General features: G+C 73.8%; 108 protein-coding genes, 3 tRNA genes, 2 pseudogenes and 1 riboswitch (1 of these 114 cut by a window edge). Of the genes and pseudogenes, 66 read left to right on the plus strand and 47 right to left on the minus strand.

The genetic code is table 11. The annotated features are described in order from the left end of the window. Window positions 1–100 precede the first annotated feature (100 nt). The 11 genes from dnaA (at window position 101) to ACZ5HG_RS00055 (ending at window position 12,365) form a co-directional block, all read left to right on the plus strand. A complete protein-coding gene (gene dnaA, locus ACZ5HG_RS00005) occupies window positions 101–1,573 on the plus strand; it encodes a chromosomal replication initiator protein DnaA (RefSeq protein ID WP_464179377.1) in 1,473 nt (490 codons plus the stop codon). A 698-nt stretch (window positions 1,574–2,271) separates the two neighbouring features. Next, a complete protein-coding gene (dnaN, locus tag ACZ5HG_RS00010) occupies window positions 2,272–3,402 on the plus strand; it encodes a DNA polymerase III subunit beta (protein WP_464179379.1) in 1,131 nt (376 codons plus the stop codon). Between the two features lie 65 nt (window positions 3,403–3,467). Further along, the gene (gene gnd, locus ACZ5HG_RS00015) at window positions 3,468–4,445 is read left to right on the plus strand and encodes a phosphogluconate dehydrogenase (NAD(+)-dependent, decarboxylating) (RefSeq protein WP_464179381.1); all 978 of its coding nucleotides are present in this window, start codon (window positions 3,468–3,470) and stop codon (window positions 4,443–4,445) included. Window positions 4,446–4,464: 19 nt separating this feature from the next. Beyond that, window positions 4,465–5,700, plus strand: coding sequence for a DNA replication/repair protein RecF (recF, locus tag ACZ5HG_RS00020; RefSeq protein ID WP_464179383.1), 1,236 nt, complete (start codon window positions 4,465–4,467; stop codon window positions 5,698–5,700). Beyond that, on the plus strand, window positions 5,690–6,310 hold the full coding sequence (locus tag ACZ5HG_RS00025; protein WP_464179385.1) for a DciA family protein: 621 nt from the start codon (window positions 5,690–5,692) through the stop codon (window positions 6,308–6,310). Before recF ends, ACZ5HG_RS00025 begins: the two co-directional genes overlap by 11 nt. Before the next feature lie 243 nt (window positions 6,311–6,553). Beyond that, window positions 6,554–8,548 (plus strand): DNA topoisomerase (ATP-hydrolyzing) subunit B, encoded by a 1,995-nt coding sequence (gene gyrB, locus ACZ5HG_RS00030; RefSeq protein ID WP_464182225.1) that lies wholly within the window; start codon window positions 6,554–6,556, stop codon window positions 8,546–8,548. 73 nt (window positions 8,549–8,621) lie between these two features. Next, window positions 8,622–11,234: a DNA gyrase subunit A gene (gyrA, locus tag ACZ5HG_RS00035; protein WP_464179387.1), complete on the plus strand. Its 2,613-nt coding sequence runs from the start codon at window positions 8,622–8,624 to the stop codon at window positions 11,232–11,234. Next, complete coding sequence (locus ACZ5HG_RS00040) at window positions 11,231–11,929, plus strand: DUF3566 domain-containing protein (protein ID WP_464179389.1); 699 nt, start codon at window positions 11,231–11,233, stop codon at window positions 11,927–11,929. The genes gyrA and ACZ5HG_RS00040 overlap by 4 nt, the downstream gene beginning before the upstream one ends. 99 nt (window positions 11,930–12,028) lie before the next feature. After that, window positions 12,029–12,102: transfer RNA gene (locus ACZ5HG_RS00045), tRNA-Ile, on the plus strand. A 22-nt stretch (window positions 12,103–12,124) separates the two neighbouring features. Then, window positions 12,125–12,244, plus strand: a complete 120-nt coding sequence (locus ACZ5HG_RS00050; RefSeq protein ID WP_464179391.1) for a DLW-39 family protein — start codon at window positions 12,125–12,127, stop codon at window positions 12,242–12,244. Between the two features lie 48 nt (window positions 12,245–12,292). Continuing rightward, window positions 12,293–12,365 (plus strand) — tRNA-Ala (locus ACZ5HG_RS00055). Here ACZ5HG_RS00055 and ACZ5HG_RS00060 read toward each other — a convergent pair. Beyond that, on the minus strand, window positions 12,339–12,920 hold the full coding sequence (locus ACZ5HG_RS00060; RefSeq protein ID WP_464179393.1) for a GNAT family N-acetyltransferase: 582 nt from the start codon (window positions 12,918–12,920) through the stop codon (window positions 12,339–12,341). The genes ACZ5HG_RS00055 and ACZ5HG_RS00060 overlap by 27 nt on opposite strands. A gap of 97 nt (window positions 12,921–13,017) precedes the next feature. Between ACZ5HG_RS00060 and ACZ5HG_RS00065 the strand changes: the two genes are divergently transcribed. Beyond that, a complete protein-coding gene (locus tag ACZ5HG_RS00065) occupies window positions 13,018–13,209 on the plus strand; it encodes a hypothetical protein (protein ID WP_464179395.1) in 192 nt (63 codons plus the stop codon). Between the two features lie 79 nt (window positions 13,210–13,288). Here ACZ5HG_RS00065 and ACZ5HG_RS00070 read toward each other — a convergent pair whose 3' ends face one another. Then, window positions 13,289–14,182: a hypothetical protein gene (locus ACZ5HG_RS00070; protein WP_464179397.1), complete on the minus strand. Its 894-nt coding sequence runs from the start codon at window positions 14,180–14,182 to the stop codon at window positions 13,289–13,291. A gap of 162 nt (window positions 14,183–14,344) precedes the next feature. Between ACZ5HG_RS00070 and ACZ5HG_RS00075 the strand changes: the two genes are divergently transcribed. Both ACZ5HG_RS00075 and ACZ5HG_RS00080 read left to right on the plus strand, forming a co-directional pair. After that, window positions 14,345–14,884, plus strand: a complete 540-nt coding sequence (locus ACZ5HG_RS00075) for a peptidylprolyl isomerase (RefSeq protein ID WP_464182227.1) — start codon at window positions 14,345–14,347, stop codon at window positions 14,882–14,884. 7 nt (window positions 14,885–14,891) lie between these two features. After that, window positions 14,892–15,743 carry a rhomboid family intramembrane serine protease gene (locus tag ACZ5HG_RS00080; RefSeq protein WP_464179399.1) on the plus strand — a complete coding sequence of 284 codons (852 nt, stop codon included), beginning with the start codon at window positions 14,892–14,894 and terminating at the stop codon, window positions 15,741–15,743. Between the two features lie 166 nt (window positions 15,744–15,909). Here ACZ5HG_RS00080 and ACZ5HG_RS00085 read toward each other — a convergent pair whose 3' ends face one another. After that, on the minus strand, window positions 15,910–16,158 hold the full coding sequence (locus ACZ5HG_RS00085; RefSeq protein ID WP_464179401.1) for a cell division protein CrgA: 249 nt from the start codon (window positions 16,156–16,158) through the stop codon (window positions 15,910–15,912). 110 nt (window positions 16,159–16,268) lie between these two features. Between ACZ5HG_RS00085 and ACZ5HG_RS00090 the strand changes: the two genes are divergently transcribed. Genes ACZ5HG_RS00090 through ACZ5HG_RS00105 form a run of 4 tightly spaced genes read left to right on the plus strand, consistent with a single transcriptional unit; the run spans window position 16,269 to window position 18,776 of the window. Continuing rightward, window positions 16,269–17,234 (plus strand): DUF881 domain-containing protein, encoded by a 966-nt coding sequence (locus tag ACZ5HG_RS00090; RefSeq protein ID WP_464179403.1) that lies wholly within the window; start codon window positions 16,269–16,271, stop codon window positions 17,232–17,234. After that, entirely contained in the window at window positions 17,231–17,989 is a 759-nt protein-coding gene (locus ACZ5HG_RS00095) for a class E sortase (protein ID WP_464179405.1), read from the plus strand. Before ACZ5HG_RS00090 ends, ACZ5HG_RS00095 begins: the two co-directional genes overlap by 4 nt. Continuing rightward, window positions 17,989–18,147, plus strand: a complete 159-nt coding sequence (locus ACZ5HG_RS00100; RefSeq protein ID WP_464179407.1) for a hypothetical protein — start codon at window positions 17,989–17,991, stop codon at window positions 18,145–18,147. The genes ACZ5HG_RS00095 and ACZ5HG_RS00100 overlap by 1 nt, the downstream gene beginning before the upstream one ends. Window positions 18,148–18,152: 5 nt before the next feature. Next, window positions 18,153–18,776, plus strand: coding sequence for an aminodeoxychorismate/anthranilate synthase component II (locus ACZ5HG_RS00105; RefSeq protein ID WP_464179409.1), 624 nt, complete (start codon window positions 18,153–18,155; stop codon window positions 18,774–18,776). A 78-nt stretch (window positions 18,777–18,854) separates the two neighbouring features. Here the strand turns inward: ACZ5HG_RS00105 and pknB are convergent, their stop codons facing one another. The 7 genes from pknB to ACZ5HG_RS00140 are packed head-to-tail and all read right to left on the minus strand — an operon-like array spanning window position 18,855 to window position 27,639. Then, window positions 18,855–20,873: a Stk1 family PASTA domain-containing Ser/Thr kinase gene (pknB, locus tag ACZ5HG_RS00110; protein WP_464179411.1), complete on the minus strand. Its 2,019-nt coding sequence runs from the start codon at window positions 20,871–20,873 to the stop codon at window positions 18,855–18,857. Beyond that, on the minus strand, window positions 20,873–22,159 hold the full coding sequence (locus tag ACZ5HG_RS00115; RefSeq protein ID WP_464179413.1) for a serine/threonine-protein kinase: 1,287 nt from the start codon (window positions 22,157–22,159) through the stop codon (window positions 20,873–20,875). Before ACZ5HG_RS00115 ends, pknB begins: the two co-directional genes overlap by 1 nt. Further along, a complete protein-coding gene (locus ACZ5HG_RS00120; protein ID WP_464179415.1) occupies window positions 22,156–23,619 on the minus strand; it encodes a peptidoglycan D,D-transpeptidase FtsI family protein in 1,464 nt (487 codons plus the stop codon). The genes ACZ5HG_RS00115 and ACZ5HG_RS00120 overlap by 4 nt, the downstream gene beginning before the upstream one ends. Further along, window positions 23,616–25,085 carry an FtsW/RodA/SpoVE family cell cycle protein gene (locus ACZ5HG_RS00125; protein WP_464179417.1) on the minus strand — a complete coding sequence of 490 codons (1,470 nt, stop codon included), beginning with the start codon at window positions 25,083–25,085 and terminating at the stop codon, window positions 23,616–23,618. The genes ACZ5HG_RS00120 and ACZ5HG_RS00125 overlap by 4 nt, the downstream gene beginning before the upstream one ends. Next, window positions 25,085–26,407 (minus strand): PP2C family protein-serine/threonine phosphatase, encoded by a 1,323-nt coding sequence (locus tag ACZ5HG_RS00130; RefSeq protein ID WP_464179419.1) that lies wholly within the window; start codon window positions 26,405–26,407, stop codon window positions 25,085–25,087. The genes ACZ5HG_RS00125 and ACZ5HG_RS00130 overlap by 1 nt, the downstream gene beginning before the upstream one ends. Before the next feature lie 10 nt (window positions 26,408–26,417). Then, window positions 26,418–26,912 carry an FHA domain-containing protein FhaB/FipA gene (locus ACZ5HG_RS00135; RefSeq protein WP_464179421.1) on the minus strand — a complete coding sequence of 165 codons (495 nt, stop codon included), beginning with the start codon at window positions 26,910–26,912 and terminating at the stop codon, window positions 26,418–26,420. A 10-nt stretch (window positions 26,913–26,922) separates the two neighbouring features. Continuing rightward, window positions 26,923–27,639, minus strand: a complete 717-nt coding sequence (locus ACZ5HG_RS00140; protein WP_464179423.1) for an FhaA domain-containing protein — start codon at window positions 27,637–27,639, stop codon at window positions 26,923–26,925. A 217-nt stretch (window positions 27,640–27,856) separates the two neighbouring features. Here ACZ5HG_RS00140 and ACZ5HG_RS00145 point away from each other — a divergent pair. The 5 genes from ACZ5HG_RS00145 to ACZ5HG_RS00165 all read left to right on the plus strand — a co-directional run bounded on the left by ACZ5HG_RS00145 (window position 27,857) and on the right by ACZ5HG_RS00165 (window position 31,261). After that, window positions 27,857–27,939, plus strand: a tRNA-Leu gene (locus ACZ5HG_RS00145). 236 nt (window positions 27,940–28,175) lie between these two features. Continuing rightward, a complete protein-coding gene (locus tag ACZ5HG_RS00150) occupies window positions 28,176–28,595 on the plus strand; it encodes a hypothetical protein (RefSeq protein WP_464179425.1) in 420 nt (139 codons plus the stop codon). Between the two features lie 10 nt (window positions 28,596–28,605). Further along, window positions 28,606–29,346, plus strand: a complete 741-nt coding sequence (locus ACZ5HG_RS00155) for an ATP-binding cassette domain-containing protein (RefSeq protein ID WP_464179427.1) — start codon at window positions 28,606–28,608, stop codon at window positions 29,344–29,346. A gap of 56 nt (window positions 29,347–29,402) precedes the next feature. Next, on the plus strand, window positions 29,403–30,668 hold the full coding sequence (locus tag ACZ5HG_RS00160; protein WP_464179429.1) for a DUF7224 domain-containing protein: 1,266 nt from the start codon (window positions 29,403–29,405) through the stop codon (window positions 30,666–30,668). Window positions 30,669–30,763: 95 nt separating this feature from the next. Continuing rightward, entirely contained in the window at window positions 30,764–31,261 is a 498-nt protein-coding gene (locus ACZ5HG_RS00165; protein ID WP_464179431.1) for a hypothetical protein, read from the plus strand. Window positions 31,262–31,285: 24 nt separating this feature from the next. Here ACZ5HG_RS00165 and ACZ5HG_RS00170 read toward each other — a convergent pair whose 3' ends face one another. Next, on the minus strand, window positions 31,286–31,744 hold the full coding sequence (locus ACZ5HG_RS00170) for a MarR family winged helix-turn-helix transcriptional regulator (protein ID WP_464179433.1): 459 nt from the start codon (window positions 31,742–31,744) through the stop codon (window positions 31,286–31,288). Between the two features lie 117 nt (window positions 31,745–31,861). On the opposite strand from ACZ5HG_RS00170, the gene ACZ5HG_RS00175 reads away from it, so the two are divergent. Further along, entirely contained in the window at window positions 31,862–32,953 is a 1,092-nt protein-coding gene (locus tag ACZ5HG_RS00175) for an NADH:flavin oxidoreductase/NADH oxidase (protein WP_464179435.1), read from the plus strand. Between the two features lie 44 nt (window positions 32,954–32,997). Here ACZ5HG_RS00175 and ACZ5HG_RS00180 read toward each other — a convergent pair whose 3' ends face one another. The 3 genes from ACZ5HG_RS00180 to ACZ5HG_RS00190 are packed head-to-tail and all read right to left on the minus strand — an operon-like array spanning window position 32,998 to window position 35,335. Next, window positions 32,998–33,855: an aldo/keto reductase gene (locus tag ACZ5HG_RS00180; protein WP_464179437.1), complete on the minus strand. Its 858-nt coding sequence runs from the start codon at window positions 33,853–33,855 to the stop codon at window positions 32,998–33,000. A gap of 55 nt (window positions 33,856–33,910) precedes the next feature. Next, a complete protein-coding gene (locus tag ACZ5HG_RS00185) occupies window positions 33,911–34,801 on the minus strand; it encodes an aldo/keto reductase (RefSeq protein WP_464179439.1) in 891 nt (296 codons plus the stop codon). 54 nt (window positions 34,802–34,855) lie between these two features. Further along, window positions 34,856–35,335, minus strand: coding sequence for a MarR family winged helix-turn-helix transcriptional regulator (locus tag ACZ5HG_RS00190; protein ID WP_464179442.1), 480 nt, complete (start codon window positions 35,333–35,335; stop codon window positions 34,856–34,858). Between the two features lie 100 nt (window positions 35,336–35,435). Here ACZ5HG_RS00190 and ACZ5HG_RS00195 point away from each other — a divergent pair, with 100 nt between their 5' ends. Beyond that, window positions 35,436–36,344, plus strand: coding sequence for an NADP-dependent oxidoreductase (locus tag ACZ5HG_RS00195; RefSeq protein WP_464179444.1), 909 nt, complete (start codon window positions 35,436–35,438; stop codon window positions 36,342–36,344). An 18-nt stretch (window positions 36,345–36,362) separates the two neighbouring features. Here the strand turns inward: ACZ5HG_RS00195 and ACZ5HG_RS00200 are convergent, their stop codons facing one another. Continuing rightward, entirely contained in the window at window positions 36,363–36,947 is a 585-nt protein-coding gene (locus ACZ5HG_RS00200; protein WP_464179446.1) for a TetR/AcrR family transcriptional regulator, read from the minus strand. Window positions 36,948–36,950: 3 nt separating this feature from the next. After that, complete coding sequence (locus ACZ5HG_RS00205) at window positions 36,951–37,535, minus strand: sugar O-acetyltransferase (protein WP_464179448.1); 585 nt, start codon at window positions 37,533–37,535, stop codon at window positions 36,951–36,953. Between the two features lie 64 nt (window positions 37,536–37,599). Here ACZ5HG_RS00205 and ACZ5HG_RS00210 point away from each other — a divergent pair, with 64 nt between their 5' ends. The 3 genes from ACZ5HG_RS00210 (at window position 37,600) to ACZ5HG_RS00220 (ending at window position 41,483) form a co-directional block, all read left to right on the plus strand. Continuing rightward, the gene (locus ACZ5HG_RS00210) at window positions 37,600–38,802 is read left to right on the plus strand and encodes an MFS transporter (protein ID WP_464179450.1); all 1,203 of its coding nucleotides are present in this window, start codon (window positions 37,600–37,602) and stop codon (window positions 38,800–38,802) included. Between the two features lie 146 nt (window positions 38,803–38,948). Beyond that, complete coding sequence (locus tag ACZ5HG_RS00215; protein ID WP_464179452.1) at window positions 38,949–40,553, plus strand: methyl-accepting chemotaxis protein; 1,605 nt, start codon at window positions 38,949–38,951, stop codon at window positions 40,551–40,553. 141 nt (window positions 40,554–40,694) lie between these two features. Continuing rightward, a complete protein-coding gene (locus ACZ5HG_RS00220) occupies window positions 40,695–41,483 on the plus strand; it encodes an MBL fold metallo-hydrolase (protein ID WP_464179454.1) in 789 nt (262 codons plus the stop codon). Between the two features lie 303 nt (window positions 41,484–41,786). Here ACZ5HG_RS00220 and ACZ5HG_RS00225 read toward each other — a convergent pair whose 3' ends face one another. Continuing rightward, on the minus strand, window positions 41,787–42,401 hold the full coding sequence (locus ACZ5HG_RS00225) for a TetR family transcriptional regulator (RefSeq protein ID WP_464179456.1): 615 nt from the start codon (window positions 42,399–42,401) through the stop codon (window positions 41,787–41,789). A gap of 53 nt (window positions 42,402–42,454) precedes the next feature. Here ACZ5HG_RS00225 and ACZ5HG_RS00230 point away from each other — a divergent pair, with 53 nt between their 5' ends. The 6 genes from ACZ5HG_RS00230 (at window position 42,455) to ACZ5HG_RS00255 (ending at window position 47,833) form a co-directional block, all read left to right on the plus strand. Further along, on the plus strand, window positions 42,455–43,129 hold the full coding sequence (locus ACZ5HG_RS00230) for a class II aldolase/adducin family protein (protein ID WP_464179458.1): 675 nt from the start codon (window positions 42,455–42,457) through the stop codon (window positions 43,127–43,129). After that, window positions 43,126–43,938 carry a phosphotransferase family protein gene (locus ACZ5HG_RS00235; protein ID WP_464179460.1) on the plus strand — a complete coding sequence of 271 codons (813 nt, stop codon included), beginning with the start codon at window positions 43,126–43,128 and terminating at the stop codon, window positions 43,936–43,938. Before ACZ5HG_RS00230 ends, ACZ5HG_RS00235 begins: the two co-directional genes overlap by 4 nt. Continuing rightward, window positions 43,935–45,560, plus strand: coding sequence for a glycerol-3-phosphate dehydrogenase/oxidase (locus ACZ5HG_RS00240; RefSeq protein ID WP_464179462.1), 1,626 nt, complete (start codon window positions 43,935–43,937; stop codon window positions 45,558–45,560). Before ACZ5HG_RS00235 ends, ACZ5HG_RS00240 begins: the two co-directional genes overlap by 4 nt. A 103-nt stretch (window positions 45,561–45,663) precedes the next feature. After that, on the plus strand, window positions 45,664–46,041 hold the full coding sequence (locus ACZ5HG_RS00245; protein ID WP_464179464.1) for a hypothetical protein: 378 nt from the start codon (window positions 45,664–45,666) through the stop codon (window positions 46,039–46,041). Beyond that, the gene (locus ACZ5HG_RS00250; protein ID WP_464179466.1) at window positions 46,038–47,408 is read left to right on the plus strand and encodes a putative T7SS-secreted protein; all 1,371 of its coding nucleotides are present in this window, start codon (window positions 46,038–46,040) and stop codon (window positions 47,406–47,408) included. The genes ACZ5HG_RS00245 and ACZ5HG_RS00250 overlap by 4 nt, the downstream gene beginning before the upstream one ends. Before the next feature lie 8 nt (window positions 47,409–47,416). Then, a complete protein-coding gene (locus ACZ5HG_RS00255) occupies window positions 47,417–47,833 on the plus strand; it encodes a hypothetical protein (protein WP_464179468.1) in 417 nt (138 codons plus the stop codon). A 5-nt stretch (window positions 47,834–47,838) separates the two neighbouring features. Here the strand turns inward: ACZ5HG_RS00255 and ACZ5HG_RS00260 are convergent, their stop codons facing one another. From ACZ5HG_RS00260 to ACZ5HG_RS00270, 3 genes are all read right to left on the minus strand, one after another. After that, the gene (locus ACZ5HG_RS00260) at window positions 47,839–48,339 is read right to left on the minus strand and encodes a hypothetical protein (RefSeq protein WP_464179470.1); all 501 of its coding nucleotides are present in this window, start codon (window positions 48,337–48,339) and stop codon (window positions 47,839–47,841) included. 105 nt (window positions 48,340–48,444) lie between these two features. Beyond that, complete coding sequence (locus ACZ5HG_RS00265) at window positions 48,445–48,957, minus strand: hypothetical protein (RefSeq protein ID WP_464179472.1); 513 nt, start codon at window positions 48,955–48,957, stop codon at window positions 48,445–48,447. Between the two features lie 65 nt (window positions 48,958–49,022). Beyond that, window positions 49,023–49,790: a DUF6544 family protein gene (locus ACZ5HG_RS00270; RefSeq protein WP_464179474.1), complete on the minus strand. Its 768-nt coding sequence runs from the start codon at window positions 49,788–49,790 to the stop codon at window positions 49,023–49,025. Between the two features lie 184 nt (window positions 49,791–49,974). On the opposite strand from ACZ5HG_RS00270, the gene ACZ5HG_RS00275 reads away from it, so the two are divergent. Further along, window positions 49,975–50,823 (plus strand): HAD hydrolase family protein, encoded by an 849-nt coding sequence (locus tag ACZ5HG_RS00275; RefSeq protein WP_464179476.1) that lies wholly within the window; start codon window positions 49,975–49,977, stop codon window positions 50,821–50,823. A 103-nt stretch (window positions 50,824–50,926) separates the two neighbouring features. Here the strand turns inward: ACZ5HG_RS00275 and gtfA are convergent, their stop codons facing one another. Further along, window positions 50,927–52,408, minus strand: coding sequence for a sucrose phosphorylase (gene gtfA / locus ACZ5HG_RS00280; RefSeq protein WP_464179478.1), 1,482 nt, complete (start codon window positions 52,406–52,408; stop codon window positions 50,927–50,929). 202 nt (window positions 52,409–52,610) lie between these two features. On the opposite strand from gtfA, the gene ACZ5HG_RS00285 reads away from it, so the two are divergent. The 4 genes from ACZ5HG_RS00285 to ACZ5HG_RS00300 all read left to right on the plus strand — a co-directional run bounded on the left by ACZ5HG_RS00285 (window position 52,611) and on the right by ACZ5HG_RS00300 (window position 58,213). Next, on the plus strand, window positions 52,611–53,894 hold the full coding sequence (locus ACZ5HG_RS00285) for an ABC transporter substrate-binding protein (protein WP_464179480.1): 1,284 nt from the start codon (window positions 52,611–52,613) through the stop codon (window positions 53,892–53,894). A 106-nt stretch (window positions 53,895–54,000) separates the two neighbouring features. Then, window positions 54,001–55,023: a carbohydrate ABC transporter permease gene (locus tag ACZ5HG_RS00290; protein WP_464179483.1), complete on the plus strand. Its 1,023-nt coding sequence runs from the start codon at window positions 54,001–54,003 to the stop codon at window positions 55,021–55,023. Continuing rightward, window positions 55,023–55,928: a carbohydrate ABC transporter permease gene (locus tag ACZ5HG_RS00295; protein ID WP_464179485.1), complete on the plus strand. Its 906-nt coding sequence runs from the start codon at window positions 55,023–55,025 to the stop codon at window positions 55,926–55,928. Before ACZ5HG_RS00290 ends, ACZ5HG_RS00295 begins: the two co-directional genes overlap by 1 nt. Then, on the plus strand, window positions 55,925–58,213 hold the full coding sequence (locus ACZ5HG_RS00300; RefSeq protein WP_464179487.1) for a glycoside hydrolase family 3 C-terminal domain-containing protein: 2,289 nt from the start codon (window positions 55,925–55,927) through the stop codon (window positions 58,211–58,213). Before ACZ5HG_RS00295 ends, ACZ5HG_RS00300 begins: the two co-directional genes overlap by 4 nt. Before the next feature lie 37 nt (window positions 58,214–58,250). Here the strand turns inward: ACZ5HG_RS00300 and ACZ5HG_RS00305 are convergent, their stop codons facing one another. From ACZ5HG_RS00305 to ACZ5HG_RS00325, 5 genes are all read right to left on the minus strand, one after another. After that, window positions 58,251–59,270, minus strand: coding sequence for an Abi family protein (locus ACZ5HG_RS00305; RefSeq protein WP_464179489.1), 1,020 nt, complete (start codon window positions 59,268–59,270; stop codon window positions 58,251–58,253). Between the two features lie 134 nt (window positions 59,271–59,404). After that, window positions 59,405–60,445 (minus strand): LacI family DNA-binding transcriptional regulator, encoded by a 1,041-nt coding sequence (locus ACZ5HG_RS00310; protein WP_464179491.1) that lies wholly within the window; start codon window positions 60,443–60,445, stop codon window positions 59,405–59,407. Between the two features lie 139 nt (window positions 60,446–60,584). Further along, the gene (locus ACZ5HG_RS00315; RefSeq protein WP_464179493.1) at window positions 60,585–61,220 is read right to left on the minus strand and encodes a response regulator transcription factor; all 636 of its coding nucleotides are present in this window, start codon (window positions 61,218–61,220) and stop codon (window positions 60,585–60,587) included. Further along, the gene (locus tag ACZ5HG_RS00320; protein WP_464179495.1) at window positions 61,217–62,335 is read right to left on the minus strand and encodes a sensor histidine kinase; all 1,119 of its coding nucleotides are present in this window, start codon (window positions 62,333–62,335) and stop codon (window positions 61,217–61,219) included. Before ACZ5HG_RS00320 ends, ACZ5HG_RS00315 begins: the two co-directional genes overlap by 4 nt. Window positions 62,336–62,346: 11 nt before the next feature. Further along, window positions 62,347–62,871 carry a hypothetical protein gene (locus tag ACZ5HG_RS00325; protein ID WP_464179497.1) on the minus strand — a complete coding sequence of 175 codons (525 nt, stop codon included), beginning with the start codon at window positions 62,869–62,871 and terminating at the stop codon, window positions 62,347–62,349. A gap of 152 nt (window positions 62,872–63,023) precedes the next feature. Here ACZ5HG_RS00325 and ACZ5HG_RS00330 point away from each other — a divergent pair, with 152 nt between their 5' ends. Then, entirely contained in the window at window positions 63,024–63,401 is a 378-nt protein-coding gene (locus ACZ5HG_RS00330; RefSeq protein ID WP_464179499.1) for a BlaI/MecI/CopY family transcriptional regulator, read from the plus strand. Beyond that, entirely contained in the window at window positions 63,398–64,858 is a 1,461-nt protein-coding gene (locus ACZ5HG_RS00335; protein WP_464179501.1) for a M56 family metallopeptidase, read from the plus strand. The genes ACZ5HG_RS00330 and ACZ5HG_RS00335 overlap by 4 nt, the downstream gene beginning before the upstream one ends. A 67-nt stretch (window positions 64,859–64,925) precedes the next feature. On the opposite strand, the gene ACZ5HG_RS00340 is transcribed toward ACZ5HG_RS00335, so the two are convergent. The 5 genes from ACZ5HG_RS00340 to ACZ5HG_RS00360 all read right to left on the minus strand — a co-directional run bounded on the left by ACZ5HG_RS00340 (window position 64,926) and on the right by ACZ5HG_RS00360 (window position 70,662). Continuing rightward, window positions 64,926–65,876 carry an EamA family transporter gene (locus ACZ5HG_RS00340; protein ID WP_464179503.1) on the minus strand — a complete coding sequence of 317 codons (951 nt, stop codon included), beginning with the start codon at window positions 65,874–65,876 and terminating at the stop codon, window positions 64,926–64,928. A gap of 280 nt (window positions 65,877–66,156) precedes the next feature. After that, window positions 66,157–66,735, minus strand: coding sequence for a CDP-alcohol phosphatidyltransferase family protein (locus ACZ5HG_RS00345; protein WP_464179505.1), 579 nt, complete (start codon window positions 66,733–66,735; stop codon window positions 66,157–66,159). Window positions 66,736–66,748: 13 nt separating this feature from the next. Continuing rightward, complete coding sequence (locus ACZ5HG_RS00350; RefSeq protein ID WP_464179507.1) at window positions 66,749–67,210, minus strand: hypothetical protein; 462 nt, start codon at window positions 67,208–67,210, stop codon at window positions 66,749–66,751. Between the two features lie 87 nt (window positions 67,211–67,297). Beyond that, the gene (locus ACZ5HG_RS00355) at window positions 67,298–69,082 is read right to left on the minus strand and encodes an ABC transporter ATP-binding protein (protein ID WP_464179509.1); all 1,785 of its coding nucleotides are present in this window, start codon (window positions 69,080–69,082) and stop codon (window positions 67,298–67,300) included. Next, entirely contained in the window at window positions 69,079–70,662 is a 1,584-nt protein-coding gene (locus ACZ5HG_RS00360) for an ABC transporter transmembrane domain-containing protein (RefSeq protein ID WP_464179511.1), read from the minus strand. Before ACZ5HG_RS00360 ends, ACZ5HG_RS00355 begins: the two co-directional genes overlap by 4 nt. 99 nt (window positions 70,663–70,761) lie before the next feature. On the opposite strand from ACZ5HG_RS00360, the gene ACZ5HG_RS00365 reads away from it, so the two are divergent. From ACZ5HG_RS00365 to ACZ5HG_RS00375, 3 genes and pseudogenes are all read left to right on the plus strand, one after another. After that, complete coding sequence (locus ACZ5HG_RS00365) at window positions 70,762–71,502, plus strand: helix-turn-helix domain-containing protein (protein ID WP_464179513.1); 741 nt, start codon at window positions 70,762–70,764, stop codon at window positions 71,500–71,502. A gap of 124 nt (window positions 71,503–71,626) precedes the next feature. Next, a pseudogene (locus ACZ5HG_RS00370) lies at window positions 71,627–71,836 on the plus strand (iron chelate uptake ABC transporter family permease subunit); the annotation flags it as partial. After that, the gene (locus ACZ5HG_RS00375; RefSeq protein WP_464179515.1) at window positions 71,833–72,702 is read left to right on the plus strand and encodes an ABC transporter ATP-binding protein; all 870 of its coding nucleotides are present in this window, start codon (window positions 71,833–71,835) and stop codon (window positions 72,700–72,702) included. The pseudogene ACZ5HG_RS00370 and the gene ACZ5HG_RS00375, both read left to right, overlap by 4 nt. Window positions 72,703–72,713: 11 nt before the next feature. Here ACZ5HG_RS00375 and ACZ5HG_RS00380 read toward each other — a convergent pair whose 3' ends face one another. Then, window positions 72,714–74,027, minus strand: coding sequence for a Fic family protein (locus tag ACZ5HG_RS00380; RefSeq protein WP_464179517.1), 1,314 nt, complete (start codon window positions 74,025–74,027; stop codon window positions 72,714–72,716). 167 nt (window positions 74,028–74,194) lie between these two features. Between ACZ5HG_RS00380 and ACZ5HG_RS00385 the strand changes: the two genes are divergently transcribed. Together ACZ5HG_RS00385 and ACZ5HG_RS00390 are read left to right on the plus strand one after the other, a co-directional pair. Then, window positions 74,195–74,968, plus strand: coding sequence for an HAD-IIB family hydrolase (locus tag ACZ5HG_RS00385; protein ID WP_464179519.1), 774 nt, complete (start codon window positions 74,195–74,197; stop codon window positions 74,966–74,968). A gap of 56 nt (window positions 74,969–75,024) precedes the next feature. Further along, window positions 75,025–75,804 (plus strand): DUF1206 domain-containing protein, encoded by a 780-nt coding sequence (locus ACZ5HG_RS00390; RefSeq protein ID WP_464179521.1) that lies wholly within the window; start codon window positions 75,025–75,027, stop codon window positions 75,802–75,804. A gap of 9 nt (window positions 75,805–75,813) precedes the next feature. Here the strand turns inward: ACZ5HG_RS00390 and ACZ5HG_RS00395 are convergent, their stop codons facing one another. After that, window positions 75,814–78,453, minus strand: a complete 2,640-nt coding sequence (locus ACZ5HG_RS00395; RefSeq protein WP_464179523.1) for a multicopper oxidase domain-containing protein — start codon at window positions 78,451–78,453, stop codon at window positions 75,814–75,816. Beyond that, window positions 78,450–79,610: a hypothetical protein gene (locus tag ACZ5HG_RS00400; RefSeq protein WP_464179525.1), complete on the minus strand. Its 1,161-nt coding sequence runs from the start codon at window positions 79,608–79,610 to the stop codon at window positions 78,450–78,452. Before ACZ5HG_RS00400 ends, ACZ5HG_RS00395 begins: the two co-directional genes overlap by 4 nt. An 85-nt stretch (window positions 79,611–79,695) precedes the next feature. On the opposite strand from ACZ5HG_RS00400, the gene ACZ5HG_RS00405 reads away from it, so the two are divergent. Further along, complete coding sequence (locus ACZ5HG_RS00405; RefSeq protein ID WP_464179527.1) at window positions 79,696–80,391, plus strand: helix-turn-helix transcriptional regulator; 696 nt, start codon at window positions 79,696–79,698, stop codon at window positions 80,389–80,391. 44 nt (window positions 80,392–80,435) lie between these two features. Next, window positions 80,436–80,747, plus strand: coding sequence for a DUF2249 domain-containing protein (locus ACZ5HG_RS00410; protein ID WP_464179530.1), 312 nt, complete (start codon window positions 80,436–80,438; stop codon window positions 80,745–80,747). Here ACZ5HG_RS00410 and ACZ5HG_RS00415 read toward each other — a convergent pair. Continuing rightward, a complete protein-coding gene (locus ACZ5HG_RS00415; protein ID WP_464179532.1) occupies window positions 80,744–81,313 on the minus strand; it encodes a dihydrofolate reductase family protein in 570 nt (189 codons plus the stop codon). The genes ACZ5HG_RS00410 and ACZ5HG_RS00415 overlap by 4 nt on opposite strands. Before the next feature lie 181 nt (window positions 81,314–81,494). Between ACZ5HG_RS00415 and ACZ5HG_RS00420 the strand changes: the two genes are divergently transcribed. Both ACZ5HG_RS00420 and ACZ5HG_RS00425 read left to right on the plus strand, forming a co-directional pair. After that, window positions 81,495–82,487 carry an LLM class flavin-dependent oxidoreductase gene (locus tag ACZ5HG_RS00420; RefSeq protein ID WP_464179535.1) on the plus strand — a complete coding sequence of 331 codons (993 nt, stop codon included), beginning with the start codon at window positions 81,495–81,497 and terminating at the stop codon, window positions 82,485–82,487. An 82-nt stretch (window positions 82,488–82,569) separates the two neighbouring features. Continuing rightward, window positions 82,570–83,091, plus strand: coding sequence for a hypothetical protein (locus ACZ5HG_RS00425; RefSeq protein WP_464179537.1), 522 nt, complete (start codon window positions 82,570–82,572; stop codon window positions 83,089–83,091). A gap of 63 nt (window positions 83,092–83,154) precedes the next feature. Here ACZ5HG_RS00425 and ACZ5HG_RS00430 read toward each other — a convergent pair whose 3' ends face one another. The 6 genes from ACZ5HG_RS00430 to ACZ5HG_RS00455 all read right to left on the minus strand — a co-directional run bounded on the left by ACZ5HG_RS00430 (window position 83,155) and on the right by ACZ5HG_RS00455 (window position 91,967). Continuing rightward, window positions 83,155–85,140, minus strand: a complete 1,986-nt coding sequence (locus ACZ5HG_RS00430; RefSeq protein WP_464179539.1) for a hypothetical protein — start codon at window positions 85,138–85,140, stop codon at window positions 83,155–83,157. 226 nt (window positions 85,141–85,366) lie between these two features. Beyond that, window positions 85,367–87,649: an Ig-like domain repeat protein gene (locus ACZ5HG_RS00435; protein WP_464179541.1), complete on the minus strand. Its 2,283-nt coding sequence runs from the start codon at window positions 87,647–87,649 to the stop codon at window positions 85,367–85,369. A gap of 177 nt (window positions 87,650–87,826) precedes the next feature. Next, window positions 87,827–88,324 (minus strand): FBP domain-containing protein, encoded by a 498-nt coding sequence (locus tag ACZ5HG_RS00440; protein WP_464179542.1) that lies wholly within the window; start codon window positions 88,322–88,324, stop codon window positions 87,827–87,829. Between the two features lie 382 nt (window positions 88,325–88,706). After that, a complete protein-coding gene (locus tag ACZ5HG_RS00445) occupies window positions 88,707–89,774 on the minus strand; it encodes a CNNM domain-containing protein (protein WP_464179544.1) in 1,068 nt (355 codons plus the stop codon). Next, window positions 89,771–91,144, minus strand: a complete 1,374-nt coding sequence (locus tag ACZ5HG_RS00450; RefSeq protein ID WP_464179546.1) for a hemolysin family protein — start codon at window positions 91,142–91,144, stop codon at window positions 89,771–89,773. Before ACZ5HG_RS00450 ends, ACZ5HG_RS00445 begins: the two co-directional genes overlap by 4 nt. Before the next feature lie 139 nt (window positions 91,145–91,283). Further along, window positions 91,284–91,967 (minus strand): LiaF transmembrane domain-containing protein, encoded by a 684-nt coding sequence (locus ACZ5HG_RS00455; protein WP_464179549.1) that lies wholly within the window; start codon window positions 91,965–91,967, stop codon window positions 91,284–91,286. Between the two features lie 92 nt (window positions 91,968–92,059). On the opposite strand from ACZ5HG_RS00455, the gene ACZ5HG_RS00460 reads away from it, so the two are divergent. From ACZ5HG_RS00460 to map, 4 genes are all read left to right on the plus strand, one after another. Next, a complete protein-coding gene (locus tag ACZ5HG_RS00460) occupies window positions 92,060–92,836 on the plus strand; it encodes an HAD family hydrolase (protein WP_464179551.1) in 777 nt (258 codons plus the stop codon). Continuing rightward, entirely contained in the window at window positions 92,833–93,663 is an 831-nt protein-coding gene (locus tag ACZ5HG_RS00465) for an endo alpha-1,4 polygalactosaminidase (RefSeq protein WP_464179553.1), read from the plus strand. The genes ACZ5HG_RS00460 and ACZ5HG_RS00465 overlap by 4 nt, the downstream gene beginning before the upstream one ends. A 67-nt stretch (window positions 93,664–93,730) precedes the next feature. Further along, window positions 93,731–94,147: a winged helix-turn-helix domain-containing protein gene (locus ACZ5HG_RS00470; protein WP_464179555.1), complete on the plus strand. Its 417-nt coding sequence runs from the start codon at window positions 93,731–93,733 to the stop codon at window positions 94,145–94,147. Window positions 94,148–94,499: 352 nt separating this feature from the next. Then, window positions 94,500–95,270: a type I methionyl aminopeptidase gene (map, locus tag ACZ5HG_RS00475; protein WP_464179558.1), complete on the plus strand. Its 771-nt coding sequence runs from the start codon at window positions 94,500–94,502 to the stop codon at window positions 95,268–95,270. Between the two features lie 14 nt (window positions 95,271–95,284). Here map and ACZ5HG_RS00480 read toward each other — a convergent pair whose 3' ends face one another. Together ACZ5HG_RS00480 and ACZ5HG_RS00485 are read right to left on the minus strand one after the other, a co-directional pair. Continuing rightward, entirely contained in the window at window positions 95,285–96,388 is a 1,104-nt protein-coding gene (locus ACZ5HG_RS00480; protein WP_464179560.1) for a hypothetical protein, read from the minus strand. A 78-nt stretch (window positions 96,389–96,466) separates the two neighbouring features. Beyond that, window positions 96,467–97,351 (minus strand): SDR family oxidoreductase, encoded by an 885-nt coding sequence (locus tag ACZ5HG_RS00485; protein WP_464179562.1) that lies wholly within the window; start codon window positions 97,349–97,351, stop codon window positions 96,467–96,469. Between the two features lie 264 nt (window positions 97,352–97,615). On the opposite strand from ACZ5HG_RS00485, the pseudogene ACZ5HG_RS00490 reads away from it, so the two are divergent. The 5 genes and pseudogenes from ACZ5HG_RS00490 to ACZ5HG_RS00510 all read left to right on the plus strand — a co-directional run. After that, a pseudogene (locus tag ACZ5HG_RS00490) lies at window positions 97,616–97,777 on the plus strand (hypothetical protein); the annotation flags it as partial. A 56-nt stretch (window positions 97,778–97,833) separates the two neighbouring features. Continuing rightward, a complete protein-coding gene (locus tag ACZ5HG_RS00495) occupies window positions 97,834–97,986 on the plus strand; it encodes a hypothetical protein (RefSeq protein ID WP_464182231.1) in 153 nt (50 codons plus the stop codon). A gap of 23 nt (window positions 97,987–98,009) precedes the next feature. Beyond that, on the plus strand, window positions 98,010–98,507 hold the full coding sequence (locus ACZ5HG_RS00500) for a low molecular weight protein-tyrosine-phosphatase (protein ID WP_464182229.1): 498 nt from the start codon (window positions 98,010–98,012) through the stop codon (window positions 98,505–98,507). Window positions 98,508–98,542: 35 nt separating this feature from the next. After that, window positions 98,543–99,724 carry a pyridoxal phosphate-dependent aminotransferase gene (locus tag ACZ5HG_RS00505; protein WP_464179564.1) on the plus strand — a complete coding sequence of 394 codons (1,182 nt, stop codon included), beginning with the start codon at window positions 98,543–98,545 and terminating at the stop codon, window positions 99,722–99,724. An 87-nt stretch (window positions 99,725–99,811) separates the two neighbouring features. Further along, window positions 99,812–100,201, plus strand: a complete 390-nt coding sequence (locus ACZ5HG_RS00510; protein WP_464179566.1) for a TFIIB-type zinc ribbon-containing protein — start codon at window positions 99,812–99,814, stop codon at window positions 100,199–100,201. Window positions 100,202–100,213: 12 nt separating this feature from the next. Here the strand turns inward: ACZ5HG_RS00510 and ACZ5HG_RS00515 are convergent, their stop codons facing one another. Continuing rightward, on the minus strand, window positions 100,214–101,638 hold the full coding sequence (locus ACZ5HG_RS00515) for an ATP-binding protein (RefSeq protein WP_464179569.1): 1,425 nt from the start codon (window positions 101,636–101,638) through the stop codon (window positions 100,214–100,216). 112 nt (window positions 101,639–101,750) lie between these two features. Between ACZ5HG_RS00515 and ACZ5HG_RS00520 the strand changes: the two genes are divergently transcribed. Beyond that, window positions 101,751–102,851, plus strand: a complete 1,101-nt coding sequence (locus tag ACZ5HG_RS00520) for a lactate/malate family dehydrogenase (protein ID WP_464179571.1) — start codon at window positions 101,751–101,753, stop codon at window positions 102,849–102,851. Continuing rightward, window positions 102,848–103,330 (plus strand): ACT domain-containing protein, encoded by a 483-nt coding sequence (locus tag ACZ5HG_RS00525; protein ID WP_464179573.1) that lies wholly within the window; start codon window positions 102,848–102,850, stop codon window positions 103,328–103,330. Before ACZ5HG_RS00520 ends, ACZ5HG_RS00525 begins: the two co-directional genes overlap by 4 nt. A gap of 10 nt (window positions 103,331–103,340) precedes the next feature. On the opposite strand, the gene ACZ5HG_RS00530 is transcribed toward ACZ5HG_RS00525, so the two are convergent. Together ACZ5HG_RS00530 and ACZ5HG_RS00535 are read right to left on the minus strand one after the other, a co-directional pair. Beyond that, window positions 103,341–103,634 carry a transcriptional regulator gene (locus tag ACZ5HG_RS00530; RefSeq protein WP_464179575.1) on the minus strand — a complete coding sequence of 98 codons (294 nt, stop codon included), beginning with the start codon at window positions 103,632–103,634 and terminating at the stop codon, window positions 103,341–103,343. After that, window positions 103,627–104,100, minus strand: a complete 474-nt coding sequence (locus ACZ5HG_RS00535; protein ID WP_464179577.1) for a hypothetical protein — start codon at window positions 104,098–104,100, stop codon at window positions 103,627–103,629. The genes ACZ5HG_RS00530 and ACZ5HG_RS00535 overlap by 8 nt, the downstream gene beginning before the upstream one ends. Window positions 104,101–104,227: 127 nt before the next feature. Then, window positions 104,228–104,341: riboswitch (glycine riboswitch) on the plus strand. Between the two features lie 140 nt (window positions 104,342–104,481). Here ACZ5HG_RS00535 and gcvP point away from each other — a divergent pair. The 4 genes from gcvP (at window position 104,482) to ACZ5HG_RS00555 (ending at window position 109,546) form a co-directional block, all read left to right on the plus strand. Then, window positions 104,482–107,478, plus strand: a complete 2,997-nt coding sequence (gcvP, locus tag ACZ5HG_RS00540) for an aminomethyl-transferring glycine dehydrogenase (RefSeq protein WP_464179579.1) — start codon at window positions 104,482–104,484, stop codon at window positions 107,476–107,478. Beyond that, entirely contained in the window at window positions 107,475–108,623 is a 1,149-nt protein-coding gene (gcvT, locus tag ACZ5HG_RS00545; RefSeq protein ID WP_464179581.1) for a glycine cleavage system aminomethyltransferase GcvT, read from the plus strand. Before gcvP ends, gcvT begins: the two co-directional genes overlap by 4 nt. Before the next feature lie 65 nt (window positions 108,624–108,688). Continuing rightward, a complete protein-coding gene (gene gcvH / locus ACZ5HG_RS00550) occupies window positions 108,689–109,057 on the plus strand; it encodes a glycine cleavage system protein GcvH (RefSeq protein WP_464179583.1) in 369 nt (122 codons plus the stop codon). A 249-nt stretch (window positions 109,058–109,306) separates the two neighbouring features. Beyond that, window positions 109,307–109,546, plus strand: a complete 240-nt coding sequence (locus tag ACZ5HG_RS00555) for a LuxR C-terminal-related transcriptional regulator (protein WP_464179585.1) — start codon at window positions 109,307–109,309, stop codon at window positions 109,544–109,546. A 100-nt stretch (window positions 109,547–109,646) separates the two neighbouring features. Here the strand turns inward: ACZ5HG_RS00555 and ACZ5HG_RS00560 are convergent, their stop codons facing one another. After that, complete coding sequence (locus ACZ5HG_RS00560; RefSeq protein ID WP_464179587.1) at window positions 109,647–110,555, minus strand: LysR family transcriptional regulator; 909 nt, start codon at window positions 110,553–110,555, stop codon at window positions 109,647–109,649. Between the two features lie 69 nt (window positions 110,556–110,624). Here ACZ5HG_RS00560 and ACZ5HG_RS00565 point away from each other — a divergent pair, with 69 nt between their 5' ends. Beyond that, window positions 110,625–111,016, plus strand: partial view of a YeiH family protein gene (locus ACZ5HG_RS00565; RefSeq protein ID WP_464179589.1) — the 5' end (the start) only. Its footprint extends 631 nt past the window's final position; the window shows 392 of its 1,023 coding nt (coding positions 1–392); the start codon lies at window positions 110,625–110,627; its stop codon lies beyond the right edge, outside the window.

Genomic DNA, 111,016 nt, shown 5'->3' on the forward strand with positions numbered 1-111,016 from the left:
ATCAGGCGTCGGGCGTCACGCACAGGTGTGGACAAGTCTGTGGATGCGGGTTCGGCGTGCGACACTCGACCACGCAGTTGACGACGGCAGCGAGGTACAGGTGGCAGCACAGGACGATCAGCTCACGCAGGTCTGGTCGACCGCCGTGGCCGAGCTCGAGGTGAGCCCGGACATCACGCCGCGTCAGCTCGCCTTCGTCCGGCTGGCGAAACCGCTCGGCCTGCTCGACGACACGATGCTGCTCGCGGTCGGCAACGACCTCACCAAGGACTACCTGGAGACGCGGGTCCGCGCGGAGGTCTCCGAGGCGCTGACCTCGGCGCTCGGCCGCGACGCCCGGTTCGCGATCACGGTCGACCCCTCGCTGGAGACCGGCGCCGCCCCCCTCGCCACGCCGCCCGCACCGGCAGCGGCCGCCGAGGCGGACGCCCTGCCCTCCCCCGCCGCCAGCGGGCACCCGAGCGCCGGCGACGCCGCCGAGATCGAGCAGCGCGAGCCGTTCCGGCGCCAGCCCGCCGGCCCCACGCCGAGCGTCGAGCCGGCCCGGCTGAACCCCAAGTACCTGTTCGAGACCTTCGTCATCGGCTCGTCCAACCGCTTCGCGCACGCCGCGGCGGTGGCGGTCGCCGAGGCACCGGCCAAGGCCTACAACCCGCTGTTCATCTACGGCGACTCGGGTCTGGGCAAGACGCACCTGCTGCACGCGATCGGGCACTACGCCCGCAACCTGTACCCCTCGGTGCGGGTGCGCTACGTGAACTCCGAGGAGTTCACCAACGACTTCATCAACTCCATCGGTGAGGGCCGGGCGGGGGCGTTCCAGCGCCGCTACCGCGAGGTGGACGTCCTCCTCATCGACGACATCCAGTTCCTGCAGGGCAAGGAACAGACGATGGAGGAGTTCTTCCACACGTTCAACACCCTGCACAACGCGAACAAGCAGGTCGTGCTGACCTCCGACCTGCCGCCGAAGCAGCTCAACGGCTTCGAGGACCGGATGCGCTCGCGCTTCGAGTGGGGCCTGATCACCGACGTGCAGCCGCCGGACCTCGAGACCCGCATCGCGATCCTGCGCAAGAAGTCGGCCAACGACAAGCTCCAGGCGCCGGACGACGTGCTGGAGTACATCGCGTCGAAGATCTCGACCAACATCCGCGAGCTCGAGGGCGCGCTGATCCGGGTCACCGCCTTCGCGAACCTGAACCGGCAGCAGGTCGAGCTGTCGCTGGCGGAGATCATCCTCAAGGACCTGATCACCGACGACGACCAGGCCGACATCACCGCCACCGCCGTGATCGGCCAGACCGCCGCGTACTTCGGGCTGACGATCGAGGACCTGTGCGGATCCTCCCGCTCGCGGGTGCTGGTGACCGCGCGCCAGATCGCCATGTACCTGTGCCGTGAGCTCACCGACCTGTCGCTGCCGAAGATCGGGCAGGCGTTCGGTGGGCGCGATCACACGACGGTCATGCACGCCAACCGCAAGATCCGCGAGCTGATGGCCGAGCGGCGCTCGATCTTCAACCAGGTCACCGAGCTGACCAACCGGATCAAGCAGGAGAGCCGCGGCTGACCCGCACCTCCTGATCCCGAGGGCCCCGGACCGACACCCGTCGTCCGGGGCCCTCGTCGCACCGAGACCTTCCAGGTGAACTCCAGGGATCGATGGGACGAATTCACACCTGTGGACGAACCTGTGGACGACGGTGGACGACGCCCCCGGTTCGTGTGGACGGCTCCTGCGTCCTCGGTGGACAGGAAATGACGACGATCGGTCCGTCCACCGTCGCTCGCGTCGTCCACCGTGGTCCTGCACACGACACGCACAGCGGCACGAGCCCGCTGACCTGCGACGACAGGCGTTGTCCACACAGTGCACACCGGTGACGACGACGACGAACAATATCTAGAGGAGAGATCCACAGCCCGTCAGTGCCCTGCCGGCCCGACCGACGACCGGCACCTCGGACCGACCGCACGAGCCGAGGACTGACCGCAGGATCCGTCCTGGAGAACGTTCTGACCCTGTGGACGGTGTCCACAGGCCGAAAACCGTCTCCCAGAGCCGACGAGAGCGACGCGCTCACGCGAGCACAGCACCCCTCGTCGCGGTACCGGAGGCATGTCGTCTCGCGTAGTGTTCGGTCCGACTGCCCGCACGGTGCCCCCACCGTCTGCACGGCCGTCACCACGCACGACAGACCAGGGGCCCCGCGCCCCGCGCACCAGCACCGGGATCGCCCGCGATCCCCCTGACCGAGAGGGTGGGGCATGAAGTTCCGCGTCGAACGTGACGTCCTCGCAGAAGCCGTCACGTGGATCGCTCGCAGCCTGCCCACCCGTCCCCCGGTCCCCGTGCTGGCCGGTGTCCGCATCGAGGCCGAGGCCGACGGCACCCTGCGCCTGGCGAGCTTCGACTACGAGGTGTCCGCGCGGTCCGAGATCCCCGCCGACGTGAGCGAGCCGGGCAGCGTCCTGGTCTCCGGGCGTCTGCTGGCCGAGATCTCCCGCGCGCTGCCCGCCAAGCCGGTGGACGTGTCGCTCGACGGCACCAAGGTCACCGTCACCTGCGGCGCCTCGCGCTTCACCCTGCTCACCATGCCGGTCGAGGACTACCCGCAGCTGCCGACGATGCCGGCGCTGACCGGCACCGTCGACGGCGACGAGCTCACCAAGGCCGTCGCGCAGGTCACCGTCGCCGCCTCCCGCGACGACACGCTGCCCCTGCTCACCGGCGTGCGCGTGGAGATCGAGGGCGAGAAGGTCACGCTGCTCGCCACCGACCGCTACCGCCTCGCGCTGCGCGAGATGACCTGGAGCCCCGCGTTCCCGGACGTCTCCGCGGTGGCCCTGGTCCGCGCGCGCACGCTGAACGACGCGGCGAAGTCGCTCGGTGCCTCCGGCTCGGTGAACGTCGGCCTGGCCACCGGCCAGGGCGTCGACCTGATCGGCTTCGAGGCCGGCGGCCGGCACACCACCTCGCTGCTGGTCGACGGCGACTACCCCGCCGTCCGCCGGCTGTTCCCGGACGAGTCCCCGATCCACGCGGTGGTGAACACGCAGCTGCTCGCCGACGCGGCCAAGCGCGTGGCGCTGGTCGCCGAGCGGAACACCCCGATCCGGCTCACCTTCTCCGACGGCCAGGTGGTGCTGGACGCCGGTCAGGGCGACGACGCGCAGGCGTCCGAGGCGCTGGAGGCCACGCTGGTCGGCGACGACATCGCGGTGGCGTTCAACCCGCAGTTCCTGCTGGACGGCCTGGGCGCGCTGACCACGCCGTTCGTGCGGCTGTCGTTCACGCACCCGAACAAGCCGGTCGAGTTCACCGGTCAGGAGTCCCTCGAGGGCGACGACCTCCAGGAGTACCGCTACCTGCTCGTCCCGATCCGCTTCGCGAGCTGACGCCCGACCGGGTGTGACCGGCGAGACGCCCTGCCGGCTCGTCCTGGCGGTCGTCGCGCAGGAGAATGGCGCACGACAGTGCCGCCGCGTGCTGGTACCAGCCCGCGTGCGGACGGGCGACGAGAGGTGGAGCGATGCGGATCGGCCTGGTGGGTCTGGGCAGGATGGGCGCGAACATGCGCGACCGGATGCGGCGCGCAGGGATCGACGTCACGGGGTACGACCGGAACCCGGAGGTCTCCGACGTCGCGTCGCTGGCCGACCTGGTCGCCGCCCTGCCCGCCGGTGAGCGGATCGTCTGGGTGATGGTGCCGGCCGGCGCGGTCACCCGCGCGGTGGTGGACGAGCTGGCCGGTCTGCTGACCGCCGGCGACCTGGTGATCGACGGCGGCAACTCGTACTACGTCGACGACGCGGTGCACGCCGGTGCGCTGGCCGCCGAGGGCGTGCACTACCTGGACGTCGGCGTCTCGGGCGGCGTGTGGGGCCTGGAGAACGGCTACGGCCTGATGGTCGGCGGCGACGCCGCGGACGTCGAGCGCGCCATGCCGATCTTCGACGCGCTGCGCCCGGAGGGCCCGCGGGACGAGGGCTTCGTGCACGCCGGCGCGGTCGGCGCGGGCCACTACGCCAAGATGGTGCACAACGGCATCGAGTACGGCCTGATGCAGGCCTACGCCGAGGGCTACGAGCTGCTCGAGGCCAAGGACATCGTCACCGACGTCACCGGCACCATGAAGGCCTGGCAGCGCGGCACGGTCGTGCGGTCCTGGCTGCTGGAGCTGCTGGTCAAGGCGCTGGACGAGGACCACGAGCTCGAGGCGATCGAGGGCTGGGTCGAGGACTCCGGGGAGGGCCGCTGGACCGTCGACGAGGCGATCGAGGCCGCCGTGCCGCTGCCGGTGATCACGGCCGCGCTGTTCGCGCGCTTCCAGTCTCGCCAGGACGAGTCCCCCGCGATGAAGGCCGTCGCCGCGCTGCGCCAGCAGTTCGGCGGGCACGCGGTCAAGGCCGCCCCCGGCAGCACGCCCTCCGCGGGCTGATCGGTCCGCAGCGCCTTCGATGTACGTCTCGCACCTGTCCCTGACGGACTTCCGGTCGTACCACCAGGTCGACCTGGTCCTCGAGCCGGGGATCACCGCGCTGGTGGGCCCGAACGGGCAGGGCAAGACGAACCTCGTCGAGGCGATCGGCTACGTGTCGACGCTGTCCTCCCACCGCGTGCCGACCGACGCCCCGATGGTGCGTGCCGGGGCGTCGGCGGCGGTGGTGCGGTCACGGATCGTGCGCGCGCAGCCGGACGGCTCGGAGCGGGCGCTGGTGATCGAGCTGCAGCTCGGCTCCGGGCGGTCGAACCGGGTCAAGCTGAACGGTCAGCCCTCGCGGGCGCGGGACGTGGTCGGCGCGCTGCGCTCGGTGCTGTTCGCGCCGGAGGACCTGGCGCTGGTCAAGGGCGATCCCGACGGCCGGCGCCGGTTCGTCGACGAGCTCGCGGTGCAGGTCACCCCCCGGCTGTCCGGGGTGTTCTCCGAGTACGACCGGGTGGTGCGTCAGCGCACGGCGCTGCTCAAGTCGGCGGCCGGGTTCCGGGGGCGCGCGACGCCGGACCTGAGCACCCTCGACGTCTGGGACTCCCGCCTGGCGGAGCTCGGTGCGCAGGTGATCGTCGCGCGCCAGGCCGTGATCGGTGCGCTGGCCCCCTACGTCGGCCGCGCGTACGAGCAGGTCAGCGACGGTCAGGGCGCCGCCCAGGTCACCTACCGCTCCTCGCTCGCCGCCGCGCTCGCCGGCGCCGACGACCGCGACGACCCGACGTCGGCCCCGGGCAGGCACGCGACCGTCGCCGAGGTCGAGCAGCAGATGCTGGACGCGCTGGCCCGGCTGCGGCCCAAGGAGCTGGAGCGCGGGGTCTGCCTGGTCGGACCGCACCGTGACGACCTGGTGCTCACCCTCGGCGACCTGCCGGCGAAGGGCTACGCCAGCCACGGCGAGTCCTGGTCCTTCGCGCTGGCGCTCAAGCTCGCCTCCTACGAGCTGCTGAGCCACGGTCCGCTGCCCGGGTCGGTCGCCGACGAGGACCTGCTGTGGGTCGCCGACGGTGGACCGGACGGGGAGCCGGTGCTCATGCTGGACGACGTGTTCGCCGAGCTGGACTCCAAGCGTCGCGACCGGCTGGCCGGGATGGTCGCCGGGGCGCGGCAGGTGTTCGTCACCGCCGCGGTGCCGGGCGACGTGCCGGAGGCGCTGGCCGGGGCCCGGTTCGACGTGCTGGCGTCGGAGGTCGCCCGTGCCGTCTGAGCCGGAGGACGCCACCACCGGTCCGGAGGACATCGCCGGCCCGTCGGCACCTGGCGCCGCCGAGGAGCTTGTCGCCCCCGATCCGACGATCCCGGTCGCCGAGCGGCTGGACGTGACCCCCGCCGCGCAGATGGCCCGGCTCTCGCTCGCCCGGTTCCGCTCGGTGGCGCGGTCGCGCGGCTACCGCCCTGGTCAGCAGCCGCGCGGCCGGTCGGCGCTGTCCCCCGCCGAGCGCGACGCCCCCGGCGCGCACCCCCGGGACCCGCAGACCCTGTCGACCACGCTGTCCTCGCTGTTCCGGGACCGCGGCTGGGTGCAGGAGGTCTCGGTCGGCGGGGTGATCGGCCGCTGGCGGGACGTGGTGGGCGACCAGATCGCCGACCACTGCACCCCGGAGACCTTCGCCGAGGGCGTGCTGGTGGTGCGCACCGACTCGACCGCCTGGGCGCAGCAGCTGAAGATGCTGGCCCCGCAGCTGGTCGGGCGGATGGCGGAGGACCTCGGGCAGGGCGTGGTCACCGAGGTCAGGGTGCTGGGACCGGCCGGGCCGGGGTTCGGCAAGGGCAAGCGCTCGGTGCGCGGGCGGGGTCCGCGCGACACCTGGGGCTGATCCGGGGCGTTCTGAGGGGCCTACGGCGCCGGGCCAGGTAGACTAGGAAGGACATCTCTGGCGCGTCTGCGCCGGTCCGTAGTAGCCGATCTCCGCCGTCGTGGAGTGATCTGCCCTCTTCCGGGACGGGCGGGCCACACCGCCGCGTCCGAGAACTGAGGAGCACCACCGCCCGTGGCCGATCAGACACCCACCGGATCGAACCCGACGGAGCACGAGGTTCCCAGCCAGAGCGGCGAGAAGGTGGGTCGGACCGAGGTCGCGTACGACGCCTCCGCGATCACCGTCCTCGAGGGGCTCGAGGCCGTCCGCAAGCGTCCGGGCATGTACATCGGCTCCACCGGCGAGCGCGGTCTGCACCACCTGGTCTACGAGGTGGTCGACAACTCGGTCGACGAGGCGCTGGCCGGCTACTGCGACCACATCGAGATCACCCTGCTCGCCGACGGCGGCGTGCGCGTGGTCGACAACGGCCGTGGCATCCCGGTCGCGATGCACCCCACCGAGGGCAAGCCGACGCTCGAGGTCGTCATGACGATCCTGCACGCCGGCGGCAAGTTCGGCGGCGGTGGCTATGCGGTCTCCGGCGGTCTGCACGGCGTCGGCATCTCCGTGGTCAACGCGCTGTCCACCCGGGTGCACTCCGAGGTCAAGCGCGACGGCTACGCCTGGTCGATGGACTTCGCCGACGGCGGGCACCCGGTCGGCACGATCCAGCAGGGCGAGGCCACCGAGGAGACCGGCACCTCGCAGACGTTCTGGGCGGACCCGAGCATCTTCGAGACCACCGAGTACGACTTCGAGACGCTGCGCTCGCGCTTCCAGCAGATGGCCTTCCTCAACAAGGGCCTGCAGATCACGCTCACCGACGAGCGCCCGCAGCACGCGGACACCGAGGACGAGGTCGCCGGCGAGGCGCCCGCCGCGGACACCGCGCGCTCGATCACCTACAAGTACGACGGCGGCCTGGTCGACTACGTCCGGCACCTGAACGCCACCAAGAAGGTCGACCTGGTGCACCCCGAGGTCATCGACTTCGAGGCCGAGGACGTCGACCGCCGGATCTCCGTCGAGATCGCGATGCAGTGGACCAGCGCCTACTCCGAGTCGGTGCACACCTACGCGAACACCATCTCCACCACCGAGGGCGGTACCCACGAGGAGGGCTTCCGCGCGGCGATGACCTCCCTGGTCAACCGGTACGCCCGGGAGAAGGGGATCATCAAGGAGAAGGACGACAACCTCACCGGCGACGACATCCGCGAGGGTCTGACCGCCGTGCTGTCGATCAAGCTCGGCGAGCCGCAGTTCGAGGGCCAGACCAAGACGAAGCTCGGCAACACCGAGGCCAAGACCTTCGTGCAGCGCGTGGTGAACGAGCAGCTCGCCGACTGGCTGGACTCGCACCCGAACGAGGCCAAGGACGTCATCCGCAAGGCGATCCAGGCGTCCCAGGCCCGCCTCGCCGCACGCAAGGCTCGCGAGGCCACCCGGCGCAAGGGCCTGCTCGAGTCCAACTCGATGCCCGGCAAGCTCAAGGACTGCCAGTCCAACAACCCCGCCGAGTGCGAGATCTTCATCGTCGAGGGTGACTCCGCCGGCGGTTCCGCCGTGCGCGGGCGCAACCCGCGGACGCAGGCGATCCTCCCGCTGCGCGGCAAGATCCTCAACGTCGAGCGCGCCCGCCTCGACCGCGCGCTGTCGAACCTCGAGGTGCAGGCGCTGATCACCGCGTTCGGCACCGGCATCGGTGAGGACTTCGACATCTCGAAGCTGCGGTACCACAAGATCGTGCTGATGGCCGATGCGGACGTCGACGGCCAGCACATCCGCACCCTGCTGCTCACGCTGCTCTACCGGTACATGCCGAAGCTGATCCTCGAGGGCCACGTCTTCATGGCGCAGCCGCCGCTGTTCCGGATCAAGTGGTCCAACGCCCCGCACGACTACGTGTACTCGGACCGCGAGCGGGACGCGGTGCTGGCCGACGGCCAGGCGAGCGGCAAGCGGATCCCCAAGGAGAACGGGATCCAGCGCTACAAGGGTCTCGGCGAGATGGACTACTCCGAGCTGTGGGACACCACCATGGACCCGGGCAACCGCACGCTGCTCCAGGTCACCCTGGACGAGGCCGCGGCCGCGGACAACATCTTCTCCGTGCTCATGGGCGAGGACGTCGAGTCCCGTCGCTCGTTCATCCAGCGCAACGCACGCGACGTGCGCTTCCTGGACATCTGACGACGGCGCTCGCGCCCCCACCCCCGTCCGGCACGCGCCACGTGCCGGGCACCCCTGATCGAAGGACTGTGACGTGACTGAGACGACCGGCGACCACATCGAGCACGGCCGCATCGACCAGGTGGACCTGCAGCTCGAGATGCAGCGGTCCTACCTGGACTACGCGATGGCCGTGATCGTGGGCCGCGCGCTGCCGGACGTGCGCGACGGCCTCAAGCCGGTGCACCGCCGCGTGCTGTACGCCATGTACGACGGCGGCTACCGGCCCGACCGGCAGTTCTCCAAGTGCAGCCGCGTCGTCGGCGACGTCATGGGCAAGTACCACCCGCACGGCGACACCTCGATCTACGACGCCCTGGTCCGCCTGGTGCAGGACTGGTCGCTGCGCTACCCGCTGGTGGCCGGCCAGGGGAACTTCGGCTCCCCCGGCGACGACCCCGCAGCCGCCCCGCGGTACACCGAGTGCAAGATGGCCCCGCTCGCCATGGAGATGGTGCGGGACATCGACGAGGACACCGTCGACTTCCAGGACAACTACGACGGCCGCACCCAGGAGCCGACGGTCCTGCCCTCGCGGTTCCCGAACCTGCTGGTCAACGGCTCCGCCGGCATCGCGGTCGGCATGGCGACCAACATCCCGCCGCACAACCTGCGCGAGGTCGCCGAGGGCGTCCGCTGGCACCTGGACCACCCCGAGGCGTCCAAGGAGGAGCTGCTCGCGGCCCTCATGCTGCGGATCAAGGGCCCGGACTTCCCCACCGGCGCGACGATCCTCGGTCACAAGGGCATCGAGGAGGCGTACCGCACCGGCCGTGGCTCGATCACGATGCGCGCGGTGGTCGAGGTCGAGGAGATCCAGGGCCGGATCTGCCTGGTCGTGACCGAGCTGCCGTACGCGGTGAACCCGGACACCCTGGCCAAGAAGATCGCCGACCTGGTGCGCGACAACCGGGTGACCGGCATCGCCGACATCCGCGACGAGACCTCCGGCCGCACCGGCCAGCGCCTGGTGATCGTGCTCAAGCGCGACGCGGTCGCCAAGGTCGTGCTGAACAACCTGTACAAGCACACCCAGCTGCAGGACACCTTCGGCGCCAACATGCTCGCGCTGGTGGACGGCGTGCCGCGCACGCTCAGCCTGGACGCGTTCATCCGCCACTGGACCACGCACCAGATGGAGGTCGTCGTCCGGCGGACCCGGTTCCGCCTGCGCAAGGCCGAGGAGCAGATCCACATCTACCGCGGCTACCTCAAGGCGCTGGACGCGCTGGACGAGGTGATCGCGCTGATCCGTCGCTCCCCCGACGCCGACGAGGCCCGCGAGGGCCTGATGGCGCTGCTGGACGTCGACGAGGTGCAGGCGAACGCGATCCTCGCGCTCCAGCTGCGCCGGCTGGCCGCCCTCGAGCGCCAGAACATCCTGGACAACTACGCCAAGCTCGAGCACGAGATCCAGGGCTACCTCGCGATCATCGACTCCGAGGAGCTCCAGCGCGACATCGTGCGCGACGAGCTCGGCGAGATCGTCGACAAGTACGGCGACGAGCGCCGCACCACGATCCTGCCCTTCGACGGCGAGGTGTCGGTCGAGGACCTGATCGCCGAGGAGGAGATGGTCGTCACCATCACCCGCGGCGGCTACGCCAAGCGCACGCGCTCGGACAACTACCGGGCGCAGCGTCGTGGCGGCAAGGGCGTGCGCGGCGCGCAGCTGCGCGAGGACGACATCGTCGACCACTTCTTCGTGACGACCACGCACCACTGGCTGCTGTTCTTCACCAACCTCGGCCGGGTGTACCGCGCCAAGGCCTACGAGCTGCCCGAGGGCGGCCGGGACGCCAAGGGTCAGCACGTGGCGAACCTGCTGGCCTTCCAGCCCGGCGAGAAGATCGCCCAGGTGCTCGACATCCGCGACTACGAGCAGGCCGAGTACCTGGTGCTCGCCACGCAGCGCGGCCTGGTGAAGAAGACCCGCCTCGCCGAGTACGACTCCAACCGCTCCGGCGGCGTCATCGCGATCAACCTGCGCGAGGACGAGGACGGCCTGCCGGACGAGCTGGTCTCCGCGCGGATCGTCGACGCCACGGACGACCTGATCCTGGTGTCCCGCAAGGGGCAGTCGCTGCGGTTCACCGCCACCGACGAGGCGCTGCGCCCGATGGGTCGCGCCACCTCCGGCGTCACCGGCATGAAGTTCCGCGCCGAGGACGAGCTGCTGGCGCTGGACGTCGTGCGCGAGGACGCCTTCCTGTTCACGGTGACCGAGGGCGGCATCGCCAAGCGCACCGCGCTCTCCGTCGAGAACTACCGCGTGCAGGGTCGTGGCGGCCTCGGCATCAAGGTCGCGAACCTGCCCGAGGCGAACGGCGACCTGGTCGGCGCGCTGGTCACCGACGCGGACGACGAGGTGCTGGTGATCATGGAGCGCGGCAAGATCGTGCGCTCCGCCGTCGCCGAGGTGAACGCCACCGGCCGCACCACCCAGGGCGTCATCTTCGCCAAGCCCGACAACGGGGACCGGATCATCGCGGTCGCGCGGAACATCGAGCGCCACCTGGGCGACGATGCAGGTACCGTGGACGACGACAACGGCTCGACGGGTCCCTCCCCCGCGGTCGAGGAGATCACCGCCGCCACAGCGCCGGACGCACCGGTGGCTGACGAGACCCCCGAGGAGGATGCATGAGCGACACCCCGCCGTCCATCCCGCCCCGCAAGACCCCCGCGCAGTCGTCCACGAAGACCGGGTCGACACCGGCCGTGAGCAAGCCCGCGACCTCGTCGGGCACGTCCACGGCGTCGACCACCCGGCCGGCCACCGGGCGCACGCCCGCCGCCGCGCGGACCGGTGCCACCACGGCGACCGCGAGCACCACCACGGCCACGCCGTCGGCTGCCTCGACGGACACCTCGCGCCCGTCGACCCCGGCCGCGACGCCGTCTCCGACGCCCGCCGCCGAGAAGACCCCGGCCCGTCCCGCCGCTGCGAGCACCCCGGCCCCTGCGGCCGCGTCGAGCACCGGCCCGCGCCGGGTGCGCCTGGCGGTGTCCCGGGTGGACCCGTGGTCGGTCATGAAGCTGTCGTTCCTCATGTCCGTCGCCGCCGGCATCATGCTCGTCGTCGCGACCGTCGTGGTGTGGCTGACCCTGGACGGCCTGCACGTGTTCTCGACGATCAACGACCTGGCGACCGAGATCCTCGCGGACACCGACGTCGACATCATGCAGTACATCGAGCTGAACCGGGTGGCCTCCGTCGCGACCCTGATCGCCGTGGTGGACGTCTTCCTGATCACCGCGCTGGCGACCATCGGTGCGTTCCTCTACAACATCACGGCGGCGCTCGTCGGTGGCGTGCACGTCACCATGACCGACGACTGACGAGGTGCCCGCCCCGATCGGCCGACGCCGGTTTGGGCGGGCTGCCCCTGCTGGGGTAGTCTCATCCGGCACGCGGACGTCCAGACGTCACGCGCGCACGGGCCTATAGCTCAGACGGTTAGAGCGCTTCCCTGATAAGGAAGAGGTCAGAGGTTCAAGTCCTCTTAGGCCCACTCCCGAGCCCTGGGGGTCCCCATGAAGAAGCTGTTGCTCCTTGCGGCCCTCGCCGCTGCCGGTTACGTCGCCTACCAGCGCTACGTGCAGGAGCGCGACGACCGGGACCTGTGGGCCGAGGTCAGCGACGACGTCGCCTGATCGTCCACCACCAGCCGCTCGGCGGCACGGGTCGCAGGACGACCCTCGGGGGCCATGGCGCAATTGGTAGCGCACCTGCTTTGCAAGCAGGGGGTTAGGGGTTCGAGTCCCCTTGGCTCCACTCCTCGCGCAGCAGCGCGTACGTGTACGAGTCCACCCACCGCCCGTCGCGCAGCAGCGAGTCCGCGCGGTGCGAGCCCTCCCGACGCATCCCGAGCCGCTCCATCAGCCGCCACGAGGGCGTGTTCTCCGCGAAGCAGCCTGCGGTGATCCGGCGCAGGCCGAGCTGCTCGAAGGCGGCGCGCACCAGCCGGCCGGCAGCCTCCGTCGCGAACCCCCGGCCGTGGTGCACGGGGTCGAAGGCCCAGCCGATCTCGGCCTGCGTGCCCCGGGCCTGCTCGACGATCTCGCTCTGCGCCCAGCCGTCCTCGACGCGGAGGAACAGGTCGCCGATCACGGTGCCCTCGTGCAGCACGGGGAAGGTGTACGGGAGCCGGTCCGGCGCGACGAAGCGGACCGTGAACAGGGTCTGGTCGTGCGCGTCGGCGGTCATCCAGCGGGCGACCTCGGGCAGGCTCCGGTACCGCCAGACGGCGTGGGCGTCCTGCGGGGTGGCGGGGCGCACGGTGAGGCGCTGGGTGGTCAGCGGCCAGGTGATCGCGGCGTCGGCAGTCACGCTCGCAGGCTAGCGCCGGTGGCGGTCTCGGCGCGGGCGTGTGCAGGTCTGGTGCGGATCGCCCCCCGGGCAACGCGCGGTCTCCTACGGTCGGGGCATGACCCGTCGGCAGGCTTTGGTGGCGCTCGCGTGGATCGCGGCGTTCGTGATGGTCGTTGCCGGCGTGGCGGCTGTGCTGGTCGGCCGGGTGGCGGTGGACCGGTTCGAGCGGGTGGATCCGGCGGCGTTCCGGTGGGATCTCGACCCGGATGACCGGATCACGCCGGTGCCGCGCGCGACCACGCCCTGAGCGACGGCGGGAGGACGCGCGAGGCCCGGCACCCCTCCCACGCGGGGAGCGGGTGCCGGGCCTCGTCGGAGTCGGGGGCTCAGGCCTCCGGCGCGGCGTCCGTGTCCGGCTTCTTGGCCGGTGAGCGGCGCGGGGCGGCCTTCTTGGCGGCCTCGGTGACCTTCTCCGCGGCCTCGGTGACCTTCTCGGTGGCCTCGGAGACCCGCTCCTCGACGTCCTCGCGGACCTCAGCGACCTTCTCCGCGGCCTTCTTGGTGGCCTCGCGGCCCCGGGCGACGGCCTCGCCGGCCGCCTCGCCCACGGCCTCCGCGGCGTCACCGGCCCGCTCGCGCAGGTGCGCCGCGGAGGCGGCGGGCGCCTCGGGCTCCCACGGCTCGGCCCACGGGTCGGTGGTGCTGCGGCTGCGCGTCCAGGCGAACGCGGCGGCGCCGGCACCGACGATCGCGGCGACCAGGAAGAAGCGCTTGGCGCCCTTGCCCTTCTTCTTCTCTGCCTTCTCGACGGCCTTGGCGGCGCCGGCTGCGGCTGCGGAGAGCGCGGCGGGGGCCTCGGTCGCCTTGTCGGCGGCCTTCTCGATGACCGCGCCCGCGCGCTCGGCGGCGTCGTTGACGGCCTGCACGAGCCGGGGGAGCAGGTCGTCGACGAGCTTGTCGTGCGCGCTGTCGAGCACCGGCGCGGCCTTCTCGGCGGCCTTCTCGACGCGCGGCGCGGCGGCCTTCACGCTCTCCTTGTACAGGTGGTCGATCCGCGGGATCAGCCACTCGATCGCGGCCTCGACACGCGGCGCCGTCCACTCGTAGGCCTGGCCGGCAGCCTCCTTGGCGCTGCTGGCGGCCTCGGCGGCGATCTTCGACGCGCCGTCCGCGGCCTTGCCGCTCGCGTCGGCGAGCACGGCGCCGACGTCGGCTGCCTGGTCCTTCAGCTTGTCCGTCTGAAGGTGGTCGGTGACGGTTCCGAGCTTGCTACGTCCCATGTCCACTCACTCCCGCTCCACGCTGGTCGATGACCTCCCACTCTGCCACCGCGGAGCCCTTCGCGCAGGTGGCTGGCGTGCTCCGGTGCCGCGGTTCGTCCCGCGGCGAACACCCGGGCAGCGGCCGGACCGGGCGCGGGGCAGCGTGGGAGGATGACGGGCATGTACGCGACCCTGCACACCAACCGTGGTGACATCCGCCTCGAGCTCTTCGAGAACCACGCCCCGGCCACCGTGGAGAACTTCCGCGGCCTGGCGACCGGCGAGAAGACCTGGACCGACCCTTCCACCGGCTCCGAGCAGAACCGCCCGCTGTACGACGGCGTGATCTTCCACCGCGTCATCGACGGCTTCATGATCCAGGGCGGGGACCCGCTGGGCTCCGGCCGTGGCGGCCCGGGCTACACCTTCGACGACGAGATCCACCCCGAGCTGCGGTTCTCCGAGCCGTACCTGCTCGCGATGGCCAACGCCGGCCTGCGCCGCGACCCGATCTCGGGCGCCGTGGGCGGCACCAACGGCTCGCAGTTCTTCATCACCGTGACCGCGACGCCGCACCTGAACGGCAAGCACACCATCTTCGGCAAGGTGGCCGACGACGAGAGCCGCGCGGTGGTCGACGCCATCGCCACGACGGCGACCCGTCCCGGCGACCGCCCGGTCGAGGACGTCGTGATCTCCTCGGTCTCCTTCGAGGGCTGATCGACCGATGACCTCCCCGCAGCCGGGCGCTGCTGCTCCTGAGATCCCGGTCTGCCCGCGGCACCCCGACCGCATCGCCTACGTGCGGTGCCAGCGGTGCGGCCGGCCGACCTGCCCGGAGTGCCAGCGCCCGGCCGCGGTGGGTGTGCAGTGCGTGGACTGCGTCGCCGAGGCGGCGCGTCAGCAGCCCGCCGCCCGTACGGCCTTCGGCGGACGCTCCACCGGCGGACGTCCGGTGGTCACGATCACGCTGATCGCGCTGTGCGTGGCGAGCTTCGTCGCGCAGCAGCTGATCCCCGGCTGGACGAGCCGCTGGGCGTTCTCGGCGGCCGCCGGCGAGGTGGAGCCGTGGCGGTTCCTCACCTCGGCGTTCCTGCACGCGCCGAACCAGATCCTGCACATCGCGATGAACATGATCGCGCTGTGGTCGGTGGGGCCGTTCCTGGAGGCGTCGCTCGGGCGCTGGCGCTTCACGGCGCTCTACCTGCTAAGCGCCCTGGGCGGCTCGGTGATGTTCCTGCTGTTCGCCGACCCGTACGGCCTCTCCTGGCTCACCGGCCTGTACGGGGCGTCCGGCGCGGTGTTCGGGCTGTTCGGCGCGGTGCTGGTGGTGCTGCGACGGCTCGGGCGCTCGGCGGGGCCGATCCTGGGCGTGCTGGCGATCAACGCGGTGCTCGGCTTCGTGCTGCCGGGGATCGCCTGGCAGGCGCACCTGGGCGGCGCGATCGTGGGCGCGGCCCTCGGTGCGGCATTCGCCTTCGCCCCGCGCGAGAAGCGGTTGCCGGTGTCGATCGGCGCCTGCGTGGCGACCTTCGTGGTCCTCGCAGGAGCCGCCCTGGTGACCTACGGGGCGGTCTGACGCTCGTCCCCAGCGTTGCTCACACCTGTGGAACTACACGGCTGTAGTTATCCACAGCACTGTCCACGGGTTGTGGGTAACCGGGGCGTGGCCTGGGGACAGAGGTCTCCGTGCTGGGGAAACGCCTGTGATCAGCGGGTCCACGCCACCGGTCGTCCACCGGTGGTCACTTCCAGCGGGTCGCCATCCCCAGGCCGAACAGCGCGAAGCCGAAGCCGATCGCGAGGTTCCAGGACCGGATGCCCGGGATCGGGAAGTCGAAGCCGGTCAGGTAGGTGACGACGATCCACACCAGGCCGATCACCAGCGAGGCGACCAGCACGGGCACGAACCACGGGGGGTTGACGCCCGGGCCGGCGGACTTCGCCTGGGGCGCGGTGTAGTGCGACTTCTGCCGCGTCTTCGACTTGGGCACGCCGATCTCCTGATCTCGCAGCGACCGGGACGCGCGAGTCGCCTGTGGACAACTCCGCCCGACCCGAAGAACGTGCCCTAGCGTAGTGGGGGAGACCGAGGGGGTCAGCCGTGCCCGATCACCGGCAGGACGACGCGCCCGCGCACCGGGAGGACCGGGGCGCCGACGCGGATCCCCGGCGCGCCCCGCGCGAGCCCGCGTCGGGCGCCCGGCAGGAGCACGCGCACCGCGCTGAGCCGCCCGCCCCCACCCCCGAGCAGCAGCGTCGCCGTCGCGCCGTGCGCGGGTCGGTGTCGATCGGCCTGGTCATGGCGCTGTCCGGCGCCCTGTTCACCGCGAACGCCCGCCTGGCCGGCGGTGCCGACGAGCGTCAGCCGCAGGACCTCGCCGGGCTCCAGGCCAACGAGGACGCCCGGCGCGAGCGGCTGTTCGACGAGGTGACGTCCTTGCAGGCGTCGGTGGACGCGCTGACCCGGGAGCAGACCGACGCCGAGGGCGTGCAGTGGCAGTCCGCCGGCGAGGCCTACGACGTCGCCGCCGGCACCGTGGCCGTCACTGGCGAGGGGCTGGTCGTCCGCCTGGACGACGCCGCCGACGACGGGCCCCGGCCGGCAGGGGTCGGCCCGGACGACCTGGTGGTGCACCAGCAGGACCTGCAGGCCGTGATCAACGCCCTGTGGGCCGGCGGCGCCGAGGCGATGGCGCTGATGGACCAGCGGGTGATCTCGACCAGCGCGTTCCAGTGCATCGGCAACGTGCTCTCGTTGCAGGGCCGCCGCTACTCGCCGCCCTACGAGGTGACGGTGATCGGTGATCCCGACGAGCTGCGCGCCGCGCTCGCCGCCGATCCCGCGGTGCGCGCGTACCGCTCCTGGGTGTCCGCGGTCGGCCTCGGGTGGGAGGTGCAGCAGCCGTCGGGCGATCTCAGCGTGCCCGCTTACGATGGGGCGGCCGACCTGCGCCACGCCCGCGTGCCGGACGGGACCGAGGTGCTGCCCGGTCTCGTCGCCGGGACCACCGACACCGCGCCGGACGACGCCGCCGCCGGCACCGACCAGGAGGACCCGCAGGGATGACCGTCCAGCACGCCGCCCCCCGGCGCCGCCCCGGGGCCGCCGACGTCGCGCTCGGGGCGGTGGGTGTGCTCGGGGAGGTCCTCATCACCCTCGGCGTCCTGCTGCTCGCCTTCCTGGCCTGGCAGCTGTGGTGGACCGACGTCGAGGCCGACCGTGCGCAGGCCCAGGTGGTCGAGGAGCAGGGCTGGGACGAGCCGCTGGCCGCGCTGGACACCGACGACGGCCCGACGATCGTCACGCCCCGCTACGACGACCCGCCGGTGATGGACCAGCAGGAGTACCTGACGACCTTCGCGTCGATGCGGGTTCCCCGCTGGGACGGCGAGCCGACCCGCACGATCACCGAGGGCACCGACCGGCCCAACGTGCTCAACCCGCTCGGCATCGGGCACTACGAGGACACCGCCATGCCGGGCGGCGTCGGCAACTTCGCGGTCGCCGCGCACCGGACGACGTACGGCAAGCCGTTCAACCGGATCGCGGAGCTGCAGGAGGGCGACCCGATCGTCGTGTGGACGCAGGACACCTGGTACGTGTACCGGGTCACGTCCTCCGAGATCGTCATGCCGCAGGACGTCGACGTGATCGCCCCGGTCGCCGGGCAGCCCGACGCGACGCCGACCGAGCGGCAGATCACGCTGACGACCTGCCACCCGATGTTCTCCGCCCGCGAGCGGTACATCGTGCACGGGGTGCTGTCCTACTGGGCGCCCGTCTCCGAGGGCGTCCCCGCCGAGCTCGTGGAGGGGTCCTGATGTACGGATGGCTGTGGCGTCACCTGCCGGGGCCCGCGCTGGTCCGGGTGCTGCTGCTGATCGTGCTCGCCGGGCTCGTGCTGGCCGCCTGCTTCCAGTGGCTGTTCCCCTGGCTGGCGCCGTTCATGCCGTTCAACGACACGACCGTGGGGGAGTGACCACCGTGAGCAGGATCCTCGTCGTCGACAACTACGACTCCTTCGTCTACACGATCGTCGGCTACCTCGACCAGCTCGGGGCCGAGACCGTCGTCGTGCGGAACGACGCCGTGCCGCCGCTCGCCGAGCGGGAGGGCTTCGACGGCGTGCTCGTCTCGCCCGGGCCCGGTGCGCCGGCCGAGGCGGGCGCCAGCATGCAGGTGATCCGCGACTGCGCCGCCACCGGCACGCCCATGCTCGGGGTCTGCCTCGGGCACCAGGCGCTCGGCGAGGTGTTCGGCGGCACGGTCACGCACGCGCCCGAGCTGATGCACGGCAAGACCAGCCAGGTCGAGCACGACGGGCATGGGGTCCTCGCCGGCCTGCCCTCGCCGTTCACCGCCACCCGCTACCACTCGCTCGCCGTGGTCGACGGGACGGTGTCGGACGAGCTGGTGGTCACCGCCCGCGCGAACGGCATCATCATGGGCCTCCAGCACCGCACGCTGCCGCTGCACGGCGTGCAGTTCCACCCGGAGTCGGTGCTCACCGAGGGCGGCCACCGGCTGCTCGCCAACTGGCTGGCGCTGACCGGGGACGCCGGTGCCGTGGAGCGGGCCACGGGCCTGCACCCGCTCGTCCGGCCCTGAGGTCGCGCCGCTCGCGGCGGTCCGAGACGCAGAACGGCCCCGTCACCCGAGGGTGGCGGGGCCGTCGTGCGTGCGGCGTCAGGGGTTGGTGTTGCCGTTGCCGTTGCCGGAGCCGTTGTTCGAGCCCGCGGGCGGACCCTCCGAGACGGTCAGGGTCACGGTGCTGGTCAGCGAGGCCGTCGTGCCGGGCGCCGGGCTGGAGCTCATCACGTTGCCCTCGGCCACCGAGGCCGAGTTTGACGGAACGACGCGGATGTCGGTGAACCCGAGCGCCTTGAGCGCGTTGGTCGCGTCCTCCTCGGACATGTTCACGATGTTGCTCGGGATCTGTGCGCTGGTGGCGGCCACACCGACGGTCAGCTTGACCACGGTGCCCTGCGGCACGAGGCCCGCGGAGCGGTCCTGCCGGATCACGGTGCCGACCTGGGCCGGGTCCGAGGTCTCCTCGGTGACCACGTTGGCGCTGAGCTTGAGCGCGTTGAGCGCCGCGACCGCCGCGTCCTGCGTCTGCCCGGTCATGTCGGCGAGCTGGACGCGCCCGGAGGAGATGATCAGCGCGACCGGCTGGTCGGCGGTGACGGCCTGGCCGTTCGCCGGGTCGGAGCGCAGCACGCGGCCCTCGGGCTGGTCGGGCTCGTCGGCCTGCGTGATCGCGCCGACGGTGAGGCCGAGCTCCTCGATCTGGTCGCGCGCCTGGTCCTGGGTCAGCCCGGACAGGTCGGGCAGGGTGACCGAGTTCGGACCGGCCGACACCCAGTAGGACACGTCGCTGCCGTCCTCGGCGTCGGTGCCCGCGGCGGGGTCGGTGCGGGTGACCAGGCCCTCGGCCACGGTGTCGCTCGCCTCGGACTGCCGCACGGGGTTGAAGCCGGCGTCGGTGAGCGCCGCGGCGGCGTCCGCCTCGGCCAGGTTCACCACGGAGGGCACCGGGGTCGTCGTCGGCTCCTCGGTCTTGTTCCCCTGGGTGAGGATCAGGGCGATGATCCCGCCGACCGCGAGCACGCCGACGATGATCAGCGTGATCCACAGCCAGCGCTTCGAGCTCTCCGGCTCGTCGTCCTCAGGGCCGTCGGCGGCGGTGGGCAGCACCGAGGTGCCGGGGCTGGTCGGGGCCCACGCGGGGCCGGCGCCGGGCACGAGCTGGGTGGCGGCGGTGGCGGCGGCCGGGTCCATCACCTGGGTCGCGGCACCGGCACCGAGCGCGGCGGCGGCGACCGCCGGGGCGTTGACGTGACCGCCGCGGGCGGCGGCCTCCAGGTCGGCGCGGAACTCGGCGGCGGAGGAGTAGCGGGCGTCGCGCTCCTTGGCCAGGGCCTTGGCGCAGATCCGGTCGAGCGTCTCCGGCACGTCGGAGGCGACGCTGCTGGGCGCCGGGGCGATCTCCCGCACGTGCTGGTACGCGACGGCCACGGGGGAGTCGCCGACGAACGGCGGGCGGCCGGTCAGCAGCTCGAACAGCAGGCAGCCGGCGGAGTACAGGTCGGAGCGGGCGTCCACGGTCTCGCCACGGGCCTGCTCGGGGGACAGGTACTGCGCGGTCCCGATCACGGCCTGGGTCTGCGTCATCGTGGCGGCGGAGTCGGCCAGCGCGCGGGCGATGCCGAAGTCCATCACCTTGACCGCGCCGGTCGGGGTGAGCATGACGTTCGCGGGCTTGATGTCGCGGTGCACGATGCCCGCGTGGTGCGAGTACTCGAGCGCGGACAGCACGCCGGCGGTGATCTCGATCGCCTCGTCGATCGGTACGGCCTGGCCGTCGCGCAGGATGTCGCGGACGGTGTGGCCCTCGACGTACTCCATGACGATGAACGGCACGTGGCCGACCGCCCCGGTGGTGGGGTCGGTGACGACGTCCTCGCCGGTGTCGTAGACGGCGACGATCGCGGGGTGGTTCAGCGCGGCGGCGGCCTGCGCCTCGCGGCGGAACCGCGCCTGGAAGGAGGGGTCGCGCGCGAGGTCCGAGCGCAGGATCTTGATCGCGACCGTGCGCCCGAGACGGGTGTCGTGCCCGATGTGCACCTCGGCCATGCCGCCGCGGCCGATGAGCTCTCCGACCTCGTACCGTCCGGCGAGGATCCGGGATCCGTCGTCCACCACTAGGCGTCCTTCGCTGTCGTCGTTCGTGAGTCCCGCGCGATCACGGGCTCGTCGAGGAAGATCATCCCATCTGGGGCATCCGCACGAGCGTAGCCGGGCGTGTCCGGGGCGATCAGGGGGTCCCAGGCGCCGATCATGCGACCGGCGAGGGCCGCACCGAGCAGAGCCACCAGCAGCACGCCGAGCGCCACCAGCGGCCAGCGCACCCGTCGCCCGGACGACGCCACGCGCACGTGCGCACGGGTGGTCGGGTGGCCGGCGTGCGCGCCGGGGGCCCGGTGCGTCGGTGCCGAGGCCGGCTGGGTGCGGCGGCCGGTCCGCGGGTCGAAGGAGGGCGGCGCGTCGGCGGTGCCGTCGGAGGCGCCCGGGCCGGGCCACTGCGGGCCACGGGCGTCGGCGGGACGGCTGCGTGAGGCGTGCGCGGCGCGACCGGGGACGATCGTCACCGGCGGGGCCCCGCCGGGCGGGGTGTGCGCCTCCAGGGCGTCGAACATGCGCGCGACCTCCTCCGCGGACCCGGGCCGGGTGGCGGGGTCCTTGGCGAGCAATCGCATGATCAGCGCCGCGAGCTGCGGCTCCACCGAGGCAGGCAGCGGCGGCACGGCGGTGTTCACGTGCGCGACGGCGATGTCCACCGCGGTCGGGCCGGTGAACGGGCGGTGCCCGACGCTGGCCTCGTAGGCGATGATCCCGAGCGCGTACAGGTCGGAGGCCGCGGTCGCGGGGCCGCCGACGGCCTGCTCGGGGGACAGGTACTGCGCGGTGCCCATCACCATGCCGGTGGCGGTCATCGGCACCTGGTTGCTGGACAGCGAGACGCCGAAGTCGGTGATCTTCACCTTGCCGGAGGGCGTGAGCAGGATGTTGCCGGGCTTCACGTCGCGGTGCACCACCCCGGCGGCGTGCGCGGCGTGCAGCGCCCGGGCGGTCTGCGCCAGGATCGGCAGCAGCCGACGCGGCGGGAGCACCGGCTCGCGGTCGAGCAGGTCGCTCATCGGTTCGCCGAGGATCAGCTCCATCACCAGGAACGCCGAGCCGTCCTGCTCGCCGTAGTCGTAGAGCGCGGCGATCCCGGAGTGGGACAGCGAGCCCGCGTTGCGCGCCTCGGTGCGGAAGCGCTCGAGGAACCCCTGGTCGCCGGCGAACTCCTCGCGCAGCACCTTGACGGCGATCTCCCGGTCCAGCGCCTCGTCGTGCGCCGCCCAGACCTCGCCCATGCCGCCGACGGCGATCTGCCGGGTCAGGTGGTAGCGGCCGCCCAGCACCAGCCCCTCGGACGGCCTCACTGCCCGATCACCGCCTGCATCACCGCGCGGGCGATCGGGGCGGCGACCTTGCCACCGGTGGCCTCGCTGCCGGCGTCGCCGCCGTGCTCCACGATCACCGCGACGGCCACCTGCGGGTTGTCGGCGGGCGCGAAGCCGGTGAACCAGGCGTGCGGGTTCTCGCCGGAGACGGTCTGCGCGGTGCCGGTCTTGCCGGCGACCTGCACGCCGGAGATCTGCGCCGCGGTGCCGGAGCCGGACTGGACGACGCCGAGCATCATGCTGGTCAGCGCCTGCGCGGTGCTCGCGGACACCGCCTGCGAGTACTCCGTGGGCTCGGTCTGGCTGACCACGTCGAGGTCGGCGGTCCGCACGGTGTCCACCAGGTACGGGGTCATCAGCGTGCCGCCGTTGGCGATGGCGGCGGCGACCATCGCCATCTGCACCGGGGTCGCGCGCACCTCGAACTGGCCGATCGCGGACTGCGCGGTCTGCGGCTGGTCGAGCTCGGCGGGGAAGACGCTGTCGGCGAGCTTCATCGGGATCATCAGGTCCTCGTCGGCGTCGAAGCCGAACTTCTCGGCCTGCTCGCGCAACGCGTCGTCACCCAGACCGACGCCGAGCTCGGCGAAGGCGGTGTTGCAGGAGATCCGCAGCGCGTCGGAGAGCGACATCTGCCCGGAGCTGCTGCACGACGAGCCGCCGAAGTTGCTCAGCGCCCGGCTGGTGCCCGGGGGCGTGTAGGTGTCCGGTGCGGAGATCATCGTGTCGGCGGTGTACTGCCCGGACTCCAGCGCGGCGGCGGCCGTGACCAGCTTGAACGTCGACCCCGGGGGGTAGTTCTGGCTGGTCGCCTTGTTGAGCAGCGGGTCGCCGTCGGCGTCCAGCAGCTGCTGGTAGGCGGTGGTCGCGGCCGAGGTGTCGTGGGTGGCCAGCGCGTTCGGGTCGAAGCCGGGGGTGGACACCATCGCGAGGATGCGGCCGGTGGACGGCTCGATCGCGACGACCGCGCCGTTCTGCCCGCCGAGCGCGTCCCACGCCGCCTGCTGCGCGGCCGGGTCGAGGGTCAGCTCGATCGAGGAGCCCTGCGGCTGGCGCCCGGTGATCAGGTCCTGCATCCGGGACCAGAACAGCGAGTCCGCCTGCCCGGTGAGCTCGCTGTTCATCGCGCGCTCGAGCTGGCTGCCGCCGTTCACGATCGAGTAGAAGCCGGTGACCGCGGAGTACATCGCGGCGGTCTCCGCGGGGTAGGAGCGCTGGTAGCCGAAGGGGTCGTCCACGGCGGTGGACAGCGCCACCGACTGCCCGGCCACCACGATCGGGCCGCGCGGGCTTCCGTACTCCCGGTACAGCGTGCGGACGTTGCGCGGGTCGTTGTTCAGCGCGCTCGCCTGCCCGAACTGCACCCAGGTGGTCCCGGTCAGCAGCACGAGGAACATCACGACCGTCACGGTCGCGAGCCGGCGCAGGGCGGTGTTCACGGGCGACCACCTCCCGAGGTGCGGCGCAGGGCGACGGTCGGCTCGTCGTCCCCGGGGCCGGTGCCGGGGCGGCCGGCCTCGACGGGGACGCCGACCGCCGGGGTCGCCAGGATCTCGGCGGAGGGGTCGGGCGCGGGACGGCGCGCGTCGTCGGAGATCCGTAGCAGCAGGGCGACGATCACCCAGTTGGCCAGCAGCGACGAGCCGCCGTACGCGAGGAACGGTGTGGTCAGGCCGGTGAGCGGGATGATCCGGGTGATCCCGCCGACCACCACGAAGCACTGGAACGCGATCACGAAGCCGAGGCCGGCGGACAGCAGCTTGCCGAAGCCGTCGCGCACGCCGATCGCCGTGCGCATGCCGCGCTGGGTCAGCACCAGGTACAGCACCAGGATCGCCATCAGCCCGGTCAACCCGAGCTCCTCGCCCAGCGAGGCGACGATGAAGTCGGACTCGGCGTAGGGCACCAGGTCGGGACGCCCCTGGCCCCAGCCCGTGCCGAACAGCCCGCCGGAGGCCATGCCGAAGAGCCCGCGCACCAGCTGGCCGGAGCCGCCGGGCCACCTGTCGAACACCTCGGGGTCCAGCGCGTTCAGCCAGACGTCGAAGCGCGCGGCCACGTGCCCGAAGGACGCGGCCGCCGCGGCGACTCCGCCGGCGAACATCAGCAGGCCGATGACGATCCAGGACAGCCGCTCGGTGGCGACGTACAGCATCGCCACGAACAGGCCGAAGAACAGCAGGGACGTGCCGAGGTCCCGCTCCAGCACCAGCACCGCGATCGACGCCGCCCAGACCACGATGATCGGGCCGAGGTCGCGCAGCCGGGGCAGCTGGAGGCCGAGCACCTTGGGGCCGGCGAGCGCGAGCGTGTCGCGGTGCGTCACCAGGTAGCCGGCGAAGAACACCGCCAGCGCGATCTTGCCGAGCTCGGCCGGCTGCAGGGAGAAGCCGAGCGCCCGCACCCAGATCCGGGCACCGTTGATCGTCACGCCGAGCCCGGGGATCAGCGGCAGCACGATCAGCGCGAGGCCGACCACCATCGCCGTGTACGTGTACCGGCGCAGCGTGCGGTGGTCGCGCAGCACGATCAGCACCAGGCAGGCCAGCACCACCGAGATCGCCGACCAGGCGAGCTGCTTCGGCGCGAACATCTCCACGCCCTCGCGGCCCTCACGGGCCAGGTCGATCCGGTAGATCATCGCCAGGCCGATGCCGTTCAGCGCCACGACCACGGGCAGGATCACCGGGTCGGCGTAGGGCGCCCGCCAGCGCAGCACCAGGTGCACCAGCAGCGCCAGGCCGGCCATGCCGGCGCCGTAGCCGAGCACGTCCGCCGGCACCTCGCCGGTGACACCGATGCCGACCAGCGCGTACGCGGCCACGCCGATCACCAGCGCGACCGCCGTGAGCACGAGCTCGGCGCCCCGGCCCGCGCGCACCCGGTGCGCCTCGACCGTCGCCATCAGGGGCCGGTCGCAGGGGTCGTGGTGGCCGTGCTGGGTTCCGGCGTCGGCTCCTCGTCGGCCTCCGGCACCGCGTCCAGGTGCAGCAGGCGCACGCGCTCGCGGGCGTCGGCCAGCGAGGCGGTGTGGATCGTCTGCTCGACCCGGTCCAGCACGTACGGCGGCAGGTCGTCCACCGCGAGGTCCGAGCGCTCCACGACGTCCGACAGGGTGATCGGGCCGATCGTCTGCGGGATGCCGCGGTAGATCGCCACCACGTCGTCGGCCACGCCCACGTAGTACTGGGTCTGCGTCCAGCGGTAGAAGCCGGTCAGCCCGCCGAGCACCACCACCAGCGCCACCAGCCACAGCACCAGCGTGCGCACCCGTCGGCGGGGGCGCGCGGGCTCCGCGTCCTCGTCGTGCGCCGGGGCGGCACCGTCGTCAGGGCCGGCCACGACCGCGACGCCCCGGCCGGGAGTGTTCGCCACCCGGGACAGCTCGGCCGCCCGCGCCGCGGGGCCGTCGGCGGCGGCGGTCGGGCGATCACGGTTCACCGCCGCCGACCCGACCACCTGTGCGCTCGTCGTCGGCGCGGTGCCGTCGGGCAGGTCGTCCAGGTCCAGCACGTCCGCGACCAGCACCGTCACGTTGTCGCCGCCGCCGGCCCGCAGCGCGAGCTGCACCAGCCGCTCCGCGCAGGCGTCCACGTCCGGCACCTCGTACAGGGTGCGCGCGATCGTGTCGCCGCTGACGAAGCCGGACAGGCCGTCCGAGCACAGCAGCCACCGGTCGCCCGGGCGCGCCTCGCGCACCGACAGGTCCGGGGCGATGTCCACGTCGAAGTCGCCCAGGACGCGCATCACCACCGAGCGCTGCGGGTGGTGCTCCGCCTCCTCCGGCGTGATCTTGCCGGTGTTCACCAGGTGCTGCACGAAGGTGTGGTCCGTGGTGACCTGCGTCAGCACGCCGTCACGGAACAGGTAGCCGCGCGAGTCGCCGAGGTGCACCATCGCCAGCTTGTTGCCGGCGCGCAGGATCGCGGTGACCGTCGTGCCCATCCCGGCGAGGTCCGGGTCGGCGACCGTCCGGGCGATGATCTCCTCGCGCGCGCCCTCCAGCGCCCGCTCCAGCTCGTCCAGCGCGTCGTCCGGGCCGTGCGCCTCGCCGTCGAGCGGCGCCAGCGCCGCCACCGCCACCGAGGACGCGACGTCGCCGCCCGCGTGCCCGCCCATCCCGTCGGCGACCACCAGCAGGTGCGGCCCGGCGTAGGCCGAGTCCTGGTTGTTCGAGCGGACCAGTCCCACGTCGGACCGGGCGGCGTAGCGCAGCGCGATGCTCACGGTCGTCCCGTCACCCCTGCAGCTCGAGGACGCTCTGGCCGATCCGGACGCGTCCGCCGGGACGCACCGCCACCGGCGAGGTGACCTTCTGGTCGTCGAGGAATGTGCCGTTCGTCGACCCCAGGTCTTCCACGTACCACTGACCGTCCTCGGCGAACAGCCGCGCGTGCCGCGAGGAGGAGTAGTCGTCGTCCAGCACCAGCGTGCACGCCGGCGCCCGGCCGATCAGCACCGCCGAGGAGCCCAGCGGCAGCGTCGTCCCGCGCAGCGGGCCCTCCGTCACCACCAGCCGCGACGGACCGGCGGCGCGGGTGCGTCCCCGCGGACGGTCCTCGCGCGGGGCCGGCGCAGCGGGTGCCTGGGCCGCAGCCTTCGCGTTGCGGGCACGGCTCACGATCCGCGTGCCGTACAGGTCGCGACGCAGCACGGCGATCGCGGACAGCACGAAGGCCCACAGGAGCACCAGGTACCCCAGCCGCAGCAGAGTGACGGTCAGCTCACTCATGTGCCTGCGTTCACTCGCCCGGCTCCTGTCCGCCGTCGCCGTCGCCCGTCCAGAACATGATGCGGGTCCGACCGATCGTCAACGTGTTCCCGTCCAGGAGTGTCGCCGCAGGGACCTGATGTCCCTCCACGAACAACCCGTTGGTGGACCCCAGGTCCGAGGCCACCACGCCCGACGGCCCGACCCGGATCTCCAGGTGGCGCCGGGAGACCCCCGGGTCGTCCACCACGATGTCGGCCTCCGAGCCGCGACCGATCACCGTGACCGGCCCGGTCAGCAGGTACCGCTGGCCGTCGATGTCGATCAGCGGGTGCCGCGGGCTCGGCGCCGACGACGTCGCCGGTGCCGCCGTGCCCCGCACCGTCGCGGAACGCACCCGGAACCGACCCGTCTCCAGGTCCTCGTACTCGTGGAACGCCACCGTCACCGGACCCACGAAGGCGTACCGCTGACCCGTCGCGTGCTCGGTCACGTTCGCCGCCAGCTCGTCGGCCAGCGCCTCCGCGCCCCACGCCTCCACCTGGTCGTAGTCCCCGGGGGACAGCTCCAGCGTGAACTCGTTCGGCACCACCGTGCGGTCCCGGCCCACCACGGCGGCCCGGTCGTCGACCTCGCGGCGCAGCGCGCTCGCCAGCTCCACCGGCTTGACCTCGCTGCGGAACGCCTTGGCGAAGGCGGTGTTCACCACCCGCTCGACCCCGTGCTCGAACCGGTCGAGGATGCCCACGCCATCACCTCCTTCACCGCGCGTCAGTCAGCGTCGCACGTGGGGGGACGTGCGACTTCTGCGGTAGATGGTAGCCACGCGGGGGCTCCGGCGGGTCGTCGCGGGGCGAGGGTCGGGCGAGGGAATCGTGCGCGAGGTGCGTGCGGCGGGTCCTGGCGGGGGCGCTGGCAGGGGCGATGTCAGGGGGGTGGTCCGGATCGTGTTAATCTTCTCCAGCGCGCGAGTGGCGGAACGGCAGACGCGCTGGCTTCAGGTGCCAGTGTCCGAAAGGGCGTGGGGGTTCAAATCCCCCCTCGCGCACACATCCCGGGAACCCCCGGTCGGAGTGATCCGGCCGGGGGTTCTTGCATGTCCGGCAGCCCGCGGGACAGCGCCGGCCCCGTACCGCCGCCCCCGCACACGGCGATGCGGTGTGACTCAGGTCACAGAGTCGGCCCAGGAACTGCCTGCGCTGCACGCGATGCGCTGATAGGAATGTTGTGTCAAAAGCAACGTGGCGTCACGAATCGACGTCCACAATCGAATCAGGGGGCATCATGAAAATCGCACGGGTCTCAGCATCGCTGTCGGTCGCCGTCTCGCTGCTGCTGGCGGGGGCGGGCGTCGCGCTGGCGGAGGGCGGTTTCAACTCGAGCATCTCGGGCTGGCTGCCTGGCATCTCGTCGCGCGACTGGGCCGACAAGAACACCGACGCCGTGTCGACCACCGTCAAGCTGGGCGGCTGCCGGTACGACGTCCTGCCTGGATTCAGCTACGCCACGATTCAGGTGAGCAAGCGCAACGGCATTCTTCCCGACCAGAACATGGGGCGGAAGTCGCTTTACTGCTCGAGCTCGGCGACCGGAAACTGGGGACGTCTCGGTGCGGCGACGTACCGGTTCACGCTGACCGGGATCAACGGCAGCGACCGTGCCGACGACAAGTTCTACGCGTCGACGGTCGCGGTCGCCTACTGAGACCTGCGGCATGACTCGCTCTCCGGACGGCTCGGCGCAGGCGCGCCCGCACGGGCTGCACTACGACGACATCTCCTTCGGCTATCGGCGTGGTCGCCCTCCTGTCATCGACGGTCTCACCTGGTCCCCGCGACCAGGCCGCACCGTGCTGCTGGGACCGAACGGGGCCGGCAAGTCGACCGTGCTCGCCCTCGGCGCGCGGGCGCTGCTCCCGACGAAGGGCAGCGTCCGCGTCGGCGACGTCGGATGGATGCCACAACGCGTCGCTGCGGTCGCCGGCCTGCGGGTGCGCGAGCAGGTCGCCTATGCCGGCTGGCTCCACGGGATGTCGCGACGAGGGGCCTTGGCGGGCGCGGACGTGGCGCTCGAGCGGGTGGGCCTGGCTGATCGTGCCGGAACGCGGGTGTCCGAGCTGTCCGGTGGGCAGCTGCGCCGGGTCGGTCTCGCGGAGGCGCTGGTCGTCGATCCGGACGTGCTGCTGCTCGACGAGCCCACCTCCGGGCTGGACCCGCAGCAGCGCGCCCGGTTCCGGTCCGTGCTCCAGGAGCTTCCGAGCGGCCGCAGCGTGGTCGTCTCGACGCACCAGGTCGACGATCTCGGCGACCTGTTCGAGCACGTGGTGGTGCTGCTGGACGGCCGGATCGCCTTCGACGGGTCGCTGGAGGAGTTCCTCGCGCCTGCTGACGGGCAGTCCGAGGCCAGGCGCGCCGAAGAGGCGTACCGACTCGTGCTCGACACGGTGCCCTCGTGACGCCTTCGGCGCGTTGGGCCACGTCCGGCGCCTCATGGACCCTTCCGCTGTGCATCGTGCTCGGAGTCGCGATCCTGCTCGTCGACGGCACGGTGCTCGACCCGTCCTCGATCGCCGTGGCGACGCTGGGTGGTTCGAGCGTGGTGGTGGTGGCGCCCGTCGTGGCGGCGGGTGCCGCCTGGTCGGTCGGGCGCCTGCGCCGTGCCGGATGGTGGGCGCGGCCGCGTGGTCGATCGATGGTCGTCGTCGTCGCGGACCTGATCTGGCCGCATGTCGTCGCCGGCCTGTCGGGGATCGCGGCGAGCGTCCTCGCGGCGATGTCGACCTACGGGTTCTGGACAGTGCCCGACCCGCGCCCGCTGGTCGCATCGGCGGCGATGATCGTCGCGGCGGCGGTGTCAGGTGCGGCCCTCGGTCGGCACCTGCGGGACCTGATCGCGCTGCCGGTGGCGATCGGTGGCTGGTACTACGTGCTCGCCTTCCCGCCGGCGCTGGAGCCCACCTGGTTGCGGCACCTCGTCGTCATCCGTGACTGCTGCCAGATCAGCCGTACGCTCGACATGTCCGTCGTGATCGCGGTGGTCGCCACCGCGACGGCCGTCGTCGCGCTGTCTGCGGCGCTCCTCGTCGCTCCACCGCGCCGGGGGCCGCTCGCCATCGGGGCCGTCGCCACGACGCTGTGCCTCGTCCTGGCGGTGTCGTTGGTGCAGGGCCGAGGCTACGACCCGACGTCCGCGAGGCGTGGTGACCTGGTGTGCGCCGGGTCGACCACCGCCCCCGACATCTGCGTGTGGCCGGAGCACGCCGCCGAGGTCGACCGACTGCTCCGGCTGACGGCTCCGCCCGTGGCGGCGGTGGCTGAGGCGATGTCATTGGACGTGCCGACGTCGTTCACCGAGGACGAGCGCGCCGACCAGGCCGCGGGCGAGCGGTTCTTCGCCATGAGCGCCGGTGCCAGCGATCATGAGCTGGTCGCCTCGGTCGGCGCGGCCGCATTCCCCCGCCTGTCCGACGGCTGCGTCGAGCGACTCGACGCGGCGGCTCAGGGGCGCGGTCCGATCGCGCCGGAGTCGGCGAGCACGCTCTACGACGCTCAGCAGCTCGGGGCGCTCTGGTGGGCCACCCGGACGACGTTGGAGTCCCAGGGCCGGCCGGTCGAGGACGGCACCCAGGGCGTCCGCGAGCTGACCGGCACGGACCCGACGGACGCGTTCCTGCAGCTCTGGTCGTCGGATGACGCCGAGGTGACCGCCTGGCTGCGCGCCGTCGGCGACGCGGTCCTCACCTGCGACCCCGAGCACGTTCCGGGCCTGGGCTCGTGACCTGGTACGCCACGGCGCGCTATCTCGGGCGTGTGGCTCCGGTCGTCGTCGTCGTCTGCGCTCTGACGGTGCTCTGGTCAGGGGTGCCGCTTCCCGTGCCGAACCTGGGAGGGGGCGTGACGCTGGGCGTGCCGGCTGCGCTGCTGCTGCCGTCGTGCGCGGCACTGGCGGTCGTCGGGGCGTTCGTCGGGTCCGGCGATCACGTCGAGAGGTCGGCGACGCGCCCGCTGACCCTGCTGGACCGGACGACGTGCGTCCTCCTCGTGCTCCTCGGTGTCGCGGTGCTCCTGGCCGCAGGAGTGTTCACGCGAGAGCCACTCCTGGTGGCGGGAGCACGGAACCTGGTCGGCTTCACGGGAGTCGGGCTCGTGGCGCGTCGAGTGCTGGGGTCCCGTGCGGCACCCTCGGCGCCGGTGGTGGTGGCGCTGCTGACGGGGGTGTTCGGCCAGGCGAACGACCCCTCGATCTGGTTCTGGCCGCTGCGTGAGCCGGTCGACGTCGTGGCGGCGGTGCTCGCGGTGGCGTGGTTCGTCACCGGGCTCGCGCTCGGGCTGGGCAGATCCGTCGGTCGTCCGGGCGGCGTCGCAGTCTGACCGCCGTCAGCCGTCCACCGTGCGTCAGACCCCCGCCGGCTCCTCCTCGCAGGCGAGGAACGACGCGGCCAGCCCGCGCAGCTCCGGCACCTGCTCCGCCTCGTCCAGCCGCAGCTCGAGCACCCGGTCGTGCGTGGGTCGTGCCTGCGCGAGCAGCGCCTGGCCGGCGTCGGTGAGCTCGGTGTAGATGCCGCGGCGGTCGTCCTCGCAGAGGATGCGGCGCAGCAGGCCGCGCTCCTCGAGGCGGTTGACCAGGCGGGTGGTGGCGCTGGAGGAGAGGGCGGCGGCACGGGCGAGCTGCTGCATGCGCATGTGCCAGGTGGCCTGCCGGGCGAGGGCCTCGAGCACGGTGAACTCGACGACGGACAGGCCGTGCGCCTGCTGGAGCTCCTTCTCGAGGGCGACGTCGATGAACGAGTGCAGGGCGACGAGCCGTCGCCAACCGTGCGCGCGGATCTCGACCGCAGTGTCCGGGGCTGCCATGCCACACCTCCTGCTTCCGCCGCGAGGGTACCAGTCTGACGCCGATAGCGCGCGTGTGCAACTATGTACCAGGCGTGCGCAACAGTTGCGCACGCGCCGTAACTGTCGGAGGTCGTCGTGTCCCAAGAGCTGTTCGAGCCCATCACCCTGGGCGAGGTGCAGGTCCGCAACCGCATCTGGGTGCCGCCGATGTGCCAGTACGCGGTGGAGAAGCAGGACGGCGCGGCGACGCCGTGGCACCTGGTGCACTACGGGTCGATGGCCCGGGGCGGCGCGGGCGCGGTGATCGTCGAGGCGACCGCGGTGGTGCCGGAGGGGCGCATCTCGGCGAAGGACCTGGGCCTGTGGAACGACGAGCAGCGCGACGCGCTCGCGCCGATCGCCTCCTTCATCCGGGAGCAGGGCGCGGTGGCCGGCATCCAGCTCGCGCACGCGGGTCGCAAGGCGAGCGCGTGGCCGGAGTGGGGTACCGAGCAGAAGAACGGCAGCGTGCCGGTGGACCAGGGCGGCTGGGATATCGTCGGGCCCTCGGCGGTGCCGTTCGAGGGGATGCGGGTGCCGCAGGCGCTGGACGCGGCAGGCCTGACCGCTGTGGTCGAGGCGTTCGCGGCGGCCGCGCGACGGGCGGTCGACGCCGGCTTCGAGCTGCTGGAGGTGCACGCAGCGCACGGCTACCTGCTGCACGAGTTCCTCTCGCCGCTGAGCAACCGGCGCGAGGACGAGTACGGCGGATCGCTGGAGAACCGGGCGCGCCTGCTGATCGAGGTGGTGGACGCGATCCGCGCCGAGGTCGGCAGCGGGCCGGCGCTGGTGGTGCGGATGTCGGCGACGGAGTGGACCGAGGGCGGCGCCGACCTGGACGAGAGCGTGCAGGTCGCCGGCTGGCTGCGCGAGCACGGGGTGCACCTGGTCGACGTGTCGACGGCGGGCAACGTGCTGGCGTCGATCGCGGTCGGCCCGGGCTACCAGGTGCCGTTCGCGACGGCGATCCGTGAGCGTGCCGGGATCCCGACGGGTGCGGTGGGGATGATCGTGGACCCGATGCAGGCGGAGCACGTGCTGCTGACCGGTCAGGCGGACGTGGTGCTGGTCGGCCGCGAGATGCTGCGCGACCCGCACTTCGCGCTGCGCGCCGCCCGCGCGGTGCGGGCGGAGGCACCGGTGCCGGCGGCGTACCGCCGGGCGTACCGGCAGGACCCGCGCGGCTAGCCGCGGACGGGGCGCACGGCGGGCGCGTCCTGGGCGCGCCCGCCTCAGGCCAGCTGCCGGGGCCGGATGAACCGCTGCACGCCGGACAGCACCCACCGGGGCGTGCGCATCAGCGGGCGGTCCCGGCCGAGGGCGTCGATCGCGGCCATCTCCTGCTCGGACAGCGCGAAGTCGAAGACGTCGAGGTTGGCGGCGATGTGCGCGGGGTTCGTGGACCGAGGGATCGCGACGTACCCGTGCTGCACGTGCCAGCGCAGGATCACCTGGACGGGGCTCCGGCCGAGGCGGGTGGCGGCCGCGGTGATCGCGGGCTCGGCGAGCAGGTCGGTGGCGCCGTGGCCGATCGGGTACCAGGCCTCGGGCACGATCCCCTCCGCGCGCAGGAAGGGGAGCAGGTCGGCCTGCTGCCAGTAGGGGTGCAGCTCGACCTGGTCGACCACCGGGCGGACGCGGGCGGTGCGCAGCAGGGTGCGCAGGTCGTCCGCCGAGAAGTTGCTGACGCCGAGGGAACGGATCGTGCCGGCGTCGACGGCCTCCTCCAGGGCGCGCCAGGCGCCGGGGACATCGCCGACGGGCTGGTGCAGCAGCATCAGGTCGACGTGGTCGGTGCCGAGCCGGTCCAGCGCGGCGGTGATCGCGGCGCGGGCGCGCGGGTAGGCGTAGTCCGAGGGCCAGATCTTGGTGGTGAGCAGGATCTCGTCCCGGGGGACGCCGGAGGCGGCGATCCCGCGCCCGACGGCGCGCTCGTTGCCGTAGACGGCGGCGGTGTCGAGCAGGCGGTAGCCGGCCTGGAGCGCGGTGCGCACCGCCGCCTCGCACACGCCGGCCCGGGTCACCTGGTAGACCCCGAGGCCGATCTGCGGCATTTCCGTGCCGTCGGCCAGGGTCGCTGTCGTCGTCATGGGGACGACGGTACGGGCCGGTCGCCGGGGTGGACGACGACCGGCCCGCCGCAGGTCAGGAGTGCGGGGACCAGGCGGAGAAGCCGGGCTGGGGCTCGTCGGGGTCGGGCCCGGAGCGGATGCCGGTGTCCAGCGCGTCGATCCGGGCGAGGTCCTCGGCGGTGAGCGTGAAGTCGAACAGCGCGAGGTTCTCCGCGATCCGCCGGGGGTTGGTCGACTTCGGGATCACCTGGCGGCCCTGCTGGAGGTGCCAGCGGAGCATGACCTGCGCGGGGGTGCGGCCGACCCGGGCGGCGATCTCCCCGATCACCGGGTCGGTCAGGGTGCTCCTGCCGGGGCCGTCGTAGCCGCCGTAGAACGTGATGCCACCGATCGGCGACCACGCCTGGGTGAGGATGCCGTGGGCGTCGTCGGCGGAGCGGGTGGCCTGCTGGGTGAAGTACGGGTGCAGCTCGACCTGGTTGACGGCGGGCACCACGTCGACCTGGGCGAGCAGCCGGTCGAGGGAGGCGGGCGTGAAGTTGCTGACGCCGATCGACCGCACGCCGCCGTCCGCCAGCAGCTTCTCCAGCGCGCGGTAGGCGCCGACGGTGCGGTCGAACTCGTGCACGGCGGGCTGGTGCAGGATCAGCAGGTCGATGGTGTCGAGGCCGAGCTTGCCGGTGGCGAGGTCGAAGGCGTGCAGGGTCTGCTCGTAGCCGTAGTCGCTGACCCAGATCTTGGTCTCGAGGAAGACCTCGTCGCGCGGGATGCCGGAGGCGCGGATCGCGGCGCCGACCTCGCGCTCGTTGCGGTAGGCGGCGGCGGTGTCGACGTGCCGGTAGCCGGTGCTCAGGGCGTGCTCGACGGCGGCGGTGGTCTCGGCCGGCGGGGTCTGGAAGACGCCGAGGCCGACCACGGGGATCGTGACCCCGTTGTTCAGGGTGTACGTGGGGATGGTGCTCATGCGGACAGCACACACCCGCGTCGGGGCGCGTGACAGGGTCTGCCAGTGCCTGCCTCAGCCGTGGGCGGCCAGGCACTCCGGCTTGACCTGCCCGAGGATCGTCGCGGCGATCTGCTCCAGGTGGTGCACCTGATCCGGGCCGAGCCGGTCGAGCACGAGCTCGCGGACCGCGGTGCCGTAGGCGTCGGCGGTGCCGGCGACGGTGGCGACGCCCTGCTCGGTCAGGCGCGCGAGCGTGTAGCGGCCGTCCTGGGGGTCGGGGGAGCGGGCGACCATGCCGCGCTTCTCCAGGCGGGTGACGATCCGGGTGAGGTGCGAGGGCGTGACCGAGGCGGTGTCGGCGAGGCGGGACATGTGCAGGGCGCCGTCCTCGGTGCGGGAGAGCCAGAGCAGCACCTGGTACTCGACGTGGCTGACGTCGGCGATCGCGGCGAGGCGCACATCGAGGGCGGCGGGCAGCCAGGTCATCACGCCGACCAGCAGCGCCCAGGCGCGGTCCTCGTCGTGGCGCAGGGCGGCGTCGGGCTCGGTCACGCGCACAGCGTACGTCACTTGACACGGAAAGTACCCCGACCTAGCGTGACTTTCCGCCGCAAGCATCTGCGGCGACCCCCGTCCCGGAAGAGGCACCACCATGCGCGCAGCGCGCTATCACGAGTACGGCGACCCGCAGGTCCTGCGCATCGAGGAGATCCCGGAGCCGCACGCCCCCGGCGGCGCGATCCGTATCCGCGTGCTCGCGGCCAGCGTCAACCCGGTCGACTGGAAGCTGCGCGCCGGCTACGCCCGCCAGGTCATGCCGCTCGACCTGCCGGTGACCCCGGGCCGCGACGCCGCGGGCATCGTGGACGAGGTGGGCGAGGGTGTCACCGGCGTGGTCGTGGGCGACCTGGTGTTCGGCCTCGGCGGGCTCGCCGACACCACCGCCGAGCATGCCGTGCTCACCGCGTGGGCACCGGTGCCGCAGGGGTGGACCCCGGAGCAGGGAGCCTCCGCCGGGCTGGCCTCGGCCACCGCGATCCTCGGGCTGGAGCCGCTGGGCGACCTCGCCGGGAAGACGCTGCTGATCGAGGGTGCGGCCGGGGCGGTGGGCAGCGCGGCCGCCGTGGTCGCCGTCGCCGCCGGGGCCCGCGTGATCGGCACCGCCGGGGAGCGCAACCACGACTTCCTCACCGGGATCGGCGTGGCGCCGACCACCTACGGCGAGGGCCTGGCCGAGCGGGTCGCCGCGCTGGCGCCGGAGGGCGTGGACGTCGCGCTCGACACCGCCGCGTCGGGGTCGCTGGCCGACCTGGTGGCGATCGTCGGCTCGGTCGACCGCGTGACCACCGTTGCGGACGCCCCCGGTGCCGCCGCCCTCGGGGTGCGGCACGTGTACGCGGAGAACCGCTCCGACCTGCTGGAGCGTGCCGCCGCGCTGGGCGCCGCCGGCGCCTATCAGCCCCGGGTGGACCGGGTGCTGCCGCTGGAGGAGGTCGCGCAGGCGCACGCCCTCGCGCAGGGCGGCGGGCTGAGTGGGAAGGTCGTCGTCACGCTGGTCTGACGCCGGACCGGCGGCGGATCAGTCCGTGCGGGTGATCCGCCGCACCGCCGTCTCCACGTCCGCGTCCACCGGGGCGGCGGTGTCCAGGGCGCGGTGGATCGACAGCCCCTCGATCAGCGCGTCGACGATCCGTGCGGTGGCGGGGTCGAAGACGCGCTCCAGGGCCGCCCGGCTGCGGCGCATCCAGGCGTTGGTCAGCTCGCGGTAGCGCGGGTCGCGGGCGGCGAGGGTGTAGAGCTCGTGGGTGAGCACGAGCTCGTCGGCGTCGGGGTGGGTGTCCGTGGTGATCAGGGCGATCACCGCGCGGACACCCGCCTCGGGGTCGTCGGCGGGGATCTCGGCCAGGCGTGCGGCCCACCGGTCGCTGACCCGGGTGGCGAAGCGGGTGAACGCCTCGCGCAGCAGCTCCTCGCGGCCGGTGAAGTGGTACGTCATCGAGCCCAGCGGCACGTCGGCGGCCTCGGCGACCCGGCGCAGCGAGGTGCCGTCGACGCCGTGGGCGGCGATCACGCCGATGCAGACGTCGATGATCCGGTCCCGGCGGCCGGGGTCGCTGCGGCGGGTGCGCGGTGCGGGGGGTGCGGCCGGTGCGGTGCGGGGCATGGGTCAGATGATCTCGCGGATCACCCGGGCGGGGTTGCCGACAGCCACGACGTTCGCCGGGATGTCGCGCGTGACGACCGATCCGGCGCCGATCACGGAGTTCTCGCCGATGGTGACGCCGGGGCAGACGATCACGCCGCCGCCGAGCCAGACGTTGTCGCCGATGGTGATCGGCTGGGCGGCCTCGAGCTTGTCCCGGCGGGGCTGCGGGTCGACCGGGTGGGTCGGGGTGAGCAGCTGCACGTTCGGGCCGATCTGGCAGTCCTCGCCGATGGTGATGGCCGCGACGTCGAGGGCGGTGAGGTGGTAGTTGACGAAGGTGCGGGCGCCGATCCGGATGTTCTCGCCGTAGTCGACGAACAGCGGCGGCTTGACGTGGGCGTCCGCGCCGAGGTCACCGAGCAGGTCGGCCAGGATCGGGCGCGCGGCGGCGGGGTCGTCGCGGTAGGTGGTCTCGTAGTCGTGGATGAGGCGGACGCCGCGCTGGGCGAGGCGTTCACTCTCCGGGTCGTCGGCGATGTAGAGGTCGCCGGCCAGCATGCGCTCGCGGTTGCTGCGGGGGTCTCCGGCGAAGTAGTCGGTCGTCATGCGGCGAGGGTAGTTCTTGCGTACGAACGTACACAAGAGTCGGATCGGATGTACGTTCGTACGCATGGCGGATCTGACGTGGCGCCGACGGCGGGTCGCGAACACCGGGCTGTTCGTGCTGACCGGCCTCGCGATGGCGCTGTGGGTGGTGAACATCCCGGCGGTCCAGCAGCGGACCGGGGTGTCCACCGGCACGCTCGGGCTGATGCTGCTGCTGCTCGGCACCGGCTCGGTGCTCGGGATGCAGGCGGCGGGGTGGATCACCGATCGGTACGGCAGCCGACGGGTGGCCGGGCTGGCGGTGGCGGTGATCGCGGTGGCGATCGTGCTGCCGGCGCTCGCCACCGAGGCGTGGCACCTCGCGCTCGCGCTGCCGCTGCTGGGCGTCGGCACGGGATCGATCACCGTGGCGGCGAACGACCAGGCGGTGACGATCCAGGACGCCTACGGCCGGCCGGTCATGGCCGCGTTCCACGGGTTCTTCTCGATCGCGGGGGCGCTGGGCGCGGGCCTCGGCGCGGTGCTGCACGCGGTGGACGCGCCGCTGCTGGTGGCGCTGGGCACCGCCTCGGTCGCGGCGGCGGCGATCGGTGCGGTGAGCGTGCCCGGGCTGATCGGTCCGGACGTCATCGCAGGGACCGCCGACGCCCCCGAGCCGGTCGCGACGACCGGCGTGGAGGAGGGGTCGATCCTCGGGCCCGCGGTCGCGCTGGCGAGCCTGGCGTTCCTGCTCAACCTGGCCGAGGGCACCGCCACCGACTGGAGCGCCCTGCACGCGGTGGAGCACCTGGGGGTCAGCCAGTCCGTCGCCTCGCTCGCCTACGGGGCGTTCGCCGCCGCGATGACGGTCGGGCGGCTGACGGTCGACCGGGTGGTCGCGCGGGTCGGCCCGGTGGTCGTGGTGCGGGCGGGGTCCGCGCTGGCGACCGTGGGGATCGCGGCGGTGGTGCTGGCGCCGACGTTCCCGCTGGCGATCACCGGGTGGGTGGTGTTCGGGCTCGGGATCTCCGGGATCGTGCCGCAGCTGTTCACCGCCGCCGGTGCGCTGTCGGTCGCCCGGCGCGGGACCGTGCTGTCCCGGGTGGTGGGTGTCGGGTACGCCGGGATGCTCGCCGGCCCGGCGGTGGTCGGCTGGGTGGCGGACGCGGTCGGCCTGGACCGGGCGCTGCTCACCACCGCGCTGTGCTGCGTGGCGGGGGTGCTGCTGGCCGGGTTCGTGCGGCCGCGCGTCCCCGCTGCCCGGATCCCGACGACCACGGGCCGTTGAGCAGGACGAACGTCCGATACCCCGGGTATTTCACGCTGGCGGGTGATCAACGGGTCTCGGGGCCGACCGATGGGGTGGGTGAAGACCCCACCCCGTAGGCCGGTCGCCGACGTGTGCCCGGATGCGGCTCACCCGTCAGGAGCACCATGAGCCACCCGTCCGACGTCTCCCCGCCGCGCCGCCGCGGCCTCCGCCTCACGATCGCCGGGAAGGTGCTCGGCCTGCTCGTGGCGTCCGGGCTGGTCGGTGTGGTCGTGGTCGCCGCCGCCGCGCTCGGCCTGACCCAGCTCCGCGAGGACGTCGACCGGACCAGCGCGAGCGTGGTGCAGCTCGGCCAGGTGAGCGACCTGTCCCGGGCGTTCCAGGCCGGACGCGCGCGGATGGTCGAGTACGCCGCGGCCTCCGACGAGGTGCGCGCCGACCTGCGCGAGCAGCTCGACGACTACGTGGCGACGATCGAGGAGCAGCAGGCGGCCTACGACTCCTCGGCGGCCGACCGTCAGGCGTGGACGTCCTTCGACGCCGCCTGGGACACCATGGTCGACATCGCCGAGAACGACCTGTTCCCGCTGGCGGACTCCGGTGACGTGACCGGCGCTGCCGCGCTGTACCGGGCGGAGATCCTGCCGCAGACCACGATCGCTGCCGACGCCATCGCCGCGGAGAACACCGCGGTCGCGGCGACGGCGGACGCGGACTCGGCGGCGGCCGCCTCGACGGTGACGCAGACGCTGATCACGGTGGTCGTGGTGCTGCTGGTCGGGCTCGCGGTCGTCGTGGTGGTCGGCCTGGTCGTCTCCCGTCGGCTGGCGCGGGACGCCGGGCGGGTGCGGGACGCGCTCGACGCGATGGCCGCCGGCGACCTCACCGTCGCCGCCCACGTCACCAGCAGCGACGAGCTCGGCGACATGGCCCGCGCGATGGACCGCGCGCAGGGCAGCCTGCGCGAGGTGATCTCCGGCGTGGTCGAGACCGCGCAGACCGTGGCCTCGGCGGCGGAGGAGCTGTCGGCAGCGTCCACGCAGGTGGTGGCGGGGTCGGACGAGACGTCGGCGCAGGCGGGGGTGGTGGCTGCTGCGGCGGAGCAGGTGTCGCGGAACGTGCAGACGGTGGCGGCGGGTGCGGAGCAGATGGGGGCGAGCATCCGGGAGATCGCGCAGAACGCGTCCTCGGCGGCGAAGGTCGCCGGTCAGGCCACCGAGGCCGCGGCGGTGACGAACGATCAGGTGGCGCGGCTGGGGGCGTCGAGCCTGGAGATCGGGAACGTGGTGAAGGTGATCACCTCGATCGCGGAGCAGACGAACCTGCTGGCGCTCAACGCCACGATCGAGGCCGCCCGTGCCGGTGAGGCGGGCAAGGGGTTCGCCGTGGTGGCCGGCGAGGTCAAGGAGCTGGCGTCGGAGACGGCGAAGGCGACGGAGGACATCGCGCGTCGGGTGGAGGCGATCCAGGCGGACACCACCGGTGCCGTCGGGGCGATCGGGGAGATCTCGGCGATCATCGCGTCGATCAACGACTACCAGCTCACGATCGCGTCCGCGGTGGAGGAGCAGACGGCGACCACGACGGAGATGTCGCGGTCGGTGGCGGAGGCGGCGACCGGGTCGGGGGAGATCGCGAACAACATCACCGGCGTCGCCTCCGCCGCGGCCACGTCCTCGCGGACCCTCGGGCAGATGGGCGACTCGATCGGCGAGCTCGCGCGCACCTCGGAGGACCTGCGCGCGCGGGTGTCCCGCTTCACGTACTGATCGGGTCCCGCGGGGCTGCGTCGTCGAGCTCCCCGGGGCGCGACCGACGCGCCCCGGGGAGGAGGGGGTGACGTGACGGTGCTGATCGCCGGAGGTCGCTGCCGAGCAGGACCGGCTCGAGGTTCACCTAACCTGGGGATCGTGCGCCCGATCGCCGACCGACCGCTGATCGAGGTCGCCGACGGCGTGCACGTCGCGACCTCGGCGGTCTACGCGACCACCTCGACGGTGCTGCTCGGCGACGGCGGGCGCTGCCTGGTGGTCGACCCCGCGGTGACGGCGGCCGAGGTGGCCGGGCTGTCGGCCACCCTGCGTCGCCGGGGGTGGCGGCCGGTGGCGGTGTGGTCCACGCACCCGCACTGGGACCACCTGCTCGACGGGCCGGGGCTGGACGGTCTGCCGCGCTGGGCGGGGTCCGCGCCGAGCGCGGGCTGGCGGGAGCGCGCGGAGGCGCAGCGGGACGCGGACCCGGAGGCGGCGGGTGCGGGGGCGGCGCTCGCGAGCGTCACGACGATCGCGCCGGTGCCGTTCCCGGGCGCGGCCGCGGGCGGCGACGTCCTGGACTGGGACGGCCCCGAGGTCCGGGTGCTGACCCACGACGCGCACTGCGCCGGGAGCAGCGTGCTCGCGGCGGTCGACGCGGGGGTGCTGGTCGCGGGGGACCTGCTGTCCGACGTGGAGGTGCCGCTGCTGGACGGCCCGGTGGACGGGTACCGGGCGGTGCTGGACAGGATCGGCGGGTGGGCGGGCCGGTACGGGCTGGGCGTGGTGGTGCCGGGGCACGGGTCGATCGGTGACCTGGTGACGAGGCTGGCGGCGGACCGGGCCTACCTGGACGGGCTGGGTGACCCGGAGCCGACGGACCCTCGGCTGGGCGTCGACGCCCCGGCGTGGCTGCGGGCGGCCGACCGGGAGCAGCGCGGGGTCTGACCGGCAGCACCGCGTTCCGGTCGCGGCGTCACCGGACCCGTGCCAGAGTGCGGTCGTCCGGGTGCAGCAGGCCGCCCGGCGGCGGTGGAGCGATGCTCCCGCTGCCGAGATCGTCGTCCGAGGAAGGACCACGGTGGCCGCACCACGACGAGGGGTCCACGACCCCGCTCCGGGCTGACGTCCGACGACGTCCCGGGTACGCCAGAGGTCCCGCGGGGAGGACCTGTGCCCGGGTGGGCGGCGCGGTGAGACACCGCGCCGCCCGGGCGGCTCGTCCGACGGGGGTGGGCGGGCGAGCCGCCGTCAGCCCGCGAGGTACCGCCGCACCAGGAGCCGCAGCTCGTCCAGCAGGGCCGCGCGCTCGGGCTCCGGCGCCGCGAACGCCTCGTGCAGCACCGCGTCGGCGGCCACGAAGGCGACGGTGGCGACCGGTCGGCCGCTGTCGACGTCGGTGGTCATGCCCAGGGCCCCGGCGAGCTCGGTGAGGCCGGCGGCCATCTGCTGCTTGTGCGCGCGGCTCGCGTCGGCGAGCGCGGGGTCGTCGGCGGAGAGTCGCAGCGAGCGGGCGGACTCCTCCTCGCGGTAGACCTGCACGACCGCGTCGATCAGCCGGTCCACCGGGTCGCCGTCGGCGGCGGGCGCCTGCCGGGCGGCGGTGATCGCCTCGGTCAGCAGGGCCTCGAGCCGGGCGTGGTAGCGCCAGACCAGGGCGGCGACGATGGCCTCGCGGTCGGGCAGGTACTGGTGCAGGGCGCCGACGCTGACCTCGGCGCGGGTGGCGACCTGGGTCAGGGTGATGCCGGCGACGCCCTGCTCGCGCACGATCGCGTCCGCGGCGGCCAGCGCCCGGGCGACCTTGTCCCGTGAGCGGTCCTGCGTCGGGGAGCGGCGCAGCGGGACGTCCTGCCAGACGGTCATCGATCCTCGAATCAGACTTGACTTTGGTTTGGTCTGCACCCAGATTACTCGTCATGACGATGACGTCGACCTTGCAGGACCTGCGCGCCGCGGTCGCCGAGGCCTCGCGAGGGCTGGCCGCCGCCGGTCTGGTGGTGGGGACCGCCGGCAACGTGAGCGCCCGGCTGGACGACCTGGTCGCGCTGACCGCCACCGGATCCATCCTCGCCACCGCCACCGTCGACGAGGTCACCGTGGTCGACCTGGACGGTCACGTGGTCGTGGGCGACCTGGAGCCGACCTCCGAGAGCGGCCTGCACCTGGGGATCTACCGCGCGGCGCCACCCGGGCAGGTCGGGTCGGTGGTGCACACCCACTCGCGGATGGCTACCACGCTCGGGCTGCTGGTGGACGAGGTGCCGGTGCTGCACTACACGCAGCTGCTGCTCGGCGGCACGCTGCGGGTCGCGCCCTTCCACACCTTCGGCAGCCCCGCGCTGGCGCAGGCGGTCGGGGCGGCGCTGGACGGACGGCTCGCCGCGCTGATGGCCAACCACGGCGTCGTCGCGCTCGGCGCGGACCTGCCGGCGGCCGTGCGCAACGCCGAGCTGACCGAGTGGCTGTGCGACCTGCACTGGCGGGCGCTCGCGGTCGGGCAGCCCCGGGCGCTGACGCCGGAGCAGCAGCAGGGCGTGATCGAGGCGGCCACCGCGCTCAGGTACGGCACCACCCGGCCGGTGCAGCGGTGAGCGCCCCCGCCGGCGCCCTGCTCGGCCACGGGCGCACCTCCGAGGTCTACGCCTACGGCGCGGGCACCGCGATCAAGGTGTACCCGCCGGACGAGGACCCCGCCGCCATCGCGCAGGAGGCCGCCGCCGCGACGCTGATCCACGCGCTCGGCGTGCCGAGCGTGCAGTGCCTCGGCACCGGTGACCTCGACGGCCGCCCCGGGATCGTCTTCGAGCGGCTGGACGGGCCGAATCTCGCGCGGCAGGCCGAGCAGAACCCGCTGCGGCTCCCGGCGATGTCCCGCGCCCTGGCCGACCTGCACGCCCGGGTGCACGCCGCCCGCACCGACGCGCTGCCCGACGTGCGGGCGCTCGCGGTGCTCATGCTCGACACCCCGCGGCTGCGCACCCTCGACCTCGCCACGCGCGAGCGGCTGCGCGCCTACCTGGAGGGGCTGCCCGACGGGGACAGCGTGCTGCACCTCGACTTCCACCCGCAGAACGTCTTCCAGCACACGGGCGGGCCGGTGGTGATCGACTGGCAGGCCGCCAGCCGGGGCGCGGCCGCCGCCGACGTCGCCATGTCCGTGGTGCTGATGCGGGAGGTCGAGCTGTTCCCGGGCACCCCGCCGCTGATGCTCGCTCTGTACGCGGCCTCGCGCCGGCTGGTGCTGCGGTTCTACCTGGCGCGGTACCTGGCGACCAGCGGGCTCACCCGCGCGGAGGTCGAACGCTGGATCACCTGCGCGCGGATCCTGCGGCTGGGGCTGCTGGACGTGGAGAGCGAGCGCCGGCGGTTCCTGCGCCGGATCGCGGCGGCCGCCCGGTGACCGCCACCCGGCTCGTCCGCTCGACATTCGACGAAGGCGGCACCGTCGACGTGCTGATCGTCGGCGGGGGGATCACCGGGGCCGCGCTCGCCCACGAGGCCACCAGCCGCGGGCTGTCCGTCGCGCTGGTCGAGAAGGGCGACCTCGGCGCGGCCACCTCGGCGGCCACCGGCAAGCTGATCCACGGCGGGCTGCGCTACCTGAAGAAGCTCGAGGTCGGGCTGGTCCGCGAGTCGCTGGCCGAGCGCCGCACGCTGCTGCGGATCGCCCCGAACCTGGTGACCCCGCTGCCGATCGTGCTGCCCGACCCCGGGCTGGTCGAGCACGCCGGGCTGCTGGCGTACGACCTGCTGTCCGCCGACCGCAACCTCGGCTCCGCGCCCGACGCGAGGATCCCCGCGCACCGCCGCCTCGGCCGTGCCGAGCTCGACGCCTACGGCCTGACCGACCTGCGCTCCGGCCTGCTCTACCACGACGCCATGTCGCTCTCCCCGGAGCGGCTGACCCTCGCGTTCCTGCGCTCCGCGGTGGCCGCCGGCGCCCGGATCGCCTCGTACACCCGTGCCGACCGGCTGGTCGTGGAGCGCGGTCGGGTGGTCGGCGCCGAGGTCACCGACCTGGTCTCCGGTTCCCCCGGATCGATCCGGGCACGGGTCACCGTCAACGCCACCGGTCCCTGGGCCCGCGATCTGCTGACCGCCGCGCCGGAGACAGCCGTGCTCGCCGGCCCCGAGCCGGCCGTGCGCTCCGAGGGCATCTACCTGGTGACGCGGGTGCCGAGCGAGGTCATGGTGCTGACCGTGCAGGCCCACGGGCACTTCTCCTTCGCGCCCTGGCGGGGCATGAGCCTGGTCGGGCCCACCGAGACGCCGTACCGCGGACCGGTGGAGGACTGGCGGCTGACCCGGCGCTCGATCGAGGACTTCCTCGCGTCGATCGACACCCGCAACACCGGCGGGATCCGCCTCACGATCGACGACGTCGCCGCGGCCTACGGCGGCCTGCGCCCGCTGACCGAGGCCGCCGGCGTCGACACCTACACGGCCTCCCGCGCCTCCGAGCTGGTCGACCACACCCGCCAGGGCGTCACCGGCCTGGTCACCGCCACCGGCGGCAAGTACACCAACGCCCGCGCCTTCGCCGAGCGGATCGTCGGCCACCTCGCTGACCGCCTCGGCACCACCGTGCGCCGCTCCGCCACCGCCCGCACCCCGCTCGACGGCTGCGGGATCGGCTCCCTGCCCGACGCGGTCGCCGCCGACGCGGCCCGTGCCGTGCGTGACGGCCTGGACCCCGCCACCGCCGGGCTGCTCACCCGCCTCTACGGCACCGAGGCCGGTGTCGTCCTCGACCTCATGCGCCAGGAGCCGCTGCTCCGCCGCCCGGTCACCCCCGACGGCGAGCCGCTGGCCACCGCCGCCTACGCCGCACGGTACGAGGCCCCGGCGCACCTGACCGACGTGCTGCTCCGGCGCACCGGGATCGGGCAGATGGGCGACCCGGGGGACGAGGTGCTGGCGCTCGCGGGCGACGTGGTCGGGGCGGAGCTCGGCTGGGACGCGGCACGCCGGGCGGCCGAGGTGGGCGCGGCGCGGGCGGCGGTGCGGCTGCCGGAGGACTGAGGCGGGTCGCCGGACCCGTTCGGACCCTGTCCGAGGCACCACGCAGATCGACGATCGCCGTGCGTGATCTGCCCTAGGCTCCGCCTCATGCAAGAAGATACGCATGAGTAGCAGTGCGGCGCACGACGGCGACGGTCCGAGGGGTGCGCCGACCGGCGGGACGCTGACGATCACGGGCTACGAGGTCGACATCGACTCGCTGCACCGGACCGGCAACGCCGTGCTCGGGACCGCGGACCGGATGGCGACGCTCGGCGACCAGCGCTCGATGCACCACGCGCACCGCTTCGGCCCCGTGCTGACCGACGCCGCCCAGCGCTGGTCGGACCGCTTCTCCTACCTGCTCGCCGGCCTCGCCGAGGAGGTCGAGCACGCCGGTCACGCGCTGCGCGGCTCCGCCGACGCGTACCGGGAGGTGGACCTGGCAGTGGCCGACCGCGCACGCGCGCTCGCCGGCGGCCTCGACGGGTCGGGCCCGTGACGGCCTCCCTGGCCACCAGCACCGATCCGCTGCTGCTGATCGACGGCTGCCCCGAGTCGCTGCACACCGACGCCGACCACCTCGACCGGCAGTCCCGCGCCCTCGCCGAGCACGCCGCCGACCTGCGCGTCGCGCACCCCGCGCTGTGGACGGGCACCGCCGCCGATGGCTGGACCGCCCGCCGTGCCCAGTACGTCACCGCCGTCGAGACCGTCGGCCAGATCCACGCGATCACCGGCACAGCGCTGCGGCAGCACGCGGACACGATCACCTGGGCGCACGGCCGCGCCGAGGTCGCCGTCCGCCTCTACGCCCAGGGCTGCACGCTGCGGGACGCCGAGGCGCTGACCTGCACGGTCGGTGCGCCACGAGGCGGACGCTCGGTGCAGGGCACCGACGACGCAGGCTCCGGCCACCGCGCACTCGCCGAGGACGTGCTGGCCTCCGCACGTGCACGGGTCGCCACCTCCGCGCAGGCCACCGCCGCCGTGCTCGACGAGCTCGGCGACGGGCTGCCCGACGGGCGCTGGCACCTCGGCGACTTCGGGCGGGGCATCTGGTCGTGGGTCACCGGGATCGCCGCGCTGGCCTGGGACTACAGCGCGGCGCGGTCGCTGATCGACCCCGACGGCGTCGCCGAGGACGCCGCCGCCCTGGTCGACGGGGTCGTCGGCACGTGGGACGGCCTCACCCACGACCCGCTCACCACCGGCGCGGGCCTGCTCCAGACCGACCTGCTCCGCGACCGGCCCGGTGAGTGGTGGGGGCAGGCGGCGCCGGACCTCGCGATCAGCGCCGTCAGCGGGGGCGCGGGATGGGCGGCGCGCGGGCTGCGGAGCGTGCGGCTGGCGGAGGACCTCGGCGCGGCCGGCGGGGCGGGGCGGCGGCTGTACGCGGCGGGGTCGCGGTGGTGGGACCCGACGGTGCGGGCGCGGTGGCTGGACGACCTCCAGTCGAACCTGGCGAACCGGCAGCACGTCGGTAGCCGGGCGCCCTGGGCGGTGCATCAGCGGGCGGTGACGGGGACCGACCTGGAGACCCGGCTGACCAGCAGGGACGTGTCCATCTGGGCGGACGATGTCGTCCTCGACCCCGATACGGTCACTGCTGTCGAGGTCAAGTACACGGGGATGCCGGGGAACTCGCCCTACGACGGGACGGCGAGCGCGTTCGGGGAGCGGGTCGTGCTCGCTGAGTTCGACGACGAGATGCGGCGATATGCGGCTGTCATCTCGGACGAGGGCAATCCGGTGTCACGGCTCCGTTTGAGCGCGTCCGACCAGGCCTCGGCAGACTTCCTCGGTGAGCGTGCGCGGTCAGTTCTGGGTCCAGACATCGATCTCGACGTCGTCGTCGACAAGGGATGAGGAGTGAGATGAGTTCCGGGATCATCATCGCGGCAGTGCCGTCAGGTCCGTTGCCGTTGGAGGTCGCTGATCTCGTGCGCGCGGCCACCGATCGCTGGGGTGAGTACGCCACCGTCAAGAACAGCCCGTTGGCCTCACTGGACGCAAACATCTGGCTGGAGATACCGGGTCAGACGTTCTTCCAGATCGACTACACGAAGGACCACTCGGCCATCCGCTGCGACGGTGACGCAGAGCAGCAGGTCGAGGTCGCACTGTGGGTGCGGTCGTTGATCCCCGACGACTTCCCCCGGGTGATCGCGATGGACAACGGCTGGCGCGCACACGTCGAGCTCGTCCCGGGGATGACCGAGGAGCAGTTCAACGCGTCGATCGTCGACCACTCGGTCCCCGGGTGGGACGCCGACGACCCCGACCTGCGCTGACCCGGTCAGGACATCGTGAACGTGTGCGTCCAGATCAGCGAGCCGTCGGCGTTGAGGTAGGTGTAGACCACCGACGGCTCCGTGATGCCGGCGGCCTGCATGGTGCCGAACACCTGCGTGTCGCAGAGGGTCTGGAGCGTGGGGATCATCGTCTCGAGGCCGGCGGCGGCAGCGGTGGGGTCGAGCGTCTCGGCGTAGGTGTAGCCGAACTCGACGCCGCCGGGGTGGATCGCGGTGATGGTGGCGCCCGAGTACATGCCGGGGTTGGTCTCGAGGATCGCCGGGATGTACGCCTGCTGATCCGCGACGAACGCGTCCAGCGCGGCCGACGTGTCCTCGCCCGTCACCTCCGGCTCGGTCTCGGCGGTGCTCGGGGCCTGCGAGACGGTCGACTCCGGGGCGCTCGGGGCGGGGGTCCGGGTGTCGGAGGAGTCGCTCGCGGGGGAGCAGCCGAACAGGACGAGGGTCGTCCCGACGACGACCAGACCTCTGCGCCACGTGGTCACGGTGATGATCCTCTCGCTCAGGTGGTGCCTGGGAGAGGCACAGGATCCATGTCTACCGTGACCGGCACCGGCGCCGTGCACATCCTGCGCTTCACGCAGCGCGGATCACCCGTGCGCCAGCAGCTCCAGCCCGATCACCGCGACCCCGAGCGCCGCCTCGGCGCCGAGCACGACCACCCGCTGCCACACCGGCATCCGCACCCGCCGCACGGCGAGGTAGCCGATCACCACCAGCGAGGCGATCAGCGCGATCGTGGCGGCACGCAGCGCGCGGTCCAACGGCCACGCCTCGGCGGCGGCCAGCCCGAGGAACAGCAGCGGCAGCGGCAGCACGCCGAACGCCCCGACGCTCACGCCGATCATGTGCCGCAGCTCGGCCCGGGTCGGCATCGCCTGGTGCGCGGCCAGGTGGGAGACGAAGTCGGCGACCAGCACCGCGAGCAGGGTCCCGCTCACCGCGATGAGCAGCGTGACGACGGCCTCGCGGGGGGTGGTGCTCTCGGCGTGGGAGCGCAGGGCGAGCACGACGGCGAGGGCGGTGAAGGTGATGTAGACGCGCTCCTTCAGTCGCTCCGCGCGCTCGTCGGCGGTGAGGCTGCTGTCACGGGACCGGGCCATCGGGGACTCCCTCCTCGGGCGCCGCGGGTGCGGTCGCTGTGATCGAGGATGCGCCCGGTGGGCGGTCAGCGGGTGGAGGCCGCGTCGATCTCCGCCTCGAAGGACACGACCACGTCGCCGTCGACCCGCCACCCGGCGCTGAACCGCGCCGGCAGGCGGATGCCGTCGTGCTCGCGGTCCCCGTCGCAGCGCACCACGAACTCGTGCAGCGCCGGGCCGCGGCCGGCGGGGTCGCCCCAGCGCAGCAGGCGCACGGAACGGACGGTCCCGGCCTCGTCGACATCGATCGTCACTGCGTGCTCGGTGTCGTCCACGGTCACGTGCGCGATCGCCCGGTCGTCGTCCACCGCCTCCCACCGCACGCACGGGTCGAGCGCGCCGCCCGGGGTGAGCACGATCTCGGCAGCGAGGCGGCCGGCGGCGCTGCGGCGCACGTCGTCGTCCTCCGCGGACATCACCGGGATCACGCCGACCAGCCGCCAGCGCATCTCGCCCACGTGGTCCGCGCAACGGTCGTAGCCGAGCACGGGGACCGGGCCGAAGCGCGCGGTCGCGGCCCACACGTAGCCGCGCCCGGCGGTGATCACCTGGCGTGCGGTGAACGACCGCCACGCGCCGATCAGGATCCGGCCGTGCATGGCGAGCAGCGTGGTCGCTGCGGCGGGACGGTCGGCGGCGACCGCGCGGGTCAGCCATCGGCGTGCCGGCGCCGGCAGGGCCGCGAGGGCGGCGGGGTCGAGCGGGGCGCGTGCCGGGTCGCCGGCGGCGAGGGCGTGCCAGGTGGGCGAGACGCGGCGGGCGGTGCGTGGGGGCGCGGCGAGGTCGGCGCTCATCGGAGATCCTTCCGGCGGACTCCGTCGACCGTAGCGTCGGCGCAGGTCAGTGGGCGTGGGCCGGTGGTCCCAGCCGACGGCCTCCGCCGGGACGTGCTCGTCCGGGGTGCGCCGGCTCGACCGCGGTGCGCCGGTACCACGGGCGGCGGAGCCGGGGCGTCCCCGGATGGGTCAGGATGGACCCGTGACCTCCCAGACCCCCGCCGACCGCCGGATCGTGTTCCTCGACGTGGACGGCACGTACGCCGACCGGGGGGTCGTCCCTCCCGAGCACGTCGACGCGGTGCGGGCGGCGCGGGCCGCGGGCCACCGGGTGCTGCTGTGCACGGGTCGGCCGAAGGCGATGCTGCCGGAGCGGATCCTGGCGGCGGGTTTCGACGGGGTGGTCGCGTCGGCGGGCGCCTACGTGGAGATCGACGGCGAGGTGCTGTCCGACCTGCGCTTCCCCACGGACCTCGCGGATCGTGCCGTGGCGGTGCTGGACACGCACGACGCGGCGTTCATCCTGGAGGCACCGGAGCTGCTGTACGGGCGGCCCGGTGTGCAGGCACGGCTGGCGGAGATCCTGGCCGGCCACCTGCGGGACAGCGACGAGGACGCCGCGCACGAGGGGCCGGTGGACATCATGGCGGCGCTGACCACGCCGGACAGCCTGTCGGGGTGCTCCTTCGCGAAGATCACCTACTTCGGGTCCGCCGAGTCGTGGACGGTGCTGGCCGAGGAGATCGGCGACGAGGTGTTCATCCTGCCGAGCTCGATCCCCGGCATGGGGGACTCCTCCGGCGAGATCCACATGACCGGCGTGCACAAGGCGGTCGGCGTGGCCGCCGTGATCGCGCACCTGGGCCTGACCCGGGACGACGTGGTGGCCTTCGGCGACGGGCTGAACGACCTGGAGATGATCGACTTCGCCGGCACCGGCGTCGCGATCGAGGGCGCCGACCCCCGCGTCCTCGCGGTGGCGAACCGCACCGCCCCCACCCCCGCAGCCCTCGGCCTGGTCACAGCCTTCCGCGAGCTCAACCTCATCTAGCGCGCTCCACCACCCCCACGAGGTCGGTGGTTGCGCACGAGGTCGGTGGTTCTGCGCCGCATGAATGCGCCTGAACCACCGACCTCGTCGGGTGAGACGGCCCTCAGTACGTGAGCGTCAGCAGATCCTCCACGCGCTCCACGCTCCCGTCCGCCCGGGTGAACTCCACCCCGGCCCGCCCGGCCGCCGCCTCCACGGTCAGCGACGCCCGCGCGTCCCCGTGCGTCCAGGTCAGCACGAGCGTGTCCGCAGCCCCCTCCGGCACCGTGCACTCCCCGTCGAACGCCGGGTGCCGGCTGCGCAGGCGCATCAGCGCGATCAGCGCGCGCACCACCGGGCGCTCCGCCTCGGCGACGATCTCCTCGGGCGTGTAGACGTGCCGGTTGATGTCGCGGCCGACGCCGGTGCGCGCCAGCAGGTCCATGTCGTCCCCGCCGGCCAGCGCGCCGACGTAGTACACCTGGGGGATCCCGGGGGTGAAGAACTGGATCGCCCGGGCGGCGAGGTACGCGGTGTCGTCGGCGCCGAGGGCGTCGTAGTACGTCGCGTTGACCTGGTACAGGTCGAGGTTGGAGGCGGCGGCGCCGGTGGCGAGGCGGCTCTCGCCGCGGGTGCGCTCATGGATCCCCTCGACCAGGGCGTCGATCTGCTCGGGCGTGAGCAGGCCGGGGGCGCCGGTCTCGGCGGAGTCGGGGCCGACGTCGATCACGCCGATGCCGTCGTGGGTGTCGAGCACGGTGATCGCGTTCTGCGGGCGCACGTGCAGCCAGTCGCGCAGCGGCACGACGTCGCCGGCGGTCAGCGCGTGCAGCACCAGCGGGGGCAGCGCGAAGTCGTAGACCCGGTCCACGCGGGCGCCGATCTCGACCTGCTTGCGGTAGTACGAGTGGACCTCGACCAGCACCTCGAGACCCAGGTCACGGGCCCGCGCGGTGAAGGCGTCGATGAACTCGAAGGTCTCCGGCGTCATGAACGAGGTGGTGCCGGGGGTCTTCACGGCGTAGCCGACGGCGTCCAGGCGGATCAGCGTGACCCCCGCGTCGGCGAGGGTGCGCAGCACCTGGTCGAGGTAGGCGTCGCCGGCGGCGGAGCGCACGTCGATGTCGATCTGCTGCGAGGTGAAGGTGGTCCACGCCAGCCGGGTCTCGCCGCCGAGGGTGACCGGGGTGAACGGCAGGCCGGGGCGCGGGCGGTAGATGCCGGTGAGCTCGGCCTCGGTGGCGCCCTCGGGGTACACCGAGGAGAACGTGAGGAACATGCCGGCGTAGGGGGAGTCCGCGCCGCGGGCGATCACGTCGGTGAACTGCGGGGACTGCGCGGAGACGTGGTTGACGATCACGTCGACCACGGTGTCGTGGGTGGTGCCGAGCTCACGGACGTCGTCCCAGGTGCCCAGGCGGGGGTCCACGACGGTGTGGTCGGTGGGGTCGAAGCCGGCGTCGGCGCCGTCGTAGGGGGTAAAGAACGGCAGCAGGTGCACGCCGCCCACCGCGTCCCCGAAGACCTCACGGATGGTGGTGGCGGTCCGGGGCAGCGATCCCCCGAACCGGTCCGCGTAGACGATCAGCTGGACCTGGTTGCGCACGGCGCGTCCTCCTCTGGGCACGGGCCCGCGCACCCGTACCGGCAGGTGGGGTGGACGGCCCTTGTTCATTGTCGCCACCTGGGTCGTCTTTGACACGGCCCACCCGGCGGCACAGAATGCTGAGCGTACATGGAACCGGTTCTGTTTTGGTGACCGTGCGGACGGGGACGTCCGTGAGCGCAGACGATGAAGGAGTCGACAAGTGCGAGCAGGAACCAGGTGGCTGGGTGTCGCGGCAGGTGTGGCCGCGGGCGCTCTCGTGCTCACCGCGTGCGGGGGCTCGGGTGACGAGGCCGCCGAGGACGGGACGATCACCCTGTCCATCAGCACGTTCAACGAGTTCGGCTACGACGAGCTGATCGAGGAGTACATGGCGGACCACCCCGGGGTGGTCGTGGAGCAGACCAAGGCCTCCACCGGCGACGAGCTGCGCGAGAAGATCATCACCGGCCTGGCGGCGGGCTCCGGCCTGACCGACGTGGTCGCCGTGGACGTCTCGTGGCTGCCCGAGCTCATGGAGTACTCGGACCGCTTCGTGGACCTGTCCTCCGAGGACGTCGAGGGCCGCTGGCCGGAGTGGAAGACCGCCGGCGCGACCACCGCCGACGGCGAGCTGATCGGCTACGGCACGGACATCGGCCCGGAGGTCATCGCCTACCGCGCCGACCTGTTCGCGGCCGCGGGCCTGCCGACCGACCGCGAGGCCGTGGCCGAGCTGCTCGGTGGCGACGGCGCGACGTGGGAGACCTACCTCCAGGTGGGTCAGCAGTTCACCGACGCGACCGGCACCGCCTGGTTCGACTCGGCGGACGCGATCTACGAGGGCATGATCAACCAGCTCGACAACCCGTACGAGTCGGACGACGACGAGCTGATCGCCCTCGACAACCCCGAGGTGCGCGAGTACTACGACACGGTGACCGACGCTGCCGCGAGCGGTCTGTCGGCCGGCCTGAGCCAGTGGAGCACCGACTGGCAGGCTGCGTTCCAGGGTGACGAGTTCGCCACGATGCTGGCGCCGAGCTGGATGCTCAACACCATCGCCGGCAACTCCGCGGGCTCCGACGCCGTGTGGGACATCGCGGACGTCTTCCCCGGCGGCGGCGGCAACTGGGGCGGCTCGTACCTCGCCGTCCCGACGCAGAGCAAGCACCCGGAGGAGGCCCGCGAGCTCGCCGCGTGGCTGACCGCCCCGGAGCAGCAGGTCCGCGCGTTCGAGGTCTCGGGCAACTTCCCGAGCGCCACCGACGCCCTGACCGACCCGACGGTGACCGCCCTGGTCAACGCGGACTTCAACAACGCCCCGACCGGCGAGATCTACGCCAGCGCCGCCTCCGGCATCGAGTCGGTGGCCCACAAGGGCCCGAAGTTCTTCGCGCTGACCGATGCGATGCGTGACGCGATCGACCGCGTGGACGTCGCCAAGACCGACGACGCCGAGTCCTCGTGGAAGAAGTTCGTCTCCGAGATCGAGTCGCTCGGCTGACACCCCTGTCGCTGCCGGCGGGACGTGCCCCCGCACGCCCCGCCGGCAGCGTCGCACCACCCCCGACCCGCCCCACGCGCCCAGCGCCGAGCAGCAGAGAGCAGTCATGACCAGCAGATCGACGTCCGCGAGCGGCGCCCGGCGCGTCGGGTTCTCGCAGCGGCTCAGCCGGTGGGACGTGCGGCTCTCGCCGTACCTCTACGTCTCCCCGTTCTTCCTCCTGTTCGCCGTGGTGGGCCTGTTCCCGTTGCTCTACACGGCGTGGGTGTCGCTGCACGACTGGCACCTGATCGGCGGGCAGGGCGAGCTGGTGGGGCTGGAGAACTTCTCCGCCGTGCTGAACGACCGGCTGTTCTGGGTCGCGCTGCGGAACACCTTCTCGATCTTCCTGCTGTCCTCCGTGCCGCAGATCATGATCGCGGTGGTGCTGGCGGCGATGCTCAACGCCAACCTGCGCACCAAGACGCTGTGGCGGATGGGCGTGCTGCTGCCCTACATCGTGGCGCCGGTGGCCGTCGGCCTGATCTTCTCCAAGGTGTTCGCCGACCAGTCCGGCCTGGCGAACGCGCTGCTCGACCTGGTCGGCATCGACCCGATCGCCTGGCACGCCTCCCCGCTGGCCAGCCACGTCGCCATCGCGACCATGGTCAACTTCCGCTGGATCGGCTACAACACGCTGATCCTGCTGGCCGCCATGCAGGCGATCCCCACCGAGATGTACGAGGCGTCCGTGCTGGACGGCGCCGGCCGCATCCGCCAGTTCTTCTCGATCACGGTGCCGATGGTCCGCCCGACCATGATCTTCGTGATCGTCACCTCCACGATCGCCGGCCTGCAGATCTTCGACGAGCCGCGCATGTTCGACCAGTGGGGCCAGGGCGGCTCCGACCGGCAGTGGATGACCGTGACGATGTACCTCTACGAGGTCGGCTGGGGCGCGCAGAAGTCCTTCGGTCGTGCGTCGGCCATCGCCTGGCTGCTGTTCCTGATCATCATCGCCATCGCGATCGTGAACTTCCTGCTGACCAGCAAGATCGCCTCCTCCGACGGCGTCAAGAAGCGTGCGCCGAAGAACCGCGCCGCCCGCCGCGCCGCCGGGATCACCACCGCCACGAAGGGTGACCGCTGATGACCTCCGTGCCCGTCACCCACCAGATGAGCGGCCCCGGCGCGGCCCGGGCCCGCCGCCGCAAGCTCAACCGCGCCGGCGACGTCCACCGGCCGACCTGGGTCAACTACACGGTGCTCGCCGTCGTGATCCTGGTCTTCGCATACCCGCTCTACTACGCGTTCCTGCTGGCCACCTCGGACGCCGAGACCATCGCGGGCAGCGTGATCCCCTCGCTGATCCCGGACAGCGAGCTGTGGGACAACGTCCAGCGCGTGCTGAGCTCGGACATCCAGTTCTGGAAGGCCCTCGGCAACTCGGTGATCGTGTCGGTCACCACCGCCGTCTCCGTGGTGCTGTTCTCCACGCTCGCCGGGTACTCCTTCGCCAAGCTGCGGTTCCGTGGCCGCCGCCCGTTGCTGCTGTTCGTGATCGCCACCATGGCCGTCCCGACGCAGCTCGGCATCGTGCCGCTGTTCATCGTGGTCTCGAAGCTCGGCTGGCAGGGCAACCTGCTCGCGGTGATCGTGCCCGCGCTGGTCACGGCGTTCGGCGTGTTCTGGATGACCCAGTACCTCGAGACCGCGCTGCCCTACGAGCTGGTCGAGGCCGCGCGCGTCGACGGCGCGTCGATGTTCCGCACGTTCTGGTCGATCGCCCTGCCCGCTGCCCGCCCGGCGGCCGCGATGCTGGCGCTGTTCACCTTCGTGCAGAACTGGACCAACTTCTTCTGGCCCTTCATCGTGCTGGGCTCGACCAACCCGACGCTGCCGGTGGCGACCCAGCTGCTGCAGTCCCAGTACTTCAAGGACTACTCGCTGATCATGACGGGAGTCGTCATGTCCACGCTGCCGCTGCTCGTGCTCTTCGTGGTCGCCGGCAAGCAGCTCGTCAGCGGCATCATGGCCGGGGCGGTGAAGGGATGAGCGCCGTGGACCCCACCCTGCTGACCGTCGAGGAGGCCGCCGCGCTGACCTCGGGGGCGTCGTTCTGGCGCACCGAGTCCGTGCCGCGCCTCGGCATCGAGTCGTACATGCTCACCGACGGCCCGCACGGTCTGCGCAAGCAGGCCGGTGCCACCGACCACCTCGGCGTGGCCGTGGCCGAGCTCGCCACCTGCTTCCCGCCGGCCGCCGGGCTCGGTTCCACGTGGAACGTCGACCTGCTGGAGGAGGTCGGTGCAGCGCTCGGCACCGAGTCCGCCGCGCACCAGGTGTCCGTGCTGCTCGGCCCGGGCGCCAACATCAAGCGCTCCCCGCTGTGCGGGCGGAACTTCGAGTACCTCTCCGAGGACCCGGTGCTGTCCGGCGACCTGGCCGCCGCGCTGATCCGCGGCATCCAGTCCCGCGACGTCGCCGCCTCGCTCAAGCACTTCGCGGTGAACAACCAGGAGTCCGACCGCATGCGCATCGACGCGGTGGTCGACGAGCGCGCGCTGCGCGAGGTCTACCTGGCGTCCTTCGAGCGGGCCGTCACCCAGGGCAAGCCCTGGACCGTCATGTGCTCGTACAACAAGATCAACGGCACCTTCGCCGCGCACAACCGCTGGCTGCTCACCGACGTGCTGCGGGACGAGTGGGGCTTCGACGGGCTGGTCGTGTCCGACTGGGGCGCTGTCAACGACCGGGTCGCCTCGATCGCGGCCGGGCTCGACCTGGAGATGCCGTCCACCGGGGGCGTCACCGACGCGCAGGTGGTGTCGGCTGTTTCTTCTGGGGCACTGGCCCGTGAGGTGCTCGACGTGGCGGCCGGGCGGGTGCTGGCCCTCGGGTCGCGGACCCGGGCGTCCGCCGTCGGCGGTCCCGCGGCGGATCTGGACGCGCACCACGCGCTCGCCCGGCGGGCCGCGCAGGAGTCCGCGGTGCTGCTGAAGAACGACGGCGCGCTGCTGCCGCTCGACCCCACCGCCACCGGCCGGATCCTGGTCGTCGGACAGTTCGCCGTCGAGCCGCGCTACCAGGGCGCCGGGTCCTCGCAGGTCAACCCGACCCGCGTCGACGCCGCCCTCGACGCGCTGCGTGCTGCCGCCGGTCCGGGGCTGACGATCGACTTCGCCGCCGGGTACGCCACCGGTCTGGCCGCCGACGACCCGCAGGCCGTCGCGCTGCGGGACGAGGCGGTGGCCGCGGCCGCCGGTGCCGACGCCGTCGTGCTCTTCCTCGGCCTGCCCGCCTCCGACGAGTCCGAGGGCTACGACCGCGCCGACATCGACCTGCCCGCCGCGCAGGTCGCGCTGCTGGCTGCCGTCTCGTCCGCGGCAGACGCGGAACGCGTCGCGGTGACGCTGTCCAACGGCGGCGTGATCAGCACCTCCCCGTGGGAGCACCACGCCGCCGCGCTGCTCGAGCTCTGGCTCGGCGGTCAGGCCGGTGGTGGCGCCGCCGCCGACCTGCTGCTCGGTCACGCGAACCCGTCCGGCCGCCTGAACGAGACGATCCCGGTCCGCCTGGAGCACAGCCCGTCCTTCGACTCGTTCCCCGGCGAGCTGTCGCAGGTCCGCTACGGCGAGGGCATGTTCGTCGGCTACCGCGGGTTCGACGCCCGCGCGCTGCCGGTGCAGCACCCCTTCGGCCACGGCCTGTCGTACACGACGTTCGCCTACGGGTCGGCGTCGGTGCAGGTCACCGGCCCGACCAGCGCCACGGTGACCGTCGACGTCACCAACACCGGCGACCGCGCCGGGGCCGAGGTCGTGCAGGTCTACGTGCAGGACGTCGCCTCGACGCTCCAGCGCCCGGTCCGCGAGCTGAAGGCGTTCCGCAAGGTCGCGCTGGCCCCGGGGGAGACCACCGCCGTCACGATCGACCTGGACCGTCGCGCGTTCGCCTACTGGCACCCGCAGATGTCCGGCTGGGTGGTCGAGGGCGGCGAGTTCACCATCGAGGTCGGCGCCTCCTCCCGCGACCTGCGCACCGCCGCCACCGTCACCCTCGACGGCGACCCGCTGCGCACCACGATCTCGGAGTGGACCACCCTCGCCGAGCTCATGGCCCACCCCGTCGGCGGCCCCGTGCTGGAGCGCACCGTCGAGGGCGGTGGCGTCGGCCTGGCGGTGCTGCTGCTCGGCGAGACGTCGATGATCACCCCCGAGGGGATGCTGCGGCAGATCGACGGGCTGCCGCTGGTCAAGCTCGTGGAGCTGTTCCCGGCCATGCCGTTCAAGCACGACGGGGTGGCGGCGATCGTCGCCGAGGTCAACGCGGCGGTGTGAGGCTTGGGTCCCCACCACGCAAATGTCACCTCTCGTGTCACCGACGAGGTGACGTTTGCGTGGTGGCCTGCCACAGGTCGAGCCCGTCCCAGCCAGGAGGCACCCCGAGCGCGCGGAGGTCGAGACCCGGCTGCGCGGGGAAGGTGCGCAGCAGATCGACCATCCGGCCGGTCCAGTCGCTCCGGTCGTCCACAGCCCGCAGCAGGTACGCGATCACCGCGAGCGCGTTGTAGGTCCCGAATGCTCCCTTGGGCATCGTCGGTTCAGCCAGGTGGTCCAGGAGCGGGACCAGGCCGACCCTCGGCCGGCTCGGCGCATTCTGGAGCTTCCGGTTGAACAGGCGCGCATGGTGCGCGGCGACGTTGCGGACGTAGTTCGTACTGGCGAGCCAGCTGGTCATGATCCGCTTGGTCGGCACCTCGAAGGCGTCGGCGATCTGCTGGGCGTCCTCGTCGGTGAGGCCGCGGTAGAGCGTGGACAGGTGCCCGAGCTCGAGAACTTCGGTGAGCGCCCAGATCGGAATACGGCCCTCGTAGCGGCTCTGGAAGTACGCGATGAAGGTCTCATCCGATCTGCTCACCCTCGCGGCCACCCGCTCCAGCCACTCCGCGTGCTTGCTCGGGTCCGTGCGTGCACCCGTCTTGTCGCCGGCCTGAGGCAGAACGAACGCAGGCAGGAAGGTCGAGGCCTCCAGGTGCGCGAAGGCGGAGCGCCGACCCAGCACGTAGCCGAACCGCATCCGGATCGCGATCTCGATCCGCTCGACGGCCTCCATGACGAGCACGCGCAGGGCGCGATCGAAGTCGATCACCCGGCCGACCTGTGCGATGGACGTCCCCGTCCGGTAGCCGTCGAGCAGCACCGTCCGCTCTCGTCCGTCCTCGTCTACCCGCTGCTCCGCGTGCCGGAACGGATGCAGATAGCCGGTGAGCCGGTAGTAGCCCACGGCATAGAGCAGGGCCTCGGTGCGATCCCTCGGCTCGACATCGACCCCACGGGCAGCCAGGAGCGAGATCTGCTCATCGACGGAGCACCACGGCTTCGTGTACTCGGCCACGATGCCCCCTCGCACCATCGGTCAGACCAAGAAAATCAGCCCGCCGCCGTGAGGCAACGGGCTGATCGTGATGGCGACAAGTTTACCGGTCGGTCGTCGGGATGTCCATCGTGAACGGGATCACGAGCCCCTGATCAGAGATCCGTGCGTGGACCGCTCTCGACCACGGTGCGGTGCGACCCGGCCCACCCCGCCGCCGGCGCCGCCGTCGTCCCGCGCGTGACGAGCTCCAGCCGCCCCTCGCGCTGCAACGGCTCCGGCGTGCGCGAGCGCATCAGATCCGTGACCAGCTCCATCGCCTGCCCGCTCATCTCGCGCAGCGGCTGGCGGACGGTGGTCAGCCCGGACCAGTGCGCGGACTCGATGTCGTCGAAGCCGATCACCGAGAGGTCCTCGGGCACGCGCAGGCCGATCTCGCGGGCGGCGCGGAGCACGCCGAGTGCCTGGGTGTCGGAGGCGGCGAAGATCGCGGTCGGCGGCTGGTCGAGCGCCATCAGGGCGCGGGTGCTGTCTGCGGCGGGGTCGGCGCCGTGCTCGCCGAGGGCGGCGTAGGCGGCGGGGACCTCGATGCCGGCGGCGGCGAGCACCTCGGCGTAGCCGTGCCGGCGGCGGGCGGAGGAGGTGAAGCCGAGGCGGGAGGTGTGCTCGTGGTCGCCGACGAACGCGATCCGCCGGTGCCCGAGGTCGATCAGGTGCCGGGTGGCGATCCGTCCGCCCTCGACGTCGTCCACGGTGACCATGGGGTGCCCGGGCTGCTCGACGTCGAGGAACACCGGGTGGATCTGCGCCTGCTCCAGGGTGGCGAGCTGGGTGTCGCTGAGCCGGATCGAGACGACCAGCAGCGCCTCGGGGCGCAGGTCGTGGCACATGGCGTCGATGTGCTCGTCCACGTGGTGCGGCTGCTCGACGTCGAAGATGCTGACCGGCAGGCCGGTGTCGCGGGCGTGCTCGATGATGCCGCGCATGCGCTCCAGGGCGGAGGGCGAGGTGACGAAGGGCAGCAGCACGCCGATCGTGGGGACGCGTCCGCGGGCGAGGCCTCTGGCGGCGCGGTTGGCGACGAAGGAGAGGTCCTCGATCGCGGCGTCGATGCGCTGCGCGGTCTTGGGCTTCACCGAGGAGCCGTTGAGGTAGCGGGAGACGGTGCCGACTCCCACCTCCGCGTGGCGTGCCACGTCACGGATCGTGCTCACGGTGTCCCCCTCCGGTCGTCGATGGCCGGGTGCCAGTCTAGGGCCACCGGCGTAGTGGAACCGGTTCATCCTCGCACGGGCGAGGGCGGCGACCGCGCAGGTCAGGAGGGTACGAAACCGTTTACCGCCCGGAGGAGCGTCCGGCGTGGATCGCGACGGCGTGCGCGCGGTCCCGTGCACCGAGCTTCGCGAACACGTCGTTGACGTAGGACTTCACGGTCGAGACGGACAGGAACAGGCGTGCCGCGATCTCGGCGTTGCTCTCGCCGGCGACGATCCGGTCCAGCACCTCGGCCTCCCGGGCGGTCAGCGCGGGGAAGCGCTCGCGGGTCGGCAGCCGCTCGGCGAAGCCGCTGAGCACCCGCGCGCCGACCTCCGCGCCGAGGGTCACGTGACCGGCTGCGGCGGCCCGCACGGCGGCGGCGAGCTCGGTGCGCCCGGCGTCCTTGGTGAGGTAGCCGCGCGCGCCGGCGGCCAGCGCCCCGGTGATCGAGGCGTCGTCGCCGTAGGTGGTGAGCACGAGCACGGCGACCTCGGGGTGCTCGGTGCGCAGCCGGGCGGTGGCGGCGGTGCCGTCGAGCACCGGCATCCGCAGGTCCATCAGCACCACGTCCGGCGCCGCGCCGCCCACCAGGTCGAGCGCCTGCGCGCCGTCCGCCGCCTCCCCGACCACCTCGACGTCGGGCAGCAGGCCGAGCAGGGTCACCAGCCCGTCGCGCACGATCGCCTGGTCGTCCACCACCAGCACGCGGATCATCGGGGCACCTCCACGATCACGACGAACGGGTCACCGGGATCGATGGTGGCCGATCCGCCGGCCGCGGTCGCCCTCTCGCGCAGCCCGGCGAGCCCGGCGCCGCCGGACCCGGTCGCCACGCCGCCCTCGGCCCGCGGTGTGCTCACGGTCAGCCGCACGGTGGCGTCCTGGTCGAGGCGGACCTCGACCGGGGCGCGCGGCGCGTGCCGACGCGCGTTGGTCAGCAGCTCCTGCATCGCCCGACGGACGACCTCGACCGCCGGGGCGGACCCGGACGGGCGCCCGGAGGTGGTGAGCGTGAGGTCGCCGCCGAGCACGCGGTGGGTCTCGGCCAGCGAGCGGACGGCGGCCTCGGTGTCGACGTCGGTGCCGCGCAGGGACGCGACCGCGCGGCGCGCCTCGTCCAGCCCGGCGGCCGCGAGGTCCCGTGCCCGCCCGGCGCGCTGCCGGGCGTCGGCGGTGCGCTCGGCCTCCAGCTCCGCCTCCACCGCGTCGAGCTGCACCACCAGGCCGCCGAGGGTGTGCGCGAGCACGTCGTGCAGGTCCCGGGCGATCCGCGCGCGCTCCTCCAGCGCGGCGGACCGGGCACGTTCCTGCTCGACGGCGACGGCGTTCTCCAGCGCGGCGCGTTCTGCCTGCTCCCAGCGCCGGGTGCTGCGGCGGGCGAACCCCGACAGCGTGAGCAGGGCGAGGATCAGGGCGAGGCCGATCGCGAACGCCGGCGAGGGGTCGGCCAGCACGATCCCGGCGCCGAGCGCCGCGGCCGCCAGCAGGGGTGCGCCGACGATCTCGGCCCGTGACCGCCGGGTGTCCGAGAGCACGGACAGCAGGCCGGCCGCCAGTGCTGCGCAGCCGAGCCCGTCGGTGCCCGGCGTCGACAGCCCGCCGGCGAGCAGCATCACCAGCAGCATCGCGTCGTCCGCGCGACCGACGACCGGGGGCAGCAGCGCGCGCACCAGGAGCGTCAGGGACCCGATCAGGCCGACGGCGGCGACGGTCTGCCCGGGCCCACCGATCCGGGCGGCGATCAGTGCGCCGGTGACGGCGGCGATCAGGGCGAGCAGCACCCGCCGGGTGGGGCGCGACCGGGGCGGCGCGGTCGGGTCGGCGGTCACACGGCCCATTGTCACGACAGGACGCGCAGCTCGCCGGTCCGGGTCAGCAGCACGCTCGTCCGTGCCGCGCGGTTGACGGCGAGCACCAGGGCGATCGTGCCGCTCGCAGAGGCCAGCGCGAGGCCGTGGGTGTGGCTGTACGCACCCAGTCCGATGCGCACCGCGAGCACCGCGATCCAGAGCACCGTGCCCCGCACGCCGGTCCGGGTCTCCAGCAGCACCGGGCCGGTCGGCGGTCGGCGGCGCTGCGTCAGTCGGGCGCGCGACTCCGCGGAGAGCGGGCGGATCGTGGCGATCGACCCCATGGCGGCACCGGTGGCGACCGCGACGGCGGCCTCGACCAGCACCACGCCCAGGTCGGCGGCGGTGAGCGGCCCGAGGTCCGCGGAGGCGAGGGCGGCGAGCCCGAGAGCGCCCAGCAGCACCGGTCCGCGCCAGGCGCGGCCGGGCTCGAGCGCCCGCCACGTCGACTGCGTCCAGAGCACGCGGGCCAGCACGAGCAGCGCGACGACGAGAGTGATCAGGGTCGAGGTCATGACTCGATGCTTCGCCGGACGCGCCGCCGGCAGCACCACCCGGGGGTGGGGATGCGGGTGGGGATCCGGTCCGTCGATTCCGCCCCGCGATCTACGACATCTGTAGTACGTTGACGACAGTTGTCGAAGATCGATCGTCGAAGGAGCGCGCCGTGCGTCGTCTGCCGGAGTCCGAGCTGGACGTGATGGAGGTGCTGTGGGCGGCCACCGAGCCGCTCACGACCCGTGCCGTGGTGCAGGCGGTGCCCGACGACCGGGCGTGGAAGATCCAGACCGTCGCCACGCTGCTCTCCCGGCTGGAGGGCAAGGACTTCGTCACCGCCGACCGCAGCGGGCGCGACATCCGCTACACGCCCCTGGTCACCCGGGACGCCTACCTGGCGTTCGAGACCGACCGGTTCATGGAGCGGTTCCACCAGGGCAGCCTGCGCAGCCTGCTCGCGAGCTTCTCCGGCGGGCAGCAGGTGGACGAGGCCGAGCGCCGCGACCTGGAGGCGTGGCTGGACGCGCACGAGCGGGGCGAGGCATGACCGCGCTCGCGGTCTGGCTGGTCGCCATGACGGCGATCACCGGGCTCGCGCTGGCCGCCGACCGGCGGTGGGCCGACCGGCTGCGCCCGACGGTGCCGGCCGGGGCGTGGTTCGTGCTGCTGCTGGCGTGGCTGGTGCCGTTCCGGCCCGCGCTGCTCGGCGGGGGCGACGGCGCCGACGGATCGGCCGCGACGCAGGGGGTCGCGGGCGGGACGGTGCTGCCGGGCGTGCCGGGGATCGGCTGGACGCGGCCCGACACGGCCGTCGTCACCACGCCGGGCGTCGATCCGGCGCGCTGGGTGGTCGTGGCCCTGCTCGTGGTGTGGGCGGTCGGCGCCGTGGTGGAGATCGTCCGCGCGATGATCGCCCACCACCGGCTGCGCAGCCACGTGGACCGGTGGGGGACCGAGGTGGACGCCGACCTGGTGCGCGCACTGCTCGGTGGCTCGGCCGGTGACGGGCCCCGGCTGCCGCGCGTGGTGGTGGCGCCCGTCGGGGCGTCGCTGGTGGTCGGGGTGCGGTCGCCGCGCGTCGTGCTGCCGCAGCTCGACACCGACGCCGACCTGGTGCTGCGCCACGAGCGCGCCCACCTGCGCCGGCACGACCCCGCGCAGCGCGTGGTGCTCACCCTGGTCCGGGCCGTGCACTGGTGGAACCCGGTGGTCCGGCGTGCCGTCGCTGCCGCCGTCCGCAGCTCCGAGGTCGCCTGCGACGCCACGGCGACGCACGACCTCGGCCCGAGCGGCCGCGTGCGCTACGCCCGTGCGCTGCTCACGGCGCTGCCGAGCGCTCCGGTGCCCGGCCGCGTCCTGGTACCGGCACTCACGGAAGGAACTGATGTGGCACGACGGATCACGACACTGTTCGCGGAGGGACGACGGCACCGCGGGGTGGCGCTGCTGACGCTGGGGGCTGCCCTGGTGCTCGGCGTCGGCATCCCGGTCGCTGCGAACGCAGACGACGGCACCACCCCCGCCGGGTGCGAGCCCGGCACGGTCGTCAGCGAGGACGGGGCGCAGGCCTGCGAGCTCGTCGACGACCCGGCGGTCGCGGCGCCCGACGGGTGGGCGAGCGAGAACCAGGTGAGCGAGGAGGCGGGGACCGCAGCCGTCGAGGCGGCCGAGCGGGCTGCGGCGGAGCAGGGCGCCGCGGAGGTCGCCGAGGACTCTTCGGGCGGGGTGGCCACCGATGAGACCCTCACCCTCAGCGAGGACACCGGCACCGGTGAGGACCGGGTGCTGATCGACCGGCTCAGCGCCTACGAGGCGCAGGGCATCACGGTCGACGCCGACGGCATGGTGCGCTATCACGGCGAGCTGGTCCAGGCGCTGGTGCTCGACCGGGGCACGGACGTCACGTCGATGTTCTGGAACGACGCCGGCACCGTGCTGCTGTCCGTCGAGGGTGACACCCTGCGCGTGCTGTCCGACGAGGAGGCGCAGCGCCTGTTCGGCTGATCCCCGCACGCCGGCACCCCGCCCTCGCACGCCACGACCTGCGAGGGCGGGGCGTCGGCATGACCGATCAGTCCGCGGCGGCGCCTGTCACGACGGGGACGGAGGCGTCGCCGATCACCTGGTCGGCGGTGCGCCCGCGCCCGGCGCTCCACACCGCACCGGCCCCGGCGACCACCACCAGCGCGATCCCGCCGATCGCCGCGCCGGACAGGCGATCACCCAGCACCAGCGCGCCGATCAGCGCGCCCATCGCCGGGTCCACCGCGAACAGCGTGCCGACCACCCGTGTGCCCGCCAGCGCCACCGCGCGGTAGTCCAGCGAGAACGCCAGCGCGACGCCGAGCAGCCCGGAGGCGATCAGCGCCGGCACGTGGTCGACGGTCAGCGTGGGGGCCGCCGCGACCTGGAACGGGCTCAGCACCAGCGCGCCGACCGCCACCGACAGCGCCAGCCCGGACAGCCCACCGGTCTCGGCACCGACCCGCCCGGCGAGCACGGTGTACCCGCCGAACGCGACCGCCGCGCCCAGGCCGAGCACCACGCCCAGCACGTCGAGGTCGCCGGTCGGTCCGCCGACCACCAGCAGCACGCCGAGCAGCGCCAGCGGCGGCAGCAGCCGGCCCCTGCCGACCGAGCCGACCGCCGCCAGCGCCAGCGGCCCGCAGAACTCCAGCGTCACCGCGACGCCGAGCGGCAACCGGTCCAGCGCGGCGTAGAACAGCACGTTCATCGCGGCCATCGCCACGCCGTAGAGCACGATCGCCGTCCAGGCCCGCCGGTCACGCCCGCGGATCCGCGGACGGGTCAGGAGCAGCAGCACCACGGCGGCGGCGGTCATCCGGTAGCCGGACACGGCCAGCGTGCCCAGGTCGGCGAAGGCGGTCGATGCCAGCGCGGCGGAGGTCTGCACGGCGGTCGAGCCGATCAGCACGCAGACCGCAGCCAGCAGCGCGCGCGAGCGGACGCCGGTGGGGTCGATCAGGGCGCGCGCACGCGCACCCGAGGGGGAAGAGAGCATGGAGGATCCTCGAAGGACGACCCGTCGGTCGACGACGGGTGAGGTGGTCGGGGTGCCTGGCGGGCACGTCGACCCGTGGGTGGTCGACGGCCGGTCAGGCCGAGGGCCCCCGGCGCGGGGCGCAGCCCCGGTTGCTCATCGGATCCATGCGCGCAGGGTAGGCAGGCTGCGTCGGATCACGGCCGTCCGTCCCAGATGCCGGGCGGTACGTGCCGCCGAGTTCGGTGGTTCGTGCGAGAGAAGTGCCCGCGACCACCGAGCTCGGCCCGAACCACCGAACTCAGCGCAGGCGGCGCGAGGTGCGGTGCGGGGGGAGGAGGGAGCGGCGGTCCAGGTCGAGGGTGCGGGCGGTGGCCGCGATCGCGAGCTCTTCCAGCGCCGCCAGGGCGGCGAGGGCGGCCACCAGCAGCACGGGAACCGGGGGTGCCGCGCCCGCCCAGACCAGGCCGAGCACCCCCGCCACCACGACGCCGCCCGCGGCGCGGTTGGCCCAGGTGTGGATGCTCGCCCACCGACCGAAGCGGAGGCGCGCGACGAGCGCGGACGACCCGCGCAGCAGCACGACGGCCAGGATCGCGCCGGTCACCAGCGGGCGGGACCCGGCCGGGACCGCCAGCACCGCGCCGACCACCGCGCCGAGGTAGAGCACCGCGTCGGCGGCGGAGTCGAGGCGCGCCCCGGCGGGACCGGCGACGCCGAGCCGGCGGGCGACGCGGCCGTCCACGACATCGGTGAGCAGCGCGATGCCGAGCACGGCGGTGTACGCGGCGGGGCGGGCGGCGAGCAGGGGCAGCGCGACGCCGAGCGGCACCCGGGACGCCGTCAGCAGGTGGGGCAGCAGCGACGCGGGGCGGGGCACGAGCAGGGTCGGATCAGCGGGCGTCGGCGGGCAGGCGCACCGGCAGCAGCAGCTCGAGCTGGTGGTGGCCGAGAGTCGCGGCGACGGCCTCGGCGGTGACGATGCGGAACGCGACCGGACGATCCGTGGACTCGTCGATCTCGAGCGGCGATCCCGCGACCCAGGAACGGAGCGCGTCGAGCACACGCTCGCCGTCCGCGTCGTCCTGGTCGCGGCTGACCGCGCTGGCGTAGAGGCCGCCGGCGAAGGCGACCACGGGCCAGCCGTCGGCGTCCTCGTCGGGCCGGAGCAGGTAGCCCCAGCCGAGGGCCTGCGCGTCGGCGTCCCACCACATGAGGTCGCGCGGGGCGATCGGCAGGGCGTCGGCGCGGGCGCTGAACCAGGTGTCGAACCGGACGAGCACCTCGTCGCCGGCCGGGGCGGGCCCGGCGACGGCCATGCGGCAGGCGGGCAGGTCGATCACGCGTGCGTCCATGCGGTCCCCCGGGAGTCGGCTGTGCGACGACCGTCCCAGACGGTCCCGGGGCTCACCAGGGTCGAACGGCCCGGGCACGGGTGCAGGTCAGACGGGGTCGGCCACCGTCGTCCGCTCGCCGATCCACGCGGTCCACAGCATCCGGAACGGACCCTCGGCGTCGATCAGCGCCTGCGGCGGTCCGTCCTGCACCACGCGCCCGTCGGCCATCACGACGATCCGGTCGGCCCGCACGGCCTGGTCGAGGCGGTGCGCGACGAGCAGGGCGGTGCGTCCGGAGAGCACCCCGTCGAGGGCGGCGTCGAGGGCGCTCTGCCGGGACCGGGGCAGGTCGGCGGTGGCCTCGTCGAGGACGACCACCGGGGGATCGGCGAGCAGCACCCGGGCCAGCGCGAGCTGCTGCGCCTGATCCGGCCGCAGGGTGGTGCCGTCGGGGCCGAGCACGGTGGCGAGCCCGTCGGGCAGGTCCGCCCACCAACCGGCGCCGGCGGTCTCCAGCGCACGGACCAGCGCGTCGTCGTCGGCGCCGGGGTCGGCCAGGCGCAGGTCGTCGGCGAGCGGACCGGCGAAGGTGTGCACGTCCTGGTCGACCAGCACGACCTGCCCGGGCCGGTCGCTGTGCACCTGCGCGGCGGGCCGGCCGCCGACCAGCACGCTGCCGCCGGTGGGGTCCAGGGTGCCGGTGACCAGGCGGGCGAGCGTGGACTTGCCGGCGCCGGAGGTGCCGACCAGCGCGACCCGCTCGCCGGGAGTCAGGTGCAGCGTGACGTCGGTGAGCACCGGACGGTCCGGGCGGTAGGCGAAGTGCGTGCCGCGCACCTCGATCGCGACCGCCTCCCGGTTGTCGTCGGCGCGATCCGCGGCCGTGCCGGACGAGGCGCCGGCCGACCCGTCCGCGCCGTCGATCACGCCCACCAGCCGGGCCAGCCCCGCGCCGGCGAGCGCGAGGTCGTCGGCCTGGAACAGCAGCACGCCCATCGGCCCGAACAGCCGGTGGAAGAACAGCGCGGCGGCGGTGGCCGCGCCGACGCCGACGGCGTCCGAGGTGACCAGCAGGTACCCGGCGACCAGCACCCCGGCCATCCCGCACAGCTCGGCGAGGTTGGAGCCGTTGGCGAAGCGTCCGACGTAGCGGACCCCGCGCATCTCGGTGCTGATCGCCGCGCGGGAGGTGCGCTCGACGGCGGCGCGCTGGGCGTCGGCCTGGTGCAGGGCGAGCGCGGTGGGGGCGCCGTGCACCGCCTGGAGCAGGGCCTCGGCCCGCTCGCCCTCCGCCCGGCGTGCCTGCGCGTACACCGGCGGCGTGCGACGCCGGAACGCGCGCAGGCTGAGGATCTGCAAGGGCAGTGCGGCGAGAGCGCCGAGCGCGAACCGCCAGTCCAGCGCGCCGAGCCCGATCAGGGTGACCACCACCGAGAACAGCGCGGAGGTGACGGCGGGCAGCACCCCGGAGGCGGTCTCGCCGACGGTCTCGACGTCGCCGGACACCCGCGAGACGACGTCGCCCTCCCCGGCGGCCTCGACCTCCGCGACCGGCAGGTGCAGCACCCGCTCGACCACGTCCTCGCGCAGGGTGGCGAGCGACGCCTCGGTGACCCGGGCCATCAGGGATCGCCCGATCGCGTCCAGCGCCGCACCGGCCACGCAGGCGGCGACGATCGCGGCAGCAGCCCAGGCGACCGCGCCGACCGACCCGCCGTCGGTGGCGGTCTGCACGATCCAGCCGAGCAGCGCGGGCACGGCGAGCGCGGCGGTGGCGGCGGCGAGCATGACCACCGAGGTCAGCAGGAGCCGACCCCGGTGCGGGCGGAGCAGCCGACGGGTGGCGGCCCAGGTGGCGCGGCCGTCGGCGACCGGCAGCAGCGTGCTCATGCACCCACCACCCGGTCGCAGGCGGCGAGCAGGGTGGGGCTGTCGGTGACCAGCAACACCCCGGCGCCCGGGCGGGCGCGCAGCCCACGGGCCAGGGCGACCTCGGTGACCGAGTCGACGGCGGCGGCGGGCTCGTGCAGCACGAGGAACGGTTCGGTGCGGTGCAGGGCGCGGCTCAGGCGCACCCGGTCGCGCTGGCCGCCGGACAGGTCGGAGCCACCTGCCCGGATCGTCGATCCGGTGCCTGCGGGCAGCAGCGCGATCACGTCGTCCAGCACGGCGGCACGCAGCAGGGCGGGATCGGGCTCGCCGCCGGGTGCCACCGCGTCGGCGAGCGTGCCGGCGAACAGGTGGGCGTCGCGCGGCGGGGCGTGCACGACCGCGCGCAGCCGGGGGCCGAGATCGGTGGCGCAGACGTCGTCCACCCGCACCTGGTCCGGCACGGCCGGCACCCGGGCTCCGAGCACCTCGACCAGGTCGGCGGCGCCGGTGACGTCCGCGTGCACCCCGACCACCTCGCCGCGGGCCACCGTCACCGGGCCGTCCGGCAGGGCGATCGTCAGCGTGCGCGGATCAGCCGGTGCGGCGACCCGCGCCCACGGCAGCGCCCGCGGCGCCCCCAGCACCTCGCACAGCCGGGCGGCGCTGGCCCGGCGCTGCTTCAGGCTGACCACGATCTGCCCGGTCTGGGTGAGCGGCCACTGCACGGTCTGCACGACGCCGACCACCGTGACGAGCTGCCCCACCGTGATCGTGCCGCGCAGCGCGAGCCACCCGGCGGCCAGCGCGACCACGGCGACCAGCACCCCGGAGGCGACCTCGCTGCCGGCGTCGTACCAGGCACGGGCGCGGGCGGCGCCGACCCGGGAGGTGAGCAGGTCCTGGCTGGTGCGGCGGTAGCGGCGTGCGGCGGTGGCGGACGCGCCGAGGCCGTGCAGCACCCGCAGCCCGGCGACCAGGTCGGCGGCCAGCCCTGCGGCGTCGGCGGCCCGGCCCTGCTCGCGGGAGCTGCGGCGCTCCAGGGGCGCGGCCAGCCGGTGCATCAGCCAGACGGCCACCGGAACCCCGATCCCGAGGGCCAGCGCCAGCGGCGGGTGCACGGCGACCAGGGAGATCGCGGCGGTGACGATCGCGGCCAGCGCGGCGAGCTGACCGGACAGCAGCCAGGCGGTCCCGGCGACGCGCGAGGCGTCCGACGTGGCGAGCGAGAGGGTGGCCCCCGGGGTGCGGGCGGGCCCGCCGTGCGCGTCCAGCACCCGGTCCACCACGCGGGACCGCAGGTCGTGCTCGGCCTCCAGGTAGACCCGTGTCGTGAGCGCGTTGCCGGTGCGCCAGGCCAGGGTCAGCACGACGAACACCAGCACGAGCAGCAGCAGCCGGACCACCAGCGCGCCGACGTCCGCGCGCACCACGGCGTCGTCGATCGTGGCGCCGATCATCACCGGGACCAGCATCTCCGCGATCTGGTGGACCATCAGGCCCGCGGTCCCGGCGGTCAGCCGCCACCGCCGTCCTCGTGCGGTCAGGACCCCGATCAGCAGGCGGTCGGGGGTCGTCGCAGGTCGGGCGGCCGGTGTCACCCAGGAAAGGTAACCCTTACCAAGCATGTCCTCCACGCGGTAGCCTGCCAGGCCGTGTCGCGTTCGGGACACGTGTCCGCGCCAGGAGAGGGGTCGAGGGTGGAGTACCGGATCTGGACCAGCCACTTCCCCCCGGCCGCCTCGGAGCGCTGGGCGCGGCACCACCACGACGACGCCCACGAGCTGCTGTGGGGCGCGCGCGGGCTGCTCACCGTGCAGACCGACGACGGCTGGTTCGCCGTCCCTGCCACCGCCGGCCTGTGGATCCCGGTCGGCACCGCCCACGCCGTCGAGTCCTCCGGCGGCACCGGGTTCTTCTGCTCCTACTTGTCGCAGGCGCCGGCCGGGCTCGGTGGTCGCACCACCGCGGTCACCGTGCCGCCCGCGGTGGCCGAGCTGTTCCGGATGCTCTCCACCGAGGACCTGCCCGACGAGGTCCGGCACCGCTGCGAGCAGGTGATCCTCGACCTGCTGCGCTCGGTGGAGGTCGCGCCGATGGTGCTGCCGATGCCTGCCGACCCCCGGCTGCTGGCGGTGGCCCGCACCCTGCTGCGCACCCCGGACGACGGCCGGTCGGTGCAGGCCTGGGCCGACGAGCTGGCGATGAGCGTGCGGCACTTCTCCCGGCGGTTCGCGCAGGAGACCGGGATGACCTTCGACCAGTGGCGGCTGCACGCGCGGGTACGGGTGGCGCTGGGGCTGCTCGCGCAGGGCGTGCCGGTGGCGACCGTGGGCCGCCGGGTCGGCTACTCCAGCGCCAGCGCGTTCGTGCAGGCGTTCTCCCGGGTCATGGGGCACACCCCCGGCTGGTACCAGGGAGCACACGCCGCGGCGGCGTGATCATCCGATCTCCGGCGTGGCCGACGCGCGACACGATCTGTCCGTCCACCCCGTGATCGGCCATCGGCACCCCCTCCGAGCGCTCTTAGGCTAGGCAAGCCTTAGTCACGGCGCGCCGCGAGGTGCCGCCCCGCAGCTCGCCCGCCGGCTCTCCGGCGGCTCCGGCGTGGGCATGGCCTCCTCCGCCGCCATGGGCGCGCTGCTGCTCGTCGTCTCCGACGTGATCGCCCAGCGCGCCTTCGCCCCCACCCAGCTGCCCGTCGGGGTGGTGACCGTCAGCATCGGCGGCGCCTACCTGGTGTGGCTGCTCGTCCGAGAGGCCCGACGCCAGTGACCACCGATCGCCTGCTGCCCGCCGGCGCCGCGCCCGCCCCTGCGGCCGCACCCGCGCCTGCCACCGCCCCGGCACCGGCCACCGCCCGGATCGCCGCCACCGACCTCACCCTCGCCTACGGCGACCGCACGGTCGTGCAGCACCTGGACGTCGAGATCCCCGCCGGCGAGCTCACCGTGGTCGTCGGCCCCAACGCCTGCGGCAAGTCGACCCTGCTGCGTGCGCTCGCCCGCCTGCTGCGCCCCAGCACCGGGTCCGTGCTGCTGGAGGGCCGTGCGCTGCGCGACTTCGGCAGCAAGGAGCTCGCGCGGTCCCTCGGGCTGCTGCCGCAGACGTCGATCGCGCCGTCCGGGATCACCGTCGCCGACCTGGTGATGCGCGGCCGCTACCCGCACCAGCGGATCGGCCGCCAGCTGTCCCACGTCGACGCCGAGGCCGTGGGCCGTGCGATGGAGGCCACCGGCGTCACCGCCCTGGCCCCGCGGCTGGTCGAGGAGCTGTCCGGCGGGCAGCGGCAGCGGGTCTGGGTGGCCATGGTGCTGGCGCAGGAGACCGGCACGCTGCTGCTGGACGAGCCGACGACCTTCCTCGACATCACCCACCAGTACGACCTGCTCGAGCTGCTGGTCGACCTGCACCGCGCCGGACGCACCCTGGTCGCCGTGCTGCACGACCTCAACCAGGCCTGCCGCTACGGCACCCACCTGATCGCCATGCGTGACGGCGCGGTCGTCGCGCAGGGCGCCCCGGTGGAGGTGGTCACGCCGGAGATGGTCCGCGAGGTGTTCGGGCTGGAGGCGATGGTCGTGCCGGACCCCGCGGTCGGCACGCCGATGGTCGTCCCGCTCGGTCGCCCGCGGGGCTGACGGTCTGCGTGCTACCGGCTCCGATGCGGTCCCGGGTGTCCTGAGGGGAGTGTGCACGGCACGCCCTTGCGGACCAGCAGCTCGCCGCACCGTGCGCCGCGGTAGGTGCGGCGCGGGACGACCGGCGGCATCTCGGGGACCGTCACGCTGGGGGGACCGGGGACGTATCGGTCCATCAGGCGGAGCACCTCGCCGGCCTGGAAGACGAGCTGGCGCTTGAACCGTCCTCCGGCAGGCTGGACGATCCCGATCCGCTGGAGCTCGGTGAGCGCGGTGGTCGCAGTCGCGCGGCTGACCCCGAGCCGGTCGGTGACGAAGCCCGCGGTGAGCACCGGCTGCTCGACCAGGAGATCGACCAGCCGGTGCACGGAGGAGTCCGAGCGCAGCCGATCGACGTAGGGGCGCCAGGTGGTGACGATCCGCTCGACCTCGTCGATCATCTCGTCCGCGAGGTCCGCAGCGCGCAGCACAGCGTCCAGGAAGTAGTCGAGGAACGTCTCCCTCGCCACCGCCATCGTCTCTGGTGCGTCGTCGCGAGGCCGGAACGCGGTGAGCGCGCGCACGTACCCGTCGGTGTCGTCCCGGAGGACGAGCGAGAGCGGGAGGACCCCCTGATCGACGACGCCGGAGCGGGCGAGGGCGCCGTGGAACAGCACGCGGCCGGTGCGCCCGTTGCCGTCCTCGTAGGGGTGGATCGTCTCGAACTGCGCGTGCAGCAGGGCCGCGGTGACGAGTGGTGGGTCGCCGGCCTCGGACACGTACGCCAGCAGATCGGCCATCGCGGCCTCGACCTCGTCGTGCGGCGGAGCGACGTGCTGCGCGGTCAGCGGCGAGGACCCGCCGATGTACACCTGACGATCGCGATACCGGCCATCGCTGCGGGTGTCGAGCAGGGCGCGGTGCACCTCGTGCACGTCGGCGTGGGCCCAGGTCGGCTTCACCAGGGCGGAGACGGACTGCGCCATCGCGTCGACGTTGCGCAGCACGCTGCGCGAGGTGGCGCTGGTGCCGTGCAGGTCGTCGAGCCGCGCGGCCATGACGTTCCGCGGGTTGTCCCGGATCCCCTCGATCCACGAGGAGGCGATCGACTCCGAGCGGAGCAAGGTGGCGTACAGCAGGGGGGTGGGACGGTCACGCAGCCGCTGGCCGAGGACGGCGAGCCGCGCACTGGCGTCGGTGACCAGATCGGCGGTTCCCGGGCTCAGGCCGAGCGGGACCCGGGGAAGCGGGTCCGGGTGGTAGCGCAGGTAGCTGCCACCGACGCGGTCCTGCCGCCGGACACCACGGAAGTCGGGAGGCACCTCGACCCGTTCCCAGTGCGCCACAGCCCGTCACCTCCCGGCCTTCCGTATGGGAAATCAGAATAAGCCATATTTAACGGGTTCGGGCGAGCATCCTCGCTCGAGCCGTCTTGCGCACGGCGGGTCCCGGCCGCCGCACGGTAACCTCGATCGCCCGGCCCGGACGGCGGTCGACCACCCAGGAGGACTCCTTGCCCACGCAGCCCGCGCTCGTCGCCTTCGACCTCGACGACACCCTCGCACCCTCGAAGTCGCCGCTGGACCCGCGGATGGCCGACCTGCTGGTCGAGCTGCTGGACGTCGCGCAGGTGTGCATCATCTCGGGCGGCCAGTTCGGCCAGTTCCAGATGCAGGTGATCGAGCGGCTGCCCGAGCAGGCCGGTGACGCGCTGGCCCGGCTGCACCTGATGCCGACCTGCGGCACCCAGTACTGGCTGCACCGCGACGGCACCTGGCACCAGGAGTACGCGGAGAACCTCACCGAGGACGAGAAGGCCCGCGCGCTGGCGGCGGTCGAGGAGCAGGCCAAGCTGCTCGGCCTGTGGGAGGCGGAGACCTGGGGCCCGATCCTGGAGGACCGCGGCTCGCAGATCACCTTCTCGGCCCTCGGCCAGGCGGCCCCGGTCGCGGCGAAGAGCGCCTGGGACCCGAGCGGCGAGAAGAAGTCGACGCTGCGCCAGGCCGTCGCGGACCTGCTGCCCGACCTGGAGGTGCGCTCCGGCGGCTCCACCTCGGTCGACATCACCCGCAAGGGGATCGACAAGGCCTACGGCATGACGCGCCTGGCCGAGCTCACCGGCGTCCCGCTGGACGACATGCTGTTCGTCGGCGACCGCCTGGACGAGGCCGGCAACGACTACCCGGTGCTGGCCCTGGGCGTGGACTGCCACGCCGTCGAGGGCTGGGAGGACACCGCCGCCTACCTGGAGGAGCTGATCCCCCGCCTGCGCGCCGCGCAGGGCTGAGCCGGGGCGGGCCGCTCACCGCGCGCCGGGGCGTCGGGGCTGCGATCGTCGGAGGCATGACCGGACACGTGCAGCAGGCTGCGTCCCGCGCGGGCGACCACCCCGTCCTGGAGACCGGCGCCCGCCTCGGGTACGCCGCGAGCGGGGTGCTGCACCTGCTGCTCGCCTGGGTGACGGTCCAGCTCGCGTGGACCTCCGGCGGGGAGCAGGCCGACCAGCAGGGTGCCCTGGCGCAGCTCGCCGAGAACGGGCTCGGGCTCGCGCTGCTGTGGGTGCTGCTGGTGGGGTTCGTGCTGCTGGCGCTGTGGCAGGCCACCGAGGCCGTCGCGCACGGGGAGGCCGCCGACCGGGCGAAGAACGCCGCGAAGGCGGTCACCTACGGCGTGCTGGCCGCGACCACCCTGACCGTGCTGCTCGGCGGCGGGTCGGGCGGCGGCGGGTCCGGGCAGGCGACCTCGACGCTGCTGGGATCGGTCGGCGGTCGGCTCCTGGTCGGGGCGGTCGGCGTCGGCGTGGTGGCGGTCGGCGGGTACCACGTGGTCAAGGGCTGGCGGGAGACGTTCCTGGACGACCTGCGCGCGCACCCGGCGGCGTGGGTGCGACGGTCCGGGCGGATCGGCTACGTCGGCAAGGGTGCGGCGCTCGCGGTGGTCGGCGTGCTGCTGGTGGTCGCGGCCGTGCGCAGCGACCCGGAGCAGGCCGAGGGGCTGGACGCCGCCCTGCACGCGCTGGCCGGGCTGCCGTTCGGGGCGGTGCTGCTGACGCTGGTCGCGCTCGGGTTCGCCGGGTACGGGGTGTACGCGGTGGCCGGGCGCGCGCGGTACGCGAAGGTCTGACCGCCGCCGTCACTCCGTGACCGCGAACCGCCCCTGCGCCCCCGACTCGGCGTCGCCCATCGCGTGCGTGACGAAGGAGTAGGTGCCGGCCTCGGGGAAGGTGAGCTCGACGAACCCGCCCTCCGCCGGTTGCAGCGCGAGCACCTGCGATCCGCCGGTGCCGGTGGACCCGCCGTCGCGCAGCACCCAGTCGCCCTCGCGGTAGACGGTGTCGAACTGCCCGCCGACCACGTGGAACGCCGACGGCCGGTTCGGTCCGGCGTCCAGCACCCAGATCCGCACCCGCTCGCCGACGTTCGCGGTCAACGGCCTGTCCCGGTACTGGTTGGCGTAGCCGTTGAACAGCACCAGGTCGGGCTGCTGCGCGGCCACCTTCGCCTCGTCGGCGGTGCCGCCCTGCACACCCAGGTAGGCCTCGGACTGCACGATCACGTACTCGCGGTCGGCCTCCGGCAGGCCGGGCGGGTCGATCACGACGGCGCCGGTCATGCCGTTGGCGATGTGCAGGCTCATCGGCATGGTCGAGCAGTGGTACATCCAGATCCCGGACCGCTCGGCGGTGAAGGTGTAGGTCAGGGTCTCGCCCGGGGCGATCGTGCGCATGACGTCGTCCGGGGCCAGCGCGCCGGCGTGGAAGTCGATCGAGTGGCCGATCGTGCCGTCGTTGACCAGCGTGATCACGAAGGTGTCCCCGACCCTGCCGTGCAGCACCGGCCCGGGGGCGGTGCCGCCGAACGTCCACACCGTGCGGGTGACGCCGGGGGCCACCTCCTGCTCGGTCTCGGTGACCTCCAGCGTGACGTGGTGGGTGGTGCCGTCCTCGACCGGGGGCAGCGTGGCGTCGCGCGCCTCGAAGCCGGCGGCGGGGGAGGCCATCAGGTCGAGCAGGTCGGCGGCGTCCAGGCCGGCGGCGTCGCCGTGCCCGGCCATGTCGTGCCCGGTGTGCTCCGTGCCGTCGGCGGGGGAGGCGGTCGTCGCGGACCCGGTCACCACCACGTCCAGCGTCATCCCCATCAGCCGGTGGCCGGACACCGAGCACCAGCCCGCCAGGTCCGCACCGACCACGCCGACGTCGACGGTGGCGGAGGCTCCCGGGGCCAGTCGGCCGGAAGTCGCCCCGCCGTCCAGCACCAGGTCGTGCACGGTGCTGTCGGCGTTGGTCAGCACGATCACCAGCCGGTCGCCGGCGGGCACCTCGACCCGGTCCGGGACGAACACCATGTCCTGCGCCTCGACCTCGACGGTGGTGGTGCGGCCGGTGGGCGCGATGCCGGTGCTGCTCGTCCCGTCGGTGCCGGCGGCCAGGGTGAGGCCGGCGGCGGTCGGGTCGATCGCGACGCCGAGCACCATGGTGAGCAGCAGCGCGCCGACGGCTGCGGTGGCGGCACCGCGTCGACGCGCACCGGCCACCGGGTCGGGCACGACCGGCGGCGCGGGCGGCGGCAGCTGCCCGGGGGCGGGCGCGGGGGCCGACCGGGCGATCCGCACCGCGCGCACCGCCAGTACGCCGAACGCCAGCGCGGCACCGAGCCCGACGACGGCGCCGACCACCCGCACGGTGCTCGGTCCGACCAGGAGCAGCAGCAGACCGCCGTTCAGCAGTGTGCAGCGCACGGCGGCCCCACGGTCGAGCTCGGCCGCCGTGCGCCGGGTGATCGCAGGTCCGCCGCCGAGCACCACGGGCAGCAGGGTGGACAGCGCGCCGATCAGCACCTGCCCGGCCAGGCCGACCACCACGGCGGGTGCGAGCGCGGACAGCCGGGGCACGGACGCCGCCCAGCTGCCGGCGGTGAGCACCACGACGGCCAGCCCGGCGGTGGAGGCCGCCCACCAGAGCACGGCCGCGCCGACACTCCACGCCGCGAACGTGCGTGGCGCCGAGGCGCGGGCCTGCCGCACCAGCACCCGCGCCAGCAGCGCGATCCCGGCCAGCCCCACGGCGGCGCCGATGCCGACCAGCGCCCGCAGGTCGACGGCCGGGCCGAGCGCGACCAGCACGGGGGCCGCGGCGACCAGCGGCATCGCGCGCCGGGCGTCCTGCTCGGCGGTGGCGTCGATCCGGGTGCGCAGCACGGTCGGCCACAGCACCACCAGCGTCGCGGCGACGGTCACCGCCACCCAGCCGAGCAGGGTGAGCGCGACGTGCGCGACGTACCAGCGCGCGTAGGCCTCCGGCCCCGGCTCCAGCCGTGCCATCACCACGCCGCAGACGATCCCGGGGAGCAGCAGCACCCCGGCCGCCACGTACCAGCGCGCCAGGTGCCCGAAGCGGGACGGCAGTGCCCCGCGACCCTGCCGGGCGATCCCGACCGCCTGCGCGAGCGCCGCGCCGCCGACCGCGGTGGCCCCGGCGACCAGCACCGGGGTGCTGCCGACGGCCTGCCCGAGGATCACGCCCAGCGCGCCGACGGTGTGCAGCGCGAGCCGCACGGTGAGCCCGCGCGGGCTGCCGGGCCGGCGGATCAGGGTGTCCGCGAAGTGCTGGCTCCAGATCAGGATCGCGGTGCTGACCCCACCGACCAGCAGCAGGTGCACCATCAGCCACCCGGACCCGGGCACGGAGCGGTGCAGCAGCGCGACCACGGCGGCGGCGAGCAGCCAGGCCAGCACCAGGGCGTTGGCGCGCAGGTGACGGTCGGCGCGGGTCATGCCGGTCCTCCGGTGGTCAGCGGGATCGTGGGGTCGGCGGTGGCAGGAGCAGTGCGATCGGGGCGAGCGGTGCGCCGCACCGGTCCGCGCAGCGCCGACCCGGCGGCCACCGCCAGGAAGCCGAGCAGCGCGACGATGTTGCCGACCCCGCCGACCTGCACCGCCACCGGCAGGTCGCGCGCGTCGCCCACCAGCACCCGGAGCACCAGGGTGGCGTGCAGCAGCACCAGCGGCGCGTACATCACCGGTCGGTAGGGCAGCGGCCGGCGCAGCACTGCGGGCAGGATCACCGGGGCGTGCGCCATCACCATCGAGATGACGAAGCCGAGGAACACGCTGTGCAGCACCGCGTCGTACGCGGGCCCGGCGAGCACGGCGCCGCGGGTCAGCCAGACCGCGCCGGCCACCGCCAGCCAGGCGTAGCCGCCGAGCATCGCGCAGGCCATGAACCGGGGCAGGCCGGTGCCGCGGACGGTGCGGCGGGCGACGTCGTGCCGGGCGAGGGTCGCCACCAGGCCGAGCAGCACCAGGCCGAGCAGCGTGCCGCCGATCCCCGGGTGCAGCAGCGCGACCGTGGCAGCCACCGCCCAGGCGCAGGACAGCAGCCAGACCGTGTCCTCCGCGCGGGCCGACGGCGCGCCGACGCGCATGAGCTCGAGGCGTTCCCCGGCGATCGTGAGCACCAGGAACCCGGCGAGGCAGGGCACCAGGTGCGGCACCGGTACGCCGGCCGCCCAGAGCACGGCGGCGGCCAGGGCGTGCACCGCGCCGAGCGCCTGCACGGCGAGCGCGGCGGCGGGCTGCTTGCGCCAGACCACCAGGTAGATCGCGATCAGGACCGCGCACCCGGCGACCAGGCCGATCTGCCCGACCAGCAGCGGTGCCGGGGTGAGCAGCGCCAGGCCGCCGAGCCCGAGCAGGGCCGGCGCGGCCATCAGCGGGGCGCGGCGGACCGCGACGGCCCGTTCCAGGGCGACCAGGGTCCCGACGAAGCCGAGCACCATCAGCACGCCGTGCACCTCGGGCAGCCGGTCGCTGCGCACCGGTGCGGGCAGCCCGAGCAGCAGCAGGGCCGCGTCCAGGCCGGCCAGCAGCGCGAGGGCGCCGGGCACCAGCAGCACGACGTGGCGTGGGACGGGGGTCCCGGTATTTTTCACTGTTCGAGGGTATTTAATGGGAGGAGCGCCGCAGCAGGGACCTCCGTCCCACGGCGCCCCACCGACGACCCGGGGAGGGTGTGGCATGACCGACCGGCACCCGCCCGAGCCCGTCGCACCGGCCGGCAGCCGCGCCGACCTGCTCGACCTGCTCCGCTCCGAGGGCTCGGCCACCGTTCCCGCGCTGGCCGCCCGCACCGGGCTGCACGGCAACACCGTGCGCACCCACCTGCAGCACCTCGCCGCGCAGGGGCACGTGGTCAGCGTGCCGGAGGACCGGTCGGTGCGGGGCCGCCCGCGGCTGGTCTACCGCGCTGTCACCGCGCGACCCGGCGATCCGGTGGTGCCGCGCGCCGACGAGGGAGCCGCCCGTGCCGCGCTGACCCGGATGCTGCTCGCCGGCTACGGCGCCGACCTGGCGGACGTGCCCGCTGCCGCGGTGGCCGCCGGTGAGCAGCTGCTCGCGGAGCTGCCCGGGCACGCCCAGGCCACCGGCACCGGGCGCGCCGCCCAGCAGGCCGCGCTGCTCGACCACCTGGACCGGCTCGGCTTCGACCCCGAGGCAGCCGCCGACGGCAGCGCCGTCGACCTGCGTCGCTGCCCGTTCCTCGACCTGGCCCGCGCCCGGCCGGAGGTGGTCTGCGCGGTCCACCTGGGCCTGGCCCGCCGGCTGCTCGCCGGCACCGACGGCCCGCTGCGCGCGGGCCGGCTGGTCCCGTTCACCGGACCGCGCCGCTGCACGTTGCACCTGACCGACGCGCACCTGACCGACGCGGCCTGACCGGCCGCCGACCCGACCCCGACCCCATCCGGAGGAGCATCACCGTGAACCAGCCCGTCGAGATCCTGCCCACCGCACCGACCACCGAGCCGGCCGCGCACGCCTGCGGCTGCGGCGGCCACGACGAGGCCGACCCGGTGCTCGACGTGCGCACGATCCCGCACGCCATCCGGCACGCGACGGTCTTCGGTGCCTTCGACGCGATCGCCCCGGGCGCCGCGCTGGTGATCGTCGCCCCGCACCGCCCGCTGCCGCTGCTGGCCCAGCTCGCCGACCGCGCGCCGATCGATGTCGAGTACCTGGTCGACGGGCCCGAGGCGTGGCACGTGCGGATCACGCGCGTGCCGCAGGACTAGGCCGGCTCCGCGGTCGTCTCCCGGACCCGGTGGTGCAGGTGCACGACGCCGTTGCCGAACCGCCGCACGTGCAGCAGCTCCAGGTCGAGCCGGACGTCGCGGGGCAGCGCGCGGGTGCCGCCGCCGACCAGCACCGGGGAGACGAACAGGTGGACCTCGTGCACCAGGCCTGCGCGCAGGGCGGCCCCGGCCAGGTGCGCGCCGCCGATCAGCAGGTCCTGCTCGGAGGTGGTGACCAGCCGGCGCACCTCGTCGGGGTCGAAGTCGTGCTCGATCCGGGTGCGGACGGTCGAGGGCGTCTCCAGCGTGCGGGAGTACACGATCTTCTCGGTGGCGCGCCACAGCCGGGCGTACTCCTGGATGACCGGCGGCTCGTCGGCGGTCGGCATGGTCTCCCAGGCGACCATCACGTCGTACACCCGCCGCCCGTACAGGTAGGTGCCGACGCCCTGGTGCAGGTCGTTGACGGCCTGGTGCACCTCCTCGTCGGGGGCGCTCCAGTCGAAGCGGCCGTCCCGGTCGGCGACGAACCCGTCCAGCGAGGTGATGGCGCAGTAGCGGAGCATGCCCACGCGGTCCTCCAGGTGATCGTCACCGGTGCTCGGCGACCAGCAGAGCACATCGGGGGCGGCGCCGCGCGGCGGGGACCTGACCGATCCGGGTGCGGCTGGGTACGGTCGGGGCATGAGTGCCGACGCCGCCGCCCTGGGCCCCGCCGATCCGGGTGCGGCTGGGTACGGTCGGGGCATGAGTGCCGACGCCGCCGCCCTGGGCCCCGCCGTGACCGCTGCCGACCTGCCCGACGTGGGGGTGATGCTGCCCCGCGACCTGCCCGCCGACCAGGTGCTGCCGTTCGCCCGGCGCGCCGAGGAGCTCGGGTTCGCCGAGCTGTGGGTGGTGGAGGACCTCGGCTTCCGCGGTGGCGTCGCGCAGGCCGCTGCGGTGCTCGCGGCCACCGAGCGGATCCGGGTCGGCGTGGGGATCCTGCCGGCGGCGGCGCGCAACGTCGGCTTCGCCGCGATGGAGGCCTCCACGCTGGCCGAGCTGTTCCCGGAGCGGGTGGTGCTCGGCGTCGGTCACGGCATGCCGGACTGGATGCGCCAGGTCGGCGCGTGGCCGGAGAGCATCCTCACCTACCTGGAGGAGCACGTGACGGCGCTGCGCGCCCTGCTGCGCGGCGAGGAGGTCACGGTCGACGGCCGCTACGTGCACCTGGACCACCTGCGTCTGGAGGGGGAGCGGGCGACCCCGCCGCCGGTGCTCGCCGGGGTGCGCGGGCCGCGCTCGCTGGCCCTGGCCGGGCGGGTGGCCGACGGCACGGTGCTGGCGGAGCCGGCGACCCCCGAGTACATCCGGACCGTCCGCGCGCAGATCGGCGACGCCCCCGGGCACCGGGTGGTGACCTACGACGTGGCGGCGGTCGGGTCGGACGCCGACGCCGCCCGCGCGGTGGCCCGCACCGGCCTGCTGTGGATCGGCGACCCGGGCTGGGCGCCGCACGTCGACCCGCTGGACTTCGTCGAGGAGTTCCGGGCGCTGCGGGCGTCGGCGGCGGACCGCGCGGCGTTCGCGGCGGCGCTGCCGGACGCGTGGGTGGACCGGCTGGCGATCACCGGGACGCCGGAGCAGGCGCGCGCCGCGCTGGCCGCCCGTGCCGCCGCCGGGGCCGACGCGGTGGTGCTGATCCCGGCCGGCCCGGACCCGCTCGTCGCGCTGGACGCGCTGGCCAGCGTCCTCTGATCGGGCGTCACCGCTGGACAGCGGGCGTTGTGTCCGGTTCAGTGCTCGGGAAGCGCATCCCCGAGGGAGGAGTCGACGACACATGGGCCTGATGGATCGGTACAAGGCGTTGTTCACCGGACCGGCGGTCGACCTGGCCGCCGAGATCGGCGGCGTGCTGGGCGCGGACGACCCGCTGCTCGTGCACACGCAGGTCGTGCCGAGCGCCTTCACCCGGGGTGGTGGCGGTGGTCTGAGCGCGTCCGGCCGGCTGCTCAGCGCCGCGACGGCCGCGGTCGGCACGGCGGTCTCCGGCGCCCGGCACGTCGAGGGCGACGAGGGATCGATCGCCCGCACGCTGCCCCGCGACGCCGGTCCGTACGTGCTTGCGCTCAGCACCCGCGCCCTGACCCTGTGGGACTTCGGCATGATGCTGAACTCGGTGCCGGGCGACCTGCTGGTCACGATCCCCCGCGCGCAGGTCGCCTCGATCGAGGACACCGGCACGAAGGCCCAGGGCGGCGTGCCGGTCGTCCGGGTCACCTTCGCCGACGCCTCGTCCTTCGACTACCGCCTGATGGACAAGCCCGGGCCCGAGGTCTGGGACGTGCTCCGCACGGTCTGACGACGCACGACAGCCCTCCGACCACGGGGTCGGAGGGCTGTCGGCGTTCCCGCCGGGGCGCGGTCAGCGGGTCGCGCGGACCCTGCGGGCGAGCAGCACCAGGCCGCCGCCGAGCGCGAGCAGCAGCCAGGCGCCGGTCATCAGCGCACTGGTCTGCGCGCCGGTGGCCGCCAGCGCCGGGGTGGCACCCGGGGTCGCCAGCACCACGCTCAGCTTCGCCCACCGGCCGGAGGTGCCGCCGGTGGCGATCACCGTGTGCGACCCCACCGGCACGTCGGCGGGAACGGTGGCCCGCAGCCGCGCGACGCCGTCGGCGCCGGCGATCGCGGTGCCGAGGAAGACCGGGTCGGAGTGCAGGTAGAACGCGACGGTCTCACCGGGCTCGAAGCCCTCGGCGACCAGGTCCATCTGCTGACCCGGGGCGGTGGCGGCCTTCGGGGTCGCCAGGTCGGCGGTCGGCGTGCCGGATGCGCGCGCCGGCTCGCCGGTCACGGTGACCGTCACCGTGCGGCTGACCGCGGCGGTGGTCTCGGTGGCCGGCAGGGTCACCGTCAGGGTGTGCACGCCGGGCGTGAGCACCGGCAGCGTGATCGACAGGTCGGTGCCGGTCACGGCCCCGGAGGCGATCAGGGTGCTGCCCTCGCGCACCTCGTACCGGGCCGGCAGCGGAGCGCCGACCTGCGCGGTGAGCACGCCGGCGGTGGCCACCGGCACCGTGAGGGTGCCGGGGACGGTCAGCGTGGGCGCCGGCCCCTGCACGGTGATCGTGCCGGTGCCGACGGCCTCGAGGTAGCGCTGGCCGCCGGAGGAGCCGCGGGCGTAGGAGTGGCCGCCGGAGTCGCCCGGGTAGGACGCGGTGACGGTGTACGTGCCGGGTGCCAGGTCGGCGAAGGAGGCGGACGTGGCGCCGTCCTGCAGGGTGACGACCTGCTCGGCGGCGGAGCCGGTCACGGTGACGGTGATGTCGCCGGTGGGGGCGGGCGCCCCGGCGGGGCCGGCGACGGTGATCGGCACCACGGCGGTGCCGCCGGCGGCGATCGTGCGGGAGCCCACGGTCACGGTCGGCTGCGCGAGCACCTGCACCGAGGAGGAGGACACCACGAACGGCTCGGCGGCCCCGGGCACGGTGGCGGTGACCTCCGCGCCGATCCGGGTGCCGAGGTCGGCGACGGTCGGCGTGTAGGTGGTGCCGGTGGCGCCGTCGACCGACTGGTAGTCGCGGGTCCAGGCGTAGGTGAACGTGGTGCCCTCGGGCCAGGTGCCGGGGGCGACCGTGAGCGTCCGGCCGATCCGGGCGGTGTCCTCGACGGTGCCGGACAGCCGCGGCTGACCGGGCTCGTTCACGCTGACCCGCACGTCGGCGGACACCGACGGCAGGTAGCCCTCGGCGCCGGTGTACTCGACCCGGTACACGGTGGTGGCCGAGGGGCGCAGGGTGAAGTACGCGTCGTGGTTCGCGGAGAGCTGCCAGGCGTTGTCCGCGTACACGCCGTTCGCGAACAGCCGGACGGTGCCGCCGACCGCGCCCGGCACGGTGGCGACGAGCGTGACGGTCTGGTCGCCGAACAGCGTCTGCGTGCTCGCGGTGAGGGTGGTCGTGGTGGCGACGTCGGTGGTGCTGCTCCCCTCGGCCACGGTGACCGGGATCGAGTCGGCGATCAGCCCCTCGAGGTCGGTCGCGCAGCCGACCTGGAGCGCGTAGTCGCCGGCAGCGACGCCGTCCAGGTCGAGCGTGAGCGTGCCGTGGCGCTCGGTCCCGGGATCGGTGCTGGTGACCGTGCCGGACCCGGAGGTGACGCCCTCCTCGGCCGCGAGGTCGATCAGGTCCCACGTCACGGGGCCGACCGGCTCGGTCTGGTCGAAGTAGCAGGCGAAGGAGTAGGTCGCGCTGCCCTCGCTCGTCGGCTCCCCGACGGAGGTCTGCTCGATCGACACGCCGCGCTGCGAGGCGAGGGCGACGCCCGGCACCGCCGTGGCGATCAGCACCCCCGCCACGATCGCTGCAGCGGGACGTCGGGCGCCCCGCCAGATCTGTCGTGCTGCGTGCACGTCACTTCCTCTCTCGACGGGGGATCGCCCCGTGGTCCGGACCTGCGTCCGATCGGCCGGGCGAGCGGGTGAAAGAGGGTTCCCGAGGCAACGATCGCGGTCGCCCACCCGGGTGGGTGAACGGAAAACGCTCACCCGTCCGCGTGGGGTGCGCCGGCCGGGTGGGTGACGCACGACGGCCCCCTGACCACGCGGGTCAGGGGGCCGTCACGCCGGGGTCGTCGGGTCAGCGCGCGGCGCGCACCTTCCGGGCCAGGACCACGAGGCCACCACCGAGCGCCAGCAGCACCCAGGCGCCGGTCATCAGACCGCCGGCCTGCGCACCCGTGGCCGCTAGGGCCGGGGCCGCGGTCGGCACGCCGAGCACGATGCTCAGCTGGGCCCACCGACCGGAGGTGCCGCCGGTGGCGATCACGGTGTGGTTGCCGAGCGGGGCATCGGCCGGGATGGTGGCCCGCAGCCGGGCGATCCCGTCGGCGCCCGCGACGGCGGTGCCGAGGAACACCGGGTCGGAGTGCATGTAGAACGCGACCGTCTCACCGGGCTCGAAGCCCTCGGCGACCAGGTCCATCTGCTGCCCCGGCCGGGTGGCCCCCAGCGGCGTCGCCAGGTCGGCGGTCGGCGTGCCGGACGCGCGCGGCGGCTCGCCCGTGACGGTCACCCGCACGGCACGGCTGGCCGCGGCGGTGGTCGCGGACTCCGGCAGGTCGATCACCAGGTCGTGCGCACCGGGGGCGAGCACGGGCAGGGTGATCGCCAGGGTCGTGCCGGTCGCGGGCACGACGCCCTCGGCCAGCACCGTCGAGCCCTCGCGGACCGAGTACCGCTCGGGGCGCGGGCTGCCGATCGTCACGTCCAGCGTGCCGGCCGTGGCGACCGGGACGGTCAGGTCGGTCGGCGTGACGACCGGGGCCGGCTTGACCACCTGCACGGTGCCCGATCCGGTGGCCGGCAGGTAGGCGTGCGACTGCGGGACCGACATCAGCATGAACGACGGGTGCATCTGACCCTCGCCGGAGTAGGCGACGGTGACCGCGTAGGTGCCCACGGCGAGACCCGGCACCGTGACGGTGGCGGAACCGTTCACCAGCGCCACGCCCGGCACGACGACCGGGGTGCCGGAGGTCGGGGTCAGGGTGACGTCGACCGTGCCGGTCGCCACCGGGCCGCCCGCGGGGCCGGCGACCTTCACCGGGACCACGGCGTCGGCGCCGACGACGATCTGCGAGGAGCCCACCGTGACGGTCGGCGTGGTGACGACCGACCAGGCGTAGAAGACGTCGTACTCGGAACCCATGCCGGGCGCGGAGGCGTCCACCCGGACGTTCACGACCTTGCCCAGGTCGGCGACCCGCGGCGTGTAGGTGGCGGTGGTGGCACCCGGGACGTCGGTGTAGTCGACCTCCCACTGGTAGGTGAAGGTCGTGCCGACGGGCCAGCCGGCGGTGACGACGCTCAGCGGGCGGCCGAGCACGGCGTTGCCGTCGTCGTCGGTGCCGGACAGGTCCCAGTCGCCGGTGGCGAGGATGCCGGGGTTGATCCACCGCGAGGCCTCGCTGGTGGCGGTGGCCGAACCCTCCGGGCCGAGCGACGGGTGGGTGCCGGTGACCTCGACGGTCAGCGGCTTGTCCAGGTCGGCGGCGACCGGGGTGTAGGTGGCGCCGGTGCCGACCTGCTGCCCGTCGACCTTCCACACGTAGGAGTAGGTGACGCCGCTGGGCGACCAGGTGCCGAGGTCGGCCACCGAGGCCGCCTCGCCGACGCGCACCGGCTCGGAGATCGCGACGTGCGCCGGGGCGGTGACCTGGGTGATCACGGTGACGGTGACGGGGCTGGAGGTCGAGCCCAGGTAGGTGTCGGGGACACCCGCGTAGGTGGCGGTGACCGCGGTGGTGGCGGGGAAGCCCTGCACGATGCTCGCGGTGTGGCCGGCACCCACGGTCGCGGTGCCGAGGGTGCCGTTGCCGTCCGTGAAGGTCACGTCGCCGCCGACGGCGCCCGGCACGGTGGCGGTCAGCGTGACGGCCTGCCCGGGGAGCGCGGACTGCGGCGAGGCGCTGAGCGACGTGGTGGTCGTGGCGGCGCTCGCGGCGAGGGAGACCGGCCGGGTCGGGTTGACGCTGCCACCGGGACCGTCGCCGAAGCACTTGACCTGGAGCTGGTACGTGCCGGCGGCGCGCCCGGTGTAGTTCATGGTGAACGTGCCGGCGCGCTCGGTCGACGTGTTCGTGGTCACGTCGATCGAGCCGAACCCGTAGAACGGGACTCCTCCGGGGCCGTAGAGGTAGGCCTGCGCCCCCACGGTCTCCTGCTCGTCCGTGAACGTGCACTCGAAGGCGTAGGTGACGGTCTGCCCGACCTTCTCCTCGCCGGACACATAGCTGATCGAGCCGCCCTGCCCGACTGCGGCGCCGGCTGTCGTCGGGACGGCCAGCGCGATGAGCGCCGCCGCCATGGTCACGGCGGCAGGCCGTCGCACGGCCTCCCACCACTGTCGTGCTCTGGACACGGTCCCCCCCCGGGATCTCGACGGGGCTCGTCCCCGTCACTGGTCTGAACGGGGGGCCCATCGGCCGGGCGACCGGGTGAGAGAGCGTTCCTGAGGGTCGGATCTCTCACCCGGTCGGGTGGCGCGCATGATCACGGGGCGGTCGGGTCGGACTTCACCCGGCGCCTCGCACCGGGATCAGCTGGTGCTGCGGACCTCCGCGATGAACCGGGCGGAGCGTTCCCGCAGGCCGGCGACGCGCGCCGCCACGACGGCCGCCGGGTCGCCGTCGCCGACCTCGGTCCGGGTGGGCCGCCGACGCGCGTTCGCGGAGCAGGAGAAGTTCGCGCAGACCAGCGTGCCGATCGAGTTGCCGTCCCGGCCGGAGGCGCCGCCGCGACGGGCCACCCAGAAGCCGACCTCGTGCGGCACGGTGACGTCCTCGCACCAGGCGCAGATCGCGCGCTTGGGGCCGAGGCGGGTCTCGCCGGTGCGCAGCACGATCCCGACCGGCCGGTCCTCGACCAGGGTGACGACGTAGGCCATCCGGGGGGCCTTGCGGTCCACCCACCCGAGCAGGTCGAGCCGCTCCCAGTCGGTGCTGTCCAGGTCGAGCGGGAGGGTGGCGTCGCGGGCCTCGCGACGGGAGCAGTTGACGAAGGAGGCGTGGATCTCGGCGGGGGTCAGGGGTCGCATGGCAGGGCTCGGCTCTCGGTGCGCAGGGTGGGCGTCCGGGCGCGGGGCGACCGGGTCCGACGTGCGGACGGCAGGGGTCGCCCTCGCGGCGCCGGGTGCGGCGGGGAGGGGATGGCTGTCGGTGCCCGTGCGCTCGCGGACCGCCGGCCGACTCGGTGCCGGGGCGGTGCGCTGGTGGGGTGCCCGACCGGTGGGCCGGTCAGGCGCGGTGAGCGACGGACGACGTCGCGTCAACCGAGGTGGCCTCGACGGCCGGCCCCGCTCTCTGCGGCAGACGACATCCCGCGATCTCCTCCTGGCGATGGGCGGCGCAGATCGCGGCCCGTGGTCGGCGACCATGATGCGCCCAGGTCGCCGACCACGTCGAGCCGATTGCGGCCGCTCAGCCCGCAGCGACCGCCGGAGCGGCGCCCGTGGTGCGGGGGAACAGGCGGCTGAGCACGTCGTTCAGGGTGATCACGCCCACCGAACCGTCCGCCCCGGTGACGACCGCCAGGTGGCTGCTGCCCTCCCGCATGGCGGACAGCGCCGCGTAGACCGGGGTGTCGGCGGCGAGCGCGAGCACCGGGCGGATCACCGGGGCGATCGGCGACCCGGCTTCGGCGGTCAGCGTGTCCCGCACGTGCACCGCCCCGGTGACCGGCGTGGCCGCGCCGTCGACCGGTCGCATGCCGCCCGCGCGCACCAGCACCCGCAGGTGACCGGATCGGCGCGAGGCGTCCTGCACCTCGGCGACGGTGGCGCCGGGGTCGACCGCGGTCGGGACGGTGCCCGGCCGGCCGGCCAGCAGCAGGTCCGCCACGGTGAGCGAGGTGAGCTCCAGCGCGCCGGTGAGCTGCGCGGAGTACGCCGCGTCCAGCGCGCCGACGTTGGCGGAGTGCTCCACCAGGTGCCGCAGGTCGTCCGGGTTCTGGCCGGAGGAGACGTTGGCGCTGGGCTCGACGCCGACCCGGCGCAGGCACCAGTTCGCCATCTCGTTCAGCGCCCGCAGCAGCGGGCGGGTCAGCCACATGAACCCGCGCATCGGCAGCGCCAGCAGGGTCGCCGAGGCCTCCGGGTGCGCGATGGCCCAGGACTTCGGCGCCATCTCGCCGACCACCAGGTGCAGGAAGGTCACGATGATCAGCGCCAGCACGAAGCCGAGCACGTCCGCCGCCCACAGCGCCACGCCCCACTGCTCGAACAGCGGGGTCAGCCAGTGGTGCACCGCGGGCTTGGTGATCGCACCGAGCGCCAGGGTGCAGGCGGTGATGCCGAGCTGGGACCCGGCGAGCAGCACGGTCAGCTCGCCGGAGGACCGCAGGGCGGCACGGGCGGAGCGGCTGCGCGACGCGGCGTCCTCCAGGCGGTGCCGCTTGGCGCCGAGCAGCGCGAACTCGACGGCGACGAAGAACGCGCTCAGCGCGATCAGTGCGACGGTGACCAGGGCGACGACCCAGGGGTTGCTCATCGGTCCTCCTCCGGGACGTCGGCCTGCTCGATGGTCACCCGCAGGCTCGCGGGGACGTGCCGCTCGACGGCCAGCACCTCGGCGCGCAGCACCGGCGGCTCGGGCGGTGACGGCAGCGCCAGGTCGGCCGGGTCCGGCGGCAGCGGGATCCGCACCACCGTGCCGACCGCGGGCAGGGCGCCGTGCGCGGCGATCACCAGGCCGGCGATCGTCTCGCGGTCGCCCTCGGGCAGGTCGTGGCCGACGGCCCGCTCGACCTCGTCCACGTGCACGTCGCCGGCCATCACCCACACGCCGTCCTCGGCGTCGCCCGCCACCAGCGGGGCCACCTCGGCGTCGTGCTCGTCGGTGATCTCGCCGACCAGCTCCTCGGCCAGGTCCTCCAGCGTGACGACGCCGGCCAGGCCGCCGTACTCGTCCACCACGCAGGCCAGCTGGTTGCGCGATCCGGCGAGCATCGCCAGCGCGTCCGGCAGCGCCATGGTGGTCGGCACGACGGCGGGCGGGCGCATCAGCGTGGTCACCGCGGCGGCCGGGTCGTGGTCGGCGGCCAGCAGGTCCGGCAGGTGCACCACGCCGACCACCTGCTCGTCCGCGTCCAGCACGGGGTAGCGGGAGTGCCCGGTGCTCATCAGCTCGCGCACGCGGCCCAGGGTGTCCTCGGCGCGCACCACGTCCATCCGGGCGCGCGGGATCATCGCGTGCTCGACGTCGCGCTCCGGGAAGTCGAGGATCCGGTCCAGCAGCACCGACAGCTCGGCGGGCAGGTCACCGCTCTCCCGCGAGTCCGCGACGATGTGCTCCAGGTCGCGGGCGGTGGCGGAGTGCTCCACGTCGTGCACCGGCTCGATCCGCAGCGCGCGGAGCAGCAGGTTCGACGCCTGGTCGAAGATCCTGATCAGCCAGCCGAACACCGTCAGGTACGCGGTGGTCGACCCGGCGAGCCTCACGGCCACCGGCTCGGGGCGGGCGATGGCGAGGTTCTTCGGGAACAGCTCGCCGAAGATCATCTGCACCAGCGTCGAGAGGAGCAGGGCCAGCACCGTGCCGACCGCGATCCCGACACCGGTCGGCACGCCGACCCCGCCGAGGGCCTCGCCCAGCGCCTCGCCGATCAGCGGCTCGGCCACGTAGCCGACCAGCAGACCGGTGATCGTGATGCCGAGCTGTGCGCCGGACAGCATGAAGGACGTGCGGCGGGTCACCGCCAGCGCGCGCTGGGCGGCCGTGTCACCGGCGGCCGAGCGGCTGGACAGGCGCGAGCGGTCGACCGCCATGTAGGCGAACTCCTGCGCCACGAAGTAGCCGGTCAGGGCCGTGATCGCGAGGACCACGACCACGCCGACCAGCAGGGACAGCACCCAGGTCATCGTGCACCGCCCCTCGCGCGCTCATCGGCGTGGGGGCGGCAAGGACTGTGACTGTCCGCGTCCATCTCTCTCCAGGTCGGGTGGGCCGCCCGAGAGGCGCGGCAGCCGCTCAACGTGCGGTGACGCGGACGAGTTCCCGCTAGTTCTTGATCTCCATGCCGCCCATGATGCAGGTGGCGTCCACGCGCAGCACCGGGGCGTCCGGGTCCAGCGGGGGCGTGGTCTTGTCGTCCCACCCGCCGAGGATCGGCAGCCCGTGCACCTCGACGCGCCAGCCCTCCGGCACCTTGATCTCGATGCCGCCCATCATCGCGAACACCGCGATCTGCGCGCGCTGCTGGATCCACGCCTTGCGCAGGTCCACCTCGATGCCGCCCATGATCGCGGTGAGGCTGCCGCCCTGGAAGTCCTGCGTGCGGGGCTTGCGCTCGGTGCCCCACCAGAACACGAAGGCGGAGATCGCGGTGTCCTGGTCGCCGGTGGGTCGAGCCCGTCCGCCGGAGATGATCGCGATGCCGACCACGATCACCGCCAGCGGCCACAGCACGCCCCACACGTCCAGGTCGACGCCGGGCAGCTGGGCGATCAGCAGCAGGGTGCCGAGCGCGATGATCGCCAGCGGGCCGGCGGGCGCCCGCGGGGTGCTGATCAGGGCGGCGACGCCGACGGCGATGATCACCACCGGCCAGCCGTGGCCCCACACCCAGCCCCAGTCGATGTCGACCACGCCGAGGCGGTCCAGCAGGGCGGCCACCCCGCCGACGACGAGGACCAGGCCGACCACGGCCTGCGCGACGTTGCGACGATCCCGGGTGGTCTCCATGCCGGGATGCTAGCGGGGCCTGGGGTCGCCGAACGGTGGATCAGCAGGTCGGGTCCCGATCCGCCGGACGACCCGCTGGCTAGGCTCGACGCGTGACGACCGCGCCGAGCACGAGCCGTGACCACCGCACCGCAGCCCTCGACGGGGCGGTGCCCCGGTTCGCCGGGGTGCTGCTGGACTGGAACGGCACGATCGCCGCGCCGCCGGCCTACGCCGACCTGGTCGCCGAGGCGCTGACCGCCCTCGGCCGCCCCGCCGGGCCCGCGGAGGTCGGAGGCGTGCTCGCCGCCCTGCGGTCGACGCAGACCGCGCGGGTCGACGACCCGGAGGTGGACCTCGAGCGCGCCGCCCACCGCGCCGCGTACCTGGGCTGGTACCGCGCCGCCGGGCTGGACGACACCCTCGCGCTCGCGCTCTACGCGCGGGTGGCCGACCCCGCCGAGCACCGGTTCGCCGCCGACGCGGGGGAGCTGCTGGCCGCGCTGCACGACGGCGGGGTGCGGGTGGGCGTCCTCTCCGACATCCACGCCGACCTGCGCCCCGGGTTCGCCGCGCAGGCGCTGCCCGACGGTCGTCCCTGGGACACCCTGGTCGACGCCTTCGCGCTGTCCTTCCAGACCCGTTACGTGAAGCCGGACCCGGGCGCCTTCACCTGGGCGCTCGACGCGCTGGACCTGGGCGCGGACCAGGTGCTGATGGTCGGCGACCGCGCTGGCTGGGACGGCGCCGCGGTGGCGCTCGGCATGACGACGCTGCTGCTGCCCTCGCTCGCCGACCCGGCCGAGCGGCGGCTGCAGCGCGTGCTCGACCTCGTCCTGCCCGGCGCGGTGCTGCCGGGGCCGCCGATCCTGCCGGGAGCGGTGCGGTGAGGCGGGCGGCCGTCGCGCTCGCGCTGGTGCTCGCGCTCGCGGGCTGCACGCAGGACGAGACGCCGGTCGCCACCGGGCCCGCCGAGCGGGTGCCGGACGGTGCACCGCCCGCGGGCACGATCGTCGACTACCAGCTCGGCGGTGCCTACGAGCCTGCCGAGGGCGTGGGCGGCGTGGTGCGGGACGCCTCCGACGAGCCCGCCGACGGCCTGTGGTCCGGCTGCTACGTCAACGGCTTCCAGACCCAGCCCGGCGATCGTGACCTGTGGCTGGACGAGCACCCCGACCTGGTGCTGCGCGACGAGGACGGCACCCCGGTCGCCGACCCCGCCTGGCCGGACGAGATGCTGCTCGACACCTCCACCGACGAGAAGCGCGCCGGGATCGTCGCGGTGCTGGGCGAGGTCGTGCGGTCCTGCGCGGAGCGCGGCTTCGACGCCGTCGAGCTCGACAACCTCGACACGTTCACGCGGTCGGACGGGAGGCTCACCGAGGACGACGCGGTGGACCTGGCGCGGCGGTACGCGGAGGTCGCCCACGAGGCGGGCCTGGCCGTCGGGCAGAAGAACGCCGCCGACCTGGGGCTGCGCGGACGCGACGAGGCCGGCTTCGACTTCGTGGTCGCCGAGGAGTGCCACCGGTGGGACGAGTGCGCGGGCTACACCGACGTCTACGGCGACGCGGTGCTGGACATCGAGTACACGGACGACCTGCGGGGCACCTGGGCCGAGGTCTGCGCCGACCCGCAGGTACCCGCGTCGACCATCCTGCGTGACCGCGACCTCGGCGTCCCCGGGTCGGCCGAGTACGCCTTCGACCACTGCTGACCGGGTCCTGACCTGAGGCGACGCCGCTCGACGGGCCAGATCAGGGCCTCGGAGGTAGCGTGCCTGGATGGAGACCAGGGGGGCTCACGACCACCTGCCGGGCGCCGTCGCCGATGGCGCTCCCGGCCCCGTCCTGCGGCGTGGCGACCTCGTCGTCGACGTCCCGGCGCGCTGCGTCCAGGTGCAGGGCAGACCGGTCCCGCTCACCCGCAGCGAGTTCGAGATCCTCGCGCTGCTGGCCGAGCGCGCCGGCAGCCCGGTGCCGAAGGACGACCTCGCCCGCGCGGTCGGACCCCGCGCCCACGGCGTGCCCCTGCAGACCGTCGCCACCCCCGCCGACCGGCGGAACATCGAGGTCCACATGGCCAACCTGCGTCGCAAGCTCGACGAGGGCGGGCTGGACCCGCGGTGGATCGTCACCGTGCGCGGGATCGGCTACCGGCTGTCCCGCGAGGTGCGCGCGCAGGACTCCCGGGCCTCCTGACCCGCACCTCCGCCACCGCGTGATCGCCCACGGAAAAACCCCTTGGCGACCCCCGAGAGACGGACGTAGCGTCGTGGCATTCGCCGAAAGGAGGTGGTCCACGAGATGAAGTCTCTTCGGACGCGAGAGGTGACTGTCCGCTAGTCGCCCGAGAACATCGGACGGATTGCCGATCCGTCTCGACGTCCCACCGGACCATCCGGCGGGCGACGAGCGAATCCCCGCAGTCACCGCAGCCCGTGGGAGCCGTGCACTCGTCCAGCGCGGCAGGCCCTCCAGCAGGAGGTCCAGCCCACGGGCTGTTCCGCGCCCGGGGCCCGGTCGGCCCGGCGCGCGTGGCTAGGGTGGGCACGTGGTCGATCTGAAGTCACCCCGGGACGTCGAGGCGATGCGGGCGGCGGGATCCTTCGTCGCCCGGGTGCTGAGCAGCCTGCGCGACGTCGCCCAGGTCGGTGTGACGCTCCGCGACCTCGACGCCCACGCGCACCGGATGATCGACGAGGCCGGCGCGCACTCCGTGTACCTCGGCTACCACCCGTCCTTCGGCGCCATGCCGTACCCCGGCGTGCTGTGCACCAGCGTCAACGACGCCGCCCTGCACGGGCTGCCCTCCGACCAGGTGCTCGCGGACGGCGACGTGCTCAGCATCGACTTCGCCGCCCAGGTGAACGGCTGGGTCGCCGACTCCGCGCTCACCGTGCAGGTCGGCCCCCCCGACCCCGAGGCGCAGCGGCTGATCGACGTCACCGAGCGGGCGCTCGCCGCCGGGATCGCGCAGGCCCGCCCCGGCAACCGGATGGGTGACATCTCCGCCGCGATCGGCGCGATCGGCCACGCCGCCGGCTTCGGCATCAACACCGACTTCGGCGGGCACGGCGTCGGCCGCACCATGCACGAGGAGCCGCACGTCCCCAACGACGGACGCGCTGGCACCGGCATGAAGCTGCGCGCCGGGCTGGTGATCGCGATCGAGCCGTGGTTCATGGCCGGCGGCGAGGGCTATGTGATCGACCCCGACGGGTGGACGATCCGCTCCGCCGACGGCGCCCGCGCCGCGCACGCCGAGCACACGGTGGCGATCACGCCGTCGGGGCCGGTGGTGCTCACCGCGCGCAAGGGCTGACCGCGCGCTCCGCCTCAGGTTTCGACTGTCTCCGCGATCGTCTCCTCTGTGGTCGCTGCCTTGGTCGTGCGCCGACGCACCGCGCCGAGGGCGCCGGTCGCGGCGCCCTTGATCGCGGTACCGGCGTGCTTCATGGCGGTGAGCGCCCGGGCCTCGTCCGGGATGCCGTCACCGTCCAGATCGACGGTGCGAAACACCTCGGTCGAACGGGTGACCGTCTCCCAGACGTCCTCCCCGAAGTCGGCGGCCGACTGCGCGGCGGCTTGCAGCGCAGCCGCGGCACGGGAGGGTTCCGTCGGCTCGCGCTCTGGCTTGGCGAACTCGGCCAGCACGTCGGGGAAGGCCTCAGGTGGGTTCGGGAATGCGACGTGCGCTGCCTTGACCACGTCGCGCCCGAAGGTGAACGAGCCGACGCCCCCGATCACCGCGCCGATCCCGAAGGGGACGGCTCTGCCCAGGGTCCCGGCGCCGACCTTTGAACCTGCCTTGAGCGCGGCGTCGCGGGAGAGGTGGACGAGCAGAGGCGCGAGCGCGGAGTCGGGGAGCTGCTGGGTCAGCACCTCACCCCACCCGTTCGGCAACGAGCTCCCGGCCATCGCGCCTGCGGCGGCGCGTGCCGCGGTTACATTGCTGCCCCCCAGCGCCCCCATCACCAGCGTCGAGACCTGGCTCTGCGACTTCTCGCCCAGCAGCATCCCGAAGACCAGTGGCTGCGCGCGGGCGGCATCGTCCACTGCGATCCCGTGCACCTCCGCCACCGCCAGCACGTAGAGCGCGCTGGTCTCGTAGAAGAACAGCAGGTCCGCGACGCCGAGCCCGAGCGCGACGGGGATGCCGACCCCGGGGATCGCTGCTGAGGCACCCACGCCGGCGCTGGAGACCGTGACCGTGGCGACGTATCGCCGGTCGAGCTCCTTGAGAATCTCGGCCGCTGTCGCGCCGGGTCTTTCCCGTCGCAGCGATCGCAGATACTCCAGCACGACGGGGCGTTGCACCGAGATCGCCTTGTAGATCTGCGCCTGCACCCCCTCGCCCTGCACCGCGACCCGGGCCTTGTCCGCTATCACGCTCGCGATCGGCTCCGATCCGGCTGGCGTCGTCAGTGCTGCGTCGGTCATCGCGCTCCGCTCTTCGTCGTGCTGGCACACGCAGGCTACGGGGAGTGGATCGGCCGTGGGGCCGGATCGACAGCGGACCTACACCCGCAGGTGCGCCCAGGCGTCGGGGTTGACCGTCAGCCATTCGGAGAACGACTGCGCCGGCCGCCCGGACAGCCGCTGCACCACGGAGGACGCCGGGGCCATCTCGCCGGTGGCGATGGCGGAGTACGACGACACCCAGCCGTCCACCTCCCAGGGCTCGGCGGCGTAGCGCGCGCGGGAGGCGTAGGCCTCGTCCAGGGTCTCCGGCAGGTAGGTGATCGTGCGGCCGGTGGCGGCGGACAGGACGGCGGCGGCCTCGTCCAGGGTGAACGCGGTGGGTCCGGTGACGTCGTAGGCCTGGCCGTCGTGCACGTGGTCGCGGGCGTCGAGCAGCACCCCGGTCGCCACGTCGGCCACGTCGTCGTGCGCCACCGACGCGACCGCGCCATCGCCCGCCGGCCCGCGGATCACCCCGTCCTCGCCGACGAAGCGCGCGACGGCGTCGTGGTAGAGGCAGTCGCGCAGGAAGGTGAAGCGCAGGCCGGAGGCGCGGATGTGCTCCTCGGTGGCCCAGTGGTCGCGCGCGAAGGTGAAGGTCGCGTCCGGCGCGGCGCCCATGAAGGACAGGTAGACGATCCGCTCGACCCCGGCGTCCACCGCCGCGTCCACGGCGGCGCGGTGCTCGGTCACCCGGTCCGCGGACTCCCGCGCGGACACCAGGAACACCGTGCCGGCCCCGGCGAAGGCGGCGCGCATCGCGGGGACGTCTCCGTACCCCGGGCTGACGGCGACCTCGGTCTCGGTGCCGGGCAGCTCGGGTGCGCGATCCGGGCTGCGCACCACCAGCCGCTGCGGGGCGCCCTCGGCGGCGAGCCGGTACGCGAGGCGGCGTCCGACCCGTCCGGAGGCGCCGGTGACGACGACGAGATCGGTGTCCATGGCGTGCCTCCAGGGTGCTGCCGGCGGGTGCCACCGACGCTAGCCCCCGGCACCCACCTCGGCACTGCCGCGACCGAGGTGCTGCCCGGCCGGCCGGCACGGCAGGATGTCGGGGTGCCCGCCCAGTTCGCCGCCTTCGCGCCCGACGTCCACGGGGTCGCGGACACCGCGTGCGAGGTCCGGACGGCGACGCCCGCCGACGTGCCGGGGATCGTGGCGCTCGCCGCCTCGCGCGGCCCGCAGCCGGCGGACCTGGCCGACCGGGTGACCGCCTGGTCGACCGACCCGGCGCGGGTCCTGCTGGTCGCCGCCGAGCCCGGGGGTGCACCGGCCGGCTGGGCGATGCTGGCGCGCTGGCAGGGCCACGCCGACGCCCCGGACGGCTGGTACGTGAGCGGGCTGACCGTCGACCCGTCGCGACGCCGTGCCGGGATCGGCTCCCGGCTGCTCGGCGCGCTGCTCGCCGCGGCCCGGACCGCCCGGTGCGCAGCGTCGTCAACGCGACCAACGGCGCCTCGATCGCGCTGCACGAGCGGCACGGCTTCCGGGAGGTCGCCCGCGGCGCGACGTTCGCGGGGATCACCTTCACCGGCGGCACCGGCGTGCTGCTGAGCGACGACCAGGAGGACGCGTGACCGAGCACGACCCGTACCGGGTCATGACCGTCTGCACCGGCAACATCTGCCGGTCGCCGATGGCCGAGGTGGTGCTGCGCGCCCGCTTCGCGGAGGCCGGGCTGGCGGATCGCGTGGTGGTCGACTCCACCGGGATCAGCGACGAGGAGCGCGGCAACCCGATCGACCGCCGGGCGCGCACCGCGCTGGCCGCGCGCGGGTACGAGGTGCCCGGGCACGCCGCCCGGCAGACCAGCGTCGCCGACCTGCGGGAGCACGACCTGGTGCTCGCGATGACGTCCAGCCACGCGCGGGCGCTGCGCCGGCTGGGCGGGGACGCCGCCGGTGACCGGGTGCGGATGTACCGGTCCTTCGACCCCGCCGCCCCGCAGGTGCCCAAGGGCGGGCCGGAGCGGCTGCTGGACGTGGACGACCCCTGGTACGGCGGCGCCGCCGACTTCGAGCACTGCCTGGACGAGGTCGAGGCGGCCGCCGACGGGGTGGTCGCGCACGTGCGGGCCGTGCTCGACGCGCGCGGCTGAGCGCGACGCGGGGGCGGGCGGGGGAGGATGACGGGATGAAGGTCGCCCGCCGGTCCCACGTGCCCCCGTTCGCGGTGATGGAGATCATCGCCGCCGCCAACGCCCGCCGTGCCGCCGGCCAGCGGGTGCTCAACCTGTGCGCCGGGGAGCCGTCCACCGGCGCCTCCGACGTGGTGCGTGAGCGCGCGGTCGAGCTGCTGAGCGGCGGCGACCTCGGCTACACGGAGTCGCTGGGATCGCCGGCGCTGCGCGCGGCCATCGCCGGGCACTACGGCGACTGGTACGACGTCGAGGTCGACCCGGCGCGGGTGGCGGTCACCACCGGGTCCTCCGGCGGGTTCATGCTGGCGTTCCTCGCAGCCTTCGACGTCGGCGACCGGGTGGCCCTCGCCCGCCCCGGGTACCCCGCGTACGCCAACATCCTGCGGGCGCTCGGCTGCGAGGTCGTCGAGCTGCCCTGCGGCCCGGAGACCCGCTGGCGCCCGACCGTCGAGCAGCTCGACGCCCTGGACGCGCCGATCGACGGGCTGGTGGTCGCCGGACCGGCCAACCCCACCGGCACCGTGATCGACCGCGCCGCCCTCGACGCCCTGGTCGACTGGAGCGCCGACCACGGCGTGCGGCTGGTCAGCGACGAGATCTACCACGGCATCACCTACGCCGACGGGGCCGCCGACGCCGGACCCGCGGGTGCGCCCACCGCCGCCACCGCGCTCGACCGCGGGGTCGTGGTGGTCAACTCGTTCTCGAAGTACTGGGCGATGACCGGCTGGCGGCTCGGCTGGCTGCTGCTGCCGGAGGACCTGGCCGCGCCGGTGGACGCGCTCGCCGGGAACGTCGCGCTCTGCCCGCCCGCGCTCGCCCAGCACGCCGGGGTGGCCGCGTTCAGCGAGGCGGGCTACGCCGCCGCCCGGGACAACGTCGCGCAGTACGCCGCGTCGCGCCGCCTGGTGCTCGACCGGCTGCCCGACCTCGGCTGGTCCCGCGTCGCCCCCGCCGACGGCGCGTTCTACGTCTACGCCGACGTCTCCGCCACCGGCCTGGACTCGACCACCTGGTGCGCACGCCTGCTGGACGAGGCCGGGGTGGCGCTGACACCCGGCACGGACTTCGACCGGGTGGACGGGCACGACTGGGTGCGGCTGTCCTTCGCCTCCGCGCCGGAGGTGGTCGCCGAGGCCGTGGACCGCGTCGTCGCCTGGCAGCGCGGGCTCTGAGCGGAACCCGGGCGCCGCGCCGATCGTTCGACGGTCCAGGAGAGCCGCGACCCCTCACCGGGCGCGCGACGACGGAAGAGGTGCGACATGAGGTGTCCCACGGACGGCGCCGAGCTGGTGATGGCCGAGCGGCAGGGTGTCGAGATCGACTACTGCCCGTCGTGCCGCGGGATCTGGCTCGATCGCGGCGAGCTGGACAAGATCCTCGAGCGCGCCGCGTCCGGCCCCGGCCCGGTCGGCGCAGCCCCCGGCGGTCCCGCGCCGGCCTACGACGACCGCGGTGGCTACGGGCGCGACGGCGGCTACGACCGCGGACGTGACGCGGGCTACCGCGACGACCGGGGCTACGGCCGCGACGACCGCGGTCGCGACGACCGCTACCGGGACGACCGGTACCGCGACGACCGCTCCGGCTACCCCTCCGGCAAGAAGAAGCGCCGGGAGTCCTGGCTCGGGGACCTGCTCGACTTCGACTGACCGGGCACCGGGTCACCAGGCGGCGAGCAGGTCCTCCGGCGTGAGCACGGTGGCCCCGGTGGCGGTCGCGCCGGTGCGGGACACCGCGATCAGCGGGGTCGTGCCGTCGGCGCCGGGCAGCTGGGACCGGTGCCGCACGAGCGCCGTCAGGTCGGCCTGGTCGAACGGCGCGGCGTCGTGCCACTTGATCGAGCCGACGCCGAGCACACGGTCGGCGACCGGCGCCCGGTCCGCGAGCACCAGGTCGATCTCCGGGTCGTTGGTGCGCGTCCAGTAGCCGCCGACCGCCGGGGGCGGGACGTCGCCCAGCCCCAGCGCCTCGGGCGGCAGCCGGTCGATCGACTCGCGCACCAGCGGCTCGATCGCCCGCCCGCGCCAGGCGAGCCACGAGGCACGGATCCGGGCCAGCACGCGGTCACCGCGGGCGCGCTCGATCTCGGGCATGGCGGGGCCGAGGTACGTCAGCCAGAACCGCAGGTACGGATCGGCCACGCGGTAGCGCGTCTCCTTGGACCTGCGGGTGGACAGGGGTCGGTCGGCGGCGACCACCCGCTTGCCGGTGAGCGTGTCGAGCGACCGGGTCAGCGACGTGTTCGGGATCTCCCCGGCGCGCTGGCCGATCCGGGTGAACGTGGTCTCGCCGCTGCCGATCGCCTCCAGCACCCGACGGGCCTGGGCGTCCGGCGGGAACTCGGCGGCCAGCGCGCGTTCCGCGCTGACCAGCAGCGGCGACGTCGGGTGGTCGAGCGCGTCGGCCAGGTGCTCCCAGAGCGTCGCGCCCGGGGTCCAGTCCCGGCAGACCAGCGGCAGGCCGCCGGTGACGAGGGTGGCGTCGAACGCCTCGGCGGCCGGCAGCCCGATCAGGTCGCCGACCTCGCGCGGCGACAGCGGCGGCACGACCATCTCCGTGGCGCGCTGGTGGAACGGCCGTCCGTAGGTGTTCAGCGCCTCCATCATCGCCAGGTCTGAGCCGATCCCGATCAGCAGCACCGGCAGGCGGGAGAGCACGCGGTCGAACATCTTCTGCAGCGTGCCCTCCAGCGCCGGGTCGCTCGCCGTCAGGTAGGGCAGCTCGTCCAGCACGACGATGCTCGGGCGGTCGGTGGGCAGCGCGGAGGCGAGCAGGCGGAGCGCGGCGTCCCAGGACTCGACGGTGACGCCCTGGAAGGTGGTCGCAGCCGGCAGGTCCGAGAACGCGACGTCCTCGACGAACATCGCCAGCTCCTCGGCGGCGGGCCGGGTGGAGGCGGTGAAGTAGACCGACGGCACGTCCGCGCGATCGATGAACTCCTCGATCAGGCGGGACTTGCCGACACGGCGGCGCCCGCGCACCAGCAGGGCTCGGCCCGGACGGGCGGACGGTTCGCGGGTGGCCGTCGGCAGCAGTCGTGCGAGCTCGGCCATCAGCCGCTCGCGCCCGACGAACCTCTCCTCCACCGCTCCACCTCCGCCTGGTATCGCCAGCGATAGTATCACTGATGAAAGTATCATCGATGATACAAACAGGCCGGCAACCGCGCGGACACACGCGTGCCCTACCCTCACCGTCGTGGACGTGGCGGTGCTGGGTGCGACGGGGGACGTGGGGCGACAGGTCTGCGCCCAGCTCATCGAGCGGCGGGTGCTGCCGACGTCATCACGGCTCCAGCTGGTCGGGCGGCCCGGTGGTGCGTCCGGGCGGGCGTCCTACGGGCTGCGCGCCGACCTGGTGGACGCCTACGACGAGCACGCCCCGCTGATCGACGTCGCCCTCGACCCGCGTGACGTGGTCGCCGACGTGATCGTGCTGACCGCCGGTCGCACCGCCCCGGCGCGGGCGGGAGCCAGCACCGACCGGGCCGTGCTCGCCGCCGAGAACCACGCCGTCTTCGAGGACTACGCGCGGGCCATCGCCGAGCACGGCTCCGGGCACGAGGTGGCCGTCGTCGTGTCGAACCCGGTCGAGCTCGGGGTGGCGGTTGTCGCCCGCGCGCTCGGTCGCCACCGGGTGATCGGGATGGGCGCCTGGCTGGACACGCTGCGGTTCCGCCGCGAGGTCGCGGTGTCCCTGGGTGTCCGACGGCACCGGGTCGGCGGCTTCGTGGCCGGGGAGCACGGGGACGACCAGGTGCCGCTGTGGTCGACGGTGCGGATCAGCGGGCTCGATGTCGACGAGCGTGCGCGGGCGGTCGCCGGGCTGCGCGGGCCGCGTTCGCTGGACGGCTTCGCCGAGGAGATCGCCGAGGCCAAGGACCGGCTGGCCGACCTGATGGCCACCGACGTCGCCGGGGCGTTCGACCTGGTGGAGACCTGGCCGCCGGACCTGCGCGGCGTCTCGCGCCCCTGGCTGACCCACCAGAGCGGTGCCAAGACCGCCGCCGCGACCGCCAACGCCACCGTCGACCTGGTGGACACGATCCTGGACGGCCGGGACATCGTGGTCGCCGGTCAGGTGGCCCTGGACGGCGAGGCCTCGGTCGCCGGGACGCCGCTGCACGGGGTGCTCGGCGTGCCGGTGGTGCTCGGCCCGGAAGGGTGGAGCCGCGTGCTGCTCGACGAGCCCGCGCCGGACGAGGCGCGCCGGCTGCTCACCACCGCCGACCGGATCGACGCGATGCTGACCCCCTGGGGTCTGGGACGCGACGCCGCGGCGGCCGGGGGTGCGCGATGACCGCGCCCGTGCTCGCCGACGACCGTCGCTGGGTGGCCTTCGTCCGGGGCGCCGACCGCACCGGCACGCTCACCGCGCTCGCCGGGGTGTTCTCCACCCGGGGCGTCTCCTTCGACTCGATCGCCACCAGCGACGTGGACGAGGGCGTCGGCCTGATCGTGGTGACCTTCACCGCCTCCGAGCGCCGCATGCGCCTGCTCATCCGCACCGTGGGACGGCTGTCCGCGGTGCGGGCGGTCACCGTGCACCCGGTGGACGACCCTGCGGTGCGCGCCGCCGCCGTGGTGGTGCTGCCGGAGACCGTGACGTCGTTCGCACCGCCCGCCGACGCGGTCGTGCGCTGGTCCGGCGACCCCGCTGCCGGCCAGTCGGTGCTGGTGGAGGGGCCGCTGCTGGACGTGGAGCGGGTGGTGGCCGACGCGCGCTCGCGGGGGGCCGCGGCGGTGGCGACGGCGGTGCTGCCGCCGGTGGCGGGCTGATCGCCCGGGCTCAGTCCTCCCCGGCGACGATCGCCTGCAGCGCCGCGATGTGCCCGAGGTAGGCGCGCATCCCTGCGGCGGTCAGGCTGAGGTGCGTGGTGGTGCCGTCCGCGCGCGGCTGCTTGTCGACGGTGAGGTAGCCGGCCTTCTGGAGCGCGGCGGCGTGCTTGCTGAGCACCGAGTCGGAGACGCCGAGGCCGTCGCGGGCGTAGGCGAAGGATGCCTGCTGCACGGTGGACAGCAGGGCGCACAGCCGCAGCCGGAGCGGGGCGTGCACCAGCTCGTCGAAGCGCGGCTCAGGCACGGGCGAGGTTGCGGGCGTGCGCGCGGTCGAAGGACCGGCTCAGCAGGGCGGCGCCGGTGCCGGTGACGACGGCGGCGAGCAGGGCGATCCACGGCAGGTCCCACACGTGCCGGGCGAGCAGTGCCACGCCCAGTCCCCCGATGAGCAGTGCGGTGACGGCGACGACCTGCGCGCGGGGGGTGCCGGGGGCGGCGGCGTTCACCCACAGCCCGGTGGCCTGCCGGTAGGCGTACATCAGCGCCACGAAGGACAGCACGACGAACGCGCCGCCGAACCCGATCCACCGCCACGGGCCGCTGAGCACGAGCACGGCGATCCCGACCAGGGTGCCGTAGACGGGGGCGTACCAGCGGGCCTGCGTGAGCAGGGTGGTGGCGACGCGCTGCCGCTCGGTCTGCACCAGGCGCAGCGCCTCGGCGGCGTCCTCGGCGCTCGGGCTCTCGGAGGTCGGCGGGTGACTTTCCATGGTGGAAAGTGAATCAGCATCGGGTGATCCGGCGCAAGGGGACGGATGTTCACAGCCACGAAACCGCCGGACGATCCCGGGCCGGTTACGCTGGCCCCCAGCACGGCCCACAACTCAACACGCTGCTCGAACCGCGGCGGGAGAGCCCTCCCGCACGGCCGTCACCGACGGCCCGCGCGCGAGGCGCCGAAGGAGCAACCCTCCCCGGGAATCTCTCAGGCCCCCGTACCGCCGTGGCCAGGCAACTCTGGAAAGCGACCGACCCCGCGCGGGTCGGTCCACCGACGGTGCAAGTCGGCGCGCCCCGGCCCCTGGTGGGCATGGCGGACCGGCAAAACTCTCAGGTCGTACGACCCCGGGCCCTGCTCGGCGGATCGGCGGATGACAGAGCGGGGAGGACCGCCCGTCCCCGCTCGTCCGAGGAGCAGCAGCGTGACCCTGGACCACCTCCCGACCGATGCCGCGCGCGACTTCGCGGACCGGCACATCGGCCCCCGCGAGCGCGACCTCGCGACGATGCTGGCGCACGTGGGCGACGGCTACGCCTCCCTCGACGCGCTGATCGACGCCGCCGTGCCGGCGAGCATCCGCACCGACCGCCCGCTCGCCCTGCCCGAGGCCCGCGGCGAGTCCGAGGTGCTGGCCGCGCTGCGCACGATCGCGGACAAGAACACCGTGCTCACGCAGATGATCGGCCTGGGCTACAGCGACACGGTCACCCCGCCGGTGATCCGCCGCAACGTGCTGGAGTCGCCCGCCTGGTACACCGCGTACACGCCCTACCAGCCGGAGATCAGCCAGGGCCGGCTGGAGGCGCTGCTGAACTTCCAGACCGTCGTCGCCGACCTCACCGCCCTGCCGGTGGCCAACGCCTCCCTGCTGGACGAGGCCACCGCCGTCGCCGAGGCCGTGGCGCTGATGCACCGCGCCGCCAAGGGGCGCACCGGGGTCGTCGTGCTGGACGCCGACTGCCTGCCGCAGACCCTCGCCGTGACGCTCGGTCGCGCCGAGGCGGCCGGGCTGCCGGTGCGGGTGGCCGACCTGACCGCCGGTCTGCCGGACCTCGGCGACGAGGCGCTGGTCGGCCTGGTGCTCCAGGCGCCCGGTGCCTCCGGCGCGGTGCGCGACCTCGGTCCGCTGATCACCGCCGCCAAGGAGGCCGGTGCGCTGGTGACCGTCGCCGCCGACCTGCTCTCGCTGACCCTGCTGACGCCCCCGGGCGAGCAGGGCGCGGACATCGCGGTCGGATCGGCGCAGCGCTTCGGCGTCCCGCTGTTCTACGGCGGACCGCACGCCGCGTACATGGCGGTCCGCACCGGACTGGAGCGGATGCTGCCGGGCCGGCTGGTCGGGGTGTCGCTGGACGCCGACGGCGCGCAGGCCTACCGCCTCGCGCTCCAGACCCGTGAGCAGCACATCCGCCGGGAGAAGGCCACCAGCAACATCTGCACCGCGCAGGCGCTGCTGGCGATCGTCGCCTCGATGTACGCGGTCTACCACGGGCCCGACGGGCTGCGGGAGATCGCCGAGCGGGTGCACGCCCGTGCCGTCGCGGTGGCCGAGGGGCTGCGGGCCGCCGGGGTGCCGGTGGAGCACGCGCAGTTCTTCGACACCGTGCGCGCGGTGGTGCCGGGCCGGGCGCAGGCCGTGGTCGACGCCGCCGTGGCCCGCGGGATCAACCTGTGGGCGGCCGACGCCGACCACGTGCAGATCGCCTGCGACGAGGTCACCACGGGCGAGCACATCGCAGCGGTGCTGGCGGCCTTCGCCGACGTGACCGGCGACGCGACCCCGATCGGCGCCCCGGACGCGGCGCCCGCGATCCCGGACGGCCTGCGCCGCACGAGCGACTACCTGACGCACCCGGTGTTCCACCGGCACCGTTCCGAGACCGCGATGCTGCGCTACCTGCGCCTGCTGTCCGACAAGGACCTCGCGCTGGACCGCACGATGATCCCGCTGGGCTCCTGCACGATGAAGCTCAACGCCACGGTGGAGATGGAGGCGATCTCCTGGCCGGGCTTCGCCGGGCTGCACCCGTTCGTCCCCGCCGAGCAGGCCGCGGGCTACGCCGAGCTGATCGGCTCGCTCACCGGCTGGCTGGCCGAGATCACCGGCTACGCCGCGGTGTCCGTGCAGCCGAACGCCGGCTCGCAGGGCGAGTTCGCCGGGCTGCTGGCGATCCGCGGGTACCACGAGGCGAACCGTGCGGAGGCGCTGGCCGCCGGCACGCCCGAGACCGAGGCCCCGGTGCGCGACGTCTGCCTGATCCCCGCCTCCGCGCACGGCACCAACGCGGCCTCCGCGGCGCTCGCGGGGATGCGGGTGGTCGTGGTCGCCACCGCCGAGGACGGCTCGGTGCAGCTGGACGATCTGCGCGCCAAGATCGAGCAGCACGGCCCGCAGGTCGCGGCGATCATGATCACCTACCCCTCCACGCACGGTGTGTACGAGGAGGACGTGCGCGAGGTCTGCGACCTGGTGCACGCGGCCGGCGGCCAGGTGTACATCGACGGCGCCAACCTCAACGCGCTGGTCGGGCTGGCCCGGCCGGGCGAGTTCGGCGGCGACGTCTCGCACCTGAACCTGCACAAGACGTTCTGCATCCCGCACGGCGGCGGCGGCCCCGGCGTCGGCCCGATCGGGGTAGCGGCGCACCTGGTGCCGCACCTGCCGGCCACCGACGCGGTGCTCCCGGCGGACGCGACCCTGCGCGGCGGCGAGGCGGCGGCGGTCTCGGCCGCGCCCTTCGGCTCCGCGGGGATCCTGCCGATCTCCTGGGCCTACGTGGCGCTGATGGGCGGGGACGGCCTGCGCCGCGCCACCGCCAACGCGGTGCTGTCCGCCAACTACCTGGCCGCGCGCCTGGCCCCGCACTTCCCGGTGCTCTACACCGGCCCCGCCGGGCTGGTCGCGCACGAGTGCATCCTCGACCTGCGCGCGATCACCAAGGAGACCGGCGTCACCGCCGAGGACGTCGCCAAGCGGCTGATGGACTACGGCTTCCACGCGCCGACGCTGTCCTTCCCGGTGGCCGGCACGCTGATGGTCGAGCCCACCGAGAGCGAGGACCTGGCGGAGCTCGACCGGTTCGTGGCCGCGCTGGTCGCGATCCGTGGCGAGATCGACGCGGTGGCCGCCGGACGCTGGCCGGTGGCGGACTCGCCGCTGCGTGGTGCCCCGCACACCGCCCAGGCGCTCACCGCCGACGTGTGGGAGAAGCCCTACGGCCGTGAGCTGGCCGCCTTCCCGCTGGCGAGCCTGCGCGCCGGCAAGTACTGGCCGCCGGTCCGGCGGATCGACGGCGCGCACGGGGACCGCAACCTCGTCTGCGCCTGCCCGCCCATCGAGGCCTACGCCGAGGGAGCCACGCTGTGAACGACCAGACCGAGATCGTGCTGTCCCCGCTGCACGCCGAGCACGAGGCGCTGGGCGCGAGCATGACGCCCTTCGCCGGCTGGATGATGCCGCTGCGCTACGCCGGCGACCTGGCCGAGCACCGGGCGGTGCGCGAGGCCGCCGGGCTGTTCGACCTGTCGCACATGGGCGAGCTGCACCTGGACGGACCGCAGGCGGCGGCCGCGCTGGACGTCGCGCTGGTCGGCAACCTCACCGCGCTCGCGGTGGGCCGGGCCCGGTACACGATGATCGTGGCCGAGGACGGCGGGGTGCTCGACGACCTGATCGTCTACCGCCTGGCCGACGAGTCGTACCTGGTGGTCGCGAACGCCGCGAACGTCGCCGTGGTGCGTGAGGCGCTGGTCGAGCGGACCGCCGGCTTCGACGTCGTGCTGACCGATCGCTCGCTGGAGACCGCGCTCATCGCCGTGCAGGGCCCGCGTGCCGCGGAGATCGTCGGTGGCCTGACCGCGCCGGAGCACGTCGACGCGGTGCTCGGCATGAAGTACTACGCCTCCGAGCGCGCCACGGTGGCCGGCGTCGAGGCGCTGGTGGCTCGCACCGGCTACACCGGCGAGGACGGCTTCGAGCTGTTCGTGCCGGCGGAGGCCGCCGTGGGCCTGTGGCACGCGGTGCTGGCCGCCGGCGAGCCGCTGGGCCTGGTGCCGGCGGGCCTGTCCGCGCGGGACAGCCTGCGCCTGGAGGCCGGGATGCCGCTGTACGGCAACGAGCTGGATCGCACCACCGCCCCGCACGACGCCGGTCTCGGCCGCGTGGTGCGCCTGGACAAGGTCGGTGCCGACGGCGCCCCGGTGCCCTTCGTCGGCCGGGCCGCGCTGGAGTCGCGCGCGCACGCCACGCCCTCGCGGGTGCTGGTCGGTCTGCTCGGTCTCGGCCGGCGCGCCGCCCGGCACGGCTACCCGGTGCTCACGTCGGCGGCCGAGGACGCCGCGCGCGTCGGCCTGGTGACCTCCGGCGCGCCCTCGCCGACCCTGGGCGTGCCGATCGCGATGGCCTACGTGACCCCCGAGGTCAGCGCCCCGGGCACCGAGCTCGCCGTGGACGTCCGCGGCCGTCGTGAGCCGGTCCGCGTGGTCGCGCTGCCGTTCTACACCCGCGGCTGACCCTTCCCTCGCACCCCTGACCTGCTGGATCCTGGGTCCAGCGCCCCACCCGATCGGAGAGCACCATGAGCGACGTCCCCAGCAACCTGCAGTACACCGCCGAGCACGAGTGGATCGACACCGACGCCGGGCGGATCGGCATCACCGCGAACGCCGCCGAGGCGCTGGGCGACATCGTCTACCTGGAGCTGCCGACCGTCGGCTCGGAGATCACCGCCGGCGCGGTCGTCGGCGAGGTCGAGTCCACCAAGTCCGTCTCCGAGCTGTTCTCCCCGGTGTCCGGCACCGTCGTGGACGTCAACCAGGCCGCGGTGGACGAGCCCTCCGTGGTGAACCAGGACCCGTACGGCGCGGGCTGGCTGTTCACCGTCGAGGTCACCAGCACCGGCGACCTGCTGTCGGCCGAGGAGTATGCCGCGCAGATCACGGACTGAGACGAAGGTCCTGGCGGCGCTGCTCCGTTCGGGTGGTTCTGATCCCTCGGTCGGGGAAACGCTTCCCCAGGGGTGACCAGGGACTTCGGTCCTATACCACCGACTGCTTTGCCGCTTTTGACCGACATGCCGGTCGAATGGATGAGATCCCAACTCCGGGTGAGACGGCCACACTTGCCGATCACAACCGGTAGACGGCCGCTGGACCCCCTGCAGCCGGACCTCGTCACTCGTACACCGGAGGACATCATGACCACCCTCGAGCTCGCACCCACCCCACACGCCAGCATCTACGGCGAGCCGCTCACCACGCGTGAGCGCATCGTCCTGGCGGAGCTCACCGAGGACGTCACCCTCGAGGACATCGCCCGCCGCCTGTTCGTCACCCGCAACACGGTGAAGTCTCAGGTGCGCAGCGTGTACCGGAAGATCGGCGTCTCCACGCGGTCCGAGGCCGTCGCCTGGGCGACCGCCGCCGGCATCCGCTGACCCGCGCGCCGATCTCCGCACCCTCCGCGGACCGGTCGGCACCTCGATCGACGGCCCACCCTCCGGGCGCGTCGCACGCACGGCCCCGGGCCGCGCACCCTCAGCGGTGCGCGGCCCGCGCCATGCCCAGCACGTGCTCCGCGAGGTCCCGCGCCGCCGGAGACGGCCGCCGACCGCGCGCCCACACCAGCCGCAGCGTCCGGCTCAGGTCCACGCCGGTCACCGGCACCCGCACCAGATCGCCCCGGGCGATCTCGTCCGCCACCGTCAGCCGCGACAGCACCGCCGCCGCCGACCCGCCGCGCACCACGTTCTTCACCGCCGACGTCGAGCCGAGCTGCGCCGGGGATCCCGCCAGCGGGTGACCCGCCGCCGCCAGCGCCTCCTCCAGCACCGCGCGGGTGCCCGATCCCGCCTCCCGCACCGCGAGCGGCGCCGTCGCGAGGTCCGCCGCCGCCACCGGCCGCCGGCGTCGCGCCCACGGGTGCCCCGGCGCCACCACGACCACCAGCTCGTCCTCGCCCACCGACCGCGCGTGCAGCGCCGGGTCGACGCCCGGGCCCTCGACGAAGCCGAGATCCGCCCGCCCGTGCAGCACCGCGTCGGTGACGTCGCGCGAGTTCGCCACCACCAGGTCGACCACCGGGGCGTCGGCCGGGCGCGCCGCCAGCCAGCCCGGCACCAGGTACTCCGCCACGCTCAGGCTCGCCGCCACCGCCACCCGCCCCTGCCGGACGCTGCGCAGCGCGGTGACCTCCCGCTCCAGCGCGTCCGAGGCGGCCAGCACGTCGCGTCCTCGCGCCAGCACCGCGGTGCCCGAGGCCGTCAGCCGGGTGCCGGTGGCGGTGCGCACCAGCAGGGTCAGCCCGGTCTGCCGCTCCAGCCGGGCCAGCCCCGTGCTCACCGAGGGCTGCGCCAGGCCCAGCGCGCGCGCGGCGCCGGACAGCGAGCCGGTCGCGTCCACCGCGGCCAGCAGGTCGATCGCGCCGAGCGGGATGCGTGCAGCCATAGCCTCAGGCTAGAGGGTGGCAGGCAGGTCGGCGTTCCGTGAGCCCACGCGGGGCGGCACCGTGGACGGGTGCTCCTCGCTCCGCCCCGTCTGGTCGTCGCGGTCGCCCCCGGCCTCCTCGTCACCCTCGTCGTCTCCGGCCTCTGCCTCGCGCTCACGCAGGTCGCCCCCGCCCTGCCCGCGCTGCTGCTCGCCATCGCGCTCGGCACCGCCGCCCGCTCCTTCGGCTGGCTGCCCCCGACGCTGGACGCCGGCCTCGCGTGGACGTCCCGGCACGTGCTCCGCGCGGGTGTCGTGCTGCTCGGCCTCCAGCTCTCCGTCGGCGACCTGCTCCGGCTCGGCGGGCGCGAGGTGGTCGTCCTGCTGGTCACCGTCGCCGCCACCTTCACCAGCACCCTGTGGCTCGGCCGCCGCTGGAGGGTCGGGCGTGCGCTGACCCTGCTGGTCGCCACCGGCTTCTC

It is taken from the genome of Cellulomonas sp. GTC20042, assembly GCF_055389595.1.

Excerpts from the sequence above, each read along its gene's own strand:
- dnaN (WP_464179379.1), top strand. The coding sequence starts at position 2,272 with ATGAAGTTCCGCGTCGAACGTGACGTCCTCGCAGAAGCCGTCACGTGG.
- gnd (WP_464179381.1), top strand. The coding sequence starts at position 3,468 with ATGGCGCACGACAGTGCCGCCGCGTGCTGGTACCAGCCCGCGTGCGGA.
- recF (WP_464179383.1), top strand. The coding sequence starts at position 4,465 with ATGTACGTCTCGCACCTGTCCCTGACGGACTTCCGGTCGTACCACCAG.
- ACZ5HG_RS00040 (WP_464179389.1), top strand. The coding sequence starts at position 11,231 with ATGAGCGACACCCCGCCGTCCATCCCGCCCCGCAAGACCCCCGCGCAG.
- ACZ5HG_RS00050 (WP_464179391.1), top strand. The coding sequence starts at position 12,125 with ATGAAGAAGCTGTTGCTCCTTGCGGCCCTCGCCGCTGCCGGTTACGTC.
- ACZ5HG_RS00065 (WP_464179395.1), top strand. The coding sequence starts at position 13,018 with ATGACCCGTCGGCAGGCTTTGGTGGCGCTCGCGTGGATCGCGGCGTTC.
- ACZ5HG_RS00070 (WP_464179397.1), bottom strand. The coding sequence starts at position 14,182 with ATGGGACGTAGCAAGCTCGGAACCGTCACCGACCACCTTCAGACGGAC.
- ACZ5HG_RS00075 (WP_464182227.1), top strand. The coding sequence starts at position 14,345 with ATGTACGCGACCCTGCACACCAACCGTGGTGACATCCGCCTCGAGCTC.
- ACZ5HG_RS00080 (WP_464179399.1), top strand. The coding sequence starts at position 14,892 with ATGACCTCCCCGCAGCCGGGCGCTGCTGCTCCTGAGATCCCGGTCTGC.
- ACZ5HG_RS00095 (WP_464179405.1), top strand. The coding sequence starts at position 17,231 with ATGACCGTCCAGCACGCCGCCCCCCGGCGCCGCCCCGGGGCCGCCGAC.
- ACZ5HG_RS00100 (WP_464179407.1), top strand. The coding sequence starts at position 17,989 with ATGTACGGATGGCTGTGGCGTCACCTGCCGGGGCCCGCGCTGGTCCGG.
- ACZ5HG_RS00125 (WP_464179417.1), bottom strand. The coding sequence starts at position 25,085 with ATGGCGACGGTCGAGGCGCACCGGGTGCGCGCGGGCCGGGGCGCCGAG.
- ACZ5HG_RS00135 (WP_464179421.1), bottom strand. The coding sequence starts at position 26,912 with ATGAGTGAGCTGACCGTCACTCTGCTGCGGCTGGGGTACCTGGTGCTC.
- ACZ5HG_RS00150 (WP_464179425.1), top strand. The coding sequence starts at position 28,176 with ATGAAAATCGCACGGGTCTCAGCATCGCTGTCGGTCGCCGTCTCGCTG.
- ACZ5HG_RS00155 (WP_464179427.1), top strand. The coding sequence starts at position 28,606 with ATGACTCGCTCTCCGGACGGCTCGGCGCAGGCGCGCCCGCACGGGCTG.
- ACZ5HG_RS00170 (WP_464179433.1), bottom strand. The coding sequence starts at position 31,744 with ATGGCAGCCCCGGACACTGCGGTCGAGATCCGCGCGCACGGTTGGCGA.
- ACZ5HG_RS00180 (WP_464179437.1), bottom strand. The coding sequence starts at position 33,855 with ATGACGACGACAGCGACCCTGGCCGACGGCACGGAAATGCCGCAGATC.
- ACZ5HG_RS00185 (WP_464179439.1), bottom strand. The coding sequence starts at position 34,801 with ATGAGCACCATCCCCACGTACACCCTGAACAACGGGGTCACGATCCCC.
- ACZ5HG_RS00195 (WP_464179444.1), top strand. The coding sequence starts at position 35,436 with ATGCGCGCAGCGCGCTATCACGAGTACGGCGACCCGCAGGTCCTGCGC.
- ACZ5HG_RS00200 (WP_464179446.1), bottom strand. The coding sequence starts at position 36,947 with ATGCCCCGCACCGCACCGGCCGCACCCCCCGCACCGCGCACCCGCCGC.
- ACZ5HG_RS00205 (WP_464179448.1), bottom strand. The coding sequence starts at position 37,535 with ATGACGACCGACTACTTCGCCGGAGACCCCCGCAGCAACCGCGAGCGC.
- ACZ5HG_RS00210 (WP_464179450.1), top strand. The coding sequence starts at position 37,600 with ATGGCGGATCTGACGTGGCGCCGACGGCGGGTCGCGAACACCGGGCTG.
- ACZ5HG_RS00215 (WP_464179452.1), top strand. The coding sequence starts at position 38,949 with ATGAGCCACCCGTCCGACGTCTCCCCGCCGCGCCGCCGCGGCCTCCGC.
- ACZ5HG_RS00225 (WP_464179456.1), bottom strand. The coding sequence starts at position 42,401 with ATGACCGTCTGGCAGGACGTCCCGCTGCGCCGCTCCCCGACGCAGGAC.
- ACZ5HG_RS00230 (WP_464179458.1), top strand. The coding sequence starts at position 42,455 with ATGACGATGACGTCGACCTTGCAGGACCTGCGCGCCGCGGTCGCCGAG.
- ACZ5HG_RS00245 (WP_464179464.1), top strand. The coding sequence starts at position 45,664 with ATGAGTAGCAGTGCGGCGCACGACGGCGACGGTCCGAGGGGTGCGCCG.
- ACZ5HG_RS00255 (WP_464179468.1), top strand. The coding sequence starts at position 47,417 with ATGAGTTCCGGGATCATCATCGCGGCAGTGCCGTCAGGTCCGTTGCCG.
- ACZ5HG_RS00265 (WP_464179472.1), bottom strand. The coding sequence starts at position 48,957 with ATGGCCCGGTCCCGTGACAGCAGCCTCACCGCCGACGAGCGCGCGGAG.
- ACZ5HG_RS00270 (WP_464179474.1), bottom strand. The coding sequence starts at position 49,790 with ATGAGCGCCGACCTCGCCGCGCCCCCACGCACCGCCCGCCGCGTCTCG.
- ACZ5HG_RS00290 (WP_464179483.1), top strand. The coding sequence starts at position 54,001 with ATGACCAGCAGATCGACGTCCGCGAGCGGCGCCCGGCGCGTCGGGTTC.
- ACZ5HG_RS00295 (WP_464179485.1), top strand. The coding sequence starts at position 55,023 with ATGACCTCCGTGCCCGTCACCCACCAGATGAGCGGCCCCGGCGCGGCC.
- ACZ5HG_RS00300 (WP_464179487.1), top strand. The coding sequence starts at position 55,925 with ATGAGCGCCGTGGACCCCACCCTGCTGACCGTCGAGGAGGCCGCCGCG.
- ACZ5HG_RS00315 (WP_464179493.1), bottom strand. The coding sequence starts at position 61,220 with ATGATCCGCGTGCTGGTGGTGGACGACCAGGCGATCGTGCGCGACGGG.
- ACZ5HG_RS00325 (WP_464179497.1), bottom strand. The coding sequence starts at position 62,871 with ATGACCTCGACCCTGATCACTCTCGTCGTCGCGCTGCTCGTGCTGGCC.
- ACZ5HG_RS00335 (WP_464179501.1), top strand. The coding sequence starts at position 63,398 with ATGACCGCGCTCGCGGTCTGGCTGGTCGCCATGACGGCGATCACCGGG.
- ACZ5HG_RS00340 (WP_464179503.1), bottom strand. The coding sequence starts at position 65,876 with ATGCTCTCTTCCCCCTCGGGTGCGCGTGCGCGCGCCCTGATCGACCCC.
- ACZ5HG_RS00350 (WP_464179507.1), bottom strand. The coding sequence starts at position 67,210 with ATGGACGCACGCGTGATCGACCTGCCCGCCTGCCGCATGGCCGTCGCC.
- ACZ5HG_RS00355 (WP_464179509.1), bottom strand. The coding sequence starts at position 69,082 with ATGAGCACGCTGCTGCCGGTCGCCGACGGCCGCGCCACCTGGGCCGCC.
- ACZ5HG_RS00390 (WP_464179521.1), top strand. The coding sequence starts at position 75,025 with ATGACCGGACACGTGCAGCAGGCTGCGTCCCGCGCGGGCGACCACCCC.
- ACZ5HG_RS00395 (WP_464179523.1), bottom strand. The coding sequence starts at position 78,453 with ATGACCCGCGCCGACCGTCACCTGCGCGCCAACGCCCTGGTGCTGGCC.
- ACZ5HG_RS00405 (WP_464179527.1), top strand. The coding sequence starts at position 79,696 with ATGACCGACCGGCACCCGCCCGAGCCCGTCGCACCGGCCGGCAGCCGC.
- ACZ5HG_RS00415 (WP_464179532.1), bottom strand. The coding sequence starts at position 81,313 with ATGCTCCGCTACTGCGCCATCACCTCGCTGGACGGGTTCGTCGCCGAC.
- ACZ5HG_RS00420 (WP_464179535.1), top strand. The coding sequence starts at position 81,495 with ATGAGTGCCGACGCCGCCGCCCTGGGCCCCGCCGTGACCGCTGCCGAC.
- ACZ5HG_RS00425 (WP_464179537.1), top strand. The coding sequence starts at position 82,570 with ATGGGCCTGATGGATCGGTACAAGGCGTTGTTCACCGGACCGGCGGTC.
- ACZ5HG_RS00440 (WP_464179542.1), bottom strand. The coding sequence starts at position 88,324 with ATGCGACCCCTGACCCCCGCCGAGATCCACGCCTCCTTCGTCAACTGC.
- ACZ5HG_RS00445 (WP_464179544.1), bottom strand. The coding sequence starts at position 89,774 with ATGAGCAACCCCTGGGTCGTCGCCCTGGTCACCGTCGCACTGATCGCG.
- ACZ5HG_RS00450 (WP_464179546.1), bottom strand. The coding sequence starts at position 91,144 with ATGACCTGGGTGCTGTCCCTGCTGGTCGGCGTGGTCGTGGTCCTCGCG.
- ACZ5HG_RS00455 (WP_464179549.1), bottom strand. The coding sequence starts at position 91,967 with ATGGAGACCACCCGGGATCGTCGCAACGTCGCGCAGGCCGTGGTCGGC.
- ACZ5HG_RS00470 (WP_464179555.1), top strand. The coding sequence starts at position 93,731 with ATGGAGACCAGGGGGGCTCACGACCACCTGCCGGGCGCCGTCGCCGAT.
- ACZ5HG_RS00480 (WP_464179560.1), bottom strand. The coding sequence starts at position 96,388 with ATGACCGACGCAGCACTGACGACGCCAGCCGGATCGGAGCCGATCGCG.
- ACZ5HG_RS00485 (WP_464179562.1), bottom strand. The coding sequence starts at position 97,351 with ATGGACACCGATCTCGTCGTCGTCACCGGCGCCTCCGGACGGGTCGGA.
- ACZ5HG_RS00500 (WP_464182229.1), top strand. The coding sequence starts at position 98,010 with ATGACCGTCTGCACCGGCAACATCTGCCGGTCGCCGATGGCCGAGGTG.
- ACZ5HG_RS00505 (WP_464179564.1), top strand. The coding sequence starts at position 98,543 with ATGAAGGTCGCCCGCCGGTCCCACGTGCCCCCGTTCGCGGTGATGGAG.
- ACZ5HG_RS00510 (WP_464179566.1), top strand. The coding sequence starts at position 99,812 with ATGAGGTGTCCCACGGACGGCGCCGAGCTGGTGATGGCCGAGCGGCAG.
- ACZ5HG_RS00525 (WP_464179573.1), top strand. The coding sequence starts at position 102,848 with ATGACCGCGCCCGTGCTCGCCGACGACCGTCGCTGGGTGGCCTTCGTC.
- ACZ5HG_RS00535 (WP_464179577.1), bottom strand. The coding sequence starts at position 104,100 with ATGGAAAGTCACCCGCCGACCTCCGAGAGCCCGAGCGCCGAGGACGCC.
- gcvP (WP_464179579.1), top strand. The coding sequence starts at position 104,482 with ATGACAGAGCGGGGAGGACCGCCCGTCCCCGCTCGTCCGAGGAGCAGC.
- gcvH (WP_464179583.1), top strand. The coding sequence starts at position 108,689 with ATGAGCGACGTCCCCAGCAACCTGCAGTACACCGCCGAGCACGAGTGG.
- ACZ5HG_RS00555 (WP_464179585.1), top strand. The coding sequence starts at position 109,307 with ATGACCACCCTCGAGCTCGCACCCACCCCACACGCCAGCATCTACGGC.
- ACZ5HG_RS00560 (WP_464179587.1), bottom strand. The coding sequence starts at position 110,555 with ATGGCTGCACGCATCCCGCTCGGCGCGATCGACCTGCTGGCCGCGGTG.